At 72.3% G+C, this 112428-nt stretch carries 105 protein-coding genes, 1 tRNA gene, 3 pseudogenes and 1 riboswitch (2 of these 110 only partly in view); of the genes and pseudogenes, 52 read left to right on the forward strand and 57 right to left on the reverse strand.

Translation table 11 applies throughout. The features are described from left to right. Positions 1–767: the end of a bifunctional 3-(3-hydroxy-phenyl)propionate/3-hydroxycinnamic acid hydroxylase MhpA gene (gene mhpA / locus PVK37_RS09205; protein ID WP_275033385.1), read on the forward strand. 826 nt of this gene lie to the left of the window's left edge; only the last 767 of its 1593 coding nucleotides appear in the window; its start codon lies off the left edge, out of view; it ends in the stop codon at positions 765–767. A gap of 205 nt (positions 768–972) precedes the next feature. Here the strand turns inward: mhpA and PVK37_RS09210 are convergent, their stop codons facing one another. Then, positions 973–2424: an MFS transporter gene (locus tag PVK37_RS09210; protein WP_275033386.1), complete on the reverse strand. Its 1452-nt coding sequence runs from the start codon at positions 2422–2424 to the stop codon at positions 973–975. A gap of 86 nt (positions 2425–2510) precedes the next feature. Next, positions 2511–3776, reverse strand: a complete 1266-nt coding sequence (locus PVK37_RS09215) for a 3-deoxy-7-phosphoheptulonate synthase (protein WP_275033387.1) — start codon at positions 3774–3776, stop codon at positions 2511–2513. 127 nt (positions 3777–3903) lie between these two features. On the opposite strand from PVK37_RS09215, the gene PVK37_RS09220 reads away from it, so the two are divergent. Both PVK37_RS09220 and PVK37_RS09225 read left to right on the forward strand, forming a co-directional pair. Beyond that, positions 3904–4713, forward strand: coding sequence for a hypothetical protein (locus PVK37_RS09220; protein WP_275033388.1), 810 nt, complete (start codon positions 3904–3906; stop codon positions 4711–4713). Positions 4714–4772: 59 nt separating this feature from the next. Continuing rightward, positions 4773–5783, forward strand: coding sequence for a 3-dehydroquinate synthase family protein (locus PVK37_RS09225; protein ID WP_275033389.1), 1011 nt, complete (start codon positions 4773–4775; stop codon positions 5781–5783). A 54-nt stretch (positions 5784–5837) separates the two neighbouring features. Here PVK37_RS09225 and PVK37_RS09230 read toward each other — a convergent pair whose 3' ends face one another. From PVK37_RS09230 to PVK37_RS09240, 3 genes and pseudogenes are all read right to left on the reverse strand, one after another. Further along, on the reverse strand, positions 5838–6536 hold the full coding sequence (locus PVK37_RS09230) for an HAD-IA family hydrolase (protein ID WP_275035050.1): 699 nt from the start codon (positions 6534–6536) through the stop codon (positions 5838–5840). Positions 6537–6548: 12 nt separating this feature from the next. Then, a pseudogene (locus PVK37_RS09235) lies at positions 6549–7592 on the reverse strand (Gfo/Idh/MocA family protein); the annotation flags it as partial. Further along, entirely contained in the window at positions 7589–8752 is a 1164-nt protein-coding gene (locus PVK37_RS09240; RefSeq protein ID WP_275033390.1) for a DegT/DnrJ/EryC1/StrS family aminotransferase, read from the reverse strand. The gene PVK37_RS09240 and the pseudogene PVK37_RS09235, both read right to left, overlap by 4 nt. Positions 8753–8972: 220 nt before the next feature. On the opposite strand from PVK37_RS09240, the gene PVK37_RS09245 reads away from it, so the two are divergent. Next, the gene (locus PVK37_RS09245) at positions 8973–9404 is read left to right on the forward strand and encodes a type II 3-dehydroquinate dehydratase (protein WP_341483426.1); all 432 of its coding nucleotides are present in this window, start codon (positions 8973–8975) and stop codon (positions 9402–9404) included. Between the two features lie 73 nt (positions 9405–9477). Here the strand turns inward: PVK37_RS09245 and PVK37_RS09250 are convergent, their stop codons facing one another. Next, positions 9478–10239, reverse strand: coding sequence for a thioesterase II family protein (locus PVK37_RS09250; protein ID WP_275033391.1), 762 nt, complete (start codon positions 10237–10239; stop codon positions 9478–9480). Positions 10240–10442: 203 nt separating this feature from the next. On the opposite strand from PVK37_RS09250, the gene PVK37_RS09255 reads away from it, so the two are divergent. The 3 genes from PVK37_RS09255 (at position 10443) to PVK37_RS09265 (ending at position 12415) form a co-directional block, all read left to right on the forward strand. Then, positions 10443–11135 (forward strand): HAD-IA family hydrolase, encoded by a 693-nt coding sequence (locus tag PVK37_RS09255; protein ID WP_275033392.1) that lies wholly within the window; start codon positions 10443–10445, stop codon positions 11133–11135. Positions 11136–11409: 274 nt separating this feature from the next. Continuing rightward, positions 11410–11715, forward strand: coding sequence for a DUF5988 family protein (locus PVK37_RS09260; RefSeq protein ID WP_275033393.1), 306 nt, complete (start codon positions 11410–11412; stop codon positions 11713–11715). 40 nt (positions 11716–11755) lie between these two features. Continuing rightward, positions 11756–12415 (forward strand): 4'-phosphopantetheinyl transferase family protein, encoded by a 660-nt coding sequence (locus PVK37_RS09265; protein ID WP_275033394.1) that lies wholly within the window; start codon positions 11756–11758, stop codon positions 12413–12415. Between the two features lie 58 nt (positions 12416–12473). Here the strand turns inward: PVK37_RS09265 and PVK37_RS09270 are convergent, their stop codons facing one another. From PVK37_RS09270 to PVK37_RS09280, 3 genes are all read right to left on the reverse strand, one after another. Further along, positions 12474–13553 (reverse strand): hypothetical protein, encoded by a 1080-nt coding sequence (locus PVK37_RS09270; RefSeq protein ID WP_275033395.1) that lies wholly within the window; start codon positions 13551–13553, stop codon positions 12474–12476. Next, a complete protein-coding gene (locus tag PVK37_RS09275; protein WP_275033396.1) occupies positions 13547–14116 on the reverse strand; it encodes an SdpA family antimicrobial peptide system protein in 570 nt (189 codons plus the stop codon). The genes PVK37_RS09270 and PVK37_RS09275 overlap by 7 nt, the downstream gene beginning before the upstream one ends. A gap of 62 nt (positions 14117–14178) precedes the next feature. After that, positions 14179–14853 (reverse strand): sporulation delaying protein family toxin, encoded by a 675-nt coding sequence (locus PVK37_RS09280; RefSeq protein WP_275033397.1) that lies wholly within the window; start codon positions 14851–14853, stop codon positions 14179–14181. 141 nt (positions 14854–14994) lie between these two features. Here PVK37_RS09280 and PVK37_RS09285 point away from each other — a divergent pair, with 141 nt between their 5' ends. Beyond that, on the forward strand, positions 14995–17823 hold the full coding sequence (locus PVK37_RS09285) for a helix-turn-helix transcriptional regulator (protein WP_275033398.1): 2829 nt from the start codon (positions 14995–14997) through the stop codon (positions 17821–17823). Between the two features lie 31 nt (positions 17824–17854). Here the strand turns inward: PVK37_RS09285 and PVK37_RS09290 are convergent, their stop codons facing one another. Continuing rightward, positions 17855–18436, reverse strand: a complete 582-nt coding sequence (locus tag PVK37_RS09290) for a dihydrofolate reductase family protein (protein ID WP_275033399.1) — start codon at positions 18434–18436, stop codon at positions 17855–17857. A gap of 185 nt (positions 18437–18621) precedes the next feature. Then, on the reverse strand, positions 18622–20376 hold the full coding sequence (locus PVK37_RS09295; RefSeq protein ID WP_423791065.1) for a family 43 glycosylhydrolase: 1755 nt from the start codon (positions 20374–20376) through the stop codon (positions 18622–18624). Between the two features lie 554 nt (positions 20377–20930). Between PVK37_RS09295 and chvE the strand changes: the two genes are divergently transcribed. The 7 genes from chvE to PVK37_RS09330 all read left to right on the forward strand — a co-directional run bounded on the left by chvE (position 20931) and on the right by PVK37_RS09330 (position 31290). Then, complete coding sequence (chvE, locus tag PVK37_RS09300; RefSeq protein WP_275033401.1) at positions 20931–22073, forward strand: multiple monosaccharide ABC transporter substrate-binding protein; 1143 nt, start codon at positions 20931–20933, stop codon at positions 22071–22073. An 83-nt stretch (positions 22074–22156) separates the two neighbouring features. Then, entirely contained in the window at positions 22157–23695 is a 1539-nt protein-coding gene (mmsA, locus tag PVK37_RS09305; RefSeq protein WP_275033402.1) for a multiple monosaccharide ABC transporter ATP-binding protein, read from the forward strand. Beyond that, a complete protein-coding gene (mmsB, locus tag PVK37_RS09310) occupies positions 23692–24942 on the forward strand; it encodes a multiple monosaccharide ABC transporter permease (RefSeq protein WP_275033403.1) in 1251 nt (416 codons plus the stop codon). Before mmsA ends, mmsB begins: the two co-directional genes overlap by 4 nt. A gap of 119 nt (positions 24943–25061) precedes the next feature. Continuing rightward, a riboswitch (cobalamin riboswitch) is annotated at positions 25062–25280 on the forward strand. 135 nt (positions 25281–25415) lie between these two features. Further along, a complete protein-coding gene (locus PVK37_RS09315) occupies positions 25416–27866 on the forward strand; it encodes a ribonucleoside-diphosphate reductase subunit alpha (protein ID WP_275033404.1) in 2451 nt (816 codons plus the stop codon). 29 nt (positions 27867–27895) lie between these two features. Further along, positions 27896–28891 carry a ribonucleotide-diphosphate reductase subunit beta gene (locus PVK37_RS09320; protein WP_275035052.1) on the forward strand — a complete coding sequence of 332 codons (996 nt, stop codon included), beginning with the start codon at positions 27896–27898 and terminating at the stop codon, positions 28889–28891. Between the two features lie 90 nt (positions 28892–28981). Next, positions 28982–30019, forward strand: a complete 1038-nt coding sequence (locus tag PVK37_RS09325) for an enolase C-terminal domain-like protein (protein ID WP_275033405.1) — start codon at positions 28982–28984, stop codon at positions 30017–30019. Continuing rightward, positions 30016–31290 (forward strand): MFS transporter, encoded by a 1275-nt coding sequence (locus tag PVK37_RS09330; RefSeq protein ID WP_275033406.1) that lies wholly within the window; start codon positions 30016–30018, stop codon positions 31288–31290. The genes PVK37_RS09325 and PVK37_RS09330 overlap by 4 nt, the downstream gene beginning before the upstream one ends. Positions 31291–31323: 33 nt before the next feature. Here the strand turns inward: PVK37_RS09330 and PVK37_RS09335 are convergent, their stop codons facing one another. Beyond that, positions 31324–32445 (reverse strand): cysteine synthase family protein, encoded by a 1122-nt coding sequence (locus tag PVK37_RS09335; protein WP_275033407.1) that lies wholly within the window; start codon positions 32443–32445, stop codon positions 31324–31326. A 224-nt stretch (positions 32446–32669) separates the two neighbouring features. On the opposite strand from PVK37_RS09335, the gene PVK37_RS09340 reads away from it, so the two are divergent. The 3 genes from PVK37_RS09340 to PVK37_RS09350 all read left to right on the forward strand — a co-directional run bounded on the left by PVK37_RS09340 (position 32670) and on the right by PVK37_RS09350 (position 35588). Next, positions 32670–33449, forward strand: a complete 780-nt coding sequence (locus PVK37_RS09340; RefSeq protein ID WP_275033408.1) for a class I SAM-dependent methyltransferase — start codon at positions 32670–32672, stop codon at positions 33447–33449. Further along, a complete protein-coding gene (locus PVK37_RS09345; protein ID WP_275033409.1) occupies positions 33446–34669 on the forward strand; it encodes an ATP-grasp domain-containing protein in 1224 nt (407 codons plus the stop codon). The genes PVK37_RS09340 and PVK37_RS09345 overlap by 4 nt, the downstream gene beginning before the upstream one ends. Positions 34670–34799: 130 nt before the next feature. Then, the gene (locus PVK37_RS09350) at positions 34800–35588 is read left to right on the forward strand and encodes a class I SAM-dependent DNA methyltransferase (RefSeq protein WP_275033410.1); all 789 of its coding nucleotides are present in this window, start codon (positions 34800–34802) and stop codon (positions 35586–35588) included. Here the strand turns inward: PVK37_RS09350 and PVK37_RS09355 are convergent. Genes PVK37_RS09355 through PVK37_RS09370 form a run of 4 tightly spaced genes read right to left on the reverse strand, consistent with a single transcriptional unit; the run spans position 35524 to position 40972 of the window. Next, positions 35524–36348, reverse strand: coding sequence for an ATP-binding cassette domain-containing protein (locus tag PVK37_RS09355; RefSeq protein ID WP_275033411.1), 825 nt, complete (start codon positions 36346–36348; stop codon positions 35524–35526). The two genes, PVK37_RS09350 and PVK37_RS09355, sit on opposite strands and share 65 nt — an antisense overlap. 3 nt (positions 36349–36351) lie before the next feature. Beyond that, positions 36352–38451 (reverse strand): dipeptide/oligopeptide/nickel ABC transporter permease/ATP-binding protein, encoded by a 2100-nt coding sequence (locus tag PVK37_RS09360; RefSeq protein ID WP_275033412.1) that lies wholly within the window; start codon positions 38449–38451, stop codon positions 36352–36354. Continuing rightward, positions 38448–39419, reverse strand: coding sequence for an ABC transporter permease (locus PVK37_RS09365; protein WP_275033413.1), 972 nt, complete (start codon positions 39417–39419; stop codon positions 38448–38450). Before PVK37_RS09365 ends, PVK37_RS09360 begins: the two co-directional genes overlap by 4 nt. Next, positions 39416–40972, reverse strand: coding sequence for an ABC transporter substrate-binding protein (locus tag PVK37_RS09370; RefSeq protein WP_275033414.1), 1557 nt, complete (start codon positions 40970–40972; stop codon positions 39416–39418). Before PVK37_RS09370 ends, PVK37_RS09365 begins: the two co-directional genes overlap by 4 nt. A 307-nt stretch (positions 40973–41279) precedes the next feature. Between PVK37_RS09370 and PVK37_RS09375 the strand changes: the two genes are divergently transcribed. The 5 genes from PVK37_RS09375 to PVK37_RS09395 all read left to right on the forward strand — a co-directional run bounded on the left by PVK37_RS09375 (position 41280) and on the right by PVK37_RS09395 (position 45429). Then, the gene (locus tag PVK37_RS09375; RefSeq protein WP_275033415.1) at positions 41280–41654 is read left to right on the forward strand and encodes an ArsR/SmtB family transcription factor; all 375 of its coding nucleotides are present in this window, start codon (positions 41280–41282) and stop codon (positions 41652–41654) included. Then, a complete protein-coding gene (locus tag PVK37_RS09380) occupies positions 41651–42157 on the forward strand; it encodes an SRPBCC family protein (RefSeq protein WP_275033416.1) in 507 nt (168 codons plus the stop codon). Before PVK37_RS09375 ends, PVK37_RS09380 begins: the two co-directional genes overlap by 4 nt. Continuing rightward, positions 42145–42708, forward strand: a complete 564-nt coding sequence (locus PVK37_RS09385; RefSeq protein ID WP_275033417.1) for a dihydrofolate reductase family protein — start codon at positions 42145–42147, stop codon at positions 42706–42708. Before PVK37_RS09380 ends, PVK37_RS09385 begins: the two co-directional genes overlap by 13 nt. Positions 42709–43194: 486 nt before the next feature. Next, positions 43195–44646, forward strand: coding sequence for an alpha/beta hydrolase (locus PVK37_RS09390; protein ID WP_275033418.1), 1452 nt, complete (start codon positions 43195–43197; stop codon positions 44644–44646). A gap of 39 nt (positions 44647–44685) precedes the next feature. Then, entirely contained in the window at positions 44686–45429 is a 744-nt protein-coding gene (locus PVK37_RS09395) for a helix-turn-helix domain-containing protein (RefSeq protein WP_275033419.1), read from the forward strand. Between the two features lie 126 nt (positions 45430–45555). On the opposite strand, the gene PVK37_RS09400 is transcribed toward PVK37_RS09395, so the two are convergent. Next, complete coding sequence (locus PVK37_RS09400) at positions 45556–46212, reverse strand: TetR/AcrR family transcriptional regulator (protein ID WP_275033420.1); 657 nt, start codon at positions 46210–46212, stop codon at positions 45556–45558. Between the two features lie 80 nt (positions 46213–46292). Between PVK37_RS09400 and PVK37_RS09405 the strand changes: the two genes are divergently transcribed. Together PVK37_RS09405 and PVK37_RS09410 are read left to right on the forward strand one after the other, a co-directional pair. Beyond that, entirely contained in the window at positions 46293–47240 is a 948-nt protein-coding gene (locus tag PVK37_RS09405) for an NAD(P)-dependent alcohol dehydrogenase (RefSeq protein WP_275033421.1), read from the forward strand. An 808-nt stretch (positions 47241–48048) separates the two neighbouring features. Further along, positions 48049–49002 carry an acyl-CoA desaturase gene (locus PVK37_RS09410; RefSeq protein WP_275033422.1) on the forward strand — a complete coding sequence of 318 codons (954 nt, stop codon included), beginning with the start codon at positions 48049–48051 and terminating at the stop codon, positions 49000–49002. 491 nt (positions 49003–49493) lie between these two features. On the opposite strand, the gene PVK37_RS09415 is transcribed toward PVK37_RS09410, so the two are convergent. The 3 genes from PVK37_RS09415 to PVK37_RS09425 form a co-directional block, all read right to left on the reverse strand. Further along, positions 49494–50225: a GAF and ANTAR domain-containing protein gene (locus PVK37_RS09415; RefSeq protein WP_275033423.1), complete on the reverse strand. Its 732-nt coding sequence runs from the start codon at positions 50223–50225 to the stop codon at positions 49494–49496. Between the two features lie 49 nt (positions 50226–50274). Next, the gene (locus PVK37_RS09420) at positions 50275–50586 is read right to left on the reverse strand and encodes an ANTAR domain-containing protein (RefSeq protein WP_275033424.1); all 312 of its coding nucleotides are present in this window, start codon (positions 50584–50586) and stop codon (positions 50275–50277) included. A 191-nt stretch (positions 50587–50777) separates the two neighbouring features. Further along, positions 50778–51827 (reverse strand): fatty acid desaturase family protein, encoded by a 1050-nt coding sequence (locus PVK37_RS09425; protein ID WP_275033425.1) that lies wholly within the window; start codon positions 51825–51827, stop codon positions 50778–50780. A 475-nt stretch (positions 51828–52302) separates the two neighbouring features. Between PVK37_RS09425 and PVK37_RS09430 the strand changes: the two genes are divergently transcribed. Further along, on the forward strand, positions 52303–52602 hold the full coding sequence (locus PVK37_RS09430) for a hypothetical protein (protein WP_275033426.1): 300 nt from the start codon (positions 52303–52305) through the stop codon (positions 52600–52602). Between the two features lie 612 nt (positions 52603–53214). On the opposite strand, the gene PVK37_RS09435 is transcribed toward PVK37_RS09430, so the two are convergent. The 8 genes from PVK37_RS09435 to PVK37_RS09470 form a co-directional block, all read right to left on the reverse strand. After that, positions 53215–53814, reverse strand: a complete 600-nt coding sequence (locus PVK37_RS09435; protein WP_275033427.1) for a nucleotidyltransferase family protein — start codon at positions 53812–53814, stop codon at positions 53215–53217. After that, positions 53811–54803, reverse strand: coding sequence for an XdhC family protein (locus PVK37_RS09440; RefSeq protein ID WP_275033428.1), 993 nt, complete (start codon positions 54801–54803; stop codon positions 53811–53813). The genes PVK37_RS09435 and PVK37_RS09440 overlap by 4 nt, the downstream gene beginning before the upstream one ends. Then, positions 54793–56916, reverse strand: a complete 2124-nt coding sequence (locus PVK37_RS09445) for a xanthine dehydrogenase family protein molybdopterin-binding subunit (RefSeq protein WP_275033429.1) — start codon at positions 56914–56916, stop codon at positions 54793–54795. Before PVK37_RS09445 ends, PVK37_RS09440 begins: the two co-directional genes overlap by 11 nt. After that, entirely contained in the window at positions 56913–57932 is a 1020-nt protein-coding gene (locus PVK37_RS09450; protein WP_275033430.1) for an FAD binding domain-containing protein, read from the reverse strand. The genes PVK37_RS09445 and PVK37_RS09450 overlap by 4 nt, the downstream gene beginning before the upstream one ends. After that, positions 57929–58468: a (2Fe-2S)-binding protein gene (locus PVK37_RS09455; protein WP_275033431.1), complete on the reverse strand. Its 540-nt coding sequence runs from the start codon at positions 58466–58468 to the stop codon at positions 57929–57931. Before PVK37_RS09455 ends, PVK37_RS09450 begins: the two co-directional genes overlap by 4 nt. A gap of 220 nt (positions 58469–58688) precedes the next feature. Then, complete coding sequence (locus tag PVK37_RS09460; protein ID WP_275033432.1) at positions 58689–59312, reverse strand: class I SAM-dependent methyltransferase; 624 nt, start codon at positions 59310–59312, stop codon at positions 58689–58691. After that, positions 59309–60313 (reverse strand): alpha/beta hydrolase, encoded by a 1005-nt coding sequence (locus PVK37_RS09465; protein ID WP_275033433.1) that lies wholly within the window; start codon positions 60311–60313, stop codon positions 59309–59311. The genes PVK37_RS09460 and PVK37_RS09465 overlap by 4 nt, the downstream gene beginning before the upstream one ends. A gap of 44 nt (positions 60314–60357) precedes the next feature. Then, complete coding sequence (locus PVK37_RS09470; protein WP_275033434.1) at positions 60358–60663, reverse strand: putative quinol monooxygenase; 306 nt, start codon at positions 60661–60663, stop codon at positions 60358–60360. 325 nt (positions 60664–60988) lie between these two features. Between PVK37_RS09470 and PVK37_RS09475 the strand changes: the two genes are divergently transcribed. Continuing rightward, on the forward strand, positions 60989–61591 hold the full coding sequence (locus PVK37_RS09475) for a ferritin-like domain-containing protein (RefSeq protein WP_275033435.1): 603 nt from the start codon (positions 60989–60991) through the stop codon (positions 61589–61591). Here the strand turns inward: PVK37_RS09475 and PVK37_RS09480 are convergent. The 3 genes from PVK37_RS09480 to PVK37_RS09490 form a co-directional block, all read right to left on the reverse strand. Further along, the gene (locus PVK37_RS09480) at positions 61527–64292 is read right to left on the reverse strand and encodes an ATP-binding protein (protein ID WP_275033436.1); all 2766 of its coding nucleotides are present in this window, start codon (positions 64290–64292) and stop codon (positions 61527–61529) included. The two genes, PVK37_RS09475 and PVK37_RS09480, sit on opposite strands and share 65 nt — an antisense overlap. Before the next feature lie 163 nt (positions 64293–64455). Then, positions 64456–65370 carry an AraC family transcriptional regulator gene (locus PVK37_RS09485; protein ID WP_275033438.1) on the reverse strand — a complete coding sequence of 305 codons (915 nt, stop codon included), beginning with the start codon at positions 65368–65370 and terminating at the stop codon, positions 64456–64458. Between the two features lie 126 nt (positions 65371–65496). Then, entirely contained in the window at positions 65497–66258 is a 762-nt protein-coding gene (locus tag PVK37_RS09490) for an SDR family NAD(P)-dependent oxidoreductase (protein ID WP_275033439.1), read from the reverse strand. 314 nt (positions 66259–66572) lie between these two features. Here PVK37_RS09490 and PVK37_RS09495 point away from each other — a divergent pair, with 314 nt between their 5' ends. Continuing rightward, positions 66573–66917, forward strand: a complete 345-nt coding sequence (locus PVK37_RS09495) for a hypothetical protein (RefSeq protein ID WP_275033446.1) — start codon at positions 66573–66575, stop codon at positions 66915–66917. A gap of 117 nt (positions 66918–67034) precedes the next feature. Here the strand turns inward: PVK37_RS09495 and PVK37_RS09500 are convergent, their stop codons facing one another. The 3 genes from PVK37_RS09500 to PVK37_RS09510 are packed head-to-tail and all read right to left on the reverse strand — an operon-like array spanning position 67035 to position 68924. Continuing rightward, entirely contained in the window at positions 67035–67562 is a 528-nt protein-coding gene (locus PVK37_RS09500) for a sigma-70 family RNA polymerase sigma factor (protein ID WP_275033447.1), read from the reverse strand. Between the two features lie 10 nt (positions 67563–67572). Beyond that, positions 67573–68394, reverse strand: coding sequence for a hypothetical protein (locus tag PVK37_RS09505; RefSeq protein ID WP_275033448.1), 822 nt, complete (start codon positions 68392–68394; stop codon positions 67573–67575). Then, positions 68391–68924, reverse strand: coding sequence for a SigE family RNA polymerase sigma factor (locus PVK37_RS09510; RefSeq protein WP_275033450.1), 534 nt, complete (start codon positions 68922–68924; stop codon positions 68391–68393). Before PVK37_RS09510 ends, PVK37_RS09505 begins: the two co-directional genes overlap by 4 nt. Positions 68925–69069: 145 nt before the next feature. On the opposite strand from PVK37_RS09510, the gene PVK37_RS09515 reads away from it, so the two are divergent. From PVK37_RS09515 to PVK37_RS09530, 4 genes and pseudogenes are all read left to right on the forward strand, one after another. Further along, on the forward strand, positions 69070–69246 hold the full coding sequence (locus PVK37_RS09515) for a hypothetical protein (RefSeq protein WP_275033452.1): 177 nt from the start codon (positions 69070–69072) through the stop codon (positions 69244–69246). An 87-nt stretch (positions 69247–69333) separates the two neighbouring features. Beyond that, positions 69334–69522 (forward strand): annotated as a pseudogene (locus PVK37_RS31835) (fibronectin type III-like domain-contianing protein); the annotation flags it as partial. A 268-nt stretch (positions 69523–69790) separates the two neighbouring features. Further along, entirely contained in the window at positions 69791–70789 is a 999-nt protein-coding gene (locus tag PVK37_RS09525) for a hypothetical protein (RefSeq protein ID WP_275035348.1), read from the forward strand. An 878-nt stretch (positions 70790–71667) separates the two neighbouring features. Further along, positions 71668–71743 (forward strand) — tRNA-Arg (locus PVK37_RS09530). Between the two features lie 715 nt (positions 71744–72458). On the opposite strand, the gene PVK37_RS09535 is transcribed toward PVK37_RS09530, so the two are convergent. From PVK37_RS09535 to PVK37_RS09555, 5 genes are all read right to left on the reverse strand, one after another. Continuing rightward, positions 72459–74264 carry an ABC transporter ATP-binding protein gene (locus PVK37_RS09535; RefSeq protein WP_275033453.1) on the reverse strand — a complete coding sequence of 602 codons (1806 nt, stop codon included), beginning with the start codon at positions 74262–74264 and terminating at the stop codon, positions 72459–72461. Next, on the reverse strand, positions 74261–74710 hold the full coding sequence (locus tag PVK37_RS09540; RefSeq protein WP_275033455.1) for a lasso peptide biosynthesis B2 protein: 450 nt from the start codon (positions 74708–74710) through the stop codon (positions 74261–74263). Before PVK37_RS09540 ends, PVK37_RS09535 begins: the two co-directional genes overlap by 4 nt. Then, positions 74707–74967, reverse strand: coding sequence for a PqqD family peptide modification chaperone (locus PVK37_RS09545; RefSeq protein WP_275033456.1), 261 nt, complete (start codon positions 74965–74967; stop codon positions 74707–74709). Before PVK37_RS09545 ends, PVK37_RS09540 begins: the two co-directional genes overlap by 4 nt. A 21-nt stretch (positions 74968–74988) precedes the next feature. Further along, positions 74989–76782, reverse strand: coding sequence for an asparagine synthase-related protein (locus PVK37_RS09550; protein WP_275033458.1), 1794 nt, complete (start codon positions 76780–76782; stop codon positions 74989–74991). A gap of 108 nt (positions 76783–76890) precedes the next feature. Next, entirely contained in the window at positions 76891–77016 is a 126-nt protein-coding gene (locus PVK37_RS09555) for a lasso RiPP family leader peptide-containing protein (RefSeq protein ID WP_275033459.1), read from the reverse strand. Between the two features lie 507 nt (positions 77017–77523). On the opposite strand from PVK37_RS09555, the gene PVK37_RS09560 reads away from it, so the two are divergent. The 5 genes from PVK37_RS09560 to PVK37_RS09580 are packed head-to-tail and all read left to right on the forward strand — an operon-like array spanning position 77524 to position 81527. Further along, on the forward strand, positions 77524–78561 hold the full coding sequence (locus tag PVK37_RS09560) for a sensor histidine kinase (protein WP_275035054.1): 1038 nt from the start codon (positions 77524–77526) through the stop codon (positions 78559–78561). Between the two features lie 2 nt (positions 78562–78563). Next, complete coding sequence (locus tag PVK37_RS09565) at positions 78564–79217, forward strand: response regulator (RefSeq protein ID WP_275033460.1); 654 nt, start codon at positions 78564–78566, stop codon at positions 79215–79217. A 59-nt stretch (positions 79218–79276) separates the two neighbouring features. After that, positions 79277–80038 carry an ABC transporter ATP-binding protein gene (locus PVK37_RS09570; protein ID WP_275033461.1) on the forward strand — a complete coding sequence of 254 codons (762 nt, stop codon included), beginning with the start codon at positions 79277–79279 and terminating at the stop codon, positions 80036–80038. A 5-nt stretch (positions 80039–80043) separates the two neighbouring features. Further along, positions 80044–80835 (forward strand): hypothetical protein, encoded by a 792-nt coding sequence (locus PVK37_RS09575; protein WP_275033462.1) that lies wholly within the window; start codon positions 80044–80046, stop codon positions 80833–80835. Then, the gene (locus PVK37_RS09580; protein ID WP_275033463.1) at positions 80832–81527 is read left to right on the forward strand and encodes a hypothetical protein; all 696 of its coding nucleotides are present in this window, start codon (positions 80832–80834) and stop codon (positions 81525–81527) included. Before PVK37_RS09575 ends, PVK37_RS09580 begins: the two co-directional genes overlap by 4 nt. 55 nt (positions 81528–81582) lie before the next feature. Here PVK37_RS09580 and PVK37_RS09585 read toward each other — a convergent pair whose 3' ends face one another. The 5 genes from PVK37_RS09585 to PVK37_RS09605 all read right to left on the reverse strand — a co-directional run bounded on the left by PVK37_RS09585 (position 81583) and on the right by PVK37_RS09605 (position 85903). After that, positions 81583–82287, reverse strand: a complete 705-nt coding sequence (locus PVK37_RS09585; RefSeq protein WP_275033464.1) for a hypothetical protein — start codon at positions 82285–82287, stop codon at positions 81583–81585. A gap of 479 nt (positions 82288–82766) precedes the next feature. After that, entirely contained in the window at positions 82767–83264 is a 498-nt protein-coding gene (locus PVK37_RS09590) for a DinB family protein (RefSeq protein ID WP_275033465.1), read from the reverse strand. A gap of 74 nt (positions 83265–83338) precedes the next feature. Further along, positions 83339–84214 (reverse strand): alpha/beta fold hydrolase, encoded by an 876-nt coding sequence (locus PVK37_RS09595; protein ID WP_275033466.1) that lies wholly within the window; start codon positions 84212–84214, stop codon positions 83339–83341. 93 nt (positions 84215–84307) lie between these two features. Further along, on the reverse strand, positions 84308–84481 hold the full coding sequence (locus PVK37_RS09600; protein ID WP_275033467.1) for a hypothetical protein: 174 nt from the start codon (positions 84479–84481) through the stop codon (positions 84308–84310). A 393-nt stretch (positions 84482–84874) separates the two neighbouring features. Continuing rightward, on the reverse strand, positions 84875–85903 hold the full coding sequence (locus PVK37_RS09605) for a DUF1996 domain-containing protein (RefSeq protein WP_275033468.1): 1029 nt from the start codon (positions 85901–85903) through the stop codon (positions 84875–84877). Between the two features lie 252 nt (positions 85904–86155). Between PVK37_RS09605 and PVK37_RS09610 the strand changes: the two genes are divergently transcribed. Further along, positions 86156–86716 (forward strand): carboxymuconolactone decarboxylase family protein, encoded by a 561-nt coding sequence (locus tag PVK37_RS09610; protein WP_275033469.1) that lies wholly within the window; start codon positions 86156–86158, stop codon positions 86714–86716. Positions 86717–86812: 96 nt separating this feature from the next. Here the strand turns inward: PVK37_RS09610 and PVK37_RS09615 are convergent, their stop codons facing one another. Both PVK37_RS09615 and PVK37_RS31840 read right to left on the reverse strand, forming a co-directional pair. Then, entirely contained in the window at positions 86813–87412 is a 600-nt protein-coding gene (locus PVK37_RS09615) for a ClpP family protease (protein WP_275033470.1), read from the reverse strand. Between the two features lie 155 nt (positions 87413–87567). Then, positions 87568–88299 (reverse strand): helix-turn-helix domain-containing protein, encoded by a 732-nt coding sequence (locus PVK37_RS31840; protein WP_275033471.1) that lies wholly within the window; start codon positions 88297–88299, stop codon positions 87568–87570. Positions 88300–88541: 242 nt separating this feature from the next. On the opposite strand from PVK37_RS31840, the gene PVK37_RS09625 reads away from it, so the two are divergent. Beyond that, positions 88542–89555, forward strand: coding sequence for a potassium channel family protein (locus PVK37_RS09625; RefSeq protein WP_275033472.1), 1014 nt, complete (start codon positions 88542–88544; stop codon positions 89553–89555). A gap of 162 nt (positions 89556–89717) precedes the next feature. On the opposite strand, the gene PVK37_RS09630 is transcribed toward PVK37_RS09625, so the two are convergent. The 3 genes from PVK37_RS09630 to PVK37_RS09640 form a co-directional block, all read right to left on the reverse strand. Further along, entirely contained in the window at positions 89718–90752 is a 1035-nt protein-coding gene (locus PVK37_RS09630) for a 2-oxoacid:ferredoxin oxidoreductase subunit beta (protein ID WP_275033473.1), read from the reverse strand. Further along, on the reverse strand, positions 90745–92592 hold the full coding sequence (locus PVK37_RS09635; RefSeq protein WP_275033474.1) for a 2-oxoacid:acceptor oxidoreductase subunit alpha: 1848 nt from the start codon (positions 92590–92592) through the stop codon (positions 90745–90747). The genes PVK37_RS09630 and PVK37_RS09635 overlap by 8 nt, the downstream gene beginning before the upstream one ends. 291 nt (positions 92593–92883) lie before the next feature. Continuing rightward, on the reverse strand, positions 92884–94308 hold the full coding sequence (locus PVK37_RS09640; protein WP_275033475.1) for a hypothetical protein: 1425 nt from the start codon (positions 94306–94308) through the stop codon (positions 92884–92886). 127 nt (positions 94309–94435) lie between these two features. Here PVK37_RS09640 and ndhC point away from each other — a divergent pair, with 127 nt between their 5' ends. Beyond that, positions 94436–94813 (forward strand): NADH-quinone oxidoreductase subunit A, encoded by a 378-nt coding sequence (gene ndhC, locus PVK37_RS09645; RefSeq protein ID WP_275033477.1) that lies wholly within the window; start codon positions 94436–94438, stop codon positions 94811–94813. Positions 94814–94904: 91 nt separating this feature from the next. On the opposite strand, the gene folP is transcribed toward ndhC, so the two are convergent. Then, the gene (gene folP / locus PVK37_RS09650; protein ID WP_275035057.1) at positions 94905–95774 is read right to left on the reverse strand and encodes a dihydropteroate synthase; all 870 of its coding nucleotides are present in this window, start codon (positions 95772–95774) and stop codon (positions 94905–94907) included. 156 nt (positions 95775–95930) lie between these two features. Here folP and PVK37_RS09655 point away from each other — a divergent pair, with 156 nt between their 5' ends. From PVK37_RS09655 to PVK37_RS09670, 4 genes are all read left to right on the forward strand, one after another. Then, positions 95931–96578, forward strand: coding sequence for a DivIVA domain-containing protein (locus PVK37_RS09655; protein WP_275033478.1), 648 nt, complete (start codon positions 95931–95933; stop codon positions 96576–96578). Further along, a complete protein-coding gene (locus PVK37_RS09660; RefSeq protein WP_275033479.1) occupies positions 96575–97078 on the forward strand; it encodes an SRPBCC family protein in 504 nt (167 codons plus the stop codon). The genes PVK37_RS09655 and PVK37_RS09660 overlap by 4 nt, the downstream gene beginning before the upstream one ends. Positions 97079–97267: 189 nt before the next feature. Next, positions 97268–97849 carry a DNA-3-methyladenine glycosylase I gene (locus PVK37_RS09665; RefSeq protein ID WP_275033480.1) on the forward strand — a complete coding sequence of 194 codons (582 nt, stop codon included), beginning with the start codon at positions 97268–97270 and terminating at the stop codon, positions 97847–97849. 12 nt (positions 97850–97861) lie between these two features. Next, on the forward strand, positions 97862–98476 hold the full coding sequence (locus PVK37_RS09670; protein ID WP_275033481.1) for a hypothetical protein: 615 nt from the start codon (positions 97862–97864) through the stop codon (positions 98474–98476). A 42-nt stretch (positions 98477–98518) separates the two neighbouring features. On the opposite strand, the gene PVK37_RS09675 is transcribed toward PVK37_RS09670, so the two are convergent. Beyond that, positions 98519–99310 carry an enoyl-CoA hydratase-related protein gene (locus tag PVK37_RS09675; RefSeq protein ID WP_275033482.1) on the reverse strand — a complete coding sequence of 264 codons (792 nt, stop codon included), beginning with the start codon at positions 99308–99310 and terminating at the stop codon, positions 98519–98521. A 4-nt stretch (positions 99311–99314) separates the two neighbouring features. Further along, complete coding sequence (locus tag PVK37_RS09680; protein WP_275033484.1) at positions 99315–100133, reverse strand: PaaX family transcriptional regulator; 819 nt, start codon at positions 100131–100133, stop codon at positions 99315–99317. Positions 100134–100324: 191 nt separating this feature from the next. Between PVK37_RS09680 and PVK37_RS09685 the strand changes: the two genes are divergently transcribed. Then, positions 100325–100492 carry a DUF3117 domain-containing protein gene (locus tag PVK37_RS09685; RefSeq protein ID WP_007455245.1) on the forward strand — a complete coding sequence of 56 codons (168 nt, stop codon included), beginning with the start codon at positions 100325–100327 and terminating at the stop codon, positions 100490–100492. Between the two features lie 118 nt (positions 100493–100610). Beyond that, entirely contained in the window at positions 100611–102077 is a 1467-nt protein-coding gene (locus PVK37_RS09690; protein WP_275033486.1) for a leucyl aminopeptidase family protein, read from the forward strand. Positions 102078–102223: 146 nt separating this feature from the next. Here the strand turns inward: PVK37_RS09690 and PVK37_RS09695 are convergent, their stop codons facing one another. Then, on the reverse strand, positions 102224–102832 hold the full coding sequence (locus tag PVK37_RS09695; RefSeq protein WP_275035059.1) for an O-methyltransferase: 609 nt from the start codon (positions 102830–102832) through the stop codon (positions 102224–102226). A 521-nt stretch (positions 102833–103353) separates the two neighbouring features. Between PVK37_RS09695 and PVK37_RS09700 the strand changes: the two genes are divergently transcribed. Next, positions 103354–104604: a S1C family serine protease gene (locus tag PVK37_RS09700; protein ID WP_423791066.1), complete on the forward strand. Its 1251-nt coding sequence runs from the start codon at positions 103354–103356 to the stop codon at positions 104602–104604. Between the two features lie 137 nt (positions 104605–104741). Then, the gene (locus PVK37_RS09705; protein WP_275033487.1) at positions 104742–105164 is read left to right on the forward strand and encodes a twin-arginine translocase TatA/TatE family subunit; all 423 of its coding nucleotides are present in this window, start codon (positions 104742–104744) and stop codon (positions 105162–105164) included. Positions 105165–105410: 246 nt separating this feature from the next. On the opposite strand, the gene PVK37_RS09710 is transcribed toward PVK37_RS09705, so the two are convergent. From PVK37_RS09710 to PVK37_RS09720, 3 genes and pseudogenes are all read right to left on the reverse strand, one after another. Next, the gene (locus tag PVK37_RS09710; protein WP_275033488.1) at positions 105411–106559 is read right to left on the reverse strand and encodes an Mrp/NBP35 family ATP-binding protein; all 1149 of its coding nucleotides are present in this window, start codon (positions 106557–106559) and stop codon (positions 105411–105413) included. Between the two features lie 57 nt (positions 106560–106616). Then, positions 106617–107198, reverse strand: a complete 582-nt coding sequence (locus PVK37_RS09715; RefSeq protein ID WP_275033489.1) for a DUF1003 domain-containing protein — start codon at positions 107196–107198, stop codon at positions 106617–106619. A gap of 142 nt (positions 107199–107340) precedes the next feature. Further along, positions 107341–108576, reverse strand: a pseudogene (locus PVK37_RS09720) (magnesium transporter MgtE N-terminal domain-containing protein); the annotation flags it as partial. A 33-nt stretch (positions 108577–108609) separates the two neighbouring features. On the opposite strand from PVK37_RS09720, the gene PVK37_RS09725 reads away from it, so the two are divergent. The 4 genes from PVK37_RS09725 to PVK37_RS09740 all read left to right on the forward strand — a co-directional run bounded on the left by PVK37_RS09725 (position 108610) and on the right by PVK37_RS09740 (position 111655). Then, a complete protein-coding gene (locus PVK37_RS09725) occupies positions 108610–109479 on the forward strand; it encodes a PhzF family phenazine biosynthesis protein (RefSeq protein ID WP_275033490.1) in 870 nt (289 codons plus the stop codon). Positions 109480–109509: 30 nt separating this feature from the next. Beyond that, complete coding sequence (locus PVK37_RS09730; protein ID WP_275033491.1) at positions 109510–110034, forward strand: hypothetical protein; 525 nt, start codon at positions 109510–109512, stop codon at positions 110032–110034. Positions 110035–110069: 35 nt separating this feature from the next. Then, complete coding sequence (locus PVK37_RS09735; RefSeq protein WP_275033492.1) at positions 110070–111026, forward strand: DMT family transporter; 957 nt, start codon at positions 110070–110072, stop codon at positions 111024–111026. Between the two features lie 206 nt (positions 111027–111232). Then, positions 111233–111655 carry a VOC family protein gene (locus PVK37_RS09740; RefSeq protein ID WP_275033493.1) on the forward strand — a complete coding sequence of 141 codons (423 nt, stop codon included), beginning with the start codon at positions 111233–111235 and terminating at the stop codon, positions 111653–111655. 43 nt (positions 111656–111698) lie between these two features. Here PVK37_RS09740 and PVK37_RS09745 read toward each other — a convergent pair whose 3' ends face one another. Continuing rightward, positions 111699–112428, reverse strand: partial view of a sulfite exporter TauE/SafE family protein gene (locus PVK37_RS09745; protein ID WP_275033494.1) — the 3' portion only. It continues 251 nt past the right edge of the window; the window shows 730 of its 981 coding nt (coding positions 252–981); its start codon lies off the right edge, out of view — the gene reads right to left on this strand; the stop codon is at positions 111699–111701.

Here is a 112428-nt window from a genome sequence, read left to right on the forward strand (position 1 = left end):
AGAACCTGCGGTCCGGCCGGGTGCTGATCGCCGGGGACGCGGCACACGTGATGCCGCCGTTCGCCGGCCAGGGCATGTGCTCGGGGCTCCGGGACGCCGCCAACCTGGCCTGGAAGCTGGGTCTGGTGTTGCGCGGCCAGGCCCGGGACGGGGTGCTCGACTCGTACGTCGCCGAACGGGTCCGGCACGTGCAGCACGCCGTACGGTTGTCGGTCGACCTCGGCAAGGTGATCTGTCAGCTGGATCCGCGGGCCGCCGCCGACCGTGACCTGGTGATGACCGCGGCCCGGGAACGGGGCGTGGGAGCGGGCCGGCCCCAGGCGCCGGTACATCCGCTCCGGGCCGGCCTGCTGCACCACGGCGGGCGGCCCCCGGCGGGCCCTCTGACCGGTACGTTGTCCCGCCAGGCCCGGGTCGCCCGGCGGGGAGTGACCGGTCTGTTCGACGAGGTGGTCGGCTCCGGGTTCGTGCTGCTGTCGAGCGAGGACCCGCGTCCGTTCCTGGACGCCGACACCCGGGCCTTTCTGGCGGGGCTCGGCACGCACCTGGTGACCCTGGTGCCGGCCGGGGAGCAGACGGCCGACGGGACGGCGGTGGTCGACGTCGACGACGTGTACCTGCCGTACCTGGCTGCGGCCGGGGCGCGGGCGGTGCTCGTCCGGCCGGACTTCTACGTGTTCGGCCAGGTCACCGAGGCCGAGGACTACGGCCGGCTGGTGACGGACCTGCGGCGGCAGATCGCGGTGGACGCGTTGACGACCGGCTGACGCTGGCCGGTCGAGTCGACAGGGGTGGTCTCCGGGAGCGGGGACCACCCCTTCGCCGTGCCGGGCGTTGCGTCGGGCTGGTGACCCCCACCGGGCGGGGCGGGCCACGGGACAGGGCACCGCCGCCCGGACCAGCGTCCCGGGGGACGTCGGTCCGGGCGGCGGTGCCCTGTCGTGGTCGGACGACCGGGGGCCGCTCTCCGGCTCAGAGGGCGGGGGCGTGGGCCTGCTGCTGCTCCGCCGCGACCCGTTCGGACGACCGCAGCATGGCGACCGCGATGATCAGGGCGATCACGACGAAGACCGCGCCGGCCTGGAAGGCCCGGTGGTAGCCGCCGTTCAGCGCGACGATGTCGTCGGCGCCGCCCAGGTCGTTGATCCGGGCGGTGACGAAGGCGCTGAGCACGGTCAGTCCGACCGCGCCGCCGATCTGCTGGGTGGTGTTGAACAGCCCGGACGCGATGCCGGCGTCCTGCGGGGTGACCGCCGACATGCCCAGCCCCATCATCGCCGGGGCGGCCAGGCCGAAGCCGAGGCCCATGACGACGGTGGCGGGCAGGAAGTCCACCAGGTACGTGCCGTCGACCCGGGCGAAGGAGAGCATCACGAAGGCCGCGACGATCAGCACCAGGCCGGCGTAGAGCACCGGCCGCTGACCGAACTTGGTGATCACCTTGGCCGACAGGCCGAGGGAGACCGCGGCGATCACGAGGGCGATCGGCACGTACCCGAGGCCGGCCTCGAGAGAGTTGAGGCCCAGGACCTTCTGCAGGTAGAGGGTGCCGAAGAAGAGCAGGCCGAACATACCCGCGATCATCAGGAACTGCACCAGGTTCGCCGCGGACAGCGCCCGGGAGCGGAAGATCTTCAGGGGCAGCAGCGGCTCCTCGGCGGTGGCCTCGCGGATCACGAAGGCGACGAGCAGCAGGATCGAGATCGGGCCCAGGATCAGCGTCTCGGTCGCCGCCCAGCCGACCTTCTCGGCGTTGACGATGGCGTACACGCCGCTCATCAGGCCGGCGGTGACCAGGGCCGCACCCAGGAAGTCGGCCTTGCGGCTGATTCCGCCCAGGCCGGTCTCGTGCGGGACGTTGCGGGCGGCGAGCAGCACCACGACCGCGCCGATCGGGACGTTGATGAAGAAGATCCAGCTCCAGTCCACCAGGTCGGTGAGGATGCCACCGATGAGCGGGCCGACCGCGCCGCCGCCGGCCGACGCGAAGCTGTACGCGCCGATCGCCTGGGCCTGCTTGCGGGGCTCGTCGAAGGTGGTGGCGACCATGCCGAGGATGCACGCCGACGCGACGGCGCCGCCGATGCCCTGGACGAAGCGGAAGCCGATGAGCATCGCCTCGTTGGTGGCCAGACCGCACAGCAGCGACGCGGCGCTGAACATGACGATGCCGGTGATGAAGATCCGCTTCCGGCCCAGCATGTCACCGAGTCGTCCGGCGAGCAGCAGCAGGCCGCCGAAGGGGATGACGTACGCGTTCACCACCCAGACGAGGTTGGCCTCGGAGAAGCCCAGGTCGCGCTGCACCGTCGGGAGTGCGACGTTGACGATGTTCTGATCGATGACGATCATCATCTGGCCGGCGCACAACACGATGAGTGACAGCCAGAGTGACCGGTTTGATGGCTGGGCGGGCTGGCCCATGATTTGGATTCCCTCCAATAGTGCAATTCGCTTACAGAAGCTATGCTCTGCGAAGCCCAGGCGGAACGGAAGAAGGCACTCCTTTGTTACGCGGTCACATCCGTGTTCCTGTGCCCTGGGCCGGCGGCGAAAAGTTCGGCACTGTGCCGCACGAGCTCTACCGACTGGCGTGCGTTGAGTCGGGGGTCACACGTGGTCTCGTAGCATCCGGCCAACTCGTGCTCGCCGATGCCGTCGCTGCCGCCCAGGCATTCGGTGACCGGATCGCCGGTGAACTCCAGATGGAGACCACCGGGATGGGTGCCCAGCGCCCGGTGCACCTCGACGAATCCCGCCACCTCGTCGGCGATGTCGTCGAAGTGCCGGGTCTTGTAGCCGTTCGCCGAGGTCCGGGTGTTGCCGTGCATCGGGTCGCACTGCCACACCACCTGGTGTCCGCTGGCGGTGACCCGTTCCACGATCGGCGGCAGCAGGTCGCGGACCCGGCCGCGGCCCATCCTGGTGATCAGCGTCAGTCGGCCGGGTTCGCCGGCGCGGTCCAGCCGTTCCACGTACTCGACGGCCTGCGCCGGGGTGGTGCCGGGGCCGAGCTTGATCCCGATCGGGTTGGCCAGCAGCTCGGCGACGGCGACGTGTGCGCCGTCGAGCTGCCGGGTCCGTTCGCCGATCCAGAGGAAGTGCGCCGAGCCGCCGTACAGGCGGGGCTGCCCGGCGGTCGTGACGACCCGGGTCAGGGCCTGCTCGTAGGTCAGCAGGAGGGCCTCGTGGCTGCTGTAGATCTCGTCGGGGTGTGCGGAGACGGCGCGCACCGTCTCCAGGGTGGAGCGCGCGTGGAAGTACGCCTGGACCATTCGGCCGGGGTCGGGGGTCCGCTCCTGCGGGGTCGGCGTCGCGGAGTTGACGATGTCTCCCCGGTACGCCGGTAGTCCCAGCACGTCCAGGGCCGCCGACCGCGGTTTGGCGTACTGGCCGGCGATCCGGCCGACGCCGACCACCGGCAGTCCGGTGCCGCCGCGCAGCACGGCGGACATCCGGTGCAGGGTGGTGACGTTGGCCCGGACGTGCGGTCCGGTGCTGGTGGCGAAGGTTTCCGCGCAGTCGCCGCCCTGGAGCAGCAGCATCCGGCCCTGGGCCACCTCGGCCAGGTGCTGCCGGAGCCGGTCGGTCTCCGGTGGGTGCGCCAGCGGTGGCAGGGTGGACAGGAACTGTCGTACCGACTGGACGTGCGCCGGATCGGGCCAGTGTGGTTGTTGCGAGGCCGGAAGATCCAGTGCTGCGGACAGCTTGCCGAGCAGATTCTTCTCGATTTCGGCGTAACCCGGCAATGATTCGAGCACAATCGATGAAGGCATGAATTCAGTCTAGGTGCGCTGGGAACCCCCTATCCGTCCCCTTAGATATTCCCCTGTTTCCTGGGAATCGGGACGGGTGGCCCCGATTAATTGCCCGACGGGGTAGGTGTTGATTAGCATCCATGCGATGTCGGAGATCGGCGAGGACGGGGTGACGAGTGTGACGAGGCATTGGCTCTTCGGTCGCCTGTACCTGCCCGGCGGGGCGTCGCTGGCGTTGCCGGCGGCCCTGCCCCGGCTGGTCCGCCGGGTCCACCTGGCCGACCCCGGCGGCTGCTGTTTCTTCGACCGGGTGCGCACCCCGGCCGGCCCGGCGCTGGAGGTCTGGGCGCATTCGACCCCGCCGGTGCTGGACGACGTCGAGGCGCTGCTGCGGACCGACCCGGCGTGGCCGCTCGGCTCCAGCACCGTCCGGGACGTGACGCGGCCGGTGCACCACCGGCACGACACCGGACGGGACGTCACCGACGAACTCGCCGCCGCGTCCAGCCGGCTCGCGCTCGACCTGACCGACGGGGACGGACTGGACCCCGCCCGCCACGTCGACGTGACGACCACCCACCTGCGGGGCCTGACCGACCTGATCCCGGTGGCCGACCGGCGGTCCTTCCTGTTCGTCTGCTGGCAGCAGTGGAGCAGTGAGCTCCAGGCCGGGCAGCGGATCGAGCTGTCCGTCGCGGCCGAGCGGTCCGTGCCGGCCCCGGCCGACGGGCCCGTCTCCGCCGCCGACGCGGCGGCCGGGCCGGCGTGGCAGGCGTACCTGGACCGGACCGCCGGGATCGTCCGGGGCCAGCGCGACGCGGCCGGCCCGCCCCCGGCATACCTCGTCTTCAGCCAGGCGGAGGCGACCCATGACCGCCTGGGCATCCCGGTCGATCTGGCCGCCCTGGTCGCGCTGCGGCTGCGCCAGCAGCTCCGCGAGCCGGTCGACGCCTGAGCCCCATCGGCTGACCTGTCGACGCCTGAACCCCTTCGAGTGACAGTGACAGGAGTGCCATGACCCAGGTGCACGTCGAGTTGGCGGACCGTTCCTACCTCGTGCACATCGGTGCCGGGGTCCGTCATCAGCTGGCCGACGCCGTGGCGGAGATCGGCGCGCGACGGGCGGTCGTCGTGTCGGCCCGACCCGCCGACCAGACCCCCGACCCCGGCGTGCCGTACCAGGTGGTGCCGGCCCGCGACGGTGAGGCGGACAAGACCCTCGCCACCGTCCACGACCTGTGCCGCCGGTTCACCGAGGCGGGACTCAACCGGGGCGACGTGGTGGTCGCCGTGGGCGGCGGCACCACCACCGACACGGTCGGGTTGGCCGCCGCCCTCTACCACCGGGGCACGGCGGTGATCCACCTGCCGACGACGCTGCTGGCCCAGGTCGACGCGAGCGTGGGCGGGAAGACGGCGGTCAACCTGCCCGAGGGAAAGAACCTGGTCGGTGCGTACTGGCAGCCCAGGGCGGTGTTCTGCGACACCGACTACCTGTCGACCCTGCCGCCCCGGGAGTGGACCAACGGGTACGGGGAGATCGCCCGATGTCACTTCATCGGCGCGGGTGACCTGCGTGGCCGGCCCACCGAGGAGCAGATCTCGGCCAGCGTGGCCCGCAAGGCCGAGATCGTGTCCGCCGACGAACGCGACAGCGGACTCCGGCACCTGCTCAACTACGGGCACACCCTGGGCCACGCCCTGGAACTGGCCACCGGGTTCGCGCTGCGGCACGGCGAGGCGGTCGCCATCGGCACCGTGTTCGTCGGCATCCTCGCCGGTGAACTGGGACGGATCGACCGGGCCCGGGTGGACGAGCACCTGGCCGTGGTGCGGCACTACGACCTGCCGTGGCAGCTACCGGCCGGGCTCCGCGCCGACACGCTGATCGACCTGATGCGCCTGGACAAGAAGTCCACCGGCGGACTGGCGTTCGTGCTCGACGGACCGCACGGCGCCGAGCTGGTCCGGGACGTCCCCGAGTCGGTGGTGGCGCACTGCCTGGCCACGATGCCCCGCCGCTGAGGGGGTCACCGGAACCGGTGACCCCCTCAGCGGCGGCCTCGACGCCGGCCCGGCTCACCCGGTCGGCGTCCGCACGGACCGTACCGCGCACAGTTCGGCGAGTTCGGCTGGCCGCCGCAGGACCAGGTCGGGTCCGGCGGCGAGGAGCGTGGCCTCGTCCACCTCGGCCCACACCGCCGCCACCGCGGTCACGCCGGCTCCGCGCGCACTGGCCAGGTCGGTGACCGCGTCCCCGACCATCACGGCCTCCTGCGGCCGTGCCCCGAGCAGCTCCAGGGCCCGGAGGACGATGTCCGGCGCCGGCTTCGGCCGGGCCACCTCGTCGGAGCCGACGACGTGGTCGAACAGCTCCATCATCCCGAGCCGGTCGAGCAACGACCGGGCCCGCCAACCGCTCTTCCCGGTCGCGACGGCGGTCGCCACGCCGCCCTCGCGCAGCCGCTGGAGCAGGTCCCGGACCCCGGGGAAGGGTTCGATCTCCCCCGCCAGCCGGAGGCTCTCCCGGACGAACGGTTCCTCCATCTCCAGGGGCAACCCCATGATCCGCATGATGTCCGGGAAGTACCGCCCGAGGTGCCGGTTGTACTCGGCGAAGGGCGGTTCACCCGCACCCACCACCTCCCGGTACGCGGCGGTGAACGCCTGCCGCATCACCGAGAAGCTGTCCACCAGCACACCGTCGAGGTCGAAGACGACCGCGCGGATCGGCTCGCGGGCGACCCCCCGGTGGGCCGGGAACCGCTCGGCGCTCAACCTGGCCGAGGCGTAGACCCGCTCGATCGCGTCGACCGTACGACCCGCTTCGGCGATCGCCGCACCCCGCCCGGCCGGGTCGGCCAGCCGCTGCCGTACCTCGTCGAGCAGCCGGTCGTACTCGGTGCCGATCGGCTCGTCGACGACGGGTACCACCGTGGTCTCACTGCCCCGGGTCAGGGTGAGGGTCGAGCCGTGCTCCCGGTTGGGACTGAACCCGAACGTGCAGCGCAGCCGGAGCGTACCGGTGCTGCCGTGCACGACGATCGCGGTCACGTCGGTCGGTTGGTGCGAGGCCCAACCGGTGGTCAGCGACACCGACCGGCCGCCCGGCTGGACGAGGAACGCGCGGGCGGTGTCCTCGACGTCTCCCGGTCCACCCGGTACGACGTCCCGCCGCCAGTCGGCGCGGGCCGACCGGTCGTTGATGAAGTCGGCCGAGACCGCGCCCACCACCTGGGTGAACCGGGTCGGGCCCAGCAGTGGACCTACCGCGTCGAGCAGATGCCAGCCCAGGTCCGTCAGCGCACCCCCGCCGGCCAGCTGCCGGTCGGTGAACCAGCCGACCCCGGCCGGGATGCCCCGGGCGCGGATCCACTCCAGGGAGACGTGCCGGATCTCGCCGATCCCGGCGGCCTGGTCGAGCAGGGTCCGGACGTCCGTTCGGTGCCGGGCGGCGCTGCCGGCCAGCAACAGCGCACCGCCCTCGCGTTCGGCCAGCGCGAGCCGGTCGGCTTCCGCCGACGTCAGGCACACCGGTTTCTCGAGGAAGACCGGGACGCCGGCGCGCAACAGGGTGCTGGCCACGTCCGCGTGCAGGTGGTTCGGGACCGCGACGATCGCCAGCTCCACCGACCCGGCCGGCAGCTCGGCGGCGGTCGCGTACTGCGCGGTGTCGGCCGCACCGACCAGCGCCCGGGCCGCAGGGTCCGGGTCGACCACGGCCGCCAGGGTGAACGCGGGGTGGTCACGCAGCCGGGGAAGCCAGATGGAACGTGCCGCCCAACCCGTACCGACCATCGCCACCCGCACCGGAGGGGCCCCGGCGCCGGTCATGCCACGCCCAGGACGTCGCTGACGATCTCCCCGATCTGGTACATCTGCTCCTCGGTGCCGAGCAGGGTGCGGTGGTGCAGCCAGATGCAGTCGGTGTAGAGGGCCTCGGTGTTCGGGCACCGGCGGGCCAGCTCGTCCACGCTCAGCTCCGGCCCGCCGGTCTCCCAGAAGCCGGGGCAGCGGTAGATCGCGCGGAAGGCGGCGAAGGCCGGGACGCCCCGCTCGATCAGGGCGTCGACCACGATGTTGCGCCGCTGCTCGGTGATGCCGGGGATGCGGAACATCATCATGTAGTGCGGGTTGCGGTCACAGCGCTCGTCGCGCCCCTGCGGCACCACGCCGTCGATCTCGCCGAGGATCCGCGACAGCAGCGGGGCACGCTGCTCGCGTAGCTCGATCTGCCCGTCCAGCCGACGGAGCTGGGCGCGCAGGACCGCGGCGGAGAACTCGTTCATCCGGAAGTTCGATCCCGAGGTCTGGTGGAAGTACCCCCGGTCAGTCGGCGGTCGCCCGCAGCTGTGCCGGAGGAAGCCCTCCTCGTGCGTCGCCGCGTCGGGGAAGGTCAACGCCCCACCCTCGCCGGCGGTCATCAGCTTGCCGTTCTGGAAGCTGAACGCCGCGAGCGAACCCAGTTCACCCACCCGCCGGCCGTGCCACTGCGCGCCGTGCGCGTGTGCCGCGTCGTGCAGCAGCGGCACCCCGCTGTCGGCGGAGAGCTTGGTCAGGCTGTCCATGTCGGCGACGTGCCCGGCCATGTGCACCGGCATGATCGCTTTGGTCTTCGGACCGATGGCCCGCTCGACCGCAGCCGGGTCGACACAGTAGGTCTCCAGGTCGACGTCGACCGGTACCGCCACCGCTCCGATCCGCTGGGCGGCCTGGGACGAGGAGATGAAGGTGAAGGCGGGCACGATCACCTCGGTGCCCGGCCCGACACCGAGCAGTTGCAGGGCCAGCTCGAGGGCGTGTGTGCCGTTGGTCAGCGCCAGGGCGTACTCGGTGCCGTGGTACCGGGCGAACTCCTGCTCGAACTGGTTGACCTCGTTACCGCCCATGCGCCACCACTGACCCTGTTCCAGGGCGCGGATCAGGCCGGTGCGCTCGTCGTCGTCGAATTGCGGCCACGTCGGAAATTCCGGCGGTTTCCCTGAGGCGCTCATGATTGTTTCCCTCCGGATCGCAGTGGATTCCTGGTCGGACGAACAGAAGGGCGACGGACATCGACGCCAATTCCGACACCGGGGGATGCTACCGACGTTCCAGGTGGGCCTACCATCCCCTACGTACCCCCTGCCCGGGGGGTGGGTCATCCTTATTGATCGGGCAGTGCTTTTCCTGATAGGAAGAGTTGCCGGTGACGTAACAGAAAGGAGTTGCTCGATGGGTGTAATGCTCCTGGTGAATGGCCCAAACTTGGGCATACTCGGTCGACGCGAACCCGAGGTGTATGGCACGGAGACCTTGGCCGATATTGAGAAGGCGGTCGCCGAGGAGGTCGCCGAACGCGGTTGGGACGTTGTTTCGGTGCAGCGCGACTCGGAGGGCGAGCTGGTCTCCGAGATCAACAGACGACCGGAAACCGTGGGTGCGATCGTGAATCCCGGCGCGCTCATGATCGCGGGTTGGAGCCTGCGTGACTCCCTCGCCGCCTACCCCCGGCCCTGGGTCGAGGTGCACATCTCCAACGTCTGGGCCCGGGAACGGTTCCGCCACGATTCGGTCATCGCCCCGCTCGCGCACGGCGTCGTGGTCGGGCTGGGCCCCTTCGGCTACCGGCTGGCGGCCCAGGCCCTGATGCACCTGGTCGACTGAGGAACCGCCCACGCCGGGTTCCGCTCGCGCCGGCACCGTGCCGGAACCGGTACGGGGCCGGGGCCGGGGCCGGTCAGCGCACCGCCGCGGAGGCCAGCCGCTCGGCGATCAGCGCCAGGACGGCCGCCTGCTGCTCGACCAGGTAGAAGTGGCCGCCGGGATAGACGTGCAGGTCGTACCCGGCCGTGGTGTGCTGCGCCCAGTCGTCGGCCTCGTCCACCCGCAGTTTCGGGTCGTCGTCACCGGTCAGGACGGTGATCGGGCAGGACAGCGCGAGCCTGCCGGTGAAGCGGTACCCGGCGGTGGCGGCGTAGTCCGCGCGGATCGTCGGGATGGCCAGCCGGAGCAGTTCGTCGTCGCCGAGGACCCGGCTGTCGGTCCCGCTCAACTGGCGCAGGTCGGCCAGGATGCTCTCGTCGTCGAGCCGGAACTCGGTGCCGGTGGCCGGTTGTGCGGGGGCCCGCCGCCCCGAGGCGAACAGCCGCACCGGCGGGCTGCCCGCCTCCTCCAGCAATCTCGCCACCTCGAACCCGACCGTCGCGCCCATGCTGTGGCCGAACAGCGCCAACGGGCGGTCACCGAGGGCGCGAAGCTCGGTGGCGATCGTGTCGGCCAGGCCCACCAGGCTCTCGATGCCCGGTTCGGACCGCCGGTCCTGCCGGCCGGGGTACTGCACCGCCACCACCTCGACGGCGGGGGCCAGCGCCCGTGCGACGGGAACGAAGAAGCTGGCGGAACCGCCCGCGTGGGGCAGACACACCAGCCGTACGGGGGCGGCGGGCGCGGGCTGGAACGTGCGCAACCACAACGCGTTGCCCTCGGCGGACGGGATCATCACAGCTCCTTCCAGGGGTTGCCCCGACGCTAACGGCGGGACCGGCCGCCCGATACCCCGAAGTGACCCCGTAACCGCGTAGCGTCGTCGGCGACGGTGACCGGTCGGCGGGACGGCGGGTAGGGTGCTGCGGCGGGGAACCGGTGGAACCGTCAGCGCGGTCACCGTTCCCGGGACCGGGTCGGACGTGCGCGGGAGGAACGTTGACGAGCCAGGCCGGTGTGCCGGAGCGGGTCCGCGCGGTCGTCTTCGACCTCGACGGGGTGCTGGTGGACAGTCTCACTGTCGCGCGGACCGCCTTCGCCGTCGCGTACGCCGAGGTGGTCGGGGACGGTGAGCCGCCGGTCGAGGAGTACTGCCGGCACCCGGGACGGCACCTGCCCGACGTGCTGCGCCTGATGGGGCTGCCCGCGTCGATGGCCGAACCCTTCGTCCGGGAGAGCCACCGGCTGACGCATCTGGTCGAGGTCGTGCCCGGGATGGTGGAGGTGCTGGACGTGTTGCGCGGCCGGGGGGTCCCGTTGGCCGTCGCCACCGGCCGCAGCGGCGTACGCGCCCGCGCGCTGCTCGGTCACCTCGGCCTGATGTCCCGCTTCGAGGCGGTCCTCGGAGCGGACGAGGTGCCCCGGCCGAAGCCTGCCCCGGACATCGTGCTGCGGGCCCTGGCGTTGCTCGACGTCCCGCCCGCGGCGGCGGTGATGGTCGGTGACGCGGTGAGCGACATCCGTAGCGCCCGGGGCGCAGGGGTGACCGCCGTGGCCGTCGGGTGGGGGGAGACCGATCGGAGGACCCTGGTCGCCGCGCGGCCCGATCTGGTGGTGGACGAGCCGGCCGACCTGCTGCGGGTCTGTGCTGGCCCCACCTGGGCCGATGCTGATCGGGCTGCTCGGTCGTGAAACCGCCCGCCGGGGCCGGTGCGGTGAATTCGGTGCCGGCGGCCGGAGGCCGATGCGGCGAAATCGGTGCCGTCCGCCGGGGCTAGGGGTCTGATAAGGGTTCTCGGCGCGCTGAGTCGTCCTTACCTTTGACGGTGGACGGACCGTCGGGAACGGGGCACCGACGCCCCGGAATCCTTCCGGATCTGCGCCCCACCGCCGTGCCGACCGGTCCCGTCACCGGGTACGGAGATGGCGGTCCCGGTCCGCTGCGGAAAGCAACGGAGGTCGTTTGATGGAATCCACCGACTCGGGGCCCGCGATGCGTACCGGGCAGCCAGCCACTGATCTGGATGATCGGACGGAGGGTTTCCGTCCGGTCCTGAGCCAGGACATCATCGACGATGTCGACGCGATTCTGGAAGGTGGGCCAGCCGATCTGCCGCTCGAACTCCGGGTGCACCGGACCTCCCGGACGACAGACAAAGTAAAGGTTCCCTACTACGGTGGATACGAGCATTTCGAAAGAGTGGGAACGCCGGCCGCAGACGACCGGTCCACGGTTTACCGCTGGATCGGCCGTACCCGTATCGCCGAGTAGCCCACGCGGTGCCGGCACGGTCGGGCCGCTGCTCGCGGCGTTGCTGCCCGCCCCGTTCGGGGTGGCGGAGGTCTTCGGGGACCGGGACGACGTCCACCTCTACCCGGTGGAGGAGACGGCGGTGACCGACGCGGTTCCCGCGCGGCGCCGCGAGTTCACCACCGGCCGGCACTGCGCCCGGCAGGCGCTGGCCGGCCTGGGCCTGCCACCCGGCCCGATACCCGCCGGTCCCCGTCGGGAGCCGGTGTGGCCGGACGGCGTGGTCGGCAGCATCACCCACTGCACCGGTTACCGTGCCGCGGCGGTGGCCCGGGTCCGGGCGGTCGTGGCGGTCGGTGTCGATGCCGAGCCGCACGAACCGCTGCCGGCCGGCCTGCTGGCGGCGGTCGCCTCGCCGGTGGAGCGGGCCCGGCTGACCGGCCTGGCCCCGGTAGCCCCCACGGTGTGCTGGGACCGTCTGCTGTTCAGCGCCAAGGAATCGGTGTACAAGGCGTGGTATCCGCTCACCCGGCGGCCGCTCGGCTTCGACGGGGTGGAACTGACGATCTGCCCCTCCGGCGGGACCTTCCGGGCGCGGTTGCCGGTGGCCGGCCCGCTGGAGCCGTTCGTCCGGCGAGCGCCGGCCGAGCTGACCGGCCGCTGGCGCGTCACCGGAGGGCTCGTGCTCACCGCCGTCATCGTTCCGGCCGGCGTCACCTGACCACCGGTCACACCTCGCCACTCCTCATGGCACGTCAAGCCGCCCGGCCCGCTCCAGGTCAAGCCCGCCCAGCCGGTACCGCCACGCGGACCGGAGGTGGTGGTTCCACGGCGTCCCCGGCCGCGTTTCCGCCGCCGCCCCGGACGCGCCGCCGGTCGACCAGCTTCCGGACCGTCCGCCAGGTGTCGGGCAGGTGCGTGCCCATCGGTACGAGCAGCAGCAACTGCGCGGCGATCATGGTCAGCGAGAAGCTCCACAGCCCCATCAGCACCGCGATGCCGACGTGCAGCAGCACGCCGAACGGGAGCAGCCACCACCGGACGGCGGGACGCAGCAGCAGGCTGACGGCCAGGGAGAACTCGACGAACAGCGGGGTCCAGGTCAGCAGGGCGAGCGATACCGGCCGGTCCACCAGGGCGTCGGTCACCGGTTGCAGCCAGTCGGGCGCACCGAAGCTGTGATGGTTCAGCCAGTAGTACATCACCGTGCCGTCGGCCCATTCCGCCTTGCTGAACTTCGCCACCGACGCCTGGAAGTAGATGCCGGCGACCTGGATCCGGATGGCGACGAGCAGCACCACCGCCAGGGCGACCAGCACCGCACCCCGGCCGCCGACCACATCCCGTCGGCCGTTGCCGTCCCGGCCGTCCGTGTCTTCGCCGCGTGGGGCGCGGCCGTCCGGTGCGCGGACCACCCGGTCCGGCGACGGCGGGGGCAGCCAGTGCCAGCGGCGCGGATCGGCCAGCAGGACCGGTACCAGCAGCAGGGTGATCACCTGGTTGACCTGCTCACCGCCGTCCGGGATGGACACGCTGGTGCTCACGCTGAAGGCGATCCACCAGTGCGGCAGGGCGGTGAACCGGGGCCGCCAGCCGCTCGCCACCACCAGCAGCACCGCGACGCACGCCCACCGCACCAGGTCCGCGTGTTCCGGCCCGGCCAGGCAGAACGCGCCGATGCCGGCCGGCCCGGCGCAGTGCGGCCCCGCCCCCCGGCCGAGGATCGGCGTGAACAGCGTGTCGGCGTCACTGAACACCAGCGTCGCGGCGGTCGCGGTGGCGAGCAGCGTACGGGCCAGCCCCAGCCAGGACCCCCAGGGCACCGGAACGGAGATCCCGGACGGGCGACCGGTCAGCACGACACCTCCAGGCGGACGACGTGGGTGAACCGGACCTCGCCGGCGACCAGGTCCCGGTACGCCCACGGCACCGGTTCGGTACGGGCCAGCACGACCGGCCCGCACAGCGACGGGGTGTCGTCGCTGTTACGGACCGGAGCGGCCGGCGTCGGCACCGCCTCGGCCAGACAGGCTTCGGTGGGTTGCCGGCACGACCGCCAGGCCGACCCGGGCAGCCCGGAGACCAGCAGGGCCAGCTCGGTGGCCTGGGCGCGGGCCGACCGGTCGAGCCCGAACGCGTAACGGGGCTCGGCGTACGAGCCGGTGGTGACGTCGTCCAGCTGGCCGTCCGGCCGGACCGCGTGGACCACGAGGTCGGGGGAGCGCGGCGACTTGGTGAAGAACGCCCAGCCCTGCGGCAGCAGCGCCCGCAGCACCGGCGCGGCCTGCCGCTGGCCGGGCAGGGAGACCGCGTTGCCCGGCAGGAAGGTCTGGAGGTCGAACAGGGCGACCAGCGCCACCAGCAGACCGATCCAGAGCACCGGGCGGCGGGGTACGACCACCCGGTTCCGGTTGTCCGCCATGTCATCTCCTCACGGAAGGGGTGGTCCGGGCGGGCACGGGAACCCGCCCGGACCGCCCGGTTTCAGATGGTGCGCAGCTCGGTGGCGAACAGCGCCATGAGCCGTTCGGTCTCCAGGGTCCGGTAGCCCCCCGGGGGCTCCTCCGGCGTGTTGATCAGCGCCACCAGGACCAGCACGGCGGCGACCGCGACGAACACGGCCAGCGCCACCACGGCGGCCCCCACGTTCACCACCGTGGTGGCGGTGTGCACGGTGGCCGCCGTGTCCACCTCCTCCTCTTCCTCCCCGCTGAGGGTCATCGGCTGGTCCACCATCACCGCCCGCAACGCCGCGCCCGCGTCGTTGAGCGCCGCCTCGACCTGGTACGGGTCGCCGCTGCGCATCCGGGTGGAGAAGCTGGCGAGCATGCCCGGCCGGGCCGCCTCGGCCGCCCCGATCAGCCGGTTCACCCCCTCCACCGCCCTGGCGGACCGGTTCTTGCGCAGGTTCTCGGCGTCCATGAAGACGTACGGCAGCCGCTCCAGCTTGCGGCCCACCTCGCCCTGCATGAAGAAGACACCGCGTACCAGCGCCGCGCCGTCCGCCGTGGTGCCCACGGTCGACGTCGCCGCCACGGTGGCCGGGGCCCGGTCCTCGGCGGGTCGGGCGTTCGCCACGCCCTGCCCGCCGATCCCGGACACCACCAACGTCAGTACGAGCGCCGGCGTCATCAGCCGGCGCCATCCACGTCTGGGCAACTCAGGTCTCCTCAACTTCGCCTGTTGCCGGTGATCCCGCCGAGCGGCGGAACCGCGCACATGATCACCAGGCGGTACCGGCGGGAGCATTGGGGAAATCCCGTACTCGGATCACCCGTACGGGCCGCCTATCGTGGGTGGATGTCCATGTTGGTGGGACGGGACACGGAACTCTCCACGGTCCTCGCCGGTCTCGCCGCGCTCACGCCGAGGCGTCCGACCCTCGTCGAGATCACCGGCGACCCGGGTGCCGGGAAGACGGCTTTCCTGACCCGTCTGCTCCGGGAACTGCCGGACGGGTTCCACGCCGTCGCCGCCCACCGGTGGACGCCCACGGCGGTGGCCCGGCTCGGCCGCCTCAGCCGGATCCGCCCCGTCGTCGCCGTCCTCGACGACGCCCACCGGGCCGAACCGGCGGGGCTGGCCGCGTGGTGGCACCTCCTCGACGCGGCACCCGCCGGGCGGCTGGCGCTGGTCTGCGCGTACCGGCCCCGGCAGGCACCACCGGACCTGCTGCGCCCGGTGTCCGGCGGATGGACGCGACGGCTGTCCGTACCGCTGGGTGCGCTGTCCGCCCCGGCGGCGCAGGCCCTGCTCCCGCCGGAGCTGCCGGCGGCCCGGCGGACGCTGCTGGCCACCGTCGCCGGAGGGCTGCCGGGGCTGCTCGCCGTGTTGGCCGTACATCCGGAACTGGTCGATCCCGACGGCACCCTGGTGCTCGAACGGGTCGTGGAACTCGGCCCGTCCCGGCCGCTGGCCGGGCTGCTCGGGCCGGAGGCCGACCTCGCCGACCAGTCGACCCGCCGGGTCCTGCACGCCGTCGCCGTCCTCGGCGAACTGGCCGACCCGGGCGCGGTGGCGGAGGTCGGGCAGCAGCGGCGGGCCGTCGTCGTCGACGCGCTGGACCGGCTGGTCCGGCTGGACCTGCTCCGGTACCCGGCGGACGGCCACCTACCGCAGCCCCGGCACGCCCTGGTCCGGGCGGCCGCGTACCGGGACGCCCCCGCGCGCTGGCGCGCCGGAGCGCACCTGCGCGCCGAGGCGGCGCTGCGCCAGCGCGGTGCCGACCCGGCTACCCGGGGCTGGCACCTGCTGCGGGCCGGCCCGGCCGCGCCCCGGTTCGCCCGGCTCCACGAGGTGACCCGGGAACTGGTCGCGGTCGACCCGCCGCTGGCGGCCCGGCTCGGCGCTCTCGCGGTCACCCTGGCCCCGGCGGGCGATCCGGCCGCGCGGGCGGCCGCCCTGCTGGTCCAGGCGCGGGCGACGGCCGCGGCCGGTGACCTCACCCGCGCGCTCCGCCTCGCCCAGGCGTCCCTCGACACCGGGCCGGGCCCGGATGCGCGGCCCGGCTCCGACCCGGAGCGGTCCACACCGCCCGACGGTGCAGCGCGGCCCGGTCCGGACGCGCGGCCCGGTCCGGAGACGCGGTCCGGCCACGATGGGCGGCCCGGCTCCGATCCGGAGCACGGTCGGGAGACGCGGCTGGCCGCGGTCGTGCTGCGGGCCGAACTCGCGGGCCTGCTCGGTCACGGTGTGTCCGGCCTGGCCGTGCTGGCCCGCGAGCACGCCGGTACGGCAGCGCGGCAACGACCGCGACTCGCCGTGGCGCAGGGCCGGCTCGCCGCCCGGCACGGCCGGTGGGAGGAGCTGAACCGGCTGGTCCCCGAGGTCCGTGCGGCGACCGGAGCGGAGACGGACGCACCGTTGGCGGCGGTGGACGCGCCGATGGCGGCGGTCGCCCGCAGCACCCTCGCCGCCGGGGCCGCCGCGTACGGCCTGATCGAGGTCGCGGTGGACGAGGTACGGGCCGCCGAGGCACTCGTCGACGCCATGTCGGACCGGGACCTCGCCGGCTGCCTCGACGTCCCGGAATGGCTGGCCTGGGTGCAGGGCGTCGTCCTGCAGAAGGAGGAGGCGCTGCGCCACGTCACCCGGGCGGTCGGGTTGGCCCGGGAACACGGCCAGTTGCACGTGCTGCCCGGCCTCCTCGCCGGCCAGGCGCGGATCGCCGCCGGCAGCGGCCGACTGACCGAGGCGATCACGGCGGCGCTCGAGGCGGAACGAGTAGGTCGGTCGGTCGGCGCGCGGCAGGCGGTGGGTGTCGCCCTCACCTACCGGGCGATGGCGCTGCTCTGGCACGCCGGCCCGCACGCCGCCGCCCCGGTCGGTGCCGAGGCTGTCCGGGCCACCCGGGACGACCCGACGTTGCGGGACACGGCGGTGGCGGTGCTGTCCCACATCCGCTTCGCCCAGGGCCGGCACGCCGAGGCCCGCCAGTTGATCAGCACGCTGATCCGGCCCGGCCGGGGGCACCTGCACCAGCGGCACATCCAACCGAAGTGGCTCGCCGGGCACGCCGAGTTCCTGGTCGCCGGGGGCATGCTCGACGAGGCGTACGTCTGGTCGCAGCGGGCCGAGGCCGCCGCCGCCGACCTGGGCCTGCCGATCCGGCGGGCCGAGGCGCAGCTGGCGACCGCGCAGGTGCTGCTCGCCCGCCGGGACCCCGGCGGCGCGCTGGCCGCCGCCCAGAACTCCGTCCGGCTCTTCGCCGGCCAGCAGGCCGATCTGTGGCTCGGTGAGGCCCACCTCATGGCGGCCGGCTGCTTCGAGGCGCTGCGCGAACCCGGTCCCGCCCGGGACCACATCCACCTCGCCCGGGTGATCGCCGAACGGACGCCGTCCGCCTGGTTGCGGGAGCAGGTGGTGAACGCGCAGCGCCGGAACGGTGCCGGGCGGCGGCGGGTGGCGGTCGTCACCGGACACGACCTCACCCAGGCCGAGCGCAGGGTCGCCGTGCTGGTCGCCGAGGGCCTCACCAACCGGGCCGTCGCGGTGCGGCTCTACGTGACCGAAAGGACCGTCGAAGCCCATCTGACCAGGGTGTACCGCAAGCTCGGCGTCCGCTCCCGGGCCGCCCTCGCCGCCCTGCTGCGCGACGGGGGCGGCCCGTTGCCGTCGGGGGACTGGTGAGGCGGCCCGCCGCCGGTGGTGCGCCGGCTGGTCACTCCGCTGACGGCGGCGGCGCGTCGGTCGGGGCGTAGACGACCCGGATCACGCCGGTGGGGAAGGTCTGCGTGGACACCACCTTCATGTGCACCGGCGTGTCACCGTCCTCGAAGAGCTTGCGGCCCTTCCGCGCCGCCACCGGGTGTACCAGCAGCCGCAGCTCGTCGAGGAGCTGCGCGGCGAGCAGTTGCTGCACCACCGAGATCGAACCGGAGATCAGCACCCCCCGGACGCCGGGGTCGGCCTTGAGCGCGGTGACGCCCTCGACCAGGTCGTCCTTGAGCTGCTCCGAGTTGCGCCACGAGAACTTCTGCGGCTGGTGCGAGACGACCACCTTGCGCAGGTCCCCGAGCCGCTTGGCGAACGGCGCCTCGTCGCCGTCCTCGTGCTCCCGGTCCGGCCACGCGCTGGCCAGGCTGTCGTACGTCTCCCGGCCGACGAGCAGCACGTCGGCGCTGTCGTAGTCCTCGTCGACGGCGCGGCCCATGTTGTCGTCGAAGTAGGGGAAGTGCCACTCGGGGTCGACCTCGACCACCCCGTCGGCTGAGATGAACAGCGTCGAGATTACCTTTGCCATCGCGAAACCCCTGTCGAATCGGGTGGTTCAGGCGGACTGGTGCGTAACGCCCTGACCCTATCGTCGGTCGCGTCAACGGACATGGTGGACGACCCCGCTTGCGGCATGTGTCGGGATTTCCGGGTCGGGGGGACCGGGAACAGCTGCCGGTGCAACCGTTCCCGGTCACCCGGGAGAAGGCCCGCTCAGGCGCGGGACCACTGCATGCTGGTGGCGGAGCCGCAGGTGCGCTGCTCCAGGACCGCGCCCTGGGCGGTCGAGCCGCCGGCCACGTTGACGCACTTGTTGCTGTTGGCGTTGACCAGGTTGTAGTACCCGTCGCCGGTCGACCGCCAGGTGAAGAGCTGGTTGGCGCCACCGTGGCAGCTGTACTGGACGATGCCCGCGCCGTCGGCGGTCGACGCGTTCACCACGTCGGCGCACTTGCCGCTGTGCACGCTCTGGAGGGTCACGTTGCCGTTGCCGGCGTCGTTGAACCGCCACTGCTGCCAGGCGTTGCCGTTGCCGGGCCACTGGCCGAGCACGGCCAGGTCGTTCAGGTTGGGCGACTGCACGTCGACGACCTGGCCGCTGTTGCGGTTGGTGATGCGGTAGGACGTGGTGGGGTTGGTGCCGGAGGTGAACTGCCACCAGTCGAGGTTGAACAGCTCACCGCTGCCACCGGTGAACCGGAGGTACAGGTCGCGGGTGCCGGTCGCGCCGCTGACCGTACAGGAGGTGTTGGTCCAGGTCTGCCAGCCGCCGGTGCCGGCCACCCGGCAGCTGCCCACCAACGGTCCGGTGGCGCTGTCCAGTCGGAGTTCGATGGTGCCGCCGCTGGCGGCGGACGCGGTACGGGCGGTGAAGGAGGTGGCCCCGGTACCGAAGGCGACCCCCTTGACCTTGATGTAGTCGCCGTTGTTGATCCATCCGACGTTGAGGGTGCCGCCGCTGGCCGGTTCGGTCTCGATCCCGGAGCCCCAGGCGATCGTCTCCGCCTCCTGCCGGACGTACGGGTTCAGCGTGCCCACCTGCGGCACCCCGGCGGTGGTCATGTTCAGCACCGGGATGGTGCCGTCGCTGTTGTAGCTGAACTTCTCCACCGCGACCGAACGGGTGAAGCCGCCGCCGCCGGGCAGCGCGCCGTTGTGGTAGAAGAAGTACGACCCGCCGTTGAAGTCGATGATGCCGGGGTGGTTGGTGAAGCTGCTGCCCTGGCGGGGCATCACGGTGCCCCGGTAGGTCCACGGGCCGGTCGGGCCGGGGGCGGTGGAGTAGGCGATGAACTCGCTACAGCATTCCGCCGCGAAGACGTTGTAGTACAGGCCGTTGCGCTTGTAGACCCAGGGACCCTCCTCGTAGAGGGTGGGCCGGCTGGCGTTGCCGGTGCGGGTGCCGAACCCGGCGGTGGTCAGTGGGATCTGGGTCGGGCTGCCGGAGAACGAGATCATGTCCTGGTTGAGCCGGACGTACCAGAGGTTGGGGTTGCCCCAGTAGAGGTACGCCTGCCCGTTGTCGTCGATGAAGGCGTGCGGGTCGATCTCGCCGTTGCCGACCAGGGGCCGGCCGATCGCGTCCCGGAACGGACCGGTCGGGCTGTCGGCGACGCCGACGCCGATCACCATGCCACCGCCGCGCTGCTTGACCGGCACGTACCAGTAGAACTTGCCGTTGCGCGGGATGACGTGGCCGGCCCAGGCGTCCTTCTCCGCCCAGGCGAAGGTGCCGAGGTTCATCGGTACGCCGTGGTCGGTCCAGTTGACCATGTCGGCGGAGGAGAAGACCCGCCACTCCTTCATCGTGAAGTACGTGGATCCGTCCTCGTCGTGGCCGGTGTAGACGTAGACGCGGCCGTTGTGCACCATCGGCGCCGGGTCGGCGGTGTAGATGTGCTGCACGATCGGGTTGTCGGCGCGGGCCGGGCTGCCCGGTAGCAGGGTGGCGAGCAGGACCAGGCTCACGAGCCACGCCGCTGTGCGCCTGAGGCTGGCGGTGGTTCCGGGTGCGACCGTCACGATCGTCTCCTCCGGTGGTGGGGTGGGGTGGGGCGGTGTCGGGGGTGTGAGCGTTACCAGCAACCGGCTCCCGCTGCCGGGGTGGGCTCCTTCCGTCATCGGTACGGATCGGCCGGTCCCTGCTGACGCCACCACACTGTGAGCGATAACATAAGTGCTCGTCAAGATTCAAGGAGATGGATCAACTGGCGCGCCGCGGGCTGCGCTCCGGCCGGATCGGGGTCTCGGTGTCAGGGGCACTCGCGCTGCCGGATGCGGGTCTACGGCGTCCGGCTCGTCCGCTCGCTAAAAATTCGGAGAGGTCTATAGTTGCGATCTACGATGTGATCGATAACATCATGGTTCCGCTCCACCGCCAGGTGACCGCTCATCGCGCCTGCCCGCCCACACCACCACCGGCGGCGTCCCCGTCCCGGGACGGACCGGCCCCGAGGTGTTCGCGGACACTCGCCGTGTCGGCGTTCGGGTGTCGGTGGAGCCCCGGAGGAGAGGGGAAGCCCGTGCGCAGACGAATCCTGGCCGCTCTCGGCGGAGTGGCGCTCGCGGTCAGCATGGCGGCCTGTAGCGGCGACGGTGCCGGCGGCGGCGGGGACACCGGCGGAAAGCAGCCCGGCGACCTGACGATCGGGGTGTCGATGCCCACCCAGACCTCGGAACGGTGGATCGCCGACGGCAACTCGGTGAAGGAGAAACTGTCGGCCAAGGGGTACAAGGTCGACCTCCAGTACGCCGGGGACGACATCCCGACCCAGTCACAGCAGATCGACCAGATGATCACGCAGGGCGCGGACGTGCTGATCGTCGCGGCGATCGACGGCACCGCGCTCAGCGGCCAGCTCCAGGCGGCGGCGGACGCGAAGATCCCGGTCATCGCGTACGACCGGCTCGTCCGGAACAGCCCGAACGTCGACTTCTACGTCAGCTTCGACAACTACAAGGTCGGCGTGGCGCAGGCCAACGCGCTGCTGGTCGGCCTCGGCCTCCAGACGAAGGACGGCGCGAAGGGCAACGCATCCGGACCGTTCACCGTGGAACTCTTCGCCGGCTCGCTGGACGACAACAACGCGCACTTCTTCTACAGCGGCGCCATGGACACTCTGAAACCGTTCATCGACGCCGGCACCCTGAAGGTGAAGTCCGGCCAGACGAAGATCGAGCAGATCGCCATCCTGCGCTGGCAGCAGGAGGCCGCGCAGAGGCGGATGGAGGATCTGCTCACCTCCAGCTACGCCGACGGCAGCAAGGTCGACGGCGTGCTCTCGCCGTACGACGGGATCTCGCGGGGCATCATCACCGCGCTGCAGAACGCCGGCTACGGCGCGGCGGCCAAGCCCATGCCGGTGGTGACCGGCCAGGACGCCGAGATCGCGTCGGTGAAGCTGATCAACGACGGTGTCCAGGGCTCCACCGTCTTCAAGGACACCCGACTGCTGGCCGAGCAGGCGGTGGCCGCCGCCGAGGCGTTCCTTCAGGAGAAGAAGCCCGAGGCGAACGACACCACCACGTACGACAACGGGGTCAAGGTCGTGCCGTCGTACCTGCTGCCGGTGCAGACCGTCTACAAGGACGACATCAAGCCGGTGCTGGTCGACTCGGGGTACTGGACGGCCGAAGAGGTCGCCGCCGGGCAGGCGAAGGGCTGACCCGCTCCGGACCCGGTGGTGCGACCGCACCACCGGGCCGGGCCGGTTGCGGGGTACCACGGCGACGAGGGGGGACGGTTCCGATGGGCGACGACATCCTCGAGATGCGCGGCATCACCAAGACCTTCCCGGGCGTGACGGCACTCCAGGACGTCTCGCTCCGGGTGCGACGAGGGGAGATCCACGCGGTCTGCGGCGAGAACGGCGCCGGCAAGTCCACCCTGATGAAGGTGCTGTCCGGGGTGTACCCGGCCGGCAGCTACCAGGGCGAGGTCGTCCTCGACGGCGAGCCGGTGCACTTCCGGGACATCCGCGACAGCGAGGCGCACGGGGTGGTCATCATCCACCAGGAGCTGGCGCTGGTGCCGTACCTGTCGATCGCCGAGAACATCTTCCTCGGCAACGAGCGGCGCGGACGCGGCGGGCTGATCGACTGGAACCGCACCAACGCCGAGGCCGCCCGGCTGCTCGCCTCGGTCGGGCTCGCCGAGAACCCGGTCACCCCGGTCGTCGAACTGGGGGTGGGCAAGCAGCAGCTGGTGGAGATCGCCAAGGCGTTGTCGAAGAAGGTCCGGCTGCTGATCCTGGACGAGCCGACGGCCGCGCTCAACGACACCGACTCGGCGCACCTGCTGGACCTGCTGCGCCGGCTCCGGGACCAGGGGATCACCTGCATCATGATCTCCCACAAGCTCGGTGAGATCACCGCGGTCGCCGACTCGACCACCGTCATCCGGGACGGCCGGACGGTCGAGACCCTCGACATGAGGGCCGAGCCGGTCACCCAGGAGCGGATCATCCGCGGCATGGTCGGCCGGGACCTGGCCGCCCTCTACCCGCAGCGGCGGTCGTCGCCGGGGCCGGAGGTGTTCCGCATCGAGGACTGGTCGGTGCGGCACCCGACGCAGGACCGGCTGGTGGTCGACCGGGCCTCGCTCGACGTCCGGGCCGGGGAGGTCGTCGGGATCGCCGGGTTGATGGGCGCCGGGCGTACCGAGCTGGCGATGAGCGTGTTCGGCCGCTCGTACGGCCGGGACGTCACCGGTCGGCTGTTCGTGCACGGCCGCCAGGTGCGGGCCCGTACGGTCGCCGAGGCGATCCGGCACGGCATCGCCTACGCCACCGAGGACCGGAAACGGTACGGCCTCAACCTGATCGACGACGTGCGCGGCAACATCTCGGCCGCCGCCCTGGGCAAGCTGGCCCGCCTCGGCTGGGTGAACGGCAACGAGGAGATCAGGGTGGCCGAGCAGGGCCGCCGCGAGATGAACATCAGGACCCCGAGCGTCATGTCGGTGGTCGGCAAGCTCTCCGGCGGCAACCAGCAGAAGGTCGTGCTGTCGAAGTGGCTGTTCACCGACCCGGACGTGCTGATCCTGGACGAGCCCACCCGGGGCATCGACGTGGGCGCGAAGTACGAGATCTACACGATCGTCAACCGGCTGGTCGCCGACGGCAAGGCCGTCGTCATCATCTCCTCCGAGCTGCCCGAACTGCTCGGCATGTGCGACCGGATCTACGCCCTCGCCGCCGGCCGGATCACCGGCGTGCTGCCGGTGGGGGAGGCCACCCAGGAGAAGCTCATGGAACTCATGACGAAGGACAGGGATCTCGTCGGATGACCACCACGAAGCGTTCCAGCACCCCGGCGACCGGGTCGTCCGGCGGGGCCTCCGCCGCCGCCCTGCACGCCGGCACCAGCGATCCCCGGACGCTGATCCTCGGCAACCTGCGGCAGAGCGGCATCTACATCGCCCTCGTCGTGATCGTCGGCCTGTTCGCCGTGCTCACCGACGGTGTCTCGTTGAGTCCGGGCAACATCACCAACATCGTCCTCCAGTACTCGTACATCCTGGTGCTGGCGATCGGCATGGTCATCCTGATCATCGGCGGCCACATCGACCTGTCGGTGGGGTCGGTGGTCGCGCTCACCGGCGCGGTCTCCGCGGTGCTGGTGATCCGCGAGGGCCACCCGTGGTGGATCGGTGTGCTGGCCGCGCTCGCGGTGGGCGTCGCGGTGGGCGCGTGGCACGGCTTCTGGGTCGCGTACGCCGGCATCCCGGCCTTCATCGTCACCCTGGCCGGCATGCTGCTGTTCCGCGGTCTCACCCTGCGGGTGCTGGACAACATCTCGCTGTCGCCGTTCCCCGCCGAGTACCAGCAGGTCGCCGCCGGCTTCCTCAACGGCCTCTTCGGTGGCCAGGGCTTCGACGCGTTCACCCTCTTCATCGGGGCGTTCGCGGTGGCCGGGTACGCGGTGGCCGTCTTCCGGACCCGGGTGGCCCGGATCCGGTACGAGCAGAAGGTGGAGTCGTTCCCGCTGTTCGTGGCGCGGGTGGTGCTGGTCGGTGCGGTGGTGATGGCCTTCGCCTGGCAGCTGGCCCACGCCCGGGGCCTGCCGATCGTGCTGATCGTGCTGGCGGTGCTGGTGCTGGTCTACGGCCTGCTCACCCGCCGTACCGTGTTCGGTCGGCAGGTGTACGCGATCGGTGGCAACCTGCCGGCGGCGATGCTGTCCGGGGTGCGGGTGCGTACCGTCAATTTCTGGGTGTTCGTGAACATGGGCTTCCTGTCCGCCGTGGCGGGCGTCATCTACTCGTCCCGGTCCAACGGGGCCCAGCCGGCGGCCGGCAACATGTTCGAGCTGGACGCCATCGCGGCGGCCTTCATCGGCGGGGCGGCGGTCACCGGCGGGGTCGGCACCGTGGTCGGCGCGATGGTCGGCGGGCTGATCATGGCGGTGATGAGCAACGGCATGCAGCTCATGGGGGTCGACCAGTCCGTGCAGTCGGTGGTGAAGGGCCTGGTACTGCTCGTCGCCGTCGCCTTCGACGTCTGGAACAAGCGGCGCGCGGCGGGTGCCCGCTGACCCGGTACGGAGCACGGGGCGGCGCGCATCGTACGTGCCGTCGTCCCGGCGGGCAAGATCACGAAGGCGACACGCCGAGGGCGACATATGGTGTTGCTTGTCGTCCGGCCACACCAGATATAGTGCTGCCCGTAGCTGGTTCGGGTGCTCCCTGACGGGGGTGGCCGAGGCAAGAGGGAACCCGGTGCGAATCCGGGGCTGCCCCGCAGCGGTGAGTGGGAACGACCGCCGTCACACAGCACTGGGCCGTCCGGCCCGGGAAGCGACGGCCAGTAGGCGACCGGGACTGTCCGGTCCGGCCCGCGAGTCCGAAGACCTGCCAGCACGCCGTGCGCGGCAGCGTACGGCGGTCGGAGGCCGCGCGGGACGGCCGACGCCATCGGTCGGCCGGCGACGGCCGGCCCGCCCTCCGGCGACCAGTGGCGTCCCCCCACGCGTGTACCCGGCCTCGTGGACAGGCTGAGGAGGGGGACATGACGGTGATGCGGGTGCGCAAGCGCAACGGCGACACCGAACCGGTGGACGTCAACAAGATCGTCAGGGCGGTCGAGCGGTGGGTCGCCGACCTGGACGAGGTGGACCCGCTGCGGGTCGCCACGAAGACGATCAGCGGCCTGTACGACGGGGCGACCACCGGGGAACTGGACCGGTTGTCGATCCAGACGGCGGCCGAGCTGATCGGCGAGGAGCCGCAGTACTCGAAGCTGGCGGCGCGGCTGCTGGCCGCGTACGTGGACGCCGAGGTCCGGGGGCAGGAGGTGACCAGCTTCAGCCAGTCCATCCGGTACGCGCACGGCCTCGGACTGATCGGCGACGGGACGGCCGCCTTCGTGGCCGACCACGCGGCGCAGCTCGACGCCGCCGTGGACCCCGCCGGTGACCTGCGGTTCGAGTACTTCGGACTGCGGACGGTCGCGGACCGGTACCTGCTGCGGCACCCGGAGTCGCGGCAGGTGGTGGAGACGCCGCAGTACTGGCTGCTGCGGGTGGCCTGCGGGCTCTCCCGCACCCCGGACGAGGCGGTCGGCTTCTACCGGCTGATGTCCAGCCTGGCGTACCTGCCGAGTTCGCCGACGCTGTTCAACTCCGGCACCCGGCACACCCAGATGTCGTCGTGTTTCCTGGTCGACTCGCCCCGTGACGAACTCGATTCGATCTACGAGCGGTACCACCAGGTGGCGAAGCTGTCGAAGTTCTCCGGCGGCATCGGCATCGCCTGGTCCCGGGTACGCGGCCGGGGCGCGCTGATCCGGGGCACCAACGGCCGGTCGAACGGCATCGTGCCGTTCCTGAAGACCCTCGACGCCGGGGTGGCGGCGGTCAACCAGGGCGGCCGGCGCAAGGGCGCGGCCTGCGTCTACCTGGAGCCGTGGCACCCGGACATCGAGGAGTTCCTGGAGCTGCGGGACAACACCGGCGAGGACGCCCGGCGTACCCACAACCTGAACCTCGCCAACTGGATCCCGGACGAGTTCATGCGCCGGGTCGAGGCGGACGCCGACTGGTCGCTGATCGACCCGTCCGACGCCCCCGAACTGCCCGACCTGTACGGCGAGGCGTTCGACGAGGCGTACCGGGCGGCCGAGAAGAAGGCCGTCCGCACGGTCAAGGCCCGTGACCTGTACGGGCGGATGATGCGGACGCTCGCGCAGACCGGCAACGGGTGGATGACCTTCAAGGACGCCTCCAACCGGCTCTCCAACCAGACCGGGACGCCCGGCAACACCATCCACCTGTCGAACCTGTGCACCGAGATCCTGGAGGTGAACAGCGACACCGAGACCGCCGTGTGCAACCTCGGCTCGGTCAACCTCGGCGCGCACGTCGGCCCGGACGGCGTCGACTGGGCGAAGCTGCGCGCCACGGTCCGCACGGCGGTGGTGTTCCTCGACCGGGTGATCGACATCAACTACTACCCGGCCGAGCAGGCGGCGGCGTCGAACCCCCGGTGGCGGCCGGTCGGGCTCGGGCTGATGGGGTTGCAGGACGCCTTCTTCACGCTGCGCCTACCGTTCGACTCGGCGGCGGCGAAGGAGCTGTCGACCCGGGTGCAGGAGGAGATCCTGCTGACCGCCCTGGAGACCTCCGCCGGGCTCGCCGAACGGTTCGGCCCGCATCCGGCGTACCCGCAGACCCGGGCCGCGCACGGCGACCTGCACCCGGACCTGTGGGGGGCCGAACCCACCCAGACCGGGCGGTGGACGGCGCTGCGGGCCCGGATCGCCGCGCACGGGCTGCGCAACTCGCTGCTGGTGGCGATCGCCCCGACGGCCACCATCGCCTCGATCGCCGGCTGCTACGAGTGCATCGAGCCGCAGGTGTCCAACCTGTTCAAGCGGGAGACCATGTCCGGCGAGTTCCTCCAGGTCAACACGTACCTGGTGGACGAGCTGAAGGCGCGCGGACTGTGGACGGCGGCGGTCCGGGAGCGGATCCGTGGCGCCGAGGGGTCGGTGCAGGGGCTCACCGAGCTGCCCGCCGAGGTGCGGGAGCTGTTCCGGACCGCCTGGGAGCTGCCGCAGCGGGCGCTGATCGACCTGGCCGCCGCCCGCGCGCCGTACGTCGACCAGTCGCAGTCGCTGAACCTGTTCCTGGCCGCGCCCACCATCGGCAAGCTGTCCTCGATGTACCGCTACGCCTGGCAGTCCGGGCTGAAGACCACCTACTACCTGCGGTCGCGTCCCGCGACGCGCATCCAGCAGGCCACCGTCGCCGTCGGCCCCGCGACGGCCGGCACCGGTACGTCGGCCGTCGGCCCGCTTGTCGGCGGTACGTCGGCGGTCGGGCCGCTCGCCACCGGTACGCCGACCGTCGGGTCGCTCGTCGGGGTCGTACCGGCGGTCGGGCCGATCGGTGCGGCGCTGGACGCCGAGGCGCTGGCCTGCTCCCTGGAGAACCCCGAGACCTGCGAGGCGTGCCAGTGACCACCACCACCGACCGGGCCGTCCAGCCGATGCTGCTCGACCCCGGCATGGACCTGACCCTGCGCCCGATGCGCTACCCGCACTTCTTCGACCGGTTCAAGGACGCCATCCGGAACACCTGGACCGTGGAGGAGGTCGACCTGCACGGCGACCTCGCCGACCTGGCCCGGCTCTCGCCGGCCGAGCGGCACCTGGTGTCCCGGCTGGTCGCGTTCTTCGCCACCGGCGACACCATCGTCGCCAACAACCTGGTGCTCAACCTGTACCAGCACGTCAACTCCCCGGAGGGCCGGCTCTACCTGTCCCGGCAGCTGTTCGAGGAGGCCGTGCACGTCCAGTTCTACCTGAACCTGCTGGACACCTACGTGCCCGACGAGCGGGAACGCTTCGCCGCGTTCGCCGCGATCGAGAACATCCCGTCCATCCGCGGCAAGGCCGAGTTCTGCTTCCGCTGGATCGACTCCGTGTACGAGCTGCGCGAGCTGCGGACCCGGGCGGACCGGCGGGCGTTCCTGCTCAACCTGATCTGCTTCGCCGCGTGCATCGAGGGCCTGTTCTTCTACGGGGCCTTCGCCTACGTCTACTTCCTGCGTTCCCGGGGGCTGCTGAACGGGCTCGCCTCCGGCACCAACTGGGTGTTCCGCGACGAGTCCATGCACATGGCGTTCGCCTTCGACGTGGTGGACACGGTACGGCGGGAGGAGCCGGACCTCTTCGACGACGAGATGGTCCGCCAGGTACGCGAGATGCTCGCCGAGGCGGTCGAGTGCGAGGCCCAGTTCGCCGAGGACCTGCTCGGCGGGGGCGTACCCGGCCTGGCGCTGGCCGACATGCGCCGGTACCTGGAGCACGTGGCCGACCGTCGGCTCGCCCAGCTGGGCATCGCCCCGCTGTACGGCGCGACGAACCCGTTCGCCTTCATGGAACTCCAGGACGTGCAGGAGCTGTCCAACTTCTTCGAACGGCGGGTGTCGGCGTACCAGGTCGGCGTCACCGGCCGCGTCACCTTCGACGACGACTTCTGACGGGTACGCGGGCGCGGCCGGCCGGTCACCCGTACCGGCCGGCCGCGCCGGGCCTGCCGTAAGTAGGGTCGCCGTGACATTCTGTCTTGTGTGGAGGTTCGTGTCGGTCGGCTGACCCTGCGGCTGCGTACGCTTTTCCGGAGTTCGGGGTTCGCCTACGACTCGACGGACACCTGCGTCGCGACCATCGTCCACGACGGCGTCACCGGCCACGGGGAGGGCACCCCGGCCTGGGCGCACGGGGAGACCGTCGAGGACGTGATCGCGGCGGTCGCCGGGCAGGGCGGCAGCGTCCTCGGCACCGACCTGTCCGACCCCGACCGGGTCCTCGACCGGATCGCCGACTGGCCGGCGCCGATCGGTGCCCGGATGGCGTTGGACGGCGCGGTGCACGACTGGCTCGGCCGGTCCGCCGGCCTACCGACCTGGCAGCTGCTGGGGCTGCCGCGCACCCTCGCCCGGCAGACCGGGTACACGATCGGGATCGGCAGCCTGGCGGAGACCCTGACGGCGGCGGCGGACGCCCCCGAGGTGGGCGCGTTCAAGATGAAGGTACGCGGCGCGGAGGACCTCGACCGGCTGGTCGCGGTCCGGAACGCGACCGGCCTGCCGCTCCGGATCGACGCCAACGAGGCGTGGGACCTCGCGACCGCCCGCGAGCTGACCCCACGCCTGCGCGACCTCGACGTCCAGCTCATCGAGCAACCGTTCCCCCGGGACGCGCCCGACGCCTACCGCCGCTACCGCGAACTACCGGGCCGGCTGCCGGTCTTTCTCGACGAGGGCTGCACCGACGTGCCCAGCGTCCACGCCGCAGCCGGGCTCGCCGACGGCGTGGTGGTCAAGTTGGCCAAGTCGGGCGGCGTCCGGGCCACCCGCCGGGTGATGGAGGCCGCCCGGCGGCTCGGCCTTTCGGTGATGCTGAGCTGCAACACCGAGTCGGAGCTGGCGCTCAGCCAGGCGGCGCTGCTGGCCCCGCTCGCCGACCGGATCGACCTCGACAGCCAGTTCCTGCTGCGCGACCCGCCCTTCCGGGGGCTGGGGCTCGACCGGGGCCGGATCGTGCTCGGGGACGCCCCCGGCCTGGGGGTCACACCCAGCGGCGGTCACCCGGTGGGGCAGCCGTGAGCCCGGCGGTGGCGGAGCCACCGCGCCGGACCCGCCGGGCCCCGGGCCGGTACGCCCGCTCCCTCACCGGTGCGCAGCTCGTGGTGCTGGTGGGTGGCTTCCTGGTCAACGTCGGTTCCTTCTCGGTCTATCCGTACCTGGCGGTGCTGCTGCGCGACCGGACGGGCGCGGGAATGGCGCAGGTCGGCCTGGTCCTCGGGGCGGCGACGCTGGTGCAGTTCGCGAGCGCACCGGTCACCGCGGCGGTGGCCGAGCGGGTGGGGCTGCAACGGTCCCTGGTCGCCGCCCTGGTCCTGTACAGCCTGGGTGGCGCTGCCTTCCTCACCGGCCGGGAGAGCCCGGCACTCACCATCGCCGGTCTGTTCCTCATCTCCGGCGGCGGGTCGCTGTACTCGCCGGCGTACCGCAGCTACCTGGTGCACGGGACGGACGGCGAGCAGCGCGCCCGGCTGGTGTCGGCCGGCAACGCCGCCGGCAACCTCGGCATCGCCGTCGGGCCGGTGGTGGGTGCCCTGCTGCTCGTACGTCCGGGCGTGATGTTCGCCGTCGTGACGGCGGTCTACACGAGCCTGGCGGTCGGGCACGTCTTCCTGCGCCGGGAGCAGCGCACCGGGGACGCCCCACCGGTGGAACCGTTCCGGCGGATGCTGCACGGTGCGGCGCTGCTGCCCTTCGTCGTCACCGCCGTCACCTTCTACGTGCACATGCAGTTCTACCAGTACCTTTCCAGCTACGCGCAGGGCCGCGTGCCGACCCTGCTCTTCGGCGTCGCCATGATGGGGTACTCGCTCGGGCTGGCGGTCGGGCAGCCGCTGGCGGCGCGACGGGTGGAGCGGACGAGCTATCCGGCGGCGATGGCCGTCGGGTTCGGCTGCCTGGCGGCGGGGATGGTCGCGTTCGCGGCCGGGACCGGGCCCATGGTGGTGGTCGGGGTGGCCGCGATCAGCGCCGGCAGCGCGGTGCTGTTCCTCAAGAACGACCTGGCGGCGCTGGCGGGGTCGAGGCGGTCCGCGACCGTGGTGTTCGGCCAGCAGCGGCTGGCGGTCGGAATCGGCGCCTGCCTCAGCGGCGTGCTCGGCGGCCGGGTGTACGGGCTGTTCGAGCAGGGTGGACAGCTGCCCGCGTTCTGGCTGGTGGTGGCCGCCCAGTGCGTCCTGCTTCCGGTGCTCGTGCTGGCGGTGGCGCGACGGTCGTACCGGCGTCGGGCCGCCGGCCCGGGTCACCGGCCGGCCGCACCCGCTGACCCTGCCGCCCCGTCCGAGGCGCGGTGACCCCGTCCCCGGCCCGGCCGCGCCGGTCGGGGATCAGGGGCGCCGGCGGTGGGCGGTCGCGGTGGCCGGGGCGGCCGGGGTGGCCGGGGTGGCGGCCGGGGTGGTGGGTTCCCGGTGCGGCGGGGGCGGAAAACCGCGCCGCAGCCACGACATGGTCGACCAGGGCGGGCTCAGCTCGTCGAGGGTGACGATCTCGGCCGGTTCCAGCGTCCCCGCGTCGGGGGCCTCCCGGTGGCGGGCGAAGACCCGGTCGACGTAGCGGTGTCCGGTGTCGGCACCCACCACCAGGTGCACCCGCTCGGGATGCCGGCGGGCCTCCCAGCGGGCGGCGAGGTACGCCGCGCCGGTGGAGAGCCCGGCGAACACCGCGTGCCCGCGCATCAGCGCCACCGAACCGGCCATGGCGTGCTGGAAGGTCATCCAGTGCACCTGGTCGTACAGCTCGTGGCGGACGTTGTCGAAGGGGATGGCGCTGCCGATCCCGGCGATGATGGCCTCCGGGTCCTGGAAGCGTTCGCTGCCGAAGCTGACACTGCCGAACGGTTGGACGCCGACCAGCCGGGTGGTGGGGTCGTGCTCCCGCAGCGGCTGGACCAGTCCGGCGCTCGACGCGCCCGTGCCGACGCTGGCGACCACGGCGAGGGACGCCTCGGGCAGCGCGGCGCGCACCAGTCCGGCCAGTTCCGCGTAGCCCAGCCGGTGCACCGGGTCGTGGTACTGGCGCATCCAGTGCATCCGTGGGTCGGCGCGCAGGAGTTCCTGGACCCGGGCCACCCGTCGGTGCTGGTCGAGCCGCAGGTTCCGCTCGGGGGGCATCTGGTCCACGGTGGCACCGAGGATCTCCAGTTGGGACCGGAGGGCCGGGGTCACCGTGGTCGACGCCACGATGTGGCAGCGCAGTCCGTAGCGGTGGCAGACCATGGCCAGGGCGATCGCGTAGATGCCGCTGGAGCTGTCGACCACGGTGTCCCCGGGACGTACGGTTCCCGCTGCCAGCAGGGCCCGCACCGCCCCCAGCGCGGCGTACACCTTCAGGGTCTCGAAGCGGGCGAGCACCACGTTGTCCGACAGCCGGACCAGGGCCGGCGCCTTGATCGCGTCGGTGATGTGGGCATGCAGGGGTGGCCTGGTGGTCGACGTGCCCTCGGACGTCATCAGCGGGTCGCTCCTCAGATATGCATTGACCTCTATGAATGGGGAAAGCAGGGCTGCGCATTGGCGTGGCTCGGCCTGGTCGGCTACCAGAGTTGTCGCCCGGCGAAGGCGTCTGGTTCCAGCCGAACTCCTCGATCCGATTTCTTTCGACATTGACCGTGGGAACTTTCCCGGGATAGTGCGCGACCTGTGGTGCATCGGTCGTCACGCGAATGGGAGCTGCCGTGGAGTGGTACGAGGACGACACGTTCTGGGTGGACTTCGCGGGAGCGCTGTTCACCCCGCGACGCCGGCGTGAGGCGCGGACCTGGGTGACGACGTCCCCGCTGCTGGACACGGCCGCCGGCAGCAGGGTGCTCGACCTGGGCTGTGGACCGGGCACCTACGCGGTTCCCCTCGCCGAGCGGGGCGCCCGGGTCACCGGGGTGGACCTGAGCGCGGCGATGCTGGGCCGGGCCCGGGAGGCGGCCGAGGCGGCCGGCCGGCCGGTACGCCTGGTCCGCGCCGACATGCGGGAGTTCGTGGAAACCTGCTCCTACGACCTGGTCATCAGCATGTACACGTCCTTCGGCTACTTCCCCGACCCGGCACAGAACCAGCTCGTGCTGCGCAACGCGTGGCGCAGTCTGGTGCCGGGCGGCCGGCTGCTCGTCGACCTGTTCAGCAAGGAGGTCTTCGCCCGGTGGGCCGGCACCCCGAAGGCGGTCGAGGTCGACGGCGGCTGGCTGTTCATGCGGGACACCGTCCTCGACGACTGGACCCGGTTCCGCAGCGACTGGACCCTGGTGCGGGACGGCGTCGCCCGGCACGGATTCTTCGAACAGTTCGTCTACAGCGCCGCCGAGATCCGCTGGATGCTGACGGCCGCCGGGTTCGTCGACATCCGCTGCTTCGGTGGGTTCGCCGGAGAACCGTACGACAACCACGCGCAGCGGCTGCTCGTCCAGGCGACCCGCCCGACGGAAAGCGGAGCGAGCACGGCGACCGGGAGGGCCGGGGCGTGACCATCGTGCTGCTCGAGGCGCTCACCTTCGGCCTGGCCCGGCTGCGCGACGCCGCCACCGGGGCCGGACACCGGCTGTGCCTGCTCACCGGCGACCGGTCGGTCTACTCGTACGAACTGGACCGCCTCGGCCCGGACGACCTGACGGTGATCGACGTGGACACCACCGACGTGGCCGCCTGCGCCGCCGTCCTCGACCGGATCCCGGACCTGGCCGGGCTGGTCAACTCCACCGACACCTGGATGCTGCCCGGGGCCGAACTGGCCGAACGCTTCGGGCTGGCCACCCTCGGCCTGGACACCGCCCGTACCCTGCGCGACAAGGCCCGGGTCCGCACCCTGCTGCACGGGGCCGGGCTCAGCCGGGCCGGCGCGACCCGGGTGACACCGACTGCCGAGGCGGTCACCGCGGCGGCCACCACGATCGGCTACCCGCTCATCGTCAAGGACGCCGCCGGCACCTCGTCCCGGTCGGTCTGGCTGATCCGCGACGACGCCGACCGGGACCGGGCCGCCCGCCAGGTCCCGGACGCCACCCTGCTCGGCGGGCACCTGGTGGCCGAACCGTACTTCCCCGGCCCGGTCTACAGCGCCGAGACGATCAGTTGGCAGGGGCGGACCAGGCTGCTGGCGGTGGCCGTGCACATCCACACCCCCGAACCCGTCCGCCGGGAGGAGGCCGTCGCCCTGCCCGTCGCCCTGTCGCCCGACGAACTGGCGCGGCTGGAGACCTGGCTCGGCGACGTGCTCGCCACCGTCGGATTCTCCGGCGGCATGGCCCACACCGAGTTCGTCCAGACCTCCGACGGGCCGGAGGTCGTCGAGGTCAACGGACGTATCGCCGGGGCGGTCATCGGCGAGATGCTGTGCCGTTCCCTCGGGGTGAACGTCTACACCGCTGTCGTCGACACCGCCCTGAACCGGCGACCCCGACTACTGGACACGCCGCTGAACCCCGGCCCGGGGCACGGCATGGTCTTCCTGCACCCGCCGGCCCCGGGCCGACTCGCCGGCTGGCACGGACCCGAACGCCTGCCGATCTTCCCCGGCCGTCCCGAGTTCTTTCCGACCGCCCAGGTCGGGGACCGGATCGTCCACCTCGCCGACCAGCGGGGCTGTACCGCCCTGGTGCTGGCCGAGGGCCCCACCGCCGAACTGGGCCTCCATCGCGCGCTGGCCGCCGCCGGCACCGTCACCCACCGGATGCGCCCACTGGACTGACCGTCCGCCCCCGACCACCGCATGAGCCTGCTGGGACCGACCGTCCGCCCCACCCACCTGGACCGACCGTCCGCCCCCGACCCACCCACCTGGACCGACCGCCCGCACCCACCTCGACAGGAGCCGCCCCGTGACCACGTACGGACCGGAGACCTACGGCGAGCGCAACGCCGACGTCTACGACGAATGGCACGCCGACCTCGACCCGACCGACGCCGTGCGCTGCCTGACCGAGCTGATCGGGGACGGTCCGGCCGGACCCGTCCTGGAACTGGCCGTGGGCACCGGCCGGGTCACCATCCCCCTCGCCGAGCAGGGGATCGACCTGCGGGGCGTCGACTCGTCCGAGGCGATGGTGGCCCGGCTGCGGGCCAAACCCGGCGGGGAGCGGATCCCGGTGACCATCGGCGACATGGTCGACGTCGAGCCGGGCACCGACGACCGGTTCGCCATGGTCTTCGTCGTCTTCACCACGTTCTTCTTCCTGATGAACCAGGAGGACCAGGTGCGCTGCTTCGCCAACGTCGCGCGTCGGCTCGTGCCGGGCGGCCGGTTCGTCCTGGAGTGCGTGGTGCCCGACCTGGCCCGTTACCAGCGCAACCAGAGCGTCGACGCGCACCGGGTCGACCACGAGCACGTCCGCCTGGTCGCGGTGCGGCACGACCCGGTGAACCAGCGTTTCGACGGCCAGCACATCCTCATCGGCGGCGACGGGCAGGTCCGGTTGGCGCCGGTGTCGATGCGGTACGCCTGGCCGTCGGAACTCGACCTGATGGCCCGGATGGCGGGTCTGGAACGCCGGCACCGGTGGGGTGGCTGGCGGCGCGAACCGTACGTCGGCACCGGCACCCACGTCACCGTCTACGAGAAGCCGACCCAGCCGACCCAGCCGACCCAGCCGACCCAGCCGACCAGCTGACCGGGACGTCGATCGTGGGGGTCGCCGCCAGCAGCGCCCGGGTGTACGGGTGACGCGGGCCCGTGGTGACCTCCACGGTCGGCCCCTGCTCGACGATCCGGCCGGCCCGCATCACCGCGACCCGGTTCGCGAGCTGCCGCACCACGGCGAGATCGTGGGAGATGAACAGACACGCCAGGCCGAGCCGGTCCCGCAGGTCGCAGAGCAGGTTGAGGATCTTCGCCTGTACCGACACGTCGAGCGCCGTGACAGGCTCGTCGCAGACGAGCAGCCGGGGACCCAGGGCGATCGCGCGGGCGATCGCGACGCGCTGCTGCTGCCCCCCGGACAGGTGCCGGGGCCGACGGTCGCCGACCCCGGGATCGAGTCCGACGAGGTCCAGCAGCTCGTCCACCCGGGTCGCGCGGGTACGGGCGTCCCCGATCCGGTGGATCCGCAGCGGCTCGACGACCGCCTGCCGCACCGTCTGTCGGGGACCGAGGGTCAGGGACGGGTCCTGGAACACCATCTGGACCTGGCGTCGGTGCGTGCGCAGCGCCCGGCCCCGGAGGGCGTGCACGTCGGACCCGGCGAAGCGCACCACACCCACCGCCGGGCGGTGCAGCCCGGTGACCACCCGGGCCAGCGTGGTCTTCCCGCAGCCCGACTCGCCGACCAGCCCGACGATCTCACCCGGGTCGACGCGCATCGTGACGTCCTCGATCACGGTGCCACGACCCGCCCGCCGGTAGCCGGCGGTCACCCGCTCGATCTCCAGCATCGGTCACCTCCCGTCCGGTCCGGCGGCCGTGCCGGTGACCGGCACGGTCGTGTCGCGCGGCCGGGAACACGCCGACCGGTGTGCCGGGCCCAGCGTCACCGGCACCGGCTGGTGGTGCGCGCACGCCGGCACCACGCTCGGGCAACGGGCGGCGAACGCGCAGCCACCGCTGTCGTCCGGCCCGGTGCCCGAGCGTCCGGGCATGGTGCGGAACCGGGTGCCCGGTGCCGCGTCCGGACGGGGCACCGCGTCGAGCAGACCGCGCGTGTACGGGTGGTCCGGGTTCCCGACGATGCTGGCGAGTGGCCCCGACTCCACGATCCGGCCGGCGTACATCACCGCCACCCGGTCCGCCAGGCGGGTGACCACCGCGAGGTCGTGGCTGATCAGGATCATGGCCATATCCAGTTCGTCGCGGAGTCCGGTCAGCAGGTCGAGCAGTTGCGCCTGCACGGTGACGTCGAGGGCGGAGGTCGGTTCGTCGGCGACGAGCAGTTCCGGCTCACCGGCGATGGCGACGGCGATCTGCACCCGTTGGCGCATCCCGCCGGAGAGCTGGTGGGGAAACGCGCGGGCGGTCCCGGCCGGGTCGGGCAGACCGACCAGGCGCAGCAGCTCCTCGGTGACCCGGCGGGTGGTGGCGCGGCGTCCGCCCCGGCCGGCGTTGCGGACCGCCTCGTCGACGTGCGCGCCGATGGTCCGCACCGGGTTCAGCACGGCGAGGCTGTCCTGGAAGACCACGCCGACCCGGCGGTCGTGGCCCCGGCGGCCCTGGTGGTGTCGCTGGTGGGGTGGGTGTCCGACGAGCTGGCGGAACCCGTCGCCGGCCCGTAGGACTGCCGAGCCGGTGACGGTCGCGGCGGGGTCCAGCAGCCCGAAGGGGGCCAGCACGGCGGTGGTCTTGCCGCTTCCCGTCTCACCGACGACGGCCAGGATCTGCCCCCGCCGGACGTCGTAGGAGACGTCGGCGACGACACGGTGGGGTCCGCCGTCGCGCGGATAGGCGACCGACAGCCCCCGGACGCTCAGCAGACTGTCGTCCCCGGAAGAGATCCCCGTCGACGCGGCCGGCAGTCCGGTCAGCGCCGACCGGGCCGGGTGTCCCGTGTCCGGGTCGGCCGTCGTCGGGCGTACCGTCGCCGTCGCTGTGAGGGCCGCCGTCGTCGGGCGTGCGGTCACCGTCGGTGCTGCGGGGGCGTCCGGCGGTGCTGCGGGGTCTGCCGGCGGGGTGGCGGGGCGGGTGCGGCGGCGGGTCGGGAGCAGCCACCGCAGGATCGAGGGACGCTCGTCGCCGACCGCCAACCGCTCGCCGAGCAGGTTGCTCGCGAACACCACGGCGGTGATCGCGATGCCCGGTGGGTAGGCCAGCCACCAGGCGGAGGCGAGGAAGGGCCGGCCCTCGATGAGCATCTGACCCCACTCCGCCTGGGGTGGGGGGATGCCGAGGCCGAGGAAGCTCAGGGTGGCGACACCGAGGACGATCGTGCCCACGTCGGTGCTGGCGTACACCAGGCACGGGGCGAGAGCCGGTGGGAGCAGGTGCCGGCCGACGATGCGGGCCGGGCCGGCACCGAGCAGCCGCAGGGCGTCCAGGTGGGGACTGCCGCGCAGGCCGGCGACCCGGGCGCGGGCGATCCGGGCGTACGGTGCCCACGCCCACAGGCACAGCGCGATGACGAGGTTCTCCACGCCGGGACCCCGTACGCCGATGACCGCCAGCGCCACCAGCATGCCCGGCAGGGAGACGGCCGTGTCGACGAGCCGGGCGACGACCCGGTCCGGTACGCCGCCGAGGTAGCCGGCGACCGTGCCGACGACGACGCCGACGGTCATCGAGACGGCCAGCACCGCCGCGGCGACCGTCAGGGAGCTGCGTGCGCCGTACAGCAGCCGGCTGAGCTGGTCGCGGCCGAGCTGGTCGGTGCCGAGCAGGTGCTCCGCCGAGGGTGGCCGCAGGCTGGCCGCCAGATCGGTGGCCGTCGGATCGGCCGGGGCGAGCACCGGTGCCAGCAGCCCCACGAGCGCGAACCCGAGCAGGGGCAACGCCAACAGCACGGTACGGCCGGTCACCGGGACGCCCCGACGGCGCTGGACGGTGGTCATGCCGCCGCCGTCCGGCGACGGGACCGCGGGTCGACCAGGGCGTGCAGGACGTCGGCGAGCCGGTTGGCGAGGATGAATCCGCTGCCCAGCACGAGCGCGCTCGCCTGGAGTGCCGGGACGTCCCGCCCGGCGGCGGCCCGGACGAAGTACGCGCCGAGGCCGGGCCAGCCGAAGATCTGCTCCACCACCACCGTGCCCACCAGCATGCTGCCGACCGCGAAACCGGCGACGGACAGGATCGGCCCGGCGGCGTTGGGCAGGCCGTCGCGGAACACGATCGACAGCGGCCCGCTGCCCCGGGCCCGCGCCGCCAGCACGTACGGCTGGTCGAGGGCCTCGCGTAGGGTGACCGCCACGATCCGGCTGAGCGCGCCGGCCGCCGGTACGCCGAGCACCACCATCGGCAGCACCCACGTCGCGGGACCCGCCATGCCGGAGGTCGGCACCAGGTGCAGCCGCAGGGCCAGTACCAGCACGAGGAGGTAACTCAGCCAGAAGGCCGGTACCGAGGTGACCAGCAGGGCACCCACCCGCAGGGCTCCGCGGGGCAGGCCCCGGCCGAGCAGCGCCCCGGCGACGCCCACGCCCACCCCCAGCAGCACCGCGAGCACGGCGGAGCCGCCCACCAGCCCCAGCGTCACCCCGATCCGGTCGGCGACCTCCGGCCCGATCGGGGTGTTCGTCCGCAGCGACAGTCCGAAGTCACCGGTGGCCACGTCGGCGAGCCAGCGCAGGTACCGCACCGGCGCGGGCGCGTCCAGGCCCAGCTCGGCGCGGACGGCCTCGATCTGGTCGGGTGTCGCGGCCCGGCCGGCCCGGGTCGCGGCCAGGACCGCCGCCGGGTCACCGCGGGCCAGCAGGACGAGCGCGAACGTACCGGCGGAGAGCGCGAGGAGCACACCGGCCGTGTCGACGGCCCACCGCGCGAGGTAGCCACCGGCGGAGCGCAGCCGCACCGACGTCCTCACCTGACGGTGACCCCGGTGAGTGCCAGGTCCACGTCGGTGGGCGGAACCGAGAAACCCTGCACCGCGCTCCGGACGGCCCACAACCGTGGCCGGTAGACCAGCGGTACGAATCCGGCGTCGGCGGCGACCGCGTCGTACAGGTTCCGGTAGGCCGCCGCCCGCGTGGCGGGGTCGCGGGCGAACAGTGCCCGGTCCACCAGGTCCTCGACGGCCGGCGTGGCCCACAGGGGTGCCCGCGCCGAACTCGTGAACAGCGACACGACCGAACTGGACGGGTCGTAGGGCGCCCCGAGGGTCTCGAAGAAGGTGAGGTCGTAGCGGGCCTCGGCCCGTTCGTCGTAGTAGGCGGCGGCGTCGACCGGGACGATCTCGACGGTGATACCGACCTGGCCGAGGGAGGCGGCGATCGCCGAGGCCATGGTGCGCGGGTCGAGCTGCCCCTCGGCCGGGGTCGCCGGGATCAGCAGCCGCAGCGAGAGCCGCTTGCCGTCCTTCACCCGACCTTCGCCCTGGGGGCGGTAGCCGGCGGTGTCCAGGACGCGGCGCGCCGCCGCCTGGTCGAAGCCGGGCGGCAGATCGGTGCCGGAGTCCGGCACGTCCGGTGGGAACACCCGGCGGGCCGGCTCCGCGTAGCCCAGGAGCAGGGTCTTCGCCAGGGCGGTGGTGTCGACCGCCCGGATCACCGCCTCGCGTACCGCCCGGTCACCGGCCGGGCCGTCCGGGTTGAACCCGAGCATGATCGAGACGTCCGGTGTGCCGGTGAGCAGCCTGACGTCGTCCCGCCCGTCGAGGGACTTCGCCTCGACCGGGGTGATCGGGGCCAGGTAACCGCCGCCGATCAGGTCGATCTCACCGTTGGTGAGGGCGTCGACGCGGGCCTGGGAGTCCGGGATCACCGTGAACTCGAGGCGCTCCAGCCGCGGCTTCTCCCCCCAGTGGTCGTCGTTGCGGGCCAGCACCGCGCCGGTGGCGCTGTTGGAGACGAGCTTCCACGCGCCGGTGCCCACCGGGTTCTGGAACGTCCCGTCGGCGGCCACCGACTTCGGGCTGAGCAGCCGGACCGGCCGGACGATCGACAGTTCCTGCAACAGCGGCTCGTACGGCTCGGACAGCGTCAGCACCACGGTGTCCGGGTCGGCGGCCCGCACCGAGGTGATGACCTTCGCGGCCCGGAAGAACGAGAAGCGCTCGTTCCCCACCCACCGGTCGAAGTTCCACTTGACGGCGGCGGCGTCGAGTGGTGAACCGTCGGTGAACCGGACCCCGTCGCGCAGGTCGAAGGTCACCTGCCGGCCGTCCGGGGCGACGGTCCACGACTCCGCCAGACCCGGTTCCAGCCGCCCGTCCTCGCCGTAGCCGACCAGTGGCTCGTAGAGGGCGTCGAGCATCAGGAAGTTGCCGGTGAACGCGTGCGGATCCAGCGCGCCCGACTCGGCGCTCAACCCGATGCGCAGCGTCGTGGACGAGGTGGCGTCGCCGGAATCGGAGCTGCACGCGCTGGTCAGCGCGATCGACAGGGCGAGGGCAGCAACGAGCGGACGTGGTCGCGGCACCGGGTTCTCCTGATGGTCGACAGTGGAGGAGCGGTGGGTGACGGGGGCACCCGGCTGAGTAGTCGGGAGCACGCACCGGTTGGTTCCCGGCGATGTCCGTCGGCAGGGACGGCGTCGTGCGCCACGAGATCCGCGACAAGCGGGCCAACGAGGTCAAGAGCACCGATTATCGAGACGTCGATCTCGACATCAACTGGGAGCCGGTGCTCACCTTCGGGCAGTGGGAGTCCATCGCCCGGTACGACCGTGAGGCGACACAGGCCCTAGTGCTACGCTTAACATGTTGGTTAAGTGAAGGGGGCCTGCGATGGCTGGCACCGATCAGCTCAGCGCGGTGTTCTCGGCCCTCGCCGACCCGACCCGACGGGCGATCATCGCCGAGCTGGCCGCACGCGACGCCACGGTCACCGAGCTCACCGCTCCGCTGTCGATCTCGATGCCGGCGGTGTCACGGCACCTGAAAGTGCTCGAACGCGCCGCGCTCATCTCGCGGTCACGGTCGGGTAGATGGCGCGCGAGCCACCTCGAAGCCGCCCCGCTGCGTGAGGCGGCCGACTGGATCGAGCGGTACCGGCGGTTCTGGGACTCGTCCCTCACCCGCCTCGATGCCCACCTCGCCGCGGTGCAGGCGGCCGGACCGGTGACGGACGGCCCGGCCGGCGACCCCAGGGAGCCCGAATGAACACCGAAACCCCGCAGCTCGCCGTCTCCCGCGTGTTCGACGCGCCGCGGCAGCTCGTCTACCGGGCCTTCACCGATCCCGACCACCTGGCGGCGTGGTGGGGCCCGACCGGCAACTCACTGCCGCGCGACACGATCGAGTTCGACGTACGCCCCGGCGGCTACCAACGGTGGACGGAGGTCAACGCAGCCGACCCCCGCCTTCGCGTACACGTCCACATCGACCTCACCGACGTCGTGGACGGCGAACTGCTCGAAGGCGTCATGCGCGTCGGCGGCCGGCTGCAGGAGGGCATCGAACCGTTCGAGACGAGGCTGCGGGTCGAGTTCCACGACGAGGCCGACGGCCGGACCCGACTCGAGATCCGCCAGTGGCTCCCCGGGCACCTGGCGCACCCCAGCGAGGAAGGCTGGCACCAGGCGTTCACCAAGCTGGACGCCGCACTGACGAACTCCCAGGCTGTCGCAATGAATCACCGAGGGGTACAGGTATGGCCAAGTTGATCTACGTGACGAACGTGTCGCTCGACGGCTACATCGAGGACGAACGCGGAGTCTTCGCCTGGCTTCCACCCGACGACGAGGTGTTCGCCTTCACCACCGACCTCGTGCGGTCCGTAGGCACCTTCCTCTACGGGCGACGACTGTACGAGTCGATGGCCGTCTGGGAGACCGACGCCGCGCTGGCCACCCGGTCCGACCTCGCGGCCGACTTCGCGAGCGTCTGGCAGGCGGCGAGCAAAGTCGTGTACTCCACGACCCTCAGCGCGGTGTCAACCGCCGACACCCGGCTCGAACGCCGGTTCGACCCCGCCGCGGTACGGGAACTGAAGGCCGCCGCCAGCAGCGACCTCACCATAGGAGGTGCCCACCTCGCGGCCCAGGCATTCCAGGCCGGGCTGGTCGACGAGTGCCAACTGCTCGTCTGGCCCGTGGTCGTCGGCGGCGGCAAGCCAGGGCTGCCGACCGGCATGCGCGTCGACCTCGAACTCCTCGACGAGCGCCGATTCCGCAACGGCGTCCTCCACCTCCGCTACCGCGCTCCCGGACAGTGAACGACAGTCCGGCCTGACCGCCGGCGGTTGCATGACAGGCGCAGCGCCGACGCCGGATGCGGCCGGCTGCGCCTCCCCGGAAACCCTCGTCGAGGAGGGCGCGTTGAGCGTGACCCCAGATCAGGCGGTCCGCAAAGCCCTCTGCGTCGCCGCCAACGCCTCGGCGAACGCGCCTGGACCGTCTTCACCCGCCGGGCACCGCACACCGGTGGCCCGGATGTGTGCCGCCTCGGCCGGCGACCCGGCGTCCCCGGCACCGTTGGCGACCCGAACCGGGCGCGTGCGGGACCGACGCCGGGTCAGCCACCAGACGATCGCGGTGATGACGACAAGCCCGGCGCTGAGCACGAGGTTCCCTGTCGAGCCGACCGTTTGACCATGCCCCGAGGGCACGGGTTCGGATGGGGGCGAGCCCGCTGAGGGCGGGTCGGACAGGAGGCGAGAACGGTGCGAAGACGCGGTGTTGCCCTGGCGGGAGTACTCGGCATGGTCGGTACCCTGGTCGCGGTCATTCCGGCGGCGGGGCAGTCGGCGACGGGGAAGCCCGTGGCGGGGCTGGTGTGGGCGGCGTGTCCGGAGGATGTGGTGGTGCCGCCGACGGTGCAGCTGCCGGTGCAGTGCGCGAAGGTACCGGTTCCGTTGGACTACCGTGACCCGGACGGCACCCAGATCGAGCTCATGGTGTCGCGGATCGCCAGCACGAAGCCGGAGAAGCGGCGCGGCGTGCTGATGTTCAACCCGGGCGGGCCGGGCGGTACCGGGCTGGACCAGCCGGCCTTCCTGGTCTCGAAGGGGCTGCCGACCGGCGTCACGGACGCCTACGACCTGATCGGCATGGACACCCGGGGCGTCGGGCACTCGGCACCGGTGAGCTGCGGTTTCACCGCCGACGACGGCTACTGGGCCAACATCCCGCCGTACGCGTCCGACGACGCGGCCGTCACCCGGCAGGCGGAGATCGCCAGGGACGTCGCCGAACGCTGCGCAGCCAACGACACCGACGGGCGGCTGCGCCACCTGAGTACCGCCAACATGGCCCGTGACCTGGACCGGATTCGCGCCGCCCTGGGCGAGGAGAAAGCCAGCTTCTACGGGGCGTCCTACGGCTCGGCACTGGGTGCCGCGTACACCTCGATGTTCCCGGACACCACCGACCGGGTCGTGCTGGACAGCATCATCGGCGACACCCATCTCGACCGGGCCGGACTGCGCCGGTTCGCGCTCGGTATGGAACAGACGTTCCCCGACTTCGCGAAGTGGGCGGCGGCGCGGCACGAGTCCTACGGCCTGGGTCGCACCCCGCAGCAGGTACGCCGGACCTACCTCACCCTCGCCGAACGGCTCGACAGGACGCCCACCCCCGACGGGCTCACCGGTGCCCTTCTCCGGCAGATCACCTTCGGCTCTCTCTACAACGAGATCCAGTACCCGAACCTCGCGCGGATCTGGCAGACCTACCTGGACCCCGGTGAGGCGTCGCGGGCGAAGGCGGCGACCGCACCCAACCCGCAGGACAACGCCCTCACCGTGTTCCTCGCCGTCACCTGCAACGACGTCGAGTGGCCCGAGGACGTGGACACCTACCGGCGGGCTGTCGCGCAGGACCGGAAGCGGTTCCCGCTGTTCGGCGCGGCCAGCGCCAACATCACCCCCTGCGCCTTCTGGAAGCACGAGCCGGCCGAGCCGCCCGTCGCGGTGAACGACAAGGGCCGGCGCAACGTGCTGATCCTGCAGAACCGGCACGACCCGGTCACCCCGCTCGCGGGTGGCAGGCTGCTGCGGGAGAAGTTCGAGGAGCGCTCCCGGCTGGTGACCGTCAACGAGAGCGGGCACGGCGTCTACGTGCTCGGCGGCAACGCCTGTGCGCTGAACCTCACCACGACGTACCTGGTAGATGGCAAGATGCCGGCCGGCGACCGGACCTGCCAGCGCGGCTGACGTTGACTGTGCCCCCGGGGCACGGTGTGCAATGACGGCATGCGGAACGGGGGCGGCTGGAGCACGCGTGAGCTGGCCGAGATTGCCGGCACCACGCTGAAGGCGGTGCGGCACTACCACCGGATCGGGCTGCTGGAGGAGCCCGAGCGGGCGGTCAACGGCTACAAGCAGTACCAGACCAGGCATCTCGTCCGGTTGCTGCGGATCCGACGCCTGGCGGACCTGGGTGTGCCGCTGGCCGACATCGCCGCGGTGGAGAGCTCGGTCGAGGGCGCGGAACAGACGTTCCGCGCCCTCGACGCCGAACTGGCCGCCAGCATCGAACGCCAGCAGCGGATCCGCGAGGAACTGGCGGGAATCCTCCGGCAACCCGACCGCACCGACCTGCCGCCGGGCTTCGGTCACCTCGCTGGCGACCTGTCCGAGGCTGAACGGGCGTTCCTGCTCGTCTGCTCGCGGGTCCTCGATCCGCAGGTGCTGGACACCCTGCGGGAGACGTACACCTCTACCCCCACCGCCGCCGGAAAGGATCTCGATGCGCTGACCGAGGACGCGAGTGAGGAGACCCGGCAGAACCTGGCCGAGCGGCTCGCCCCCGACATCGACCGCGACCGGCAGAAGCATCCACGCCTGCGGGAGCTGGCGGAGCAGGGTGCGGCGGGCCGTGGGCCACGCAACTGGCTGGTCTTCCTCCGGGCGGTCGTCGAGTTGTACAACCCCGCGCAGATCGACGTCCTGCAGCGCGTCAACGTCATCCTCGACCGGGACGAACCGGGCGGGTGAAACCCGCCCGGCCGGGAGACCGTCGGTCGGTCGTGCGCCCGTGAGGCCGGCCATGCCATGTCGTACGGGCGATCCGCTCGACGTCGACGGACCGGCGGAGGCGGCCGGGTGGCAGGCGCCGCCGGATCACCCCGAGTTGTCCGGGCGGCCGAGCCGCTCCTCGAGTCCGTCGAGGATCAGCCCGAGCCCGTAGTCGAACTCGTCGGCGTATTCGTAGCCCCTGCCGACGACCAGCTCGGTGACCATCTCGGTCAGGTAGGGGTAGGTGTCGGCGGGGAGCCCGAGCTCCGACACGAACTCGTCGACCCCCTCGCCGGATTGCAGGGGCAGGTTGAGTTCGGTCTGCACGAAGCCGTAGACGTAGGCGTCGATCGCGGAGAAGGCATGGGCGGCCAGTGCGACCGGGAAGCCGTTGCGCCGCAGGCAACCCAGGACCGTGTCGTGGTGTCGCAGCAGTGCCCGGCCGGGGGTACGGCGTGACTCGACCAGGCTGAGCGCCCACGGGTGCCGGGACAGCACGCTTCGCGCCGAGGCGGCCCGGTCGGTCATGGCCGGTCGCCAGGGCCGGTCGGGGGTGGGCAGTTCGATCCCGGTGAAGATCCAGTCCGCCAGCCCGTCGAGCAGGTCGTCCTTGCCGGCGACGTGGTGGTAGAGCGACATCGCCTCGACGCCGAGCTCCTTGCCGACGTTGCGCATGCTCACTCCACCGAGGCCGGCGCGGTCGGCGACGCGGGCGGCGGCCTCGATGACGCGGTCACGGGTCAAGGCCGGTCGGTTGGTCATGTCACCTCGTTCGACTCTTGCAGCCTTACAGGCGTAAGGATACCGTACGAGGCGTTGACTTACATGTGTAAGGGAGAGCCATGCGGGCAGCGGTCATCGACAGGTACGGCACACCGGATGTCGTACGCATCACCGACGTACCCACCCCGACGCCCCGGGCCGACGAGGTGCTCGTCCGGGTCGTCGCCACGGCGGTCACCGCAGCCGACTCCCGCATCCGTGCCGCCCGCTTCCCGAAGGGGTTCGCGCCCTTCGCCCGACTGGCGTTCGGCGCGTCCCGGCCCCGGCGGACGATCCTCGGCGGTGTGTTCTCCGGCCGGGTCGAAGCCGTCGGCGCGACGGTCACCGGTCTCTCTCCCGGCGACGAGGTGTGTGGCATGACGGGAGTCCGGCTCGGCGCGCACGCGCAGTACGTGGTCGTCCCGGCGAAGAGGATCGTCCGCAAGCCGGCGAAGGTGACCCACGAGGACGCAGCCGGGGTGCTCTTCGGCGGCACGACCGCGCTGTACTTCCTCCGCGACAGGGCCGCCGTGCGCCCGGGGCAGTCCGTGCTGGTCAACGGCGCGTCCGGGGCGATCGGCACCAACGCCGTACAACTGGCCAGGCACTTCGGGGCGAGCGTCACCGCCGTGACCAGCACCCGGAACAACCGCCTGGTCACCGAGCTCGGCGCAGACCGGGTCATCGACTACACCACCACCGACCTGGCCGACGTGCCCGACCGCTTCGACGTCGTCCTCGACACCGTGGGCAACCTGTCGCCCGCGTCCGGGAGGCGACTACTCACCGACAAGGGTGTGCTCCTGCTCGCCGCGGCCGACCTGTGGGCGACCGTCCGCGCCCGCGGTGCCGTCAAGGCCGGTGCCGCGCCGGAGCGGGTCGAGGACATCGAACTCCTGCTGCTGATGGTGGCCGACGGCGAACTGAGCGCGGTCGTCGACCGGGTCTGCGATCTCGACGGGATCGCGGCGGCCCACCAACGCGTCGACTCCGGCCGCAAGGTCGGCAACATCATCGTCCGGCCGTAGGGCGCGCCCCGGTCGCGGGAGGATCCTGCGCTGCGCCCTGCCACCCCGGGTGAACCCCCAGGTCGCGAGACTGGGCACTCGCGCCCTCGTAGCTCAGGGGGTAGAGCATCGGTTCCCTAACCCGACGCTCCGCCTGTCCCGGTCGGCTGATCACCTGCAGCGTTCTGCATTCTTCCCACGTTCGCCTGTCGCTCCGCAGCGATGCTGTGGTCTGCTGCGGAAGATCAGCAAGCCGCGTTTGTCCTGTTCATGCGAGCAGTTCGGCGGGACTGGGCGAGCCGCGGCTGGCGACGGCGTCGGCGCTGCCGCCAGTCTCGCCTCGTCGGTTCCTGCTACGGCTCACCTCAGGCGCAGAGACCGTCGCGATGGCGTACGTCAAGGGGCGCAACCTCGCCGACATTCTCGCCCCCGGAGCCACTACGCCCGCTGCGACAACCGGCAACCGACCGACGTGGCCCACGCCTTCGTCACCAAGCGGGCCATGCTGGCGCCACATTTGTACTCCTGAGGGCGCGCCTGTTCTGGCCGGGCCGTTCGTGACCACCACGACCTCACCGCCACCTCGGAGGTATCACGGCAAAGTCGAGACGGGCGGTGTTTCGCCCGGTAACTGAAGGGCATCTCTGTATCGGGGTCATCGACTCCAACGTTGCGCCGGCAACGCGGTGCCTTCTACCGCAAAGCCAGCGGACGGCTGCCCAGACCTCGCGGCCTTCCCCTCGTCAGTCCTCCAGTTCGGGATCACACGCTGGAGCGCTCCGCAGCGGGCGTATGTGATCATCGGACCAGCCCCGGAAGGTATGTGGTGATGAGCGTAGAATTGTCCGCCGTCCGCGCGAGTACGCCCCGTCCGGCGCCGAAGCCGCTGATCGAGGGCACCCAGTCGGCCGGCTCCCTGGTGATGTTGTGGGTATTCCTGGTGCTGCCGGTCGCGGCGCTGATCGCGGCGGTGCCGCTGGCCTGGGGCCGAGGTCTGTCCGGGCTGGACGCCTCGATGGCCGTCGTAGGGTACGTGATCGCGATGGCCGGTGCGACCGTCGGGTTCCACCGGCACCTGACCCACGGATCGTTCAAGGCCCGCCGCGGCCTGCGCATCGCGCTGGCGGTGGCCGGCAGTCTCGCCGTGCAGGGCACCCCGACCAAGTGGGTGGCCGACCATCGCCGCCATCACGCGTTCACCGACCGGGAGGGAGATCCCCATTCGCCGTGGCGCTACGGCACCGGTGTCGCCGCGCTGGTCAAGGGGCTGCTCCACTCCCACCTTGGCTGGTTGCTGAATCGGGAGATCACCAACAAGGCCCGCTTCGCCCCTGACCTGCTCGCCGACCGCGACATCCGGGTCGTGGACCGACTGTTCGGACCGTTGGTGGCCGCGTCGCTGCTGCTCCCGGCGGTGATCGGCGGCCTCGTCAGCGGCTCGTGGACCGGAGCGTTGACCGGGTTCTTCTGGGCCGGGCTGGTCCGCATGGCGGTGGTGCACCATGTCACCTGGTCGGTCAACTCGATCTGTCACGTCGTGGGTCAGCGTCCCTTCATCAGCAAGGACAAGGCCACGAACTTCTGGCCGCTGGCGGTCCTGTCGTTCGGGGAGAGTTGGCACAACTCCCACCACGCCGACCCCACCGGCGCCCGCCACGGGGTGCTGCGCGGTCAGATCGATCCCGCCGCCCGGCTGATCTGGCTCTTCGAGAAGCTCGGCTGGGCCCACGACGTCCGCTGGCCCGACGCGGCACGCCTCGCCGCCCGCCGCACCAACCCGTAACCGCCCGAGAGCGTCGCCGACCCGGCCCGAGAGACACCTCGTACCAGGATGCCCGCCGGCACCGATGGCAGCCGTCATCCGGGCGGGCGGCGAGCACCCAGGACAACGACGCCTGCCTGTGCCAAGGCGCATCCCACGCCCTACCTTCCTCGCCGGAGGAAACCATGAACGAGCGTCACACCGTCATCCGCAGCCTGCACGACGTCGGAGCCGCCCTGTGGCTCGGCGGATCCCTGATGGGCGCAGTCGGCCTCAACGGGGCGTCCGGGGCCGTCAGCAACCCCGACGAACGCGCTCACATCGCCTCGGTGGGGTGGACGAAATGGGCACCGGTCTCCGCCGCCGCGATCGGCGCGCACCTGATCGGCGGCACCGGTCTGCTGATCACGAACCGGCGCCGTGCCAGGACCCAGGCTGGTGTCACCGCGAACACCGCCGTCAAGACGGCGCTGACCCTCGCCGCGGACCGCCGTCGGCCGGGTAGGCGGCCGCTACGCGTCGAGGATGTGGGCGAGCATCGCGGGATCGCTGAGGACGCCGTGGGCCACCTCGGTCAGTTTGCGGCGGTGACGGCGGGCGTAGCCGCGGATGGCGGCGAACGCCTCGTCGACATCGAGGCCGGTCGCCTGCGCGACCGCCCCCTTGGCCTGCTCGATGACGATGCGGCTGTTCAACGCGCCCTGCAACTGCTCGGTCAGGAGTTCACCCCGGCGGATGGCGCGCTCCTGCAGCAGTCCGATCGCGGCGACGTCCGCCAGGGCCTGCATGACCGGCACATCGGTGCCCGCGAAATCGCCGCCCTTGGTGTCACCGAAGACGTTCAAGGCCCCGATCACCTGCGTGCGCAGCCGTAGCGGGAACGCGTGCACCGATTGGAAACCCGCCGCGGTGGCCCGGGGCGCGAACCGGGGCCACCGGCCGCTAGCCTCGGCCAGATCGACATTGATGACGGGCGCGCCGGTCCGGAAGGCTTCCTGGCAGGGACCCTCGTGGGTCTGCAGCTGGAACAGCTCCACAAGTTTGACGTTCTCGTTCGAGCCCGCCATGAACTCGAGCCGGCCGTCCCGGCCGGCGAGGACGAGCCCCACCGCCGCCGCGCTGACCAGGTTGGCCGCCCGATCGGTGAGCATGTGCAGGAAGTCCATCAGGTCGAAGTCGTCCACCAGAGTGTCGGCGACCTCGACGAAGATCGTCGCCATCCGTTCGGCTGAGACGATGGTCATGCTTGCCTCCCGGCTTGTCCGACTGTGCGCGGTCATGGGGTACTCCGGCTCACGGCCCGTCGGGGTCGAGCCGCAGCCGGCGCGCGACGATGTCCCGGGCCACGTCGCTGAGGCGGCGGTTCTCCGCGTAGGCGTGGGCACGGATGCGCGCCATCGCCTGCCCGAGGGGGATCCCGAGCTGCACCATGACCATGCCCTGAGCTTGGAACAACTCCGCACGGTACTCGCCCGCGTCGTCGTCGATGTCGGCGATGCCGCTGCTCTCCGCCTGTTCCTGCCGGTCGAGCAGGGCGGTCACCGTGATGTCGGCGAAGGTGAGGGCGTCGGCGAACTCCGCGGGCGGTTCGGCGATCCCGGGCATGAGGCTTCGACGGAGGGGAAGACCATGGCCTTCTTGCGAAGAGCACTGATGAGCCCGGCCGAGCGGCGGTTGGTGCACGCTGCTCCAGAGCCGGCGCCTGAGTGAAGCCCCGTTCCTTGGCGAGCACGTGTAGCCGATCGCGGGGTCCTGCGGAGGCTGGTGCACGAGGGCAGAGGCGCTCGGCGCCTCGTTCACGGAGGCGGCGTGGCGGAGTCCGTTCGTGGTTCACCGGATCCGACGCCGTGCAGGTGGCGTAGCGCCTCCGCCCAGGAGCGGACCAGGCTGGTTTCGTGGTAGTCGATGTCGTGCTCGGCGCAGAACCGCCGGATCAGCGGGCGGGCGCGGCGCAGGTTGGGGCACGGCATGCTCGGGAACAGATGGTGTTCGATCTGATAGTTCAGGCCGCCGAGCACCACGTCGACGAAACGCCCACCCCGGACGTTGCGGGACGTGAGGACCTGCCGCCGGAGGTAGTCCAGGTTGTCGTCGGCGCCGAGGATCGGCATGCCCTTGTGATTCGGGGCGAAGGAGCAGCCGAGGTACAGGCCGAGCGCGCCCTGGTTGACGAGGATGAAGGCGACCGCCTGCGCGGGGCTGAGGACCAGGAACACGGCGGCGAGGTAGCCGCCGAGGTGCAGGGCCAGCAGTCCGGCTTCGACGGGCCGATGCGCGATCCGGCGCGGGCCGAGGACGGCCCGCACGCTGTTGGCGTGCAGGTGCAGGGCCTCCAGCAGGAGCAGCGGAAAGAACAGGTACGCCTGGTGACGTGCCACGAGCGCGCCGAAGCCACGCCGGCTGCGCGCCTGGCCGACGGTGAACGACAGGGGCGCCACGGTGATGTCGGGGTCCCTGCCCTCGGTGTTCGGGTGGGCGTGGTGCCGGTTGTGCTTGTCCACCCACCAGCCGTAGCTGAGCCCGGTCAACAGGTTGCCGTGGATGAGGCCGATCAGATCGTTCGCCCGGCGCGAACGGGCGATCTGCCGGTGCCCCGCGTCGTGACCGATGAATCCGGCCTGCGCGAAGACCACCGCGAGGGCCACCGCGACGCCGAGTTGCCACCACGACTCACCCAACCGGGCGAACAGCATCCAGAGTCCGCCGAAGGAACCGGCGACGAGGCCGATCCGCACCGCGTAGTAACCGCGCCGCCGATCGAGTAGACCCGCCGCGCGGACCTGGCGGGACAGATCGGCGTAGTCACTGCCCCGCTGACGGCCAGCGTCAAGGCTGATGTCGCTCATATAGCTCCCGCTGCTCCGCGCGCCTCCCGGGTCGCGACCGAGTCGTCGAACGTCAGGTCACGGCCCGCTGGCTGTACTCGCCGAACCCGATCTCACGGTGCGCTCCCTTCCCGCCCGCAGTTCCGGCCGACTCGCCTGCCTCGTCGCCTTCAGTCTGACCCGACCGCTGGGCCGCCCGAGGCCGATCGCGGCGATTGCGAGCCAGTGTGACCGAGGCGCGCCCGACGAGGAATGGAACCCCGTGCGGACAGGTGTAACGGATGGACCCCTGTGTCGTGTTTGCGGCGATCGCGGTGGGGGTACTTCACCTGTTGCGCCAGACCGTCGCGCACGGCGACGTTTCGCGCCTCCCGATGGGTCACCCGGAATCCCGTGATCCGACTCTTCTCGATCTCGAGCCCTATGCATGCGCGCCAGAAGAAGCAGACCTCAGCGTCCCCCACCCTGCGCGTACCCCGATAAACAGGAGCTGTCCATGACCTCGTCCCCCGTCTCAACCAACCAGCGCGACATCAACGCCGCCGAGCGGCGTCGCGGCCACAGCGAAACGAAGCCGGCCTTCAAGACCACCGAATTCATCGCGTACCTGGTCATCGTCCTCGGTGTACTCATCGCCTCCCTCGTGGTCGACGGCAACGGCAACGGCGACAACGGCGCCGGCGGCGACTTCTTCCGCGCCGACCGCGCCTGGCTCTACGTCACCATGCTGACCATCGGCTACATGGTCAGCCGCGGCCTGGCCAAGGCCGGCAGCCGCTCCTCCCACGACGCCTGATCCACCGCACCGCACCGCCCGGTCACTACGTGTGACCGGGCGGTGCGCGTCGGCGACGCCGCCGTTACGCACCGGAGCGTTGCTGGCGACCCGGCCAGGACGAGGATGGTGGTGCTGTCTCAGCGGCAGGGGGCACCACCAGGAGCATCGGACGCACTGTTCCCGCCTATGTACCCCATGGCCGGGCGCCTATGGATGACCTCGTGCAGCGGATCGCCGGACGTGACCGGGCGTGGGTGACGGCCATCGCCGTTCGTCGGGCTGCCGAGCGGCTCCGCGTGCTCGATGGCCGCCCTCCGCTCTTCGCCACCGCACACGACGAGTTCCGCGGTCGCGAAACTGACAGCCGTGGTCGAGTCGCCGACCCTGCATTGGGCCGACCTGTGGTTTCCTGTCGATCAGCCCAACGGCAGCGCAACCGTCTGGCCCTCCCGGTCGGGCATCGCATCTTGGTCGACCGCTGTCTTACCTGGAGCCTCACCCTCATCGATCCCCGGGCTCGCCGCGCCGGCCCTGATCTGCAAGATCGGCCTCGAAAAGGCTCCGCGCTCTCGGAGAGAGAGCCACAGCCCTGACCGGCCACGGTACGGCTGACGGGTAGCGAGGCACGGATCACCGGGATGACGTCCGGGAGGACCCCGGCACCGGTCCTCGTACGTCGATGTCGTAGCCGGCGGCCACGTCCCCGCATTCGACCAGAGTCACCTGGGCGGCATGCCGGCGCAGGTAGGCGCGTGCGCCCCGGTCGCCCCGCGCGGCTGCGGCGGCCTCCGCCCAGTGGTCGCGGCCGAACAGCACGGGATGGCCGGGCTCGCCGTCGTAGCAGGCCCGGGCCAGGCAGCCGGGGTGTGCGTGGGCCAGCAGCCGGGCCACCGCCGTAGCGGAGACCCCTGGCATGTCGACCAGGTGCACGCACAGCGCCGAGATCCCGGGCAGGCCGGCGGCCGTACCGATGCCGAGCCGCAGCGACGAGGCCATCCCCTCGGCCCAGTGCGGGTTGTCGACGACGTGGACGTCGGTCAGGTCGACGGCCGCCCGGGTCCGGCGGGCCCCGGCACCGAGCACCACGACGACCGGGTCGCAGCCGCCGTCGCGGAGCACGCGGAGCGCCCGGCCGAGGAAGACGGGTGCCTTCGGGCCACCGTAGCGACGGCCCGACCCGGCGGCCAGGATCAGTCCGGCGACCCGGTGTGCCCGGTGGTCCGGCGTCATCCCGAAAGACCGGCGGTGAATGCCGGGGTACCGCCGACCGGGAGCCGCGAGTCGCGCAACCGGCCCCCGTCCCGGCCGTTCGCCACCGCGACGACCTCGGCGAGGATGGAGAGGGCCGCCTCGGCGAGCGACCTGCCGCCGAGGTCCAGACCGGCGGGTCCGGCCAGCCGGTCCAGGCCCGGTGTCCCGGCCAGGCGGCGCAGCCGCTGCGCGTGGGTGGCCCGGCTACCGAGCGCCGCCACGTGTCCCGCGCCGCCGGCCAGCGCCGCGCGGACTGCCCGGTCGTCGATGCGGGGGTCGTGGCTCAACGCCACCACGGCGTCTCCCGGGCCGAGCGGATGGCGGGCCAGCCACTCGTCCGGCCAGGCCCGCACCAACCCGGCAGTGGTCGGCACCGCCCCGGCGCCGACGTGACCGGGACGGGGATCGACCACCGACACCGCCAGGTCCACCGACTCCGCCAGCGTCGCCAGCGTCGCGGCCAGGTCGGTCGCCCCGACGAGCACCAGCCGTCGCCGGCGGGGCAGTTCCTCGACGTACGCCGGGTGGTCGGCGTGCAGCCGGTCCACGGTCGGGGCCACCGTCCACCGGTACGGCGGTCGCAGGCCGACACCCACCGCGAGCGGCCGGTCCCGCCGTAACCCCACGCTGATCGCCCGGTGGACCGCCGAGGGCGGTGCCGGCACGACCAGCACCTCCAGGGTGGCGGTGCAGGCGGGCGTCGCCTCCCAGGGCAGCAGGGACTCGCCCGGTGTCACCGGTAGCAGGTGCGGTTCCGCACCGGCGAGGACGGCGCGGGCGGCGTCCACCACGACCGCCTCCACGCAACCCCCGGATACCGAGCCGCGCCACGTGCCGTCCGCCGCGACGGCCATCGTCGACCCCAATGGTCGTGCTCCCGGACCGTCCCGCGTCACCAGCCGGGCGAGGGCGACGGAGCGTCCCGCCCGGCGGTGGGCGTCGACGAACGGCCAGACCTCACGCAACATGGGGATCGTCGACAGTCGTGTCGTCCGGCTCCAACACCCGGTCCAGCCGGATCGGGAGGGTCCGCTGCCGGGTGCCGGTGGCGTGCCAGACGGCGTTGGCGATCGCCGCCGCGGTGCCGGCGGTGCCGATCTCGCCGAGACCGTTGAACCCGGACGGATCCTGGGGTTCGTAGTCCGGTACGAAGTCGGCCTCGATCTCGGGCACGTCGGCGTGTGACGCGATGTGGTAGCCGGCGAGGTCGGCGTTGGCCTGCCGCCCGGTGCGGGGATCCCGCACGCTCTCCTCGTGCAGGGCCATGGACAGCCCCATGATCATCCCACCGACCAGCTGGCCGCGGGCCAGCAGCGGGTTGATCACCCGGCCCACGGCGAACATGCCGAGCAGCCGGCGTACCCGCACCTCGCCGGTCGCCGGGTCGACGGTGACCTCCGCGAAGACCGCGCTGAAGGTCTGCCGTTCCCGCTGCGGCCGGTAGTCGATCAGGGCGGTGGTGTCCGCCGTGGCGGTCACCGGCCGGTCCGGTCCGTCCAGCTTCTCCCGCAGCTTCCCGGCGGCCTCGACGATGGCGAACGACCAGGACGTTGTCCCCCGGGAGCCGCCCGCTCCCCAGGCCATGCCGAGGTCGCTGTCACCGATGCGGATCCGGACCTGCTCCGGGCCGACCCCGAGCGCGTCGGCAGCGACCGCGGTCAGCGCGGTACGGGCACCCGTACCGATGTCACTCGCGCCGACCGCCACCGTGAACGTCCCGTCCGCCTCGGCGGTGATCGAGGCCGTCGACGGAAACACCCCGGCGCTGAACGAGGTGGTGGCCAGGCCGGTGCCGACCAGCAGCGGACCCTCCCGCCGGGACCGGGGACGCCGGTCCCGCGCCGCCCAGCCGAACCGGCGGGCTCCCTCCCGCAGGCAGGAGACCAGGCGACGGCTGCTGAACGGCAGCCCCGACACCGGGCCGACGGTGGGCTGGTTGCGCAGCCGCAGCTCCAACGGGTCCAGGCCGAGTCGCTCGGCCACCTCGTCGACCGCCGACTCCAGGGCGAACGATCCGGGCGTCGCGCCCGGTCCGCGCATCGAGGCCGGCGGCAGGATGTCCAGCGGTACGGCGGTGAGCTGGGTACGGATCGCCGGTGCCGCGTACAGGATCTTGGCCTGTTCGGTGCACCACTCGATGTACTCGGCCAACGGCGAGAGGGCGTACGCGGGACGGTGGTGGATGGCGCGCAGCCGGCCGTCGGCGTCCGCGCCGATCCGTACCAACTGGTCGGTCGGGGGACGCGACGCGGTCGCCTCGAAGACCTGTGCCCGGGTCAGCACGATCCGCACCGGACGCCCGTACCGGGCGCTGGCCATCGACCCGAGGATCACCTGCGGACCGCACGCGCCCTTGCCGCCGAAACCGCCGCCGACGTGCTCGGAGCGGACGTGCACCCGTTCCCGGTCCATGGACCACAGCGCGGCCAGGACCTCGGACACGCTGAACGCGCCCTGGTTGGAGTCCACGGCGTACAGGTCACCCTCGTGCCACCACACGGTCGCGGCGTGCGGTTCCAGGGCGGTGTGGCTCTCCTCGGGGGTGCGGTACCGCTCCTCGACCACCACGGTGGACGCGGCCAGCTCCGCGTCCAGGTCGCCGGTGTCCGCCTCCGGGCCGAACGCGGTCGACCCCGGACGGGCGGCCGGATGCTCCAGCCGGAAGTCCAGGTCGTGCGGCTCGACGTGGTAGCTCAACCGAAGCGCTGCTGCCGCCGCCCTGGCCTGCTCGGACGTCTCGGCCACCACCAGCGCCACCGGCCGGCCCGCGTACGGGACCACGTCGTCCTGCAACAGTTGCAGGCTGCCGTCCGGACCGAAGTAGTTGCCGGCCGCGGGGTTGAGCCGGGGCGCGTTGCGGTGGTCGAGCACCCCCAGCACCCCGGGCAGAGCGAGCGCGGTCGTGGCGTCGATGTCGCGAATCCGGCCCCGGGAGACACTGGCGGTCACCAGCCAGCCGTGGGCCAGGTCCGGTACCGGTACGTCGGCGGCGTAGCGGGCGGTGCCGGTGACCTTGAGCGGGCCCTCGATCCGGGGACGCGGGGCACCGACCGCACCGGGGGCGGGCGTGGGCGTGCTCATCGGGTCCGCTCCCTTCCGGCGGGTCCGCCGGGCACGGCCGCCGCGAGGTCGCCGAGCACGGCCACCACGAGGTTGCGGGCCAGGGTCACCTTGTACGCGTTGTCGCGCAGCGGCTCGGCGGCGCTCAGGGCCAGGTCGGCGGCGGCCCGGAACCGGTCGGCGGTGGGCCGGGCACCGTGCAGCGCCGCCTCGGCGGCCCCGGCCCGCCAGGGCCGCGACGCCACGCCGCCGAGGGCGATCCGCACGTCGTGCAGCACCCCGTCGCGCAGGTCGAGGGCGGCGGCGACGGAGACGGTCGCGAAGGCGTACGACGCGCGTTCGCGGACCTTGCGGTAGCGCGACCGCAGGCGGCCGGCGGACCCGGGCAGGACGACTTCGGTGACCAGCGCGCCGGTCGGCAACGCGGTCTCCCGGTCCGGGCGGTCACCGACCGGCAGGTAGAACCGCGACAGCGGGATCTCCCCGGCGCCGTCGAGCGTCCGGTAGCGCACCACCGCGTCGAACGCGGCGAGCGCCACCGCCAGGTCCGACGGATGGGTGGCCGCGCAGTGCGCGGAGTGGCCGAGCACCGCGTGGTTGTGGTGCACCCCGGTGATCGCGGCGCACCCGCTGCCGGGCGCCCGTTTGTTGCACGGCGCGTCGACGTCGGCGAAGTAGCCGCACCGGGTCCGCTGCAACAGGTTGCCGCCGACGGTGGCCATGTTGCGCAGTTGGCCGGACGCGCCGGCCAGTACGGCCTGGGTCAGCGCCGGGAACCGGCGGCGCACTCCGGGGTGCGCCGCCAGGTCGCTGTTCGTCGTGGTCGCGCCGACCACCAGCCCGCCGTCGGGTGTGTCCCGGACCCCGTCGAGGGGGAGCCGCCGTACGTCGACCAGCCGGGTCGGTTCCTCCACCCCGCACTTCATCAGGTCGACGAGGTTGGTGCCCCCGCCCAGGTACCGTGCGCCGGGATCCCCGGCGACCGCGGTGAGCGCGTCCCGGACCCGGTCCGGACGCAGGTAGGCGAACTCCCTCACGACGTCACCCCCTGCCGGAGCGCGGTCTCGCGGACCGCGCGCACGATCGACGGGTACGCCCCGCAGCGGCACAGGTTGCCGCTCATCCGCTCGCGTACCTCGGCCTCGTCCAGGTCCGGTCGCCGGTCCGGTGTGTCGTCGGCGGTGACCGCGCTCGGCCAGCCGGCCGCGTACTCGGCGAGCATCCCGACCGCCGAGCAGATCTGCCCGGGGGTGCAGAAGCCGCACTGGAATCCGTCGAGGCGGACGAACGCCTCCTGGATCGGTGTCAGCCCGCCCTCGCCGGCCAGCCCCTCCACAGTGGTGATCGCCGCCTCGTCGGCGGTGACCGCGAGGACCAGGCAGGAGACCACCCGCCGGCCGTCGCGCAGCACCGTGCACGCACCGCACTGCCCGTGGTCGCACCCCTTCTTCGGCCCGGTGACGGCCAGGTCGTCCCGTAACGCGTCGAGCAGCGTCCGACGGTTGTCCACCGTCAGCCGGTGCGTCACGTCGTTGACTCGTAGCGATATCTCGCTGCGGGTGTGGTCGTTCATCGTCGTCCTCTTCCCGGCCGGAATGCAGGCGTGAAATGGCGTCCGAGATAACGAACAAAGCACTTATGGAATCAGTTCTCGAGGCGCGGCGTCTAGTTCAATGCTCGCGATTACTTGCCCGATCCTCCACAATTCCGGGAAGTGCCCCCGGGCTGCCGGCCCCGGCCGCGTCCGCGTCCGCGTCCGCGTCCACCAGCGTGGAACCTCCCGGTGCTGCCGCTCAGCGGGCCGCCAACGCGTACGGTCGCGCCGGCACCCGGGGCCGTCGGCAGAAGTAGACGAAGGCCGGTGGCAGGTTCGCCCACACCGTGCGGCCGGTCACCACCTCCTCGAACCGGTCGCCGAGCGCCCGCCGCAGCCGTCGGGCGGGCGGCGCCCAGCCGGTGAGCGAATAGGCGAACGTGGTGAACGCCCCGTCCGGGGCGAGCGCCCCGGTGACCGAGGTCAGCAGGTCGTCCTGCCGGCTCCCGGTGAACGCCGCCCACGGCAGCCCGCTGACGATGACGTCAGCCTGCCGGTGGCCCCGCTGCGCCAGCACCCGGTCGAGCTGCCGGGCGTCGGCCACGGCCACGTCGAGCCCCGGGTACCGGGCGGCCAGCAGGCCGGCGAACCGTTCGTTGACCTCGACCGCGAGGTGGTGACCGCGACCGGCGAGGCGGCGCTCGATGGCGGCCGTGAACGCGCCGGTGCCGGGGCCGAGTTCGACGACCAGGGGGTCACCGCTGCGGGGTACGGGCGCGGTGACGAGGTCGGCCAGCGGTGCGCCGCTGGGTGCGACCGCGGCGACGGTGAACGGGTCCCGGAGGAACTCCCGCAGGAACGCTGTCCGATGGTGGCCGGTCACCGCCCGGCCCCCTGCCCGGACAGTTGCGGTCGGGCCGGTGCGGTCGCCGGGGCGAGGACCCGGGCGAGCCAGTCGGTACGGGCCCGCCGGGCCTGCGCCGAGAGCCGGGCCTGCGGGTACAGCGCGTCGAACCCGTGGAAGCCGCCCGGCCAGACGTGCAGTTCGGCCTGGCCGCCGGCGGCCCAGATCCGGGTGGCGTAGCCGACGGCCTCGTCCCGGAACACCTCGGCGGTGCCGGCGTCGACGTAGGTGTCCGGCAGGCCGGACAGGTCGGCGGCGGTCGCCGGGGAGACGTGACCGGGCACCTCGTCGTCGGCCAGGTCACCGAGCACCGACCGCCAGCCGAACTCGTTCATCTCGCGCGTCCACACCCCGGGTCCCCCCGCGTACTGGCGGCTGGAGGTGGTGTCGTTGCGGTGGTCGAGCATGGGGCAGATCAACATCTGGGCGGCGATCGGCGGGCCACCGAGGTCCCGGGCCAGCAGGGCGATGCCCGCGGTGAGACCACCGCCGGCGCTGACCCCGGCGACGACCAGGCGGTCCGGGTCGACCCCTAGTTCGTCGGCGTGCCCGGCCACCCACAGCAGGCCGCGGTAACAGTCGTCGACCAGGCTCGTGCCGGTGGCCTCCGGGGCCAGCCGGTAGTCCACCGAGACCACCACGGCACCGAACCGGTCCAGCCACTCCAGGGGGATGTCGAGCTGCGAGAAGCGGTCGCCCATCACCATTCCGCCGCCGTGCATCCAGTAGACGCACGGGGCCGGGTCGGGGCGGTTCGGGCCGGTGGGGCGGAAGACGGAGAGCGGGAGGACCGTGCCGTCCGGGCCGGCGACGTCGATGTCGCGCCGGTCGACCGGCCGGCCGGCCAGCAGCGGCTCCACCGGCACCGACGAGAACCGCCGGATCTGGGGGAGCACCTCGCGGTTGAGCTCGGGTACGAGCGGCATGTCCGCCAGGAGGGCGCGCAGCTCGGGGTCGACGGGGGGACGTGCCAGGGACATGGTGGGCTCCTCGTGTCGAAGGGGATGGGGAACAGCCGGGCGGCTCAGAGGGCGGCCCTGCCGCCGACCGGCACCTCGTCGCGGTACTCCGGCTCGCCGGCGATCAGCGGCTGGAGCCGGGCCACCAGGCCCTGCGCCTCGGCGGTGGCGAAGAACCTGTGGTGGGTCTCCTCGCTGGTCCAGCCCTCGGTGACGTGCACGACGTCCGGGTCGGCGGCGGACCGGCCGACCAGGAAGACGACGCAGTCCTCGTGCGCCAGCGACGGGGACGCGAGCAGGAACCCGACCAGCTCGTCGCCCCGTCCGGGCTGGGCGGTCATGGTGGCGTGGAAGCCGTAGCTGACGGTCATCGGGCACTCTCCTCGGCGGCTGCCGCCTGATCCCGGCGGCGGCGACATCGGTTGTCGGAACCCACTTTCCGTGGCCTCCCGGCCGGCCCTCATCAGTCATCCGACTCCGGTAATCCGGGCCACCGGCGGCCGATGACCTAACCAGTCGTGGCGGATCAGGGCCGGTCACCGGCCCGGACGGGTGCGGCCGGCCCGGTTCGGCCCGGTGGGGACGGTCCGGCCCGCCCGTCCCGCCCGGCGCGGAAGGTCCGGTGCCGGCACCCCGGCCCCGGGTTAGGTCATGTGACAGATGCCGGCGCGGCGGAGCGGTCGCACCATCGATGGCGTGACGCCACCAGGACCGGACCAGCCCGTCTCGCCGCCCACCGTGCTGCGGATGCGGGAGGTCCGCGACCGTGCCCTGCTCGACCTGGACGACGGGCCGGTCACGCCGTCGAACCGGGTCGACCTGCTGGCGATCACCCGCCTGCTGAACGTGCTGCTGGCGAGCCTGGTGGTGTCGTCGTTGCAGTACGAGCAGCACGCGCTGGGCGTCCGCGCGCCCTCGGACCGGCCGCTCGCGGAGCTCCTGTTCGCCGCCGCCGACCGGGACCGGGTCGACGCGCGGCGGCTCGCGGCCCGGATCCGGCAGCTCGGGTCCGTCGGCGAGTACGACCCGCAGCACCTGACCGCCCGGTCCCGGGTCGCCTTCCGGACGTTCCCTGACGGTGACCTCGTCGGCGTCGTGACGCAGAACCTCGTCGGGGCGCGGATCCTCGTGCAGACGTTGCAGGAGGCGGTGCGCTGGGTCGGCGACGACGACCCCACCACCCGGCGGCTGCTGGAGCGGTTGCTGGAGGAGAAGGAGACGCAGGCCGACGAACTCAGCGCGCAGTCGGCTCGACGGCAGACGGCGGCAGAGCGTCCCGGAGCCCGGCCCGCGACGTGACCCCCAGCTTGGGGAAGATCCGGTACAGGTGGGCGCCGACGGTCCGGTGCGACAGGTACAGCCGCTCGGCGATCTGCTTGTTGGTCAGCCCGCCCGCCGCCAACTGGGCGATCTGGAGTTCCTGCGCGGTCAACGTGGTCAGGTCGCCCCGCTGCCGGGGGACCGGTCGGTAGCCGCTGGCGCGCAGCTCACCGGCCACCCGGGCGAGCCAGGGTTCGGCCGACATGGCGGCGAACCCGTCCCGGGCGGCGAGCAGGTGCCGTCGGGCGTCCGCCGCGGACCGGGTCCGGCGCAGCTTCTCCCCGAGCGCCAGCCGTACCCGGGACGCCTCGAACAGCCACCGTTCCGTCGCCGGGTCGGCGAGCACGGCCGCCAGCCGGGCCACCGGTTCGTCGCCGCCCAGCACGAGGGCTTCCGCGCCGGCCTGGAGCAGGGCCATCCGGGACGACAGCACCCCCACGTCCGCGTCCCGCATCGCCTGGACGTGGGCCCTGGCCTCGGCTGTCCGCCCGGTCCGTACGGCCGCCTCGACCAGGTCGAACATCACCCAGGTGCAGTGCGGCACGTAGGCGGCGAGCACGCCGGGCGGGCTCATCGCGGCGGCGTACCCGAAGGCGGCGTCGAAGTCGCCCTGTCCCGCCGCGGCCAGCGCCCGAGGGTGGTGTGCGAACAGCGCGGCGGCGGCCACGCCACGGGGCAACGCCCAGTGGGTGATCTCGTCGGCGAGCGCGTACGCCTCGTCGAACCGTCCCCGGCCGGCGGCGATGATCGCCCGGTTGTACCGGAAGTACCAGCCGAAGAACGCGAATCCGCTGGTGTCGCAGATCCGCTGACCCTCGGCGGCGAGTTCCTCGGCCTCGTCCCACCGGCCCACCAGGTAGTCGTCGAGGCACAGGTGCATCAGGGCCCCGAGGTGCCGGCGGGGCGCGCCTCCGTTCCGGCCGTGCCGGACCAGCCGCCAGGACGGCTCCCGGCAGTCGCCGAGGCGGTCGAGGTACACCGAGGCGGTACCGATCCGCATGATGCGGGTGGGGTCGGCGTCGGCGGTCAGCGTCCGCAGGACCGCGTCGACGCGCGGCAGCGCCGCCGGTCCGGTGCGTACCGGATCGGGAAAGCTGTCGCTGGCCAGGGCGAGCACGTCCGGCGGCTGCGGCCGGATCCGGCGCAGCACCGAGAAGAACGGCTCCCAGTACTCCGGGGTGCTGCCGTACCAGGACAGCAGCAGCAGGGTGTGCATGGCCTCGACCAGGGCCGGGTCGTCGGCCTGGTAGCCGTGGTCGCCGGTCTCGATGGCCCCGGCCAGCAGCCGGTGGGCGGTGCTCACGTCACCGTCGCCGTTGATCATGAGGAAGGCGGTCGCGTTGGCCGCGTGCAGCGAGCCGGCGGCGTCCGGGGCCGCCCGACGGGCATCGGTCAGCAGGATCTTGGCGTCGTCGATGGTGCCGCTGGCCTCCGCGCCGATGTACGCGGCCTCGGCGAGCCGCCGGCCCCGACCGGCGCTCGTGGTGCTCAGTTCGGCGGCGCGGACCAGGGCGGTCACCGCCGCGAACCCGTCCCCCCGGAGCATCACCCGGTGCGCGGCGTCCTCGAGAAGTTCCGCCACCGCCTCGTCCGGCCCGGTGGCGGCCGCCGCGAGGTGCCACGCGCGGCGTTCCCGGTCGTCAGGGAGAGCGCCGGCGAGGGCGACGTGGGCGGTGCGGCGCTCCTCGTGGGTGGACATCGCCACGACCGCCGACCGGATCAGCGGATGCCGGAACGCGATCCGGGCCGTCGGGTCGTCCACCCGGACCAGTTGGGCCCGCTCGGCCGGAGCGAGGTCGGCCAGGCTGGACCCGGCGGGCAGGGCGGCGCGGAGCACCCGGACGTCACCAGTGCCCTCGAAGGTGGCGAGCAGCAGCACCCGCCGGGTCGCCTCGGGCAGCCCGGTGAGCCGGGCCGCGAAGATCGCTTGCAGCCGGTCGCTGAGCGGGACCACCTCGGGCTGCGTCCCGGTGCGCTGCGCCGACCCCAGCAGCGTGGCGGGCAGCTCCATCAGCGCGAGCGGATTGCCCCGGGCGAGATCGAGCAGACGTCGCCGTATCCGGGCCGGCAGTTGCGGGTGCCGCAGGTCGACCAGGTGTCCGGCCGCCTCGTCGTCGAGCGGTTCCAGCACCTGCTCGGACAGCCCCCGCAGGTCGAGGAAGCTCACCGCGCCCGCTCGGGCCGCCACCAGCAGCCCGGCCCGGTGGCCCGCCAACCGCCGGGCCACGAAGCCGAGGACGACGGCGCTCGCCCGGTCGATCCAGTGCACGTCGTCGACCAGCAGCACGACCGGCGTGTCGGCCGCGAGTTCCGTGACCAGCAGCAGCGCGGCGTTGCACACCAGGAGGACGTCCGGGGGCGCGCCGGCACCGAAGCCGAGCGCCACCGACAGCGCCTCGCGCGGACCGGACGGGAGGCGGTCCAGCGTCGCGTGCACCGGCAGCAGCAACTGGTGTAGCCCGGAGTAGCTGACGTCGGCCTCGAACTCCGACCCGGAGGCCCGCAGCACCCGCATCCCGTCGGCGAGGGCGAGTTCCGTCACGGCAGCCAGCAGGGCGGACTTGCCGACGCCCGGTTCACCACAGATCAGCCGTGCGCCGCCGCCCTGGCGTACCCCGTCGAGGAACCCGGAGAGACGTGCCAGTTCGTCGTGCCGCCCGAACAGTTCGATACCGGCCACCCAATACCTCACGCGCGCCGTCATGGCCGGTCGGCCGCCGGCCTGTCCCGGAGCGGCTCCCGCACCACCCGGAGCCGCTCCGGGCACGCTACCCCCGGTGACCCGCCGTAGGCTCCCTCCGCCGGGCAGACGGCAGGATCGCGCAAGAGATCGCGCGTTCTGGTCAACCGCCGCGCCGGGCCGCCGGCGCGCCGGGCCGGGCGTGGCCGTGCAGGCGGACGGCGTCCCGCCGTGGCGGGCCACCGAACAGCCGGCGGTACTCGCGGCTGAACTGGGCGGGACTCTCGTAACCGACGTGGCGGCTGACGCCGGCGATGTCGCTGGGGTTGGCGGCGAGCAGCAGTCGGGCGTGTTGCAGGCGGATCTGCTTCTGGTACTGGATGGGGCTCATCGAGGTGACGGCCAGGAAGTTGCGGTGGAACGCCGAGACGCTCATACCCACCTGCTGGGCCACCTCCTCGACCCGGAAGGGCTGCGCGTAGTTGTCCCGGATCCACTGCACGGCCCGCGCGATGTGGCTGAGGCTGCTGTCCGGTAGGCCGAACTGGCGCAGCACCGCGCTCTGTCCGCCGGTGAGCAGCCGCCAGATGATCTCCCGCTTGATCAGGGGCGCGAGCATCGGAATGTCCCGGGGCTGGTCGAGCAGGCGCAGCAGGCGGACGGCGGCGTCGAGTAGCTCGGCGGAGGCGGTACTGACGACCAGACCGGCGGGCGTGCCGGGGGCCACGTCCGGTAGTTCCGCCGGGTCCGCCTGCAACAGCACCTCGGCGACGGCTGCCGGCGGCAGGGTCAGCCCGAAACCGAGCGCGGGTTCCCCGGGGGTGGCGCGGGCGAAGTACGCGGTCACCGGCAGGTCGACCGAAGCGACGAGGTACTCCCCAGCGTGGTACTCGTACAGGCGGTCGCCCAGGGCGAACCGTTTGGTCCCCTGGGCGACCAGGGCCAGCACCTTGCCGTAGGTGGTGGGGGTCGGCGGGGTGGGCCGGTCGGCGCGGAAGATCCGCACGTCGTCGATGCCCGTACTCAGATCGGGCCGGGCGTGCCGGACCAACAGGGCGCGCAACTCGTCGAGCGGCATGGACCCATTCAAGCACCGCCCCGGCCGGCACCCCACCGCCCACGGACCCGGGAGACCGTGGACGCCCCGCGACGCTCGCCGGGTCCGGGTCCGGGCCTGACCCCGAGCCCCGAGCCCGGAGCCCGATCACCTGGCCTGGTCGAGCCGGACCGCGTCAGGGCCGGCGGGGAATCGCAGCTGGCCGGTCGTGTCGTGCACGGCGCGCCACACCGTCTCGGCGACGTCGCTCTCCCGCGTGAACAGGTCCTGAGCCAGGAACTGGTCGAGGGTCCGCTTCGCGAACGGCACGTAGGCCGGTGGGACCAGCCCGTCCAGCGAGTCGCTGAGGTTGGTGTCGCCGGTCGCCCCGGCGGCGAAGTTGGTCGTCAGGCAGGTGCCGGGCTCGACGGTCTTGGCGCGTACGCCGAACTCGGCGAGTTCGAGGGCGAGCGACGCGGTGAATCCCTCGACGGCCATCTTGCTGGCCTTGTACACGGCCGAGAGCGGCATGTGCCCGAGCACGACGCTGGAGGTCACGTTGACCACGACGCCGGCACCGCGCTCACGGAACTGGGTCAGCACCGCCTGGGTGGTGGCCATGACGCCGAAGGTGTTGGTCTCGAAGATCTCCCGCACCCGGCTCATCGGGGTGCCCTCGTACACACCGATCAGCCCGATGCCGGCATTGTTGACCAGGGCGTCGAGTGGTCCCGCCGCGGCGAACGCGGCGGCGACGGAGTCGGGATCGGTGACGTCCAGCTGGAGGACGCGGAGCCGGTCGGACCTGGGCAGGATGTCCGCGCGGGGCGTACGCATGGTGGCGACGACGTGCCACCCGCGCCCGAGGAAGTACTGCGCGGTCTCCCGCCCGTAGCCGGATGAGGCACCGGTGATCAGAACCGTGTTCATGGTGGAAGGTCTCCTGTCGGTCGTCCGGACATGTGCCGGCACCACCGTGCGTGGCGGTCGGTGCGGACCACATCTGTCGGATGACTCCCGGGCCGGTGCCCAGCGGAGCGCCAGTGACCTACGTCCGGCCGGTAGCGCGGCGCGGTGTCCACGCCGGCGTCGGCCATCCGGCACCGTAGCGCCGGGTTCCACGCAGCGGACGTCGGAAACTTCATTCCCCGAGGTATCGAATTTTGTCGACTAAATCACCGGGTGTGGTGGTGGAGAAACGCAGGCATCGGGGTGAATGGTGACTTCTGTCGGACGAGGTGTCGATGACAGGAGGCTTCACCATGGGCAAGAGCATCATCCGTACCGTCACGGGCGTCACCGCTGCGGCAGGCGTCGTCGCCATGATGGCCCTGCCGGCCCACGCCGCGTCGGCCATCGGCGCGGGCCTGACCTTCTACCAGGGCACGTTCGCCACGCCGGTACTGCACGTCGCGGAGCCCGACGGCGCCTGCACGCCGTTCCCCGCCGCCGCCGACTCGCTCGCCGCCGGCGGCCCGGTCCAGCAGGTCCTCGCGTTCCGGACCGCCGACTGTTCGGGCACCGCAGTGGGCCTCGGCACCCTGCGGACCTTCTCCGCCGGGGTCTACCACTCCTTCCGGGCCAACTGACCCCGGTCGGGAGGGGCGGCCGACGGCAGCCCCTCCCGACCCGTCCCCACCGCGCAGGCCCGAGCCCGTCCCACCGCCCAGGCACCAGATCGCGAGCCGCGTCACCTGGCGGCGGTCTCAGCCCTCGGTCAGGGCGGTACGCAGCGCCCGCAGCGCGTAGTGGATCCGGGAGCGGACCGTCCCGACCGGGATGGACAGGTCGGCGGCGACCTCCTTGACCGTCCTGCCGCGGAAGTAGATCTCGTGCAGCACCTGGCGATGGGCGTCGGTGAGCTGGCTGACCGCCTGCCGTAACGCCTGCGTCGCGATCGCCGTCGCGGCGGTCTCGTCGATGGTCACGCCGTATTCGGCGGGCAGCTCGGCGGGGACTGTGACCGGTCGAGCCTGCCGCCGGCGTGCCTCGTCGATGACCAGCCGCCGGGCAACCGTGAACAGCCAGCGGCGGCTCCGGCCCGCATTGTCCTGCGGCAGCGAGTCGAGGTTGCGCCAGGCACGGACCAGGGTTTCCTGGACCAGGTCCTCGGTGGCCTGCCGGTTGCCGAGGGTGAGCCCCCAAACGAACCGGGTCAGCTGCGCACCCTGCTCGGCGAGCAGTTGACGGATTCGGGCGTCGCTGTCACGGGCCTGGCGGGCGTCAGCGGCCATGCAGGACGGATCACCGGACGCGTTCGGCGGGTACGACCAGCCGGACCCGGGCCCCCGGGGCACCCTGCGTGGCCCAGCGGCGGAGGGTCCATGTCTCCAGGTCGGACGAGGGCGGGGAGACATGCAGCTGAAGACCCGTGACAGCATCCCCCGGCACCGGGAACACCTCGACGGACCCCGCCACCAGGAAAGCCAGCGGTTGACCCGCGAGGTTGTTGACCCGGGCCGCCGGCGAACCGGGAGCGCTGAGCGCGATCACCCACGACGGCCCCGCGGCACCGTCCAGGACGACGAACAACCGCCCCGGTGGTGTGCCGAATCCGGCCGCGTCGAGCCGGACCTGCCACGTGCCGGCCCGCCCCGTGAGCACCGCCACCCGCGCCTCACCTGCGGCGTTCCGACCCTCGACGACAGCCACCTGTGTGGTGACCCCACCCGCGGCGGTACCCTGCTCCGACTCGGGGGGCAGCGCCCCGGCGTACAGCACTCGGAACGCGGTGTGCCCACCCGACCAGGCGCGTTCGATCGGCCCGACCCCCGGTGCGCTGTCGCCCGACGTACGGGTCGGCCAGCCCAGCAGCTGGGACGGCGGCACCGCGGACCTGCCGGGAGGGGCCGGGGCCGCGTCCGGGACGGCCTGCCACACCACGGTTGCGGATCCGACCGCCACCACCAGTGCCGCCGCCGCGGCGGTCACCCGCATGCGTCGACGTCGCCGCTGGGCGCCACGGCGTACGGCGGCGACGACATCCCTGGTGACCGGCGGCGCCGGCTCGGCGAACGCGACGAGCCGGTCGTGCAACTCACCCTCGAAACCGCCAGAGCCGTTCATCCCGTTCCCCCCTCGTGCGGTGCGGTCCTGACCTCCTGGCGTGCGGTCGGGGGCAGGTAGCCGCGTAACCGGCGCAGTCCGTCCGCCGTCAGGCGCTTGACGTTGCCGACGCTGCATGACATGACGACGGCCGTCGCCTCCTCGGACAGCCCCTCGTAGTGACGGAGCACCACGGCGGTCCGGGTACGCGGCGGCAACCGCCGCAGGGCCCGCCACAACAGGTCCCGGTCGTCCACGCGGTGCTGGTCATCGACGTAGGCCCGCTCGGGCACCCGGAACGTGAGCAGCTCCCGGAACCGCCGCCGGCGCACCGTGTTGAGGTACAGGTTCACCATGGTCCGGCGGACGTAGGCATCCTCGGCACCGCCCGCGACCACCCGTGTCCAGACGCGGAAACAGCGCTCCAGCGCGGCCTGCACGAGATCCTCGGCGGCGTTCCAGTCGCCCGTCATCAGGTAGGCGACGCGCACCAGCCGTCGCCACTGGGCGACGACGTACGCCTCGAACTCCGTCCCTGACCCGTGCTCCATCCAGCTCCGCCCATCGTCGTGACACGGTTCGACTCCCCTGAAGAACACGCGACGGTGTCCCCGGGTTGTGTGACCTGCTGCACACAACCGGGAGACGGGGACGACGGTTCTGTAGCACGAGTCAGGCCAGCCCCCGGGAGGAAGGATGCCGTACCCGTCACCACCGCCCACCCGGCGCATCGCGCGGACGATGTACCTCGCCAGCCTCCCGCTGCTGGTGCTCGCCCTGGCAGAATGTGCGGCGCGGCCCGATGCGCCGGCCGTCGCCACGACGGGAAGCGCGGCCCCGGCGGTCAGCGGGTTGGCGGACCAGGTCGACTGATCGAACCTGCGCGTACGCACTCCGACGGTGACCGCCGGCGACACCCTGCGCGCGTCGGTACGGGTCGCCAACCGCGGCCGACGGCCGGTGCGGGAGACCGTCCAGGCGCACGTCAGCGACACGGTGACCTGGGCGGAGCAGGAGCTGAAGGCGTACCGGCAGGTGGACCTGGCGCCCGGCGAGTCCCGGACGGTCGAGCTGACCCTGCCCGTGGTGGACTGCACGCTGGTCGACGCCGAGGGCCGGCGGGTGATCGAGCCTGGCGCGTTCGAGCTGCGGGTCGGCCGTCCTCGCGGGCCGAGGACCTGCTGCGGGCCGACTTCACGGTGGTGGCCGCGGACCGGTGACCGGCCCGGCGGCTGGTCCGGCGGCTGGTCCGGCGGCGGGTCCGGCACCGGGTGGACCGGGCCGACACCCGACACCCGGCGCCCGGCACCGGCGGGCGGACGGAATCCCGACACAGCCGTCCACAGTGGTCGTCCGGGTACCAGACTGGGGCGCGTTCGTCCGGCCGTGGGGGCCCGGGCACCACTGAGGAGACCCTGTGCTGATCATTGCCGAGGAGACGGCGACCTACCCGCCGAACGGCGCCATCCCCAACCTCGAGACCGACGGGGCGGCGTGCGAGGCGGTCATGAACAAGATTCTGCCGATGTTGCCGGTGGGCGGGAAGGAGCAGGTGTTCGGCGCGCTGATCAACTGGTCGGCCAGCACGCTGCTGCCGGAGCGCGCATTCGGCACCTGGGCAGAGGCCGTGCGGGCGGCGACCGGGTACGCGCGGGGCGACGTGGCGAGCGCCACTGACAGCCAGCGCAGTCGTGAGCAGGCCGCCGACACCGAGGAGCTGGTGAAGCTGAGCGGCGCGGTCCGCAGTACCGGCCGGACCGACGACGTCCGGATCGTCCAGCGCGACCAGAGCCGCCGGTGGGCGAACTGCGGGCTCGCCGCGTTCCACATCCGGGAGCAGTTGGCGGCGCACGGCGGCCAGCTCGTGCTGCGCGACAAGCAGACGTTCGGGCCCGGTACGGGCGGCGACCTGCACGGGCTCCTGTCCGGTCTGCCGGCCGACGCCGAGACCGTGCTGGTCTTCGACTGCCAGTTCCCCCAGGTGCACAACTTCCTGATCGAGGCACACGCGGACGGCCGCCGCTACCTCGCCCAGGGCTACCAGGGCACCTACTTCGCGCAGTGGTGGCTCGGCGCGACCGAGGGCTACTCGGGCACGCCCACCAAGGAGATCGTCGAGCTGCGCCAGCGGTACGGCGGCGGCCGTCCGGTCGGCGGGACGGACTTCGACACCCTGCTCGCCGGCCTCGCCACCGCCGTCGCCGGCGACTGGCAGCAGACCGCCACCGCGTGGCCGAAGCTGCCGTTCAACCCGGACCGGCAGGAGGTCGAGGGCATCCGGCATCGGGCCGGCGAGCCCAGTCTGCTCATCGAGGTGTACGAGGTGACCCGACCGGCGGTGGTCCGGTCGGCGTTGGGCAGCACGTCGGAGGAGTCGCTCAGCCAGCCCGCCGCCGGGCGGATCAGCGGCGACTGACCGGCAGTGTGGCCCGGTCGACCCGGCGCAACCGCCCCGATGTACGGGCGCGCACCGCAGCGAGGGCGGCCCGGGTCGCCGTGCTGCGCTGACCCGGCCTCACTGCGGCCTGTTCCTGGACGGCCCGGTCGGTGCGGACGGCGTCCAGGCGGGCACGCTGGCCGCAGCCTGCGCGGCGACCCGGGCTGGCGGACGGCTTCCTGCTCGCGCTGGTGGGCCTCGGGCCCCGGTGAGGGCGGCTGGGGGCACGCGGCTGCTCGCCGCTGGTCAGCGCCTCGTGCAGGATTCGGGCGAGGTAGCTCATCGGTGAGTGCGGGTCGGACAGCACGGGTAACGGGCCGGGCCCGGTCGACGAACGCGACCAAGTCGTCGGCGGTAGGCGCGGTCCACGCCGGCCCGAGCCTCCGCCCGATGGTGGCGGCGATCCGAGGCAGCGGCAGGCCGTAGAGCCACGTCCGCCGTCGCTGGAGGCCCGTGCGAGCCCGCACGCCCACTCCGTCCACGCCGGACGTGCGGGGTGCCCCGGCCTGGAGGGTCAGAGCGGCCGGGGCCGGACACACGACGGCGGCCGGGACGGTACAGCACCGATACGACCGGTCCCGGCGGGCCGGAGGCTAACCCGAAGCGGTGCGGCGGGCCACTTCACCGGCCCCGGATGATGTGCGCGACGTGTGCTCGCCGGCCGGTGCCAACCCGGGTGAACCGGTGCCGAGGAGGGCCATCGTGGGTGGCCGGTGGTCGCAGACGGGGTTGCTGTGCTCGGCGTGTGCTCTGGGCTGCGGGAACACGGTTGCCGGTGGGGTGGGGGAGCGCGGGTCGACGGGGGCCACGCCCTGCCACCCCGGGTGAACGCCCAGGTCGCTAGACTGGGCACTCGCGCCCTCGTAGCTCAGGGGATAGAGCATCGGTTTCCTAAACCGTGTGTCGCAGGTTCGAATCCTGCCGGGGGCACCAACGTGATGGCTTGAGCAGCCGTAGCGCGGCAATCTCATCGATTTTCGTCGGTGTCGAATCGTCCCCCGACAACCCTGCGGTGACCCCGTGGGGGCTATCAGGTCGCAGCAGGTGCCGTTGTGGGGAGCGTCATCACGGCATGGCGCGGATAGCCGTGGATTTCGACGACGAGCCGCGGATGCTTGTCGAGCTGTTGCACGGGCACGCCGGCCGCCGACTACCGCTGGTGCCTGAATGGCTTGTCTGCCAGGGGTTACGCTCGTGCTGCAAGCAAGTCTCGGTTGGTAGGACCTCCTCAGGATCTGGGCTTTGGGCCGGGTGAGTTCCGGGCGCAGGTGAACCTCTGCCGGGGTGTTCGAACGGTCGACTGATCTTTCAGCGGTCGCGTCCGAGCGTGGGTAGACCGCCGCGAACGATCTGCGGGCGGGGCGGTGGTGGCCGCGTAGTGGTTCGTGGCGCTGGGGTGGCAGTCGACGGTCGAGTGCGCCGGAGTTCCCTCAGTGCTTGGGCGTCCTGCATCCGGCGGAGGTACCTGATGTCGCGCTCGACGTGCGGGCGGCCCTTCAGGCTGAGGAACCGCGTCAGGCCAGCCGGCTTCGGGCAGGTCCCGGTTCGTCGGGTCCGGCCCGAGCCAGCCAGCCAGCATGGGCCCTGCCGCGCCTGCCGACGCGGTTCCAACGGGCAAACCGGACCCGGTCCGAGCAGGTACGGCTGCTCAGTCGAGCAGTTGGTGATGGGCGAGTTCACGGTAGAGCGGGCAGCTGTCGAGCAGTTCCCGATGGGTGCCCTGGGCGACCACCCGGCCCTGGTCCATGACAACGATGAGGTCGGCTGCGACGACCGTGGACAGCCGGTGGGCGATCACGATGGCCGTCTGCCGGCCGTCCGTCGCTTTGACGACGTCCTGCACGACACGTTCGTTGGTGCTATCCAGATTGGAGGTCACCTCGTCGAGCAGCAGGACGGGAGAGCCGGCAAGGAAGGCCCGAGCAATGGCCAACCGCTGTCGCTCGCCGCCGCTCAGCAGCGCCCCCACCTCACCGACCTCAGCGTCGAGGAAGTCGTCGGCGGATCCGTCCGCCGGCAGGAGGTTGACCCGGCGCAGCGCGTCCAGGCATCTGTCGTCGGCGGCGTCGTGGGCACCGAGCAGCAGATTCTCGCGGATAGTGCCGGACAGCGCTGGAGCGTCCTGCTCGACGTAGGCGATGCGGCTGCGCAGGTGGTCGCGCGGAAGTTTGCGGACATCATGGCCGTGGTGCAGGATCGTGCCGCCGGACGGGTCGTAGAAGCGTTCGAGCAGGGCGAACAACGTCGACTTGCCGGCGCCGGACGGGCCCACGATCGCGGTGGTACGGCCGGTGGGGAAGTCCAGCGTGATCTTGTCCAGCGCGAGGCCTGGCGCGCGGTCGCTGCCGGTCGTGCGTCCCTGGTAACGGAAGGAGACCTCGCGCAGCGCGAACACCGGCGCCCCGGGCAGTGGCTCGCGTACGGCGGCGGCCGGGGCGTCCTGCTCGGGCTCCAGGGCCTCGATCGCCTTGATCCGGGTGAGGGCACCGAATGCCTCGCCGAGCATCGACAGCACCCCGCCGAACATGGTGATGGGCGCCGCCATCAGCAGCAGGTACATGAGGAACGCACTAAGGTCGCCGACCGTCAGCGCGCCCGAGGCGACGCGCAGGGCACCGGCCGCGACCACCGCGATGAGCAGTAGCTGGACCGCCATGCCGGTGAAGGTCTGGATCACGGCGCGCAGCCGGGCCACCTGCAGCCCGGCGTCGAGCGCGGTCGCGGCGTACCGGACCGCGGTGTGCGCCTCCCGGCCCGTGGACACGGTCGAGCGAATCGTCCGCATCGCACCGAGGGCTCTCGACATCACGCTGGCCAGGTTGCCGACGGCGTTCTGCAGGCGCAGACCGGACGGGCGGGTACGGCTGCCGATCAGCACGAGCACCCCGATGACGGTGATGACGGCCAGCACGGCGAGACCGAGCAGGACCGGATCGATCAGCGCCATCATCACCAGCGAAATGATCACCGCCACCACGCTGACGGCCAGTTCGACCAGCCCGGAGCTCAGGATCGCCCGGGTGTGGGACACGTCGGTGGTGATCCGGGAGACCAGGTCACCGCGATCGCGCCGCTCAAGGACGGCGATCGGCAGGCGGTAGATGTGCCGGATCAGCCGCTCACGGGTGTCGAAGGCGAGCTTCTCTGCCGAGCGCTGGAGCACCAACTGCTGGAGGCCCTGCAGGACCGCGCTGGCGACCAGCAACGCGAACAGCGCCACGACCGAGTCTCTCGGGATGCCGCCGCGTAGCGAATCCACGGTGGAGGCGACCAGTAGCGGCTGCGCCGCCGCGACGCCGGTCGCGGCCACTCCCAGCACGAGGGCCACTGCAATGTTCATTCGGTACGGACGTAGCAGCGCGAATGCATCCGGGAAACCTGCCACCCGGGTGTCCGGAGCTGGCGTCTCGCGCGTCTCGGATGTGATCAGGGCGGGGGCGGTGAGGGTGCTCACGAAGACCTCTTCTCGGCGACCGGTGAGGCGCGGTGTCGGGGCACCACCTCAAGAACGGTGAGGAAGTGCCCGACGGCGGCGGGCTCGCCGATCGGGGTGTCACCGATCGCGACCCAGGCGTGGGCCGCGAACGGTGCCGGGCGGAAGCCGGTTCGCCACACGGGCGCCGCACCGAACATGCGGGACAGCAGCACCACCGCGATGGAACGCTGCAGGCAGCCGTTGCCGGCGCAGCGAGTGCTGACCCGGTTGACCGCGTCGCGCCACTCCAGCACCTCGGCGGGGGTGGGCGTACGGGTGCCGCGGACCACCTGCGTCAGGATCCGGCAGATGGCTGCCGGTGGCAGCAGGGACAGCAGCAGGGCGGTGCCCGCGGCGACACGGGCGCGGACCGGAGTTCCCCGGCGGGACGCGGTGACGGACTGGGGCATGATCGGTGCGCTCACAGGTCGCCCTCGATCAGTTTCGCCTCGCGCAATTCGTACACGAGGGCCAGGTGATCGGAGCGCACCGTGCCCTCGTCGGTACCCGTCTCCGCGGCGATACCTCGGATGAGGTCATCGAAGGGACGCCCTCGGCCCAGTTCCTCGATCAAAGTGAGGGCGGGCAGGTTGAGGTGCCAGTACACGCCACGGCGGGTGTCGAGCAGGACCCTGCCATCCTCGACTTCCACGATGGCCAGCCCAGCCTTGAGTTGGACCATGTCGTACCTCTCTTCGTGAGGTCAGCCCGCCGAGCGCAACCAGCGCTCGGCGAGGGCGATGTTGGCGAGGTCGGTGTAGGTGTCGCCGGTGCTGCTGTACGCGTCCAGGTGGCGCAGTACCACCGCCGGGTCGACCAGCCCGAGGTCGGCCAGGGCGGATCCGTCGGCGAACAGTTCGCGCACCATCGGTTTCATCGCCTGGTGCTGGGCGAAGACCTCAGCGGTGTAGTCGCCCTTGTCAGCTCGGGTGAAGTAGTCCAAGACCATGGCAGCGGGCCGGGCCGCAGCCAGCAGGGGCTTGGCGGGGTACTGCCGCGTGCGGTCGCCGACACCCAGCGCCAGGCTGGTCTCCACCACGCGCCGATCCAGGTACGGGCTGTCGAAGCACAGGCCCGTGCGGGCGGCCTGGTTCATCCTGCGCACGGCGGTGCCATGGAAGGTCAGGTACTGCAGGATCTGGTGGGTGGTGCGATCAGGAGACAGCGGGGCGGTGTCGGCCGTGACCGCGGCGGCGGCCAGCGCACGCAGGTGCCCGTGGGCGATGTCCGTCAGCGCTGGGTGCACCTTCGGCAGGGGCACCCAGCGGGAGTAGCCGGCGACGTTGTCGTCGCGGCTGGCGAAGTCGTGGTCGGCGATCCGCTCGAGATCCTGCCGGTACGTGCCGCGGTGGGCCAGCATCCGGACGGTCGAGCGGAGCGGGTAGCGGTTGAGGCTCCGGTACTGCCAGATGCGTCGCAGACGCCCACGGTCGCGGGAGCGGAACAGCGACCAGAGCATGCTGGAGACGGGTCCGAACAGGGCGTCGCCGCCGTGGCCGTTGAGATGCAGAGTGGTGCCGGTCGCGCGGAGCAGCCCCTCGGTCATGGGCGTCGACGCGAGGGAGGTGTCGGCGACGCCGGGTCCCTCGGGGTTGGTGATCACCGTCGAGGTGAGCGGATCCAGGAGGTACGGGAACAGCGCACTGTACGGTGCGACCAGGTGGTCGGTGCCCAACTCCGCCGCTGCCCGCCCGGCCCAGACGTGGTCGACGTTGGCCACGTTGTCCGAGGCGAGGAACAGGGTGCGCGGCTTGCGGCCCAGGTCTGCCAGTGCGAAGACGAGGGTGGTGGAGTCCAGACCTCCGGACAGGTCCGCGCTGATGGTGCGGTGCGGTGCGGTCCGGACGCGCAGGGCGTCGGCCAGGTCGGTGCGCAGGCGGCCGGCGAGGGCACCCACGGACTCGTCGGCTGCGGGCGGCCGCCACCAGGTGACCGGTACTGGTGGACGTGCGCCGCGGAAGTCGATCCACTGCCCGGGGCCGGCGCAGTGCAGGCCCTGCCAGATGCTGTGCAGCGCGAAGGGATGTGACAGCTCAGCGTCGGTGAGGCGGCTCGCAAGCACCGCCGGGTCGGGCCGCAGAACGGCCAGTTCCTTGAGAGCGAACTGTTCGTCGGAGAGCACCGGGACACCGTCGATGGTGGTCCAGCACAGTGATCGCGTGAGCAGCAACGGCCCCTGGCAGCGCAGGCGGCCACGCTCGCGGGCGAACAGCAGCACGTCACCTTCGGTGGCCCGGGCAGCCAGGACGTCGAGCCCGGTGACGGTGGTGGTGGGTGCCAACAGCCGGGCAAGGTCATCGTTCCCGAGGTCGGTGGTAGTGCCGAGCAGGACGACATCGATGTCGCGGGTGCGTGCGTGCAGCATCGTCCGGCCGGCGGCGGAGCCGACTATCCAGGGGTTGCCCGACGGGTGGTGAAACAGCACCGGACCGGCTGCGGCGACCTTGTGCCGTAGCGGGGCCGGGAGGGGTACGTCGGGAAGGACGAGCACTGGCATGGTGCGCTCCGAGGGGTCGATCCGCGGTGGGTCGGAACCGTGGGCGGGCACGGAGCGGCAGCGGCCGCTCCGTACCCTGGCCTGAACGGGATGCTCAGCTGGCGCCGGTCAGGGGTGGATGACGATCAGGGCCCGGTAGCCGAAGATGTCGCGCTCGTCCGCACTGCCGAGGCTCTTGGTCACGGCCTCGAACGAACCGATGCGGGTCAGGGAGGGAGCAGTGTACGTGCGCATTCGTTTCTCCTGTCTCAGCGTGGTGCGGACGCCGGTCGGTGGCCCGCTTACAACAGTTAAGGCGACTGACGGCCGGTCGGTAATCTGGGCCGTTCGAGAGAGGGATTCCTTGTCTCCCTTCGCCGGCAGTGATATATGTGTGCGCATAGGAACCGGAAATCGAGTCGGCTGCGCCGCATCTCTTTGAGATCAATTAAGGAGTTTGATAATGGCGAATTGGCATCGCATGTTGCGGATCGCCCGGCGGGTGGCTCCGGCGATGTGGGCCCGACCTGAACCAGCCCGTGCGTAGCGTGTTGGTGCTGAGGCGTCGGTCGTAGGCGTTCCTGCGTGACAGCGGGCGGCGGGAGAGGACGACGCGGGCGAGTCCACGCGCTGAACGCTGGATCCCATCCGCTCGTCTGCGCTTTTGCAGGTCGGCCGGCGTGCGCCGGGGCAGGAGCGATGCGCCCGGCCGCCAACGTGCACCGGCCTGGAGCGGGCGGGCGCTGGCAGGATGAGAGGGTGATGGTGCAGCGCAGGAACATCCTCGCCGCGCTCCTGGTGCTCGGCGTCCTCTGGCTGCCGCCGATCCTCACAGCCGGCGGTTCCGGCCTGGCCGGTGTCGGGATCGTGCTGGCCGGACTGACCGGCGTGGCGCTCGTGCTGCAGCACCGGGTACCGGTTGCGGCGACAGCGGTGGTCGCGGGCGCGACGCTGGTGGGGACGGTCGCCGGGGTGTGCCAGGATCCGATGCTGGCAACGGCGTGGTGCCTGTATCCCGTGGCTCTTGCCCGCGGCCCGTACGTCCGGCCCTTGGTGATCACATTGGTCGGCGTGCTGGCCGGACTGACCGCGGTGACGGGCGTGTCATCCGGGCTTGGAACGCGGGTGGTCGTGGCCGCGGCCGCGTTGTGTCTGTCGTGGCTTGTCGGTACCGCCGTGGGCCGTCAGGTTGCGGCGGCACGGGAGGCGGAGCGGATGCGATTGCAGTTGGACATGGCCCGCGAGCTGCACGACGTCGTAGGGCACGCGCTCGGGGTGATCGCCGCCGAGTCGGGCGTGACCCGAGGGCTGCCGGGCACCTCCGAGGCCGAGCTACGCGAGGTTCTGACCGACGTCGAGTCGCACGCGCGGGAAGCCTTGGAGGAGATGCAGAGGTTCGTGCGCACCCTTCGCGGTTCCAGTCCCGGGCTGAGCGCGCTGCCCGCGATCGTCGCGACCACCCGCGCTGCCGGCGTCGACGTGCAGTCCCGCTTCGAGCCCATCGGCCCGGTAGGGGCTGAGGTCGCCACGGCGGTGGTACGCATCGCGCAGGAGGCGCTGAGCAACCTGGTACGGCACGCTCCGGCCGCGCGGTGCACGGTCGAGATGCGGGAGCACGCTGGGATGATCGCCTTGCGGGTGTGCAACAGCGGTACGCCCCGACGGGGCAGCGCCGGGACAGGCTACGGCCTGACCGGCATGCGTGAACGCGCCGAGGCCGTGGGCGGCACGGTGAGCTGGCGCGACACGGTGGAGGGTGGCTTCGAGGTCGAGGCCCTGATCCCAGTGCGAAGGAGCTGACGATGGCGATCTCCGTCCTGCTCGCCGACGACGACGCGGACTTCCGTGGCATCTACCGCAAGCTGTTCGACCGCACCGAGGGCTTTCGGACCGCAGGGGAGGCCGCCGACGGCGCGGAAGCCGCCCGCCTGTGCGCCGCGTTGAAACCGGACGTGGCACTGCTCGACGTGCAGATGCCCGGGACCGACGGGCTGGAGGCGGCGCGACGGATCCTGCCGGCCGGCACCACCCGGGTGATCATGTTGACCACCTTCGACCTCGACGAGTACGTGCACGAGGCGCTGAGCCTGGGGGCCTCGGGATTCCTGCTCAAGAATGCCTCGCCACCGGAGGTGCTGAACGCGGTGCTGACGGTGCACGCGGGCCATGCGATGCTTGCGCCCGAGGTCACGACGCGTCTGCTTCACGCCTTCGCGCCGCGCCGTCCGCAGCGTCGGCACGAGTTCGCCGGGCATGTGCTCTCCGAACGGGAGGTGCAGGTTATCCGGTACGTCGCCCAGGGCTACTCGAACCAGCGGATCGCCGACGAGCTGTTCCTCAGTCCGGAGACGATTCGCACGTACCTGCGCCGTACGTTCGCCAAGCTGAACGTGCGGGACCGCACCCAGTTGGCCGTGTTGGCCTACGAGGCGGGCCTCCTGCACGAGCAGCGTTGACCCCGGTTGTCTACTTCTGGGGGACGCGCGGTCAGCCCTCCGGCCGCGAGGCTGGGCAGGTGATCGAGGTAGCTCATCTGACCAAGCGCTACGGGGCGAAGGTTGCCGTGGACGACATCAGCTTCGTCGTGGGACCGGGACGGGTGACCGGGTTCCTGGGGCCCAACGGCGCCGGCAAGTCGACCACCCTGCGAATCCTGCTGGGGTTGGATCGGGCCGACGCCGGCACCGCCCTGATCGGCGGTAAGCGATACCGGGACCTGCGTCACCCGCTGCGCACGGTGGGCGCGCTCTTGGACGGGGCCGGGCCGGTGCCGGAGCGGCGCGCGGTCGACCATCTCACCTGGATCGCCCAGTCGAACCGGATCCCGCGTGGGCGGGTACGCGAAGTACTTGAGGTCGTCGGGTTGGGCGATGTCGCCAAGCAGCAGGTCAAGAAGTACTCGCTGGGCATGAGCCGACGGCTCGGGCTGGCCGCGGCGTTGCTCGGGGATCCAGAGGTACTGGTGCTCGACGAGCCGGTCAACGGACTGGACCCGGACGGAATTCGCTGGGTGCGGACATTCCTGCGCGACTACGCCGCCCGAGGACGTACCGTCCTGCTGTCCAGTCACCTGATGACCGAGATGGCCGACACCGCCGACGAGGTGGTCGTGATCAACCAGGGGCGCATCGCCGCAGACGGCCCGCTCGGTGTGATCACCGCAGGGCACGCGTCGCTGGAAGCTGCCTTCTTCGCACTGACCGGTGAACCCCCGCCGTCACCGGGTCACTCTTCCGCTTGGCCGCGGAGCCGCGACGCGCAGGGCTCGGGACGATGATCGACATGCTCGCCGTGACCCGCGCGGAGCTCACCAAGATTCTCACGCTGCGCAGCACGTGGCTCGTCACCGGGATCATCATCGCCCTGCACCTGCTGATCTCCGCGGCGAACCTGAGGCTCAACAGCGAGGCGGTCCGGAACATCACCCCGGACGGGGTGATCGAGCTGTTCCCCGGGGAACCCCGACCGGCGCACGTGGCGCTCGTCGGTTTCCTGGTCGCGGCCTCGTTCCAGATGTGCCTGTTCCTGCCCGTACAGGCGGGGGTGCTGGCCGGGCAGGAGTTCAGGGCACATCAGCTCGGCCAGTCGGTGCTGGCGGTGCCGCGCCGGGGCGTGCTGGTCACCGCGAAGACCATGGCTGTCGCCCTGTACCTGTCGCTGGTGTCCCTGGTGATCGCGAGCATCAGCACCGCCTTCATGTACGCGGCTGTCAAGGACTGGTCCCCCGGCATGGTGACCAGCGGCGACGCCCTGCTGGGCCAGGGACGGTTCCTGGTTTTCGCGGTGTTGTCAGCGCTGGTCGGGTACGCCCTGACGCTCATCGCCCGCAGCACACTGATCGGCATCGGCGCGACCGTGGCGCTCATCGCGGTGACCATGACGCAGCTGACGGCTGTCTTCGTGCCCGCCGTAGACGCGTTGTTCCCGTTCAGCGCCGGGCGCAACCTTCTGCTTGATCCCCGGGACAACCGGCTCACCGCCGGTCCCGCGCACGCCCTGGTGGTCACGGTGCTGTGGCCGGTGGTCACCACGGCCGTTGCCGCAGTGCTGCTCAACCGCAGGGACGCCCGGTGACCGCGCTGCTCACCGCAGAGCTGACGAAGATCCGCTCGCTGCCGGCCGTCTGGATCGCGTGGGCACTCACCGTGGTCTCGAACACGGTGCTCGGCGTCGCCGCCGCTACCGACGTGGTACGGGTCGCCTCTGCGGCTGGCGAGGTGACCGTCGGTCAGCTCGGCACTCTGATGCTCGCGCCGGTGTACGTGTTCATCGCGATCGCGGTTCTCGCCGCCGGCACCGAGTACCGCGGCGGTCAGCTGCGGGTCAGCCTGACCGCCGTACCGGACCGCAGCCGATGGTTCGGCGCGAAACTGGCCGTGAGCGCGGCGGTCGCCCTAGCGGCTGCGGTCCCCGCCGTACTGCCTGGCCTGCTTGTCCGGCACGGCAGCGCAGCCGAGTTCGGCGCCCTGCTGACCGGCTATCTGCTACTGAGCCTGGTCGGTTTCGGCTTCGCGTTCCTGGCCCGCGCGTTCGTCACCCCACTGGTCGTTCTGGCCGTCCTGCCGATCCTCGTGTCCACCACGGTCGGTGGCCTCGTCCCGAAGGCGACCCGAATTCTGCCGCACGAGGCGACGCTCAGCCTGCTCGGTCAGCCCGCCGATCCGGCAACGGCGCTGGGTCGTGGCACCGGGCTGCTGGTGCTTCTCGGTTGGGCTGCGCTGTTCGTGGGGGGCAGCTGGGTCCTGGTCGTCCGACGCGACACCTGACCGGCGCGAATCACGGCAACTCCCGGGCAGGACGATCGACGGCACGATCCTTGCGTCAACGCGGGTCGCCGAACAGCGGATCAGACCCATGTAGCAGGTGTGAGCGCAACACCACGGTCACGAGGGTGTCGCGACTCGCGCCCTTGGGCAGCCGCAACTTCTCACTGACGTATCTGATGTGGGCGTCCACGGCCCGCGCGCTGATCGTGTGGTGTCGGGGACGCAGCTTCTCTGCGATCTCCATCGACGTCGGGAGTCTCGTGTCGAGCCTCCCGCCGCGCCTGGCGCGGCACAACTCCTGCAACACCGAGTAGTACGTGGCATCCCGGTCGAGCAGCGGCCGCTGCGAGGCAGCCGTCCGGCAGGCATTGGGCCGCCGCCCGCCCGAGTAGCGCGGTTCGTAGCCGAAAATGGCGATCTTCGGCCCGCCAGGGCTGGCGGTCAGCTCGATCTGCGCCAGCTCGAACGGTACGGGCACGTTGCAGCGCCCAGGTTCCACGATGATGTACTGGTACCAGTCCTCCATGTCCACGAGGACCATGGGCGCGTCCTTGGACAAATTGCTGAGCCGGCAGAACTCCCCGTCCACGACGATCTGGCCCGTCACGGCGGGCAGGCCGGTGCCCCGGATCTGCAGGTCCAGCTCGCACCGGCCACACTGGCACACCCCGAACGTGGCCGCCTGGCCGTCGCCGATGTGCATCTGCTCGCCCGGCTCGCCAACCGTGCCGGGCACCTGCAAAGTAATCATCTTGGTCATTGTTCCCCCGTTTGTGCTCCGGCCTGGCGTCCGTGCCTCCTCCGGCTTAGTCGACCATTACGAACGGACGTTGCTTAAACCAGTACGGCGCGACCTGCGAGCTTCCAGCAGGCGTGATCCAGGGCAGCCAGCGCGGTCCAGGGTGGCCAGGCAGTGGTCTGTACGTACGTTCACCAACGTAGGACACGAACCTGTTGCTGACAACGTCATGTACGGGTTGACTGGGGCCGACAATGCGCGCGTGAGCAGGTTGAACAGTCGGACCGCGTTTCCCATGTCGCATTTCTGATAGCCCTGCATGCAATTTGGATCAGAATCAGGAAGAGACATCTGGTGAGATTGCGGCGCGTGGGGCGGCCGAGATCTTTCTGTGATCGGCGGGTCCCGGCTTTACCCTGTCGACTCATGCGCGACAGAGTCCGTGGACCGGTCTGTGCCGACATCAGGGCGTTGATCGGGTGGGAGAGGATGTCCGTGCCCTACTCGTTGACGAGCTGCTCCCGGAGGATGTCCGCGTGCCCACAGTGCTGGGCGAGCTCGCGCAGTACGTGGAGATACACCCACCGCAGCGGGAGCGGGCCCCGTCGGTTCCCGTGGAGGATGTCGTCCAGGCCCAGGGTCGAGGTCGCCTGGCGTGACGCTTCGCAGGCAGCTCGATGGGCCTGCTGGACGGAGGCGATCGTGTCGTCGTCATCGAGGATGAACGAATCCTCCGACGCGGCGGGGAGGCCGAGTTCGGTACGCGGCCGACAGGTGACGGCTTCGTCGAACCAGACCTTCTCGACGAAGGTCGCGTGCTTCACCAGACCCAGCAGCGTGGTCCGGGAGGCCACCAGCGATCGGCGTGCCTGTTCCTCGGTCAGCCCGTTCAGGCAGTCGTTGAGCGCGTTGCGGTGTTCGTCGAGGAACGCCTCGAACTGGGCCTGGGCGGGCTGTGCGACGACCTGGTCGGCGAAGGTGGGCGGGTAGGAAGGCATGAGCGCAGCATCCCAGACCGCCGCCCCGCAGTGTGACCAGCTGAGCCGTCGCCGACTGTCTGAGGCAGGGAAATCTAGCGGGACGGGATCGTCCGGTAGAAGTCGGCCAGGGCGGTAGCGAGCTCCTCGGGTGCCTCCTCGGCCATGTGGTGGCCGGAGTCGATGCCGTGGCCGCGTACGTCGTCGGCCCAGTCCCGCCAGATGAGGAGCGGGTCGCCGTACAGGTCCTGGAGGTCGTCGCCGAGCGACCAGAGTGCCAGGGTGGGGCAGCGCAGCCGGTTGCCGCTGGCCCGGTCCTCCTCCTCGTGCCGCCGGTCGATGGTCAGGCCGGCCCGGTAGTCCTCCAGCATGGCCCGGACGACCTCGGGTTTTCTGATGGCCGTGAGCCATTCCTGATGGTTCTCGACGCCCATGGTCCCGGGGTCACCGTGGTACCACCGTGCCGGGTCGGCGTTGATGACCCGTTCCGGAACGTCCGGTTGGGCGAAGAAGAACCAGTGGTACCAGCGGGTGGCGAACTCGGCGGTGATGCGGGACAGGTGCTCGCTGATCGGTATGCAGTCCAGCAGCGCCACCCCGGTCACCAGGTCGGGGTGGTCGAGGGTGAGGCGTAGGGCGACGTAGCTGCCCCGGTCGTGGCCGGCGAGGAAGAACCGGTTGTACCCCAGTTCGCCCATCACCGTCACCAGGTCGTCGGCCATGGCCCGCTTGGAGTGCGCGGCATGGTCCGGGCCGGGGTCGTCCGGCCCTCGCGATCGGCCGTATCCGCGTAGGTCCGGGCAGACGACGCTGAAGCCCCGGGCGACCAGGAGGGGAGCTACCCGGTGCCAGGTCGCCGACGTCCTGGGGTGCCCGTGCAGGAGCAGCACCGGCGGGCCGTCGCCGCCGTGCCGGAGGACGATGGATGCGTCACCGGTGTCGATGGTCCGTTCGCGGAACCCGTTGAACATTCCCACACCTGTCCCGGTGTCCCCGTGGAGCGGGTTCAAACCGGGGGTGGCCCCGCGCCCTGCTCGGCGGCCCGGGCACGGGGCCTGGTGTGGTCAGCGGGCCAGGATGCCCACCACCGTCCCGATGCACGCGACGATCGCGGCGATGATGGGGCTGAGCGCCTTGATGTACGCCAGGATGATCCGGTGCCGTCCCGTCTGGTCGGCCACGGCCTCCTGCTCGTCGTCCGGCGTCTCGAAGTCTGTCCCGTTAGGGGCTACAGTCAACATGACTCCTTCCGTTGCGTGCGGTCGAGTCGAATGCGGCGTCCGGTGCCAGCCGGGCGCCGCCTCTTTTGGGCGGCGCTGAGCCGTTCGACCGTTAGAGCATCCTCCTGGCGGGGACGTAGCACAAGGGTTGGCTTTTCACTGTCGGCTAGCTGACAGTCGGATGCATCGTACTAAGAAAATTTCGGTGCCAGGCCTTGCGTTGTGCGAGTTGCCGTGCAACTTCGCGGCGCTAGGTGACCATGGCGCATCCCTGGGTGACGGGTGGTCGGCGGGCGGGTCCAGCCGGGTCCGGGCCGGTCCAGAGGCGGGTCCGGGCGGGTCCGGGCAGCGTGTCGCCAGGCCACGGTCCGGGTGTGGCCTGGCGGCGGGTCCCTCCGGGAGAGGTACGGGTTACTGCTGGATCGGGTTCCCGTCGTTGCCGCAGATGTAGCCGGCCACGATGCACCCGTCCACCCGTCGCTTCAGTTCCGCCTCGTTCCAGGCGTTGAAGAAGTCGCCGTGGAAGGTGTAGCCGGGCGCGTTGGTCACGTTGACCCCGTTCCGGGTGCCGCCCAGGCTGAGCCCGCCACCGGTGACCGGGTAGGTGATGAGCAACTCCAGCCGGGGCACCGGCACCGGGTGGCTGGCCGGGCAGTACCCGCCCACGCCGCCGATGCCGAACGCCATGTGGCTCTTGTGGTCGGGGCTGTCCAGGTTCTTCCCGTCCCAGCAGGTCGGGAAGTCGAGGTAGGTCTCCAGCTTCGAGCCGGCCGGGCAGCTCAGGAAGTCCGGGCTGGACTGCGGGTACCCCCGGCAGGACCAGCGGGCGGCCGGGTTCTGGTCGGGGCTGGTGGCGAGCGCGTTGCCGACCACGATCTTCAGCCCCCGGGGGTGGGGCTTGACGTTCAGCCGGTCGGTGAGTCCCTGGTAGTAGACCGTGACGTGTTCCGGCGCCTTCGCCACGCCGTTCTGGTACAGCGTCGGCACCCAGTACGCGGAGAGGTCCGCACTCGGGTTGCAGGTGGTGGTGCCGTTGTCCAGCGATTGCAGGGTGGAGTAGGCGTCGGTCGTCCGGTTGCCGAAGAACTCGTGCATGTGCGAGGCGCCGGCCTGCCCCCACCGGACGATGGGGTCGTCGAGCGCGCGTCCCTTGCTGGTGCAGTCGGCGCGGAACTCCGAGCCGCGCACCGGTGCGGCGGCCCGGAGTTCCCGGGCGGCGGCCTCCTGTTCCGGGCTCAGCACGTACGCGTGATCGGCGTGGTCGCCGCCGGCGCCGGCGGCCCGGGTGTCGGCGGTGGCCGCGCGGGCGTCGACGGTGCCCTGTTCGGCCAGGGAGCCGACCGCGAGCAGGGTGGCCAGGGCCAGGGTCAGCGCGCCGAGCCGGCGCAGGTGCGGACGGCGGGTGGGATCGGCGCTGCCGCGCCACGGGGTGAGCCGCATTGTTCCTCCTTGCCCCGGCACGCCGGGGGGCCGACCCGGTCGGGTGGGCCGTTGCGGGGACGGAATCGTGAGAGCGCTCTCCCTGTCCTTCCTAGCCCGCGACAACGATGTGTGTCAATGGCGGCGATTTCGGGGACCGGAGCGGCGGCGGACGTCCCCACGAATCCGCGCAAGAGAGCAATCCAGAAGAAGAATCCATGCCGGCCGCGTGACACGGTGCACGGGATTCCACCCGACAGGAGGGGCGTCGCCATGGCACACATCGACCTCGGAGTCGACGAGAAGATCTTCCCCGGCATCTCGGGCCCGATGCGGTACCGCCCGGAGACGGCCAAGCCCCTCAACGAGCTGGCCGAGGTGCTGCTGCGGGCCCCGCACTCGCTCACCGCGGGCGAGCGGGAGCTGATCGCGGCATACGTCTCGGGGCTGAACGAGTGCCGGTTCTGCTGCTCCTCGCACTCCGCCTTCGCCGCCGCCCAACTCGACGAGGGGATGACCCTGGTCGACCAGGTCCGTGCCGACCTGGACAGCGCGCCGGTGTCGGAGAAGCTCCGGGCCCTGCTGCGGATCGCCGGGGCCGTCCAGCAGAGCGGCCGGAAGGTGACCACCGACATGGTGGAGGCGGCCCGCGCCGAGGGTGCGACCGACCTGGAGATCCACGACACGGTACTGATCGCTGCCGCGTTCTGCATGTTCAACCGGTACGTCGACGGCCTCGGCACGTTCGCCCCGGACGCCCCGGAGGCGTACGCGCAGGTAGCCGAGCGGATCATCACCCACGGCTACGGCAGCTCGGTGACGACCGGAAGCTGATCGGCCCGTCCCCGGGTCCGGCTGCACCGGCAGACCGCGCTGTCCGCTCCGGCGTCCCACCCGACCGCCCCGTGCCGGTCGGGTGGGACGGAACGGTCACGGGGCCGGCAGCTCGGCGGCGTGCGTCAACACCCGGTCGATCAGCCCGTACTCCCGGGCCTGCTCGGCCGTGAACCAGCGGTCGCGGTCGGAGTCACGCTCGATCTCCGCCACGGTGTGCCCGCTGTGCCGGGCGATCAACTCCTGCATGGTGCGTTTGACGTGCAACATGTTCTCCGCCTGGATGGTGATGTCGGCGGCGGTGCCGCCCATCCCGCCCGACGGCTGGTGCATCATGATCCGCGAGTGCGGGAGCGCGTACCGCTTGCCCGCCGCCCCGGCACAGAGCAGGAACTGCCCCATCGACCCCGCGAAGCCGAGGGCCAGCGTCGCCACGTCGTTCCGGACGTACCGCATGGTGTCGTAGACGGCCATGCCCGCGCTCACCGAACCACCCGGCGAGTTGATGTAGAGGAAGATGTCCCGCTCGCTGTCCTCGGCGGCGAGAAGCAGGATCTGCGCGCAGATCTGGTTGGCGGAGGCGTCGGTGACCTCGGTGCCGAGGAAGACGATCCGTTCCCGCAGCAGTCGGTCGAAGACCTGGTCACCGAAGGACGGTTGGCCGCTGTCCAGCATGTGTACCCCGTACCCGATCATGATCTTGCCCTCCCGCGCCGCACACGCCGGCGGACGGTGCTCACCGCCCGGTGGACCGGCTCGTCCAGCGTGCGCGCGACCGGGGTCGGGGGACGACCGTTTCTGCCGCCGGCGAATCTGCCGACGGCAGAACGCGCGTCAGCGCACCGGCCGGCTCACCGGACGGTGGACAGGGCACCGCCGACGGCGAGCCCGACCCGGTGACCCCCACCGAGGGCCAGCCCGACGTGGTGGCCGCCACCGAGGACGAACCCGACGCGGTGCTCGCCGTCGAGCCGGCCGCTCCGGTCGGCGGTGAGCATGACCTGGTGACGGTCGACGGACCGCTGCCCGTGGCAGCGCCCCGCCCGGCCGGTCAGGCCGCGCCGCAGCGCCCGGTGGGTCAGGGTGGGCCGCACCGCCCGGTCGATGGGGTCGTGCCAGCCGGGCCGGAGGGTCCGGCCACCCCGGACGGACCGGTTGGCCGCGCCCGGGTACGGACGGCGGACGGCCAGGTGGGCGGTCGGGATCCGGTTGGTCGGGGAGGTGCCCCTGGCCGGCGCGGGCCGGACGGCGGCCGGTGTGGGCCGGGCCCCGGAGACCATCGGGCGGGGGCCGCTGGGCAGGGCCCGCCGACCGGCCGCGACCCGGGGCTGCGGGACCGGGGTACGGGGCTCCAGCCGGCGCAGGTCGTCGCGGGCCTCTTCGAGCAGGTCGGACAGGCGGATGCCGAGTGCCCGGCAGATCGCCGCCAGCACCTCCGAGGACGCCTCCTTGCGGCCCCGCTCGACCTCGGACAGGTAGGGCACGGAAACCCCGGCCGCGGCGGCGACCTCGCGCAGCGTACGACCCTGACGGATCCGCAGCCGGCGCAGCACCCCGCCGATCACTCGTCGCAGCAACGACATGCGGCCTCCTCGGGTGGTGCGGTTGGCGACCCTGCCCATTCTGCCGCTTTCCGCCGCTGTGGGCGGCCCCACGCCACGACCTCGACGGGGACCGCGCCGTGCGGGCCGGCAGGGACGTCGGTCCGGCCCGGCCGTCCGCATCCACCCCGGCGCGGGCACCTGGCCACCTGCGCGGCCGACCTGCCTGGTAACCGCTATGTTGTGCACGTGCAGGCGGCAGCGGAGGCGGGACAGGAGCGGCAGTGATCCATTTTCCCGCGCAGCGGCGGGGCCCGCTCAGCGCGCTGAGCCTGCGGCTGGCCGCCGCGGTCGCCCTGGTCTGTTCCGTGGTCGGCGTGGTCTACCTGGACCGTGCGGGCTACCGGGACGTCAACGAGGACGGGCTGACCCTGCTCGACTGTTTCTACTACGCGGTGGTGTCGCTCTCCACCACCGGGTACGGCGACATCACGCCCGCCTCCGAGTCGGCTCGACTGATCAACGTCATCTTCATCACGCCGGCCCGGGTGCTCTTCCTGATCATCCTGGTCGGTACCACCCTGGAAGTGCTGACCGAGCAGTACCGGACCGGCCGTCGGCTGAACCGGTGGGGGAGAACCGTGAAGGACCACGTCATCATCTGCGGCTACGGCACCAAGGGCCGCAGCGCGATCTCCGCCCTGCTGGAGAACGGCCTGGACAAGTCCAGGATCGTCGTGGTGGAGCGCAGCGGCGCGGCGATCCGGCAGGCCACCTCGGCCGGGCTGGTCGCGATCGAGGGGTCGGCGACCCGCTCGGCGGTGCTCAACGAGGCACACGTCCGGTCCGCCAAGGCGGTGATCATCGCGACCGACAGCGACGACGCGTCGGTGCTGGTGGCGCTGACCGTCCGGCAGCTCACCGCCGGGCAGGTCCGGATCATCGCGGCGGTCCGGGAGGCCGAGAACGCGCCACTGCTGAAGCAGAGCGGCGCGCACCACGTGATCGTCTCCTCGGCCACCGCCGGCCGGCTGCTCGGTCTCTCCACCTCCGCCCCGCCGCTGATCGACGTGGTGGAGGACCTGCTCACCCCGGGGCAGGGGATGGCGTTGGCGATGCGCTCGGCGGAACGCGCCGAGGTGGGCCGGTCCCCCCGGGAGTTGGACGCGCTGGTCATCGCACTGGTCCGGCGGGGCAAGGTGGTCACCCTCACCGACCAGGCCGGCGCGGTGATCGAGACCGGCGACATGCTGGTGTACGTCCGGGACGACCGGCCGCAGGCCGCAGCCGTCCCCTGACGGTACGGGCGGTGGTCGGCCCGGGTGGGCCGGCGGTGGCCGCGGCGGGCTCCTCGCGGCAACGGTCGGGCGGCGGCCGTCCGCCGGGACGGGACGAGACGTGCGGACGACAGGAAGGGGCGGCCCCCGGGTGCCGGGACCGCCCCTTCCTCGACCCAGGGCCTAGTTGATCGTCCAGGTGTCGCCGCTGCCCAGCAGGCTGGCGAGCTGCTCCTCGGGCGTCTCGGTGACCGCCGCCTTCGCCTCGGCGACCTGCTGCTGCACCACGCTGTCGTAGGTGGGGCGGGTGACCGAGCGGAACACGCCGATCGGGGTGTTCCGCAGGTCCAGCCCGGGCAGCCGGCTCAGCGCGAACGCGTACGCCGGGTCGGTGACCGTGGCGTCGTGCACCACGATGTCCCCGGCCGGGGTGCCGGCCGTCTCCCGGACCTCCAGGCCGAAGCCGCCCGGCGGGTGCACCACGCAGAACTGGCCGTCCCGGCCGAACGTGATCGGCTGCCCGTGCTCCAGCCGGATCAGGAAGTCGTCCCGGGTGTCGGCTTCCTTGAGCTGGTCGAACGCGCCGTCGTTGAAGATGTTGCAGTTCTGGTAGATCTCCACGAACGCCGAACCCTCGTGCTCGGCGGCGGCCCGCAGCACCGACTGGAGGTGCTTGCGGTCGGAGTCGATGGTGCGGCCGACGAAGGTCGCCTCCGCGCCCAGCGCCAGCGAGAGCGGGTTGAACGGCGCGTCCGCCGAACCGGCCGGCGTCGACTTGGTGATCTTGCCGACCTCGGAGGTGGGCGAGTACTGGCCCTTGGTCAGCCCGTAGATCTTGTTGTTGAACAGCAGGATCTTCAGGTTGACGTTGCGACGCAGCGCGTGGATCAGGTGGTTGCCGCCGATGGAGAGGGCGTCACCGTCACCGGTGACCACCCACACCGACAGGTCCGGCCGGCTCACCGACAGGCCGGTGGCGATCGCCGGGGCCCGCCCGTGGATCGAGTGCAGACCGTACGTGTTCATGTAGTAAGGGAACCGCGAGGAGCAGCCGATCCCGGAGACGAAGACGATGTTCTCCCGGGGGATGTTCAGCTCCGGCATGAACTGCTGCACGGCGGCCAGGATGGCGTAGTCACCGCAGCCGGGGCACCAGCGCACCTCCTGGTCGGACTTGAAGTCCCGGGTGGTGAGCTTGAGGGCGACGGGCTCAGACATTCTTCAGGACCTCTTCCAGCATCGTCTCCAGCTCCGAAGCGGTGAACGGCAGGCCACGGACCTGGTTGTACGCGATCGCGTCGACCAGGTAACGGCCCCGGATCACCTGGGCGAGCTGCCCGAGGTTCATCTCGGGGATGACCACCCGGTCGTAGGAGCGGAGCACCTCGCCGAGGTTCGCCGGCATCGGCGCCAGGTGCCGCAGGTGCGCCTGGGCGATCGACAGGCCGCGCTGACGTACCCGCCGGCAGGCCGCGCCGATCGGCCCGTACGTGGAGCCCCAGCCGAGCACCAGCACCCGGGCGTCACCGTTCGGGTCCTCGACCTCCAGGTCGGGCACCGGGATCGCCTCGATGCGGGCGGCCCTGGTCCGCACCATGAAGTCGTGGTTCGTCGGGTCGTACGAGATGTCACCGGTCTTGTCGGCCTTCTCCAGGCCGCCGATCCGGTGCTCCAGCCCCGGCGTGCCCGGCACCGCCCACGGCCGGGCCAGGGTCTCCGGGTCGCGCAGGTACGGCAGGAAGCTCTTGCCGTCCTCGCCGTTCGGCTCGGTGGCGAACGCGACCCGCAGGTCCGGCAGGGACGCCACGTCGGGCAGCAGCCACGGCTCGGAGCCGTTGGCGACGTAGTTGTCCGACAGCAGCAGCACCGGGGTGCGGTAGGTCAGCGCGATCCGGGCCGCCTCGATCGCCGCGTGGAAGCAGTCCGCCGGGGACTTCGGGGCGATCACCGCGACCGGGGCCTCGCCGTGCCGGCCGTACAGGGCCATGTTCAGGTCGGCCTGCTCGGTCTTGGTGGGCATGCCGGTGGACGGCCCGGCCCGCTGCACGTCCACGATGACCAGCGGCAGCTCCAGCGCCACCGCGAGGGAGATGGTCTCGCTCTTGAGCGCCACGCCCGGCCCGCTGGTGGTGGTGATGCCGAGCGCCCCGCCGTACGACGCGCCGAGCGCCGCGCCGACCGCGGCGATCTCGTCCTCGGCCTGCATGGTGACCACACCGAAGCGCTTGTGCTTGCTCAGCTCGTGCAGGATGTCCGAGGCCGGGGTGATCGGGTACGCCCCGAGGAAGACCGGCAGCCCGGAGCGCACCCCGGCGGCGACCAGCCCCAGCGACAGCGCGGCGTTGCCGGTGATGTTCCGGTACGTGCCGGGCTGCATCCGGGCCGGCTTGACCTCGTACCGCACCGAGAAGGAGTCGGTGGTCTCGCCGAAGTTCCAGCCGGCCTTGAAGGCGGCGATGTTGGCGGCGACCAGCTCGGGACGCTTGGCGAACTTCCGCTCCAGGAACCGCAGGGTCGACTCGTACGGGCGGGAGTACATCCAGGAGAGCAGGCCGAGGGCGAACATGTTCTTGGCCCGCTCGGCGTCCTTCTTGGACACCTCCAGCTGGGCCAGCGCGCCGACCGTCATGGAGGTCAACGCGACCGGGTGCACCGTCCAGCCGGAGAGGCTGTCGTCCTCCAGCGGGTTGGCCTGGTAGCCGACCTTGGTGAGGTTCCGCTTGGTGAACTCGTCGGTGTTGACGATGATGTCCGCGCCGCGGGGCAGGTCGTTCAGGTTGGCCTTCAGGGCCGCCGGGTTCATCGCGACCAGGACGTTCGGCGCGTCCCCCGGGGTGAGGATGTCGTAGTCGGCGAAGTGGACCTGGAAACTGGAGACGCCCGGCAGGGTGCCTGCGGGGGCGCGGATCTCGGCCGGGAAGTTCGGCAACGTGGAGATGTCGTTGCCGAGCTGCGCCGTCTCCGAGGTGAACCGGTCGCCGGTGAGTTGCATGCCGTCGCCGGAGTCCCCGGCGAACCGGATGACCACCCGGTCGAGTTGGCGGATCTGCTTGGTCACGCCTGCACCTCGCTTCGCGTGGCCCGGTCGCACGGGCGGCCGAACCTGCTGCTGACCTCGCGTTGCCCGGCCACCTGACCTCCTTGGACGCACTGCTGGGGCGGACCCGGTGCTGACCACCCTGGCCCGCTCGCGCACAACATCTGAGAGCGTACGTCGGACCGGGGGCATCGTCGGATGCCAGGTCCGCGAAATGGGACCGGACCCCGCGCTGGAATATACGGATATGGGGCATTCTACGGTGCTGTGGTAACCGAAATCACCGGCGAGATTGCGCAATCCCGATGACGGTCACTCGGAGGGGGTCGGGGTGCCGGTCGGGCCACCCCGCGGGTCCGCCAGCCGCCGCCGCAACGACGTGGTCGCCAACGTCAGGGCCAGCACCACCAGGAGCCCGGAGGCGACGATGAGGGCGATCGCCGTCTGCTGGGCCGAGCTCAGCCCATCGGCCCGGTCCGCGCGGTTGGTCGTACCGCCGAGGACGCCCTGCGACCCGGTCGGCTGGGGCGTCCCGGCCACCGGCGTGGCCAGCGACGCGACGGCGGTGATCCGGAAGCTCATCTGCACCCGCCGGCTCTGGCCGCTGCGCGGGTCGAGCTGCCCGGCCACCGCGCCGGCCAGTGGCGCCTGCCGCTGCGCGTCCGCCGTCGCGACCACCGGCAGCCGCAGCAGCGCCGTCCGGCCCGCCGGGACCGGGCCCAACTGGCACCGGGTACGCCCGGCGGGCGAGTCGGCGCACCCGGCCGGCGGGTTCGGCGCGCTCAAGCCGTCCGGCAGGGTCACCTCGACCAGCCCGTCCGCGTCCACCGTGCCCGTGTTGCCCAGCCGGACCTCCAGCGTGCTGGGTCCGCCACTGATGTCGAAGGCCACCTCACCGGCCTCCAGCGCGATGCCGGGCACCGGTGGGCCGGGCGGGAAGAGCACCGCGAAACCCTCGTCGTCGCGCGCCGAGCCGGCCTCCCCCGGGGCGGTGGCGGTCACCGACACGGTGCCGTCGAGCGGCATCTGCCGCCAGGCCGTGCCGGCGACCCGTACCCGGATCAGGGTGCTGAACCGCGCGCCCGGTGCGGTCGTCCACGCGCCGCAGCGGTAGCTGCCACCGCCGGTCGCCGCGCAGCCCGGCGTGCCGGCGTCGGTCACCCCGGACGGCAGCGTGTACGTGAGGCTGAGCTGCTCGGCCACCTCGCCGGTGTTGGTCACCGTGACCTGGAGGGTGGCCGCGCTGCTGGGCGCGTTCCAGTACGCCTCGGTCAGCCGGACGTCCCCGGTGGTGACCCGGACCCCGAGCCGCGTGCCGCCCGGCGGCGGGACGCTGGCGGTCACCGTCGGACGCGGGGGCTGACTCGGCACGGTGGGCCGGGGCCCGGCGGTCGACGGGGCGGCGGTGGTCGGTGCGGCCGAGGTGATGATTACGGTGGGTGATGGTTCGGGTGCGTCCGTGGTGGGGGGTGGGGGTGTCTCCACCGGTGGCTCCACCGTCGGCGGGGCGACCGTCGGTGGCGGGTCGGTCGGGGTGGGCGGATCCGTCGGCGGCTGCTCTCCACCGCCCCCCGGCTGGGTGACGGGTGCCTGCTCGGCCACGGGGACGGCGGCGGTCGCCAGACCCGGGGCCAGGGTGGCCGCCGTGGCCGTCCCGACGGCCAGCGAGGCCGCCAGGAGACGTGCGACCCATCGGTCACGGAGTCGCCCGCCGGGTGGCGGGACGTGGTGAGTCATCTCTCCTCCGGTGACAGTGGGTGAGGATTCATTATTCGGTAACAGTTGCTCGGTGGCACTAGTCCCGTCAGGAAACAGTTCCGTAACGTGTTCGGGGCGGGGGTGCCTGCCGGTACGCTGACCTCCCATGAGCGGATACCTGGGCTCGTACGCGACGCTCGGGCTGTTGCTCGGCGCGAGTGTCCTCTTCTTCGTGGTGGCGTTCTCGGCCAACCGGGTGTTACGTCCCGCCCGACCGGCCGATCCGGCCGGCAAGCGCGCCAGCTACGAGTGCGGCCTCGATCCGGTGGGCGGCGACTGGGCGCAGATGCAGATCCGCTACTACGTCTACGCCTACCTGTACGTGCTCTTCGCCGTGGAGGCGGTCTTCCTCTTCCCCTGGGCCGTGGTCTTCGACCGCCCCGGCTTCGGGCTGCTCACCGTCGCCGAGATGGGGATCTTCGTGGCCGTGCTGGCGCTCGGCATCCTCTACGCCTGGCGGAAGAACATCCTGCGCTGGACCTGACCGGCCGCCCACGCCCGCAGACCTGACCGGGAAACGGGACGGGGCCACCCGGACCGGCCATCCGGTGCGCCCAACCAGGCCGGTGCGACGGTCAGGCCAGGCCGCGACGGGTCAGGGTGGGCGGCCGGTCGCCCCGGATCGAGGCCACCATGTCCAGCACCCGGCGGGTCTGCCGGACCTGGTGGGCCCGGAACACCCGCGCGCCCAGCCAGGCCGACACGGCGGTGGCGGCGAGCGTCCCCTCCAGCCGCTCGGCCACCGGCAGGTCGAGCGTCTCGCCGATGAAGTCCTTGTTCGACAGGGCCACCAGCAGCGGCCAACCGGTGCCGGCCAGCTCGCCGAGCCGTCGGGTGATCTCCAACGAGTGCCGGGTGTTCTTGCCGAAGTCGTGCGCCGGGTCGATGAGCACACCGTCGGTGCGTACCCCGAGCGCCACCGCCCGCTCGGCGAGCCCGGTCACGGTGGTGCGCACGTCGGCGACCACGTCGTCGAAGGCGGCCCGGTGCGGCCGGGTACGCGGGGCCAGCCCGCCGGCGTGCGAACAGACCAGCCCGGCGCCGGTCTCGGCGGCCACCCGGGCCAGCGCCGGATCCGCCCCGGACCAGGTGTCGTTGAGCAGGTCCGCCCCGGCGGCCACCGCCTCCACGGCCACCTCGGCCCGCCAGGTGTCGATCGAGATCACCACCTCCGGGAAGGCGGCCCGGACCGCGGCGATGGTGTCGACGGTACGACGGATCTCCTCGGCGACGTCGACCTCGTCCCCGGGGCCGGCCTTCACCCCGCCGATGTCGATGATCTCCGCGCCCTCGTCCACCGCCTGCTCCACCGCTCGCAGCGCGCTGTCGGCGGCGTAGGTGGCCCCCCGGTCGAAGAACGAGTCCGGGGTGCGGTTGACGATCGCCATCACCACCAGCTCGCCCGGGGCGAACGTACGTCCACCGAGTCGCAGCGCCCCGGCCATGCCCGCCTCCTGAAGGTCCACCCGTCACCAGCCTCCCGACGCTAGCCGGTCCGCCCTGGCGGCCGCCGGTCGGATCGACGGTCGGCGTGGCGGGCCGACGCGACAGGATGTGGTCCGGGGGTCGCCCGGCGACGATCGTCGTGCCACGATCTGTGCATGGGTCAGCTTCTGCTCGTACTGGTCGTGGCGTTGACCGTCGCGGCGGTGGTGTTCGGCGTGACGGTTCTGGTCAGCGGCCGCGATCCGGGCCTGGTCCCGGCCGAGCCCGACGGCCGGGCGGTACCCCTGCCCGGAGGCCGTCCACTGGCCGAGTCGGATATCGGCGGGGCTCGCTTCGACACGGCGCTGCGCGGTTACCGGATGGACCAGGTCGACCAGGCGCTGCGCCGGGCCGCCTACGACATCGGGTACAAGTCGGAGCTGATCGGCGTACTGGAGGCGGAGGTCGACGCCCTGCGGGCGGGCCGCGCCGACGAGGCCGAGAAGCTGCGGGAGTCCCGGCTCGCCGCCGCGGCCACCGCCGCCACCCCGGCCGACGCCACCACGTCACCCGCTGCGGGCGACCCGGCCACCACGTCCCCGGCCGCCACCGACTCGGCTGCGAGCGACCCGGCCACCAGCGACGCTGCCACCGGCGAACCGGCCGACCGGCCCGAGGTGACCGTCGCCGGTACCGGTGAGGAGGCCGGCCGGCCCGACCGGGCCGTCTCCGGTGAGGACCAGGCCGGTACGGACCGGGCCGTCGCCGGTGCCGGTGAGGTGGCCGGCCGGCCCGACGTGGCCGTCCGGTCGGAGTCGGCGTGACCGGGCCCGGCGGCTCCGGTGCCGAGGATCTGGGTGCGGCGGCGCAGCCCGGGGCCGGTGAGGTCACCGCGACGGTGATCGTCGACGCGCCCGCCGAGCGGGTCTTCGCCGCGTTGACCGCCTGGGAGCGGCAGTCGGAGTGGATTCCGTTCACCACCGTCCGGGTGGTCGAGGGGGACGGCGGCGAGGGCAGCCTGATCGAGGCGGTCACCGCCATCGGGCCGGCGGCGCTGCGCGACGAGATGCGGGTGGTCCGGGTGGACGCGCCGTACGAGGTGGGGGTGGTCCACTGCGGGCGGTTGCTGCGCGGCCCCGGCGTGCTGCGCTGCACCCCGATGGACCGGGACCGCACCCAGGTGGTCTGGCACGAGTGGTTCCACCTGCCGGGCGGCACCGCCGGGCGGGTGGCCTGGCCGGTGCTCTGGCCCGGTTCCAAGGTCAGCCTCACCCAGGCGCTCAAGAAGTTCGGCCGGTTGGTCGAGCAGGGTCGCCTGCCCTGAGCGACCCACCCGGGCGACCCACCCGACCGCCTGCGGCCGGAAGACCGGGTGGCGGGAAGACCGGGTGGCGGGGAGGGCCCGGCAGCGGGAAGGCCGGCCAGCGGGGGTAGGCCGGGCGGCGGGTCGTCCGGCGGGCCGGGCGGCGGGGCGGGGCGTCCGTCGCCGGTGCGGTGACCTACGGTGGACGCCGTGAACGACCTGGTGACCGGTGCCGACGGTCTGCCCCGCTGCGTTTGGGGGGCGAGCACCCCGGACTACGCCGCCTACCACGACGAGGAGTGGGGACGCCCGGTCCGTGGCGACGACGCCCTCTACGAGCGGATCACCCTGGAGGCGTTCCAGTCCGGGCTCTCCTGGCTGACCATCCTGCGGAAGCGGCCGGCGTTCCGGCGGGCCTTCGACGGGTTCCGGATCGCCACCGTGGCCGGCTACGACGAGGCCGACGTGGCCCGGCTGCTCGGCGACGCGGGCATCGTCCGCAACCGCGCCAAGATCGAAGCGGCGATCGGGAACGCGCGGGCCGCGCTCGACCTGCCGGGCGGGCTCACCGAGCTGCTCTGGTCCTTCGCGCCGCCGCCCCGGGCGACCCGGTTCGACCGGTTCGTCGACCTGCCGGCGACCACCCCGGAGTCGACCGCGTTGGCCCGCGCGCTCAAGGGGCACGGCTTCCGGTTCGTGGGCCCCACCACGGCGTACGCGTTGATGCAGGCCACCGGCATGGTCGACGACCATCTGGCCGGCTGTCACGTCGTGGTCCCGCGCCCGGCGTGATGGGATGGCGGCATGACCGACACCGACCACCGGGAGCGCGCCGCCGCCGCAGCCGACCGTGCCTGGACCGTGCTGCTGCCATCCGACCGGTACGAGGCCGAACGGCTCGTCCAGCACGACACCCTGGAGCTGACCGGACTGGAGACCCCGCTCCGGCCCGGGGCCGGTGACCCGGTCGCCGTGGTAGTGGACGGTGAGTCGCCGCTGCTGGTGGCGCTGGGCCGGGTCGAACCCCCGGTCGGCGAGGAGCAGGATCCGGACGATCCGGGCTCGGTCGACGGGGAGCTGCCGCTGGTGGTGGCGTACACCCGACGGGTCTTCGACGAGCCGGTGCCGGCCGACGGTCTCCCGGTGGCCGGGGTGCTGACGCCGCTGCCCGCCGACCGCTGGCACGCGCTCGCCGACCGGCTCGGCCCGCCGCCGCCCCGGCGCTCCTGGCTGGTCAGCCTCGATCTGCCGATCGAGGCCGCCACCCCGGCCGAGGCGGTCCGCCTGTTCTGGTCGTACGTCCGGGAGCTGGGCCCCCGGGAGCTGCCCGCGTACGTCTCGCCGAGTGGCGACGAACTGTCGATGCAGGCGTTCGTGCTGGGTGCCGAGGCCAACCAGGACCCGGAGGAGGACGACTGACCCCTCCGCCGTCCCGGCTGCGGCCCTCGACGAGCTGCCGGCTCAGCGGCCCTGGAAGACCGGCTGCTCCTTGTTGACGAAGGCGTGCGTGGCGGACCGGTGGTCGGCGGTGTTGCCGCAGATCGTCTGGGCCTGCGCCTCGGCGGCCAGCGCGTCGGCGAGGGTGCCGGCGTCGGCGATGGAGAGCTGGCGCTTGATCGCCCCGTACGCGACGGTCGGGCCGGCGGCGAGCCGGGCGGCCAGCTCCTGCGCGGCCGGCAGCACCTGCTCGTCGTCGTCCACCAGCCGGTTGAGCAGCCCCAGCTGGCAGGCCTCCTCGGCGCGTACCGGCTCGGCCAGCATCAGCAGCTCGATGGCCTTGGCGTGGCCGACCAGCCGGGGCAGCGTCCAGGACGCGCCGGTGTCGGCGGCCAGCCCCACCTTGGCGAAGGCCATCAGGAAGCTGGTCTTCGGGCCACCGATCCGGATGTCGGCGAGGAAGGCCAGCGAGGCGCCGGCCCCGGCGGCCATGCCGCGTACCGCGGCCACCACCGGCTTGGGCAGGTTCGCCAGCCGGGCGGCGATCGGGTTGTAGTGCGCGCGGACGGTCGCCAGCGGGTCGCCCTTGGCCGACTCCAGGGTGCTCACGTGCTCCCGCAGGTCCTGACCGGCGCTGAACTGCCCACCCGCCCCGGCGAGCACCACCGCCCGGCAGGACCGGTCGGCCTCCAGCTCGGCGAGGGTGTCGCGGAGCGCCTCCTTGAGCGCCACGTCCAGCGCGTTCATCGCCGTCGGGCGGTTCAGCGTCAGGGTGACGACCGCGTCGGTGCGGTCGACGAGCAGGGGCTCGGTCACGTGTTCAACGACCCTTCTGTCGGACGGCGCGGTTGCCGAGTTCGAGGCACTGCTCCACGTACCGGTCGGCGGCGGGCCGGAGCCGGGCCGCGTGCCGGTCGAAGAAACTGGCCGCGCTGGTGCCGGGCCAGCGCTCGGGAAGCAGCGCCGGGGGCAGCTGCGGATCCTTGAACAGAAAGGTACGCCAGGCGTGCACGAGCCGGAATCGGGCGGCGTACGCCTCCTCGTCGTCGCTGCGCGCGGTGACCTTGGCCAGCAGCGGACGCTGTTCGGCGACGAACTCCTCGTAGGCCCGGCCGATCTCGGCGAGGTCCCAGGCGCGGCGGACCATCGCCACCGCGCCCGGCGTGCCGGCGGCGTGCACGGCGGTGAACCGTTCGTGCCGGATCCCGGCCTCGGCCAGCACGGTGTCGACGTCCTCGGCGGCCCGGGTGGCGATCCAGGTCTGCTCGTCGAGGGTGCCGTAGCCGAGGAAGCGGAGGTTGGCGGCGAGCCGGAGCCGTTCCCGCCGGCCGGCCGGCGCGTCGAGGACGAGCAGGTCGAATCGCCCGTCCCAGCTGATTTTGCCGGTGCGGTAGATCCGGGCGGCGGCCTCGTCGAGGCGGCGGGCCGCCTTCGGGGTGATCGAGTAGCCCGGTCCGGAGGCCAGCCGGATCGGGTCCAGCCAGCCCTGACGCACCATCCGGGAGACGGCCGTACGCACGGCCGGCGGGGCGACCCCGAGCGGTGCGAGCAGCTTGACCAGGGCGGCGACCGGTGCCCGGCCACCCCGGGGACGGAGGTGGTCGCCGTACAGGTCGAAGAGTGCCGACCGTGCCTGCATGACCGCACATTGTGACAGGCCTTCTCAGGATAAGCTAGATGCTGTTACATCAATGCTGCTTCAGTTTGGGTCCGACGGTGTTCATCAGGGAAAATCGTTGGTCAGCACCGCGCGTCGGCGCGTGGTGGGTTTAACGCGTAGTGGCTGTGGGGCAACCCACCGACCCTGGTGTAGGTCTGAGGGGAGACAACATGGCGGCGATGAAGCCGCGGACGGGCGACGGTCCGCTGGAGGTCACCAAGGAGGGCCGGGGCATCGTCATGCGGGTTCCGCTGGAGGGGGGTGGCCGGCTCGTTGTCGAGATGACTCCCGACGAGGCCAACGCGCTCGGTGACGCATTGAAGGCAGCCGCCGGCTGATGAAGAAGTGGTCCGGGCGGCGGCCGTCGCCCGGGCGGCCCGACAGACCCTGAGCCACCGGTCCGCCGGTGGCTCAGGGTCTTCACGTTCCGATGCTCTGTGGGAGGTACGGCAAAGCGTGCTGGACATCCGTCTGGTGGTCGGCCCCGAGCGGTCCGACACCCTCGTCCTGCCGGTGCGAAACGACGACGGTACGGACGCCCCGGCCGCGCCGATCCCGACAGCGGTGACACTTCCCGACGAACTGACCGCCGAGGCCACGGCCCTGGCATCGGTGGCGGCACTGACCGGACGGGCCGGCGAGGCCCAGGTGACGCTGCGTCCGCCGGGCGCCCCGCTGCGACTGGTGCTGCTCGGGGTCGGCGCCGGCACCGAGGCGGACTGGCGGGCCGCCGGCGCCGCGCTGGCCCGCACCGTACCGGACGAGACCCGGGTCACCGTCGCGCTGCCCGCCGACGCCCCGCCGACCGCCGTGCGCGGGCTGGTCGAGGGCGTGCTGCTCGCCTCGTACCGGTTCCGGCTGACCGACAGCGGGCACACCCCGGCGCTCGCCGAGGTGGAGCTGGCGGTGACCGACCCGCAGCGGTACGCCGGCGCGGTCGACACGGCCCGTACCACCGCCCGGATGACCCGGTTCGCCCGGGACCTCACCAACATGCCGTCCTCGGTGAAGAGCCCCGAGTGGTTCGCCGGGCAGGTGGCCGCCGCCGCTGCCGACCTCCCCGACCTGGACCTGCGGGTCTGGCAGCCGGACGAACTGGCCGAGGCGGGCTTCGGCGGCGTGCTCGCCGTCGGCGGCGGCTCGGCCCGCGGCCCCCGCATGGTCGAGCTGGGCTGGCACCCGGCCGGGGCGACCACCCACGTGGTGCTGGTGGGCAAGGGCATCACCTTCGACACCGGTGGCATCTCGATCAAGCCGGTGTCCGCGATGAAGCTGATGCGCAAGGACATGGCCGGGGCGGCTGCGGTGGTCGCCGCCACCGTCGGGGCCGCCGCGCTGCGGCTCCCGGTCCGGGTCACCACGCTCGCGCCGCTGGCCGAGAACATGCTCAGCGGGTCCGCGTTCCGCCCCGGGGACGTGGTCCGCCACTACGGCGGGCGGACCAGCGAGACCACCAACTCGGACGCGGAGGGGCGGCTGGTCCTCGCCGACGCGCTCGCGTACGCGGTGGACCGGCTCGCCCCCGACGTACTGGTCGACCTGGCCACCCTCACCGGGGCCAACGCGGTCGCGCTCGGCTCGCGGACCGCCGCCCTGTACAGCGACCACGACGGGCTGGCCGGGGCGCTGGTCGCCGCCGCCGCCGAGGCGGGCGAGCAGGCGTGGCGGATGCCGCTGGTGGAGGACTACGTCGAGTACCTCGGCAGTGACCTCGCCGACTACTACAGCGCGCCGGCCCGGGGCGCCGGCTCGGTGGTCGCCGCCCTGTTCCTCCGTGAGTTCGCCGGTGACCTGCGGGACCGGTGGGTACACCTGGACATGTCCGCCCCGTCCTGGTCCAGCGCCGCCGACGGGGAACTCACCCGGGGCGCCACCGGCTGGGGCGTCCGGGCCCTGCTGCGCTGGCTGGCGACCCTGGGCTGAACCACCCGACCCGCTGCCGCGCCGGCTGACGGGGTGGCGTCGCGCTGTTCCCGGCTGGCGTCGCGCTGTGGCCGGCTGGCGTCGCGCTGTGGCCGGCTGGCGTCGCGCCGGTGCCCGCCGGCGTCGGACCGGCTGCCGGGCGCGGGTCAGCAGCGGATGGCGGCCAGCAGACCGTCGCCGACCGGCAGCAGCGCCGGCACCCAATCCTCCGACTCCCGGAGAGCCTTCATCGTCTCGCGCAGGGTCACCGTCTCCGGGTCGCGGGCCGCCGGGTCACCGATCCGGCCACCGGCGAGGGCACCGTTGACCGCGAGCACGCCGCCCGGCCGGAGCAGCCGCAGGGCCGCGTCCACGCAGGCGCTGACCCCGGTCACCTCGGCGTCGACGAAGAGCAGGTCGTACGCCCCGTCCGCGAGCCTGGGCAGGACGTCGAGCGCCCGCCCCGCGATGATCCGGGTACGCCCGGCCGGGAAGCCCGCCTCGGCGAAGATCCGGCGGGCGATCCGCTGGTGCTCGACCTCCACGTCGATCGTGGTGAGCACCCCGTCCGTACGCATCCCGCGCAGCAGCCAGACACCGCTGACGCCGGTACCGGTGCCGATCTCCACCACCGCGCGGGCGTTGCCGGCGGCGGCGAGCAGCCGCAGGGCGGCACCGGCTCCGGTGGTCACCGCGTCGATGCCGACCTCCTCGGCGAGGCTGCGCGCGGTACGCAGGACGAGATCCTCGGCGACGTACGACTCGGCGAACTGCAGGGCCTGCGCCGTCGAACTGCCGTGGCTGGCGGCCGTGGCGATGGGACACCTCCGAGGGGCGAAAGTGATACGGGGGGCGGTTGCCGCTAAGAGCCTAGAGGCGAGGGGTCACCGGCGCAGCCACGCGGTACCTCCCGCCGGCCGGGACGGCGGGCGGGAACCGGGCGGGCCGCCGGTGGGGACGACGGGGAAGAACGAGGCGGGCCGCCGGTCGGGACGACGGGACGGAGCCGGGCCGGGCGACGGTGGAAGCCGGGCGGGAGTGCGGCCCTTCCCCGCATGCCGACCCGGGCGCGGGCATCCGTGCAATCCTGGATGCGTGATCCCGGCCGCCGCGGCCGGGCCGGCCCCGCCGGTCCGCCGTCGGCCGGGGGCTCCGGGATGGACTGGGAGGCACCGACGTGACCGACGGCTGGGACTGGCGGCGGCCAGCCGCAACCCCACCACCGGCCCACCCGCCGGTGAACGGCGGACCGTCCGTGGGTGGCGCCCACGGTGGACCTGCGGCCGGCACCCGGGGGGTGTTGACCGGTGGCGCGACACCGGCCGGCGGCTCCCGTCCGGACCGGAACTCACCCTGGTGGTCGGACGCGCTCGCCGACCCGTGGCGGGACCCGGCCGCGCCGGCCGCCGTGGTGCTGCCGGCCGTGCCGGTGCCCGAGGCGGAACCGGAGCCGGTGGTCGACCCGGACGCCCCCGGTCGACCGGTGCTGAAGCAGGTGCTGCTGATCGCCGTGGTGGCGGCGCTGCTCGCCGGCACCCTGGGCGGGGCGTTGGGTTACACGTTCGCGGTGCGCGGCGGCGCGGGTGCCACGGTGCTGGGGGCGAAGCCGGGGGACGTGCCGGTGGTCGCCCAGCGTAAGCCCGACTCGCTGGCCGGGGTGGCCGCCCGGGTGCTGCCCAGCGTGGTCACCGTCCGGGTGGGCGGGGCCGCCGGCACCAGTGAGGGCTCCGGCTTCATCGCCAGCGCCGACGGGCACGTGATCACCAACGACCACGTGGTGGCCGGCGGGACCGGCACCGCGACGGTGATCTTCAACGACGGATCGTCCGCGTCGGCCACCCTGGTCGGGCGGGACCCGGAATCCGACATCGCGGTGATCAAGGTCAACAGGTCCGGGTTGCGGCCGGTGGAGTTCGGCGACTCGGACGCGCTCGCCGTCGGTGACCCGGTGCTGGCCATCGGTTCGCCGCTCTCCCTGGCCAACACGGTCACCGCCGGGATCGTCAGCGCCCTGGACCGGACCATGCGGGCCGGTGAGCCGGGTGGCCCGGTGCGGTACTACGCGGCGATCCAGACCGACGCGGCGGTCAACCACGGCAACTCGGGTGGGCCGCTGGTGGACGGCGCGGGCCGGGTGATCGGGGTCAACTCGACCATCAAGTCCCTGGTCGCCGAGGGGCAGGAGGCCGGCAACATCGGTCTCGCCTTCGCTATCCCCATCAACCAGGCGAAACGCATCACCCAGGACATCATCGGCACCGGCAAGGCCCGCCGTACGGTGATCGGCGCGGAGGTACCCGGACCGGGCGCGGCCCCCTCCACCGGCGGCGTACGGCTGGTCGCGGTGGAGCCGTCCGGGCCGGCCGCCGGGGCCGGACTGAAGGCGGGGGACGTGATCCTCCGGCTCGCCGGACGGCCGCTGAACGAGCCCACCGACCTGATCGCGCTGGTCCGCAAGTTCGCTCCGGGCTCGGTGGTGACGGTGGAGTACAAACGCGGTACGGACCGGCAGAGTGCCTCGGTGACGCTGGCCGCGGACGCGAAGTAGGGCCCGGCTGGGACGCACGTCACAGGCGCGTGGCGGCCCACCGGGCGGCGGGTGTCGGATGAGCCCCCGATCACCCCCTCCCGTAACTCGCCCCGACCTGCGTACGCTTGCCGCAGATGCCGAGGAGGAGGCTGCGCGTGTTCGACAACCTGAACTGGTGGGAGATCGGTGCGCTGCTGCTGCTCGCCCTGCTGATCTTCGGCGACAAGTTGCCCACGGTGATCAACGACGGCCTGCGGATGGTGCGCAACCTGCGCAACATGGCCCGTAACGCCACCACCGACCTCAGCAAGGAACTCGGCACCGACATCCAGCTCGAGGACCTGCACCCGAAGGCGTTCATCCGTAAGCACCTGCTCAGCGAGGAGGACGAGCAGGCGATCCGGAAGCCGTTGCAGGGGGTCTACGACAACCTGCGCGCCGACGTCACCGGGGTGCACAAGGAGCTGAAGGACGTCGCCAGCGCGGCGGACCTGCGCTCCGGCCCCAGCTCGCCCGCTCCGGCCCCCGCCGCGGCCCCCGCGCCCCGGCCGCGCAGCTTCGACGTCGACGCCACCTGACCCCCGGGCCGGTCCCCGACGGCCAGCGCCGGACCTGGGCCAACCGCGGTTCCCGACGGTCAGCGTGGGGCCTGGCCGGTCCCCGAGCGTCGGGCCCGGACTGGCCCGCGATGGCCAGCCGTCGGGCCCGGACTGGCCCGCGATGGCCAGCCGTCGGGCCTGGGCCGGCCCGTGACGGTCAGCTGAGGGCCGGGACCGCGTCGGTCGCCTGGGTCCCGCCGGCGCGGAACCCGGGCCGCGCGGCGGTCAGCGGCCGGCCGGCTTGAGGCCCAGGGGCTTGCCGAGCAGCGACTCCCGGCGTACGGCCAGCCGGTCGGCGACCGCGCCGAGCGCCCGCGCCGCCGGGGCGTCCGGTTCGGCCAGCACGATCGGGTTGCCGGCGTCGCCGGCCTCCCGGACCCGGGTGTCCAGCGGGATCTGCCCGAGCAGCGGCACCTGCGCACCGATGGTGCGGCTCAGCGACTCGGCCACGGTGGCCCCGCCGCCGGACCCGAAGACCTCCATCCGGGAGCCGTCCGGCAGCTCCAGCCAGGACATGTTCTCGATCACACCGACCACCCGCTGGTGGGTCTGGAGGGCGATCGCCCCGGCCCGCTCCGCCACCTCGGCGGCGGCGGCCTGCGGGGTGGTCACCACCAGGATCTCCGCGTTCGGCAGGAGCTGGGCCAGCGAGATCGCCACGTCACCGGTGCCCGGCGGCAGGTCGAGCAGGAGGACGTCCAGGTCACCCCAGTAGACGTCGGCGAGGAACTGCTGCAACGCCCGGTGCAGCATCGGGCCGCGCCACACCACGGCGGCGTTGCCGGCGGTGAACATGCCGATCGAGATGACCTTCACACCGTGCGACTGCGGCGGCATGATCATGTCTTCCACCCGGGTCGGGCGACCGTCCGCGCCGAGCATCCGGGGCACCGAGTGGCCGTAGATGTCGGCGTCCACCACGCCGACCGAGAGGCCACGGGCGGCCAGCGCGGCGGCCAGGTTCACCGTCACGCTGGACTTGCCGACCCCGCCCTTGCCGCTGGCGACCGCGTACACCCGGGTCCGGGAACCGGGCTGGGCGAACGGGATGACCGGCTCCTGGGCGGCCCCGCCGCCGCGCAGCTTCGCCTGGAGCGACTGCCGCTGCTCGGGGCTCATCACCCCGAACTCGATCTCCACACCGGTGACCCCGGGCACCGCGCCCACGGCGGCGGTGATGTCGGTACGCAGCTTGTCCTTCAGCGGACAGCCGGCGACGGTGAGCAGCAACTCGACCCGGACCACGCTGTCGTCACCGACGACCGCGGAACGGACCATGCCCAGCTCGGTGATCGGCCGGCGGATCTCGGGGTCGTCGACGGTGGCCAGGGCGGCCTGGACGGCGTCGGAGACGGTGCTGACGGGTGCTGACATGCCCGCAATGCTACGTCGGCCCCCGTCCGCACCGGCCACCACCAGCGGTGGCCCGGGTCAGCCGGGGTGGGCGTCGTCACGTGGCTCGTCGAGCGGCTCGGGGGATTCCCGGTGTCCGCCGGTCTTCTCCTGCTGGCGGCGTTCCAGCCGGTGACGGCGCTGCTGTGCCTCGTCCAGCTCCTCGGCCAGCCGGGCCAGCTCGGAACGGAGGAAGTCCCGGGTCGCCACCTCGCCCATCGCGATCCGCAGCGCGGCGATCTCCCGGGCCAGGTACTCGGTGTCCGCCTTCTGCATGGTGGCCCGGCGACGGTCCTCCTCCAGCGACACCCGGTCCCGGTCGGCCTGCCGGTTCTGCGCCAGCAGGATCAGCGGCGCGGCGTACGACGCCTGCAACGACAGCACCAGGGTCAGGAAGGTGAAGGTGTACGGGTCGAACCGCAGGTGGGCCGGGGCGAGGGTGTTCCAGCCGAACCAGGCCGCGATCACCACCGTCATGTAGACGATGAAGTTCGCCGTGCCCATGCCCCGGGCGATCCCCTCCGACCACCGCCCGAACGCCTCCGGGTCGAACCGGGGCAACCGCACGGTACGGGGCTCCGCCGGCTGGTCCAGCCGTTCGGAGCGGCGCTGCTCAGCCATCCGTACCGCCCTGCCCCGACCCGGCCGGTCCACGGTCCGCCACCGGCCCGACCGGCCCGGGGGCCGTCACCGGCGTGCCCGGTCCGTGGGTCGTCGCCGGCTCGGTGGGCAGGCCGGGCAGTGGTTCCGCGGCCAGCTCCGCCGCGTCCCGGTCCCGCCAGTCCCGGGGCAGCGAGTGGTCGAGTACGTCGTCCACGGTGACCGCGCCGACCAGCCGGTTGTTGCGGTCGACCACCGGCATGGCGACCAGGTCGTAGGTGGCCATCCGGCGGGTGATCTCCGGCAGCGGGGTGGCCTCCCGCAGCGGGTCGATGTCGTTGAGCACCACCCCGCCGAGCAGGTCGGCCGGCGGTTCCCGGAGCAGCCGCTGGAAGTGGACCATGCCGAGGTACCGGCCGGTGGGGGTGGTCATCGGCGCCCGGGTGACGAAGACCTGCGCCGCCACGGCCGGGGAGAGCTGCGGCTCGCGGATCCGGGCCAGCGCCTCCGCGACGGTCGCGTCCGGCGGCATGATCACCGGCTCCGAGGTCATCACGCTGCCCGCCGTGCCCGGGGTGTACTTGAGGAGCTGGCGGACCGGGTCGGCCTCGTCCGGTTCCATCAGGTCGAGCAGCACGTCCTGTTCCGGCGGGGGCAGTTCGTTGAGCAGATCGGCGGCGTCGTCCGGGTCCATCTCCTCCAGCACGTCGGCGGCCCGTTCCCGGCCCAGCGCGGTGAGGATCTCGACCTGGTCGTGCTCGGGCAGCTCACTGAGCACGTCGGCCAGCCGTTCGTCGTCCAGGGCCGCCGCGACCTCGTTGCGGCGCAGGTCGGGCAGGTCCTGGAGGGCGTTGGCCAGGTCGGCGGGGCGCATGTCCTCCAGGACGGCGAGCAGGTTGGCCGTGCCCCGGGTGTCACCGAAGCCGGTGAGCCCGCGCACGTTGTCCCAGTCCACCTGGTGCAGATGCCCGCGACGGGTGAGCCGGCCGGTCTGTTCGCGTACCGCCACCCGGCCCAGGGACCACTCGCCGCCCCGGCGGCACTCCATCGCGACGTCCACCACGGTGCCGGGCCGGCCGTCGGGGTCCACCTGCACCCGCCGGTCGAGCAGTTCGGCCAGGACCAGCAGCTCGTTGGGGCGCTTCTCGAAGCGGCGCAGGTTGAGCGTCCCGGTGCCGAGCACCACCGCGTCGGCGTCCAGCGAGGTGATCCGGTTGATGGAGAGGAAGATCCGTCGCCGCATCGGCATCTCGGCGACCAGCCCGACCACCTCCGGTGGACGGTTGGTCGGCCGGATCCGGGCCACCGCGTCCCGAACCCGCCCCACCTGGTCGCCGTTCGGGTCGAAGACGGCGACCCCGGCGAGTCGGGCGATGTAGACCCGGGTCGGTGTGCTCACGCCGACCAGCCTATGCGCCTAGTGTTTATCAACATGTCGACCTTGGCCTACGAGATCGTGGACGTCTTCACCGACCGCCCGTTCGCCGGCAACCCGCTGGCCGTGGTGTTCGGCGCGGAGGGGCTCGCCACCGAGCAGATGCAGTCGCTCGCGCTGGAGTTCAACCTCTCCGAGACGGTGTTCGTGCTGCCCGCCACCCAGGTCGGGGCGACCTACCGGGCGCGCATCTTCACCCCGACGGCGGAGCTGCCGTTCGCCGGCCATCCCAGCATCGGCGCGGCGGTGACCGCCGGTCGGCGCGGTCTGTTCGGGTTGGGCCAGGTCAGCCAGGAGTGTGCGGCGGGGGTGCTGCCGGTCGAGGTGACCGCGACCGGTGCCACGCTGACCGGCGGCACGTCGACCCTCGGCCCGGAGCTGGACGCCGAACCACTGCTGGAGGTGACCGGTCTCACCTCGGGCGACCACGCCGGCCCGGCCCCCCGGGTGGCCGGCTGCGGGTTGGAGTTCCCCTTCCTGCCGGTACGCCCGGACGCGGTGGCCCGCGCCAGGGTCGACCCGGCGGCGGCACATCGGTACGGAGTGGAGCACGTCAGCGTCTTCTCCTGGGACGCCGACTCGCAAACCGCGCACGCCCGGGTGTTCGTGCCCGGACTCGGGGTGCCCGAGGACCCGGCCACCGGTTCGGCCGCCCTCGGTCTGGGGGTGTGGCTGGTCGCCAGCGGCCTGCTCCCGCCCGACGGGGTGTCCTCGTACACCGTCCGGCAGGGCCTCGAGATCAACCGTCCGTCCCTGCTGACCTGCACGGTGACCGCCGGGGGCGGCAGCGCGCTCGGCGCGACGGTCGCCGGTCAGGTGATGCCGGTGGCCCGGGGCGAGATCAACGTACCGCCGTTCGTGGGCTGACCGGCCCGGAGCGGGCCGCCGTACGGCAGGATGCCTGGAGTGAGCGACGAGGTGGAGGAACGGACGGCCACGCCCCTGGTCGACGAGGCGGTGAAGAAGGCCGCGGTGGCCTGGGTGCGGGTGCCCGACGGCCCGGCGCTCGCCCTGTGGTGCGTACCCCTGGACGGGGCGCTGCTGGTGGTGAGCGGCCCGGGGGAGCAGGCGGCGCCCGGCCTGGCCGGGGCGACGGAGGCCGAGGTGACCCTGCGCGGCGACCACGGCGGCCGGATCGTGACCTGGCCGGCGCGGGTGTCCCGGATCGAGCCGGGCAGCGGGGCGTGGGAGACGGCGGCCCCGCTGGTGGCCGGCAAACGGCTCAACGCCCCCGGTGCCGCCGCCGACCTGGTGCTCCGGTGGGCGGCGGACGGCTGCGCGCTGAACCGGCTGGTGCCGGCGGGCACCCCGCTGGCCGGGGCGGAGCTGCCGGACGGGTCGCTGGCCGAGCCGCCCCGGGACACCCCGGCGGTACGGCGGGCCAGGAAGCCGTTCCGGCTGCACCGGGTCCGCCGCCGCTGACGGCGGGGGTGCCGGCTGTGTGAGGATGCTTTCCTGTGCAGCCGTCCCCGCACCGCCCGCCGCTCGATCCGTTGACCACCGGGGCGGTGGTGCTCGCCGTGGCGGCGGTGTCGTCGGCGGCCCCGCTGATCGCGTTCGCGGCGGCACCCGCGCTGGCCATCGCGTTGTGGCGCAACGTCATCGCCGCCGGCGTGCTCGCTCCCTGGGCGCTGCTGCGGCGGCGGGACGAGTTCCGGTTCCTGACCGGCGTCGGCCGCCGGGAGGGCTGGTACTGCGTACTCGCCGGGGTGGCGCTGGCCGCGCACTTCGCCACCTGGATGCCCAGCGCGCAGCTCACCTCGGTCGCCGCCGCCACCGCGCTGGTCGCCACCCAGCCGGTCTGGCAGGGCCTGATCGCCCGGTGGCAGGGGCGGCGGCTGCCGGGAGCGGTCTGGGTGGGCATCGGTATCGCCGTGGTCGGCGCGGTGCTGGCCAGCGGGGCCGACTTCGCGGTCTCCGGCCGGGCCTTCGCCGGTGACCTGCTGGCGATCGCCGGAGCGATCTTCGCGGCGGTGTACACCGCCCTCGGTGAGCGGGCCCGGGTCAGCGTGAGCACCACCACCTACACCACCATCTGTTACAGCGTCTGCGCCCTGGTCATGCTGGTGGTCTGCCTGGTCGGTGGGGTACCCCTGGGCGGCTTCGACACCGACACCTGGCTGGTGATCCTGGCGCTGGTGGCGGGTGCGCAACTGCTCGGCCACTCGATGTTCAACTACGCGCTGCGCCGGGTCTCGGCCACCACGGTCAGCGTGCTGATCCTGCTGGAGGCGCCCGGGGCGGCCCTGATCGGCTGGGCGTGGCTCGGGCAGTTGCCGCAGCCGCTCGCCCTGCCCGGCCTGGGGGTACTGCTGGTGGGGACCGCCGTGGTGGTGCTCGGCGGGGCGCGCGCCGGCCGGCGGAACCCACCCGTGCCGCTGCCGCCCGACGCCGGCCCGCCGCCGGCGACCTGACGCCCCGGGCCAGCCCGGGGCGGGCCTGGCGCGCCCCCGGCCGGCCCGCAGCTGGCCTGACGCGCCCCGGGCCGGGCCGCCGCCGGTCTGACGCCTCCGGGCCGGGCCGCCGCCCGGGGCCGGTCCGCCGGTGGCCGGGCGGCGACCCGGCGTCCCGGGCGGTGACGCTGCGCGGTTTCGTCACCCCCCGCGCATAGGGTGCCCCCATGGCGTACGACTTCCAGCTCACCATCGACGCGACCGCGCCGCACCAGCTCGCCGACTGGTGGGCCGAGACCCTCGGCTGGCAGGTGGAGCCCCAGGACGAGGAGTTCATCCGGCGGATGGTCGACCAGGGGCATGCCACCGAGGCGGACACCACCACGCACCGGGGCGCGCTGGTCTGGCGGTCGGGCGCGGCGATCGTGCACCCCGACAGCGGGCAGCGGGTGCTCTTCCAGAGCGTCCCGGAGGGCAAGACGGTGAAGAACCGGCTCCACCTCGACGTCCGGGTCGGGCGGGAGGCCGCCGGAGCCGAGGTGGAGCGGTTGACCGCGCGTGGCGCGACCGTGCTGCACCAGGGCCGCCAGGGTCCCTTCAGCTGGGTGACCATGGCGGACCCGGAGGGCAACGAGTTCTGCGTGACCTGACGCCCGGCGGGACGTCACCCCCGCCGGGCGCGTCCGGTGCGGGTCAGGTCGAGCTGACCTCGTCGGCGAGCCCGGACCGCTCGGTCGTGGCGCTCGCGGCGGGCGCGGTGTCCGGGCCGCTCGCGGTGTCCGTGGCGGTCGCGGGGCTCGTGGTGGTCTGCCGGCTGGCCAGGTGCTGGCGCACCGACCAGACCACCGCCGCCGCCCACAGCGCCGCGACGACGGCGTAGCAGGCGTACCGGACGCCGGTCGGGGCGTCGATCCACTCGCTGCGCAGCAGGGTCCGGCCGTTGGTCAGGATGATCATGCCGCCGACCGCCGAGCCGAGGACCCGGGGCGGCACCTTGCGGACCAGCCAGGCGGCGATCGGTGCGGCCGCCATGCCGCCGATCAGCAGCGCGAGCACCCAGCCGTAGTCGATGTTCTCCGAGCCCAACCCGACCAGGAAGCCGAGGCTGGCGGCCACCGCCACCAGGAACTCGCTGGTGTCGATCGAGCCGATCACCCGGCGCGGCTCCATCCGGCCGCTGGCCAGGATGGCCGGCGTGCCGACCGGACCCCAGCCGCCGCCACCGGTGGCGTCGACGAACCCGGCGACCAGGCCGAGCGGGCCGAGGAACCGCTTGCGCAGCGGCAGCCCGACGCGTCCGGTGGGCAGGCCGGCGACGGTGAAGCGGACCAGCAGGTAACAGCCGAGGGTGAGCAGGATCAGCGACATGACCGGAGCTGCGGCCGCGGTGGAGAGGCCGGAGAGGAACGTCGCGCCGAGGAAC

Source organism: Micromonospora cathayae (assembly GCF_028993575.1).
GTDB classification, from domain to species: domain Bacteria; phylum Actinomycetota; class Actinomycetes; order Mycobacteriales; family Micromonosporaceae; genus Micromonospora; species Micromonospora cathayae.

Coding starts and splice junctions, on each gene's coding strand:
- PVK37_RS09210 (WP_275033386.1), bottom strand. CDS start 2,424: ATGGGCCAGCCCGCCCAGCCATCAAACCGGTCACTCTGGCTGTCACTC.
- PVK37_RS09215 (WP_275033387.1), bottom strand. CDS start 3,776: ATGCCTTCATCGATTGTGCTCGAATCATTGCCGGGTTACGCCGAAATC.
- PVK37_RS09220 (WP_275033388.1), top strand. CDS start 3,904: ATGTCGGAGATCGGCGAGGACGGGGTGACGAGTGTGACGAGGCATTGG.
- PVK37_RS09225 (WP_275033389.1), top strand. CDS start 4,773: ATGACCCAGGTGCACGTCGAGTTGGCGGACCGTTCCTACCTCGTGCAC.
- PVK37_RS09240 (WP_275033390.1), bottom strand. CDS start 8,752: ATGAGCGCCTCAGGGAAACCGCCGGAATTTCCGACGTGGCCGCAATTC.
- PVK37_RS09245 (WP_341483426.1), top strand. CDS start 8,973: ATGGGTGTAATGCTCCTGGTGAATGGCCCAAACTTGGGCATACTCGGT.
- PVK37_RS09250 (WP_275033391.1), bottom strand. CDS start 10,239: ATGATCCCGTCCGCCGAGGGCAACGCGTTGTGGTTGCGCACGTTCCAG.
- PVK37_RS09260 (WP_275033393.1), top strand. CDS start 11,410: ATGGAATCCACCGACTCGGGGCCCGCGATGCGTACCGGGCAGCCAGCC.
- PVK37_RS09275 (WP_275033396.1), bottom strand. CDS start 14,116: ATGGCGGACAACCGGAACCGGGTGGTCGTACCCCGCCGCCCGGTGCTC.
- PVK37_RS09285 (WP_275033398.1), top strand. CDS start 14,995: ATGTCCATGTTGGTGGGACGGGACACGGAACTCTCCACGGTCCTCGCC.
- PVK37_RS09290 (WP_275033399.1), bottom strand. CDS start 18,436: ATGGCAAAGGTAATCTCGACGCTGTTCATCTCAGCCGACGGGGTGGTC.
- mmsA (WP_275033402.1), top strand. CDS start 22,157: ATGGGCGACGACATCCTCGAGATGCGCGGCATCACCAAGACCTTCCCG.
- mmsB (WP_275033403.1), top strand. CDS start 23,692: ATGACCACCACGAAGCGTTCCAGCACCCCGGCGACCGGGTCGTCCGGC.
- PVK37_RS09315 (WP_275033404.1), top strand. CDS start 25,416: ATGACGGTGATGCGGGTGCGCAAGCGCAACGGCGACACCGAACCGGTG.
- PVK37_RS09320 (WP_275035052.1), top strand. CDS start 27,896: ATGCTGCTCGACCCCGGCATGGACCTGACCCTGCGCCCGATGCGCTAC.
- PVK37_RS09335 (WP_275033407.1), bottom strand. CDS start 32,445: ATGACGTCCGAGGGCACGTCGACCACCAGGCCACCCCTGCATGCCCAC.
- PVK37_RS09355 (WP_275033411.1), bottom strand. CDS start 36,348: ATGCTGGAGATCGAGCGGGTGACCGCCGGCTACCGGCGGGCGGGTCGT.
- PVK37_RS09360 (WP_275033412.1), bottom strand. CDS start 38,451: ATGACCACCGTCCAGCGCCGTCGGGGCGTCCCGGTGACCGGCCGTACC.
- PVK37_RS09375 (WP_275033415.1), top strand. CDS start 41,280: ATGGCTGGCACCGATCAGCTCAGCGCGGTGTTCTCGGCCCTCGCCGAC.
- PVK37_RS09380 (WP_275033416.1), top strand. CDS start 41,651: ATGAACACCGAAACCCCGCAGCTCGCCGTCTCCCGCGTGTTCGACGCG.
- PVK37_RS09385 (WP_275033417.1), top strand. CDS start 42,145: ATGGCCAAGTTGATCTACGTGACGAACGTGTCGCTCGACGGCTACATC.
- PVK37_RS09390 (WP_275033418.1), top strand. CDS start 43,195: ATGGTCGGTACCCTGGTCGCGGTCATTCCGGCGGCGGGGCAGTCGGCG.
- PVK37_RS09395 (WP_275033419.1), top strand. CDS start 44,686: ATGCGGAACGGGGGCGGCTGGAGCACGCGTGAGCTGGCCGAGATTGCC.
- PVK37_RS09400 (WP_275033420.1), bottom strand. CDS start 46,212: ATGACCAACCGACCGGCCTTGACCCGTGACCGCGTCATCGAGGCCGCC.
- PVK37_RS09405 (WP_275033421.1), top strand. CDS start 46,293: ATGCGGGCAGCGGTCATCGACAGGTACGGCACACCGGATGTCGTACGC.
- PVK37_RS09410 (WP_275033422.1), top strand. CDS start 48,049: ATGAGCGTAGAATTGTCCGCCGTCCGCGCGAGTACGCCCCGTCCGGCG.
- PVK37_RS09415 (WP_275033423.1), bottom strand. CDS start 50,225: ATGACCATCGTCTCAGCCGAACGGATGGCGACGATCTTCGTCGAGGTC.
- PVK37_RS09420 (WP_275033424.1), bottom strand. CDS start 50,586: ATGCCCGGGATCGCCGAACCGCCCGCGGAGTTCGCCGACGCCCTCACC.
- PVK37_RS09425 (WP_275033425.1), bottom strand. CDS start 51,827: ATGAGCGACATCAGCCTTGACGCTGGCCGTCAGCGGGGCAGTGACTAC.
- PVK37_RS09430 (WP_275033426.1), top strand. CDS start 52,303: ATGACCTCGTCCCCCGTCTCAACCAACCAGCGCGACATCAACGCCGCC.
- PVK37_RS09435 (WP_275033427.1), bottom strand. CDS start 53,814: ATGACGCCGGACCACCGGGCACACCGGGTCGCCGGACTGATCCTGGCC.
- PVK37_RS09440 (WP_275033428.1), bottom strand. CDS start 54,803: ATGTTGCGTGAGGTCTGGCCGTTCGTCGACGCCCACCGCCGGGCGGGA.
- PVK37_RS09445 (WP_275033429.1), bottom strand. CDS start 56,916: ATGAGCACGCCCACGCCCGCCCCCGGTGCGGTCGGTGCCCCGCGTCCC.
- PVK37_RS09455 (WP_275033431.1), bottom strand. CDS start 58,468: ATGAACGACCACACCCGCAGCGAGATATCGCTACGAGTCAACGACGTG.
- PVK37_RS09465 (WP_275033433.1), bottom strand. CDS start 60,313: ATGTCCCTGGCACGTCCCCCCGTCGACCCCGAGCTGCGCGCCCTCCTG.
- PVK37_RS09470 (WP_275033434.1), bottom strand. CDS start 60,663: ATGACCGTCAGCTACGGCTTCCACGCCACCATGACCGCCCAGCCCGGA.
- PVK37_RS09485 (WP_275033438.1), bottom strand. CDS start 65,370: ATGCCGCTCGACGAGTTGCGCGCCCTGTTGGTCCGGCACGCCCGGCCC.
- PVK37_RS09490 (WP_275033439.1), bottom strand. CDS start 66,258: ATGAACACGGTTCTGATCACCGGTGCCTCATCCGGCTACGGGCGGGAG.
- PVK37_RS09495 (WP_275033446.1), top strand. CDS start 66,573: ATGACAGGAGGCTTCACCATGGGCAAGAGCATCATCCGTACCGTCACG.
- PVK37_RS09500 (WP_275033447.1), bottom strand. CDS start 67,562: ATGGCCGCTGACGCCCGCCAGGCCCGTGACAGCGACGCCCGAATCCGT.
- PVK37_RS09505 (WP_275033448.1), bottom strand. CDS start 68,394: ATGAACGGCTCTGGCGGTTTCGAGGGTGAGTTGCACGACCGGCTCGTC.
- PVK37_RS09510 (WP_275033450.1), bottom strand. CDS start 68,924: ATGGAGCACGGGTCAGGGACGGAGTTCGAGGCGTACGTCGTCGCCCAG.
- PVK37_RS09515 (WP_275033452.1), top strand. CDS start 69,070: ATGCCGTACCCGTCACCACCGCCCACCCGGCGCATCGCGCGGACGATG.
- PVK37_RS09545 (WP_275033456.1), bottom strand. CDS start 74,967: ATGGTCCAACTCAAGGCTGGGCTGGCCATCGTGGAAGTCGAGGATGGC.
- PVK37_RS09550 (WP_275033458.1), bottom strand. CDS start 76,782: ATGCCAGTGCTCGTCCTTCCCGACGTACCCCTCCCGGCCCCGCTACGG.
- PVK37_RS09555 (WP_275033459.1), bottom strand. CDS start 77,016: ATGCGCACGTACACTGCTCCCTCCCTGACCCGCATCGGTTCGTTCGAG.
- PVK37_RS09560 (WP_275035054.1), top strand. CDS start 77,524: ATGGTGCAGCGCAGGAACATCCTCGCCGCGCTCCTGGTGCTCGGCGTC.
- PVK37_RS09565 (WP_275033460.1), top strand. CDS start 78,564: ATGGCGATCTCCGTCCTGCTCGCCGACGACGACGCGGACTTCCGTGGC.
- PVK37_RS09575 (WP_275033462.1), top strand. CDS start 80,044: ATGCTCGCCGTGACCCGCGCGGAGCTCACCAAGATTCTCACGCTGCGC.
- PVK37_RS09585 (WP_275033464.1), bottom strand. CDS start 82,287: ATGACCAAGATGATTACTTTGCAGGTGCCCGGCACGGTTGGCGAGCCG.
- PVK37_RS09590 (WP_275033465.1), bottom strand. CDS start 83,264: ATGCCTTCCTACCCGCCCACCTTCGCCGACCAGGTCGTCGCACAGCCC.
- PVK37_RS09595 (WP_275033466.1), bottom strand. CDS start 84,214: ATGTTCAACGGGTTCCGCGAACGGACCATCGACACCGGTGACGCATCC.
- PVK37_RS09605 (WP_275033468.1), bottom strand. CDS start 85,903: ATGCGGCTCACCCCGTGGCGCGGCAGCGCCGATCCCACCCGCCGTCCG.
- PVK37_RS09610 (WP_275033469.1), top strand. CDS start 86,156: ATGGCACACATCGACCTCGGAGTCGACGAGAAGATCTTCCCCGGCATC.
- PVK37_RS09615 (WP_275033470.1), bottom strand. CDS start 87,412: ATGATCGGGTACGGGGTACACATGCTGGACAGCGGCCAACCGTCCTTC.
- PVK37_RS31840 (WP_275033471.1), bottom strand. CDS start 88,299: ATGTCGTTGCTGCGACGAGTGATCGGCGGGGTGCTGCGCCGGCTGCGG.
- PVK37_RS09630 (WP_275033473.1), bottom strand. CDS start 90,752: ATGTCTGAGCCCGTCGCCCTCAAGCTCACCACCCGGGACTTCAAGTCC.
- PVK37_RS09640 (WP_275033475.1), bottom strand. CDS start 94,308: ATGACTCACCACGTCCCGCCACCCGGCGGGCGACTCCGTGACCGATGG.
- ndhC (WP_275033477.1), top strand. CDS start 94,436: ATGAGCGGATACCTGGGCTCGTACGCGACGCTCGGGCTGTTGCTCGGC.
- folP (WP_275035057.1), bottom strand. CDS start 95,774: ATGGCCGGGGCGCTGCGACTCGGTGGACGTACGTTCGCCCCGGGCGAG.
- PVK37_RS09655 (WP_275033478.1), top strand. CDS start 95,931: ATGGGTCAGCTTCTGCTCGTACTGGTCGTGGCGTTGACCGTCGCGGCG.
- PVK37_RS09670 (WP_275033481.1), top strand. CDS start 97,862: ATGACCGACACCGACCACCGGGAGCGCGCCGCCGCCGCAGCCGACCGT.
- PVK37_RS09680 (WP_275033484.1), bottom strand. CDS start 100,133: ATGCAGGCACGGTCGGCACTCTTCGACCTGTACGGCGACCACCTCCGT.
- PVK37_RS09685 (WP_007455245.1), top strand. CDS start 100,325: ATGGCGGCGATGAAGCCGCGGACGGGCGACGGTCCGCTGGAGGTCACC.
- PVK37_RS09710 (WP_275033488.1), bottom strand. CDS start 106,559: ATGTCAGCACCCGTCAGCACCGTCTCCGACGCCGTCCAGGCCGCCCTG.
- PVK37_RS09715 (WP_275033489.1), bottom strand. CDS start 107,198: ATGGCTGAGCAGCGCCGCTCCGAACGGCTGGACCAGCCGGCGGAGCCC.
- PVK37_RS09725 (WP_275033490.1), top strand. CDS start 108,610: ATGTCGACCTTGGCCTACGAGATCGTGGACGTCTTCACCGACCGCCCG.
- PVK37_RS09730 (WP_275033491.1), top strand. CDS start 109,510: ATGCCTGGAGTGAGCGACGAGGTGGAGGAACGGACGGCCACGCCCCTG.
- PVK37_RS09740 (WP_275033493.1), top strand. CDS start 111,233: ATGGCGTACGACTTCCAGCTCACCATCGACGCGACCGCGCCGCACCAG.